The organism is Cupriavidus sp. 2TAF22 (genome assembly GCF_052115045.1).
Taxonomy (GTDB): Bacteria; Pseudomonadota; Gammaproteobacteria; order Burkholderiales; family Burkholderiaceae; genus Cupriavidus.
This window is the reverse complement of record NZ_JBFRFX010000010.1, coordinates 1-114,453: the sequence shown is the minus strand read 5'-3', so window position 1 is coordinate 114,453 and position 114,453 is coordinate 1. Positions and strand designations below refer to the sequence as shown.

General features: G+C 67.8%; 99 protein-coding genes and 2 pseudogenes (1 of these 101 only partly in view). 33 read left to right on the top strand and 68 right to left on the bottom strand.

Annotation, left to right across the window (positions count from 1 at the left end; all coding sequences use genetic code 11):
- Both AB4Z48_RS14300 and AB4Z48_RS14295 read right to left on the bottom strand, forming a co-directional pair.
- Positions 1–89 carry the start of an MFS transporter gene (locus tag AB4Z48_RS14300; protein WP_441615111.1) on the bottom strand. Its footprint begins 1,234 nt before the window's first position, so only the first 89 of its 1,323 coding nucleotides appear in the window; it begins with the start codon at positions 87–89; its stop codon lies off the left edge, out of view.
- A 340-nt stretch (positions 90–429) separates the two neighbouring features.
- The gene (locus tag AB4Z48_RS14295) at positions 430–936 is read right to left on the bottom strand and encodes a winged helix-turn-helix transcriptional regulator (protein WP_441614948.1); all 507 of its coding nucleotides are present in this window, start codon (positions 934–936) and stop codon (positions 430–432) included.
- A gap of 88 nt (positions 937–1,024) precedes the next feature.
- On the opposite strand from AB4Z48_RS14295, the gene AB4Z48_RS14290 reads away from it, so the two are divergent.
- Positions 1,025–1,615 carry a GNAT family N-acetyltransferase gene (locus AB4Z48_RS14290; protein WP_441614947.1) on the top strand — a complete coding sequence of 197 codons (591 nt, stop codon included), beginning with the start codon at positions 1,025–1,027 and terminating at the stop codon, positions 1,613–1,615.
- A gap of 9 nt (positions 1,616–1,624) precedes the next feature.
- Here the strand turns inward: AB4Z48_RS14290 and AB4Z48_RS14285 are convergent, their stop codons facing one another.
- Positions 1,625–2,509 carry an EamA family transporter gene (locus tag AB4Z48_RS14285; RefSeq protein ID WP_441614945.1) on the bottom strand — a complete coding sequence of 295 codons (885 nt, stop codon included), beginning with the start codon at positions 2,507–2,509 and terminating at the stop codon, positions 1,625–1,627.
- Between the two features lie 499 nt (positions 2,510–3,008).
- Between AB4Z48_RS14285 and AB4Z48_RS14280 the strand changes: the two genes are divergently transcribed.
- A complete protein-coding gene (locus AB4Z48_RS14280; protein WP_441614943.1) occupies positions 3,009–3,725 on the top strand; it encodes an SDR family NAD(P)-dependent oxidoreductase in 717 nt (238 codons plus the stop codon).
- A gap of 121 nt (positions 3,726–3,846) precedes the next feature.
- Here AB4Z48_RS14280 and AB4Z48_RS14275 read toward each other — a convergent pair whose 3' ends face one another.
- The 3 genes from AB4Z48_RS14275 to AB4Z48_RS14265 form a co-directional block, all read right to left on the bottom strand.
- Positions 3,847–5,154, bottom strand: coding sequence for a type II toxin-antitoxin system HipA family toxin (locus AB4Z48_RS14275; RefSeq protein WP_441614942.1), 1,308 nt, complete (start codon positions 5,152–5,154; stop codon positions 3,847–3,849).
- Positions 5,151–5,444 (bottom strand): helix-turn-helix domain-containing protein, encoded by a 294-nt coding sequence (locus tag AB4Z48_RS14270; RefSeq protein ID WP_441614940.1) that lies wholly within the window; start codon positions 5,442–5,444, stop codon positions 5,151–5,153. Before AB4Z48_RS14270 ends, AB4Z48_RS14275 begins: the two co-directional genes overlap by 4 nt.
- 155 nt (positions 5,445–5,599) lie before the next feature.
- Entirely contained in the window at positions 5,600–6,250 is a 651-nt protein-coding gene (locus AB4Z48_RS14265; protein ID WP_441614938.1) for a cysteine dioxygenase, read from the bottom strand.
- 213 nt (positions 6,251–6,463) lie between these two features.
- Between AB4Z48_RS14265 and AB4Z48_RS14260 the strand changes: the two genes are divergently transcribed.
- Positions 6,464–8,164, top strand: a complete 1,701-nt coding sequence (locus tag AB4Z48_RS14260) for a rhodanese-like domain-containing protein (RefSeq protein ID WP_441615109.1) — start codon at positions 6,464–6,466, stop codon at positions 8,162–8,164.
- A 166-nt stretch (positions 8,165–8,330) separates the two neighbouring features.
- Here the strand turns inward: AB4Z48_RS14260 and AB4Z48_RS14255 are convergent, their stop codons facing one another.
- On the bottom strand, positions 8,331–9,335 hold the full coding sequence (locus AB4Z48_RS14255; protein WP_441614936.1) for a tripartite tricarboxylate transporter substrate binding protein: 1,005 nt from the start codon (positions 9,333–9,335) through the stop codon (positions 8,331–8,333).
- A gap of 317 nt (positions 9,336–9,652) precedes the next feature.
- On the opposite strand from AB4Z48_RS14255, the gene AB4Z48_RS14250 reads away from it, so the two are divergent.
- Genes AB4Z48_RS14250 through metC form a run of 5 tightly spaced genes read left to right on the top strand, consistent with a single transcriptional unit; the run spans position 9,653 to position 14,130 of the window.
- Positions 9,653–10,510, top strand: a complete 858-nt coding sequence (locus AB4Z48_RS14250) for a transporter substrate-binding domain-containing protein (RefSeq protein WP_441614935.1) — start codon at positions 9,653–9,655, stop codon at positions 10,508–10,510.
- Complete coding sequence (locus tag AB4Z48_RS14245; RefSeq protein WP_441614933.1) at positions 10,510–11,256, top strand: amino acid ABC transporter permease; 747 nt, start codon at positions 10,510–10,512, stop codon at positions 11,254–11,256. The genes AB4Z48_RS14250 and AB4Z48_RS14245 overlap by 1 nt, the downstream gene beginning before the upstream one ends.
- Positions 11,243–12,049 carry an amino acid ABC transporter permease gene (locus AB4Z48_RS14240; RefSeq protein WP_441614931.1) on the top strand — a complete coding sequence of 269 codons (807 nt, stop codon included), beginning with the start codon at positions 11,243–11,245 and terminating at the stop codon, positions 12,047–12,049. The genes AB4Z48_RS14245 and AB4Z48_RS14240 overlap by 14 nt, the downstream gene beginning before the upstream one ends.
- Positions 12,036–12,893 (top strand): amino acid ABC transporter ATP-binding protein, encoded by an 858-nt coding sequence (locus AB4Z48_RS14235; protein WP_441614929.1) that lies wholly within the window; start codon positions 12,036–12,038, stop codon positions 12,891–12,893. Before AB4Z48_RS14240 ends, AB4Z48_RS14235 begins: the two co-directional genes overlap by 14 nt.
- A gap of 31 nt (positions 12,894–12,924) precedes the next feature.
- On the top strand, positions 12,925–14,130 hold the full coding sequence (gene metC / locus AB4Z48_RS14230; protein WP_441614927.1) for a cystathionine beta-lyase: 1,206 nt from the start codon (positions 12,925–12,927) through the stop codon (positions 14,128–14,130).
- Positions 14,131–14,369: 239 nt separating this feature from the next.
- Here the strand turns inward: metC and AB4Z48_RS14225 are convergent, their stop codons facing one another.
- From AB4Z48_RS14225 to AB4Z48_RS14210, 4 genes are all read right to left on the bottom strand, one after another.
- Positions 14,370–15,797, bottom strand: a complete 1,428-nt coding sequence (locus AB4Z48_RS14225) for an NCS2 family permease (protein WP_441614925.1) — start codon at positions 15,795–15,797, stop codon at positions 14,370–14,372.
- A 425-nt stretch (positions 15,798–16,222) separates the two neighbouring features.
- Entirely contained in the window at positions 16,223–17,386 is a 1,164-nt protein-coding gene (locus AB4Z48_RS14220; protein ID WP_441614923.1) for a CaiB/BaiF CoA transferase family protein, read from the bottom strand.
- Between the two features lie 20 nt (positions 17,387–17,406).
- Positions 17,407–18,378: a Bug family tripartite tricarboxylate transporter substrate binding protein gene (locus AB4Z48_RS14215; RefSeq protein WP_441614921.1), complete on the bottom strand. Its 972-nt coding sequence runs from the start codon at positions 18,376–18,378 to the stop codon at positions 17,407–17,409.
- A gap of 61 nt (positions 18,379–18,439) precedes the next feature.
- Positions 18,440–19,204, bottom strand: coding sequence for an enoyl-CoA hydratase/isomerase family protein (locus AB4Z48_RS14210; RefSeq protein ID WP_441614919.1), 765 nt, complete (start codon positions 19,202–19,204; stop codon positions 18,440–18,442).
- 73 nt (positions 19,205–19,277) lie between these two features.
- Between AB4Z48_RS14210 and AB4Z48_RS14205 the strand changes: the two genes are divergently transcribed.
- The 3 genes from AB4Z48_RS14205 to AB4Z48_RS14195 all read left to right on the top strand — a co-directional run bounded on the left by AB4Z48_RS14205 (position 19,278) and on the right by AB4Z48_RS14195 (position 21,330).
- On the top strand, positions 19,278–19,964 hold the full coding sequence (locus AB4Z48_RS14205) for a GntR family transcriptional regulator (protein WP_441614917.1): 687 nt from the start codon (positions 19,278–19,280) through the stop codon (positions 19,962–19,964).
- Between the two features lie 76 nt (positions 19,965–20,040).
- Positions 20,041–20,673 carry a flavin reductase family protein gene (locus AB4Z48_RS14200; RefSeq protein ID WP_441614915.1) on the top strand — a complete coding sequence of 211 codons (633 nt, stop codon included), beginning with the start codon at positions 20,041–20,043 and terminating at the stop codon, positions 20,671–20,673.
- Between the two features lie 177 nt (positions 20,674–20,850).
- Positions 20,851–21,330, top strand: a complete 480-nt coding sequence (locus AB4Z48_RS14195; RefSeq protein ID WP_441614914.1) for a nuclear transport factor 2 family protein — start codon at positions 20,851–20,853, stop codon at positions 21,328–21,330.
- Positions 21,331–21,570: 240 nt separating this feature from the next.
- On the opposite strand, the gene AB4Z48_RS14190 is transcribed toward AB4Z48_RS14195, so the two are convergent.
- Both AB4Z48_RS14190 and AB4Z48_RS14185 read right to left on the bottom strand, forming a co-directional pair.
- Positions 21,571–22,482, bottom strand: coding sequence for a LysR substrate-binding domain-containing protein (locus AB4Z48_RS14190; RefSeq protein ID WP_441614912.1), 912 nt, complete (start codon positions 22,480–22,482; stop codon positions 21,571–21,573).
- Between the two features lie 277 nt (positions 22,483–22,759).
- Positions 22,760–23,149 (bottom strand): hypothetical protein, encoded by a 390-nt coding sequence (locus AB4Z48_RS14185; protein WP_441614910.1) that lies wholly within the window; start codon positions 23,147–23,149, stop codon positions 22,760–22,762.
- Between AB4Z48_RS14185 and AB4Z48_RS14180 the strand changes: the two are divergent.
- Positions 23,142–23,267: pseudogene (locus tag AB4Z48_RS14180) on the top strand (aldehyde dehydrogenase family protein); the annotation flags it as partial. The gene AB4Z48_RS14185 and the pseudogene AB4Z48_RS14180 overlap by 8 nt on opposite strands.
- A gap of 20 nt (positions 23,268–23,287) precedes the next feature.
- Here AB4Z48_RS14180 and AB4Z48_RS14175 read toward each other — a convergent pair.
- The 4 genes from AB4Z48_RS14175 to AB4Z48_RS14160 form a co-directional block, all read right to left on the bottom strand.
- On the bottom strand, positions 23,288–24,406 hold the full coding sequence (locus AB4Z48_RS14175) for an NAD(P)H-dependent flavin oxidoreductase (protein ID WP_441614908.1): 1,119 nt from the start codon (positions 24,404–24,406) through the stop codon (positions 23,288–23,290).
- A 52-nt stretch (positions 24,407–24,458) separates the two neighbouring features.
- The gene (locus AB4Z48_RS14170; RefSeq protein ID WP_441614906.1) at positions 24,459–25,646 is read right to left on the bottom strand and encodes a YbfB/YjiJ family MFS transporter; all 1,188 of its coding nucleotides are present in this window, start codon (positions 25,644–25,646) and stop codon (positions 24,459–24,461) included.
- On the bottom strand, positions 25,639–26,523 hold the full coding sequence (locus tag AB4Z48_RS14165) for a LysR family transcriptional regulator (protein ID WP_441614904.1): 885 nt from the start codon (positions 26,521–26,523) through the stop codon (positions 25,639–25,641). Before AB4Z48_RS14165 ends, AB4Z48_RS14170 begins: the two co-directional genes overlap by 8 nt.
- 181 nt (positions 26,524–26,704) lie before the next feature.
- The gene (locus AB4Z48_RS14160) at positions 26,705–27,628 is read right to left on the bottom strand and encodes a LysR family transcriptional regulator (RefSeq protein ID WP_441614902.1); all 924 of its coding nucleotides are present in this window, start codon (positions 27,626–27,628) and stop codon (positions 26,705–26,707) included.
- Positions 27,629–27,769: 141 nt separating this feature from the next.
- Here AB4Z48_RS14160 and AB4Z48_RS14155 point away from each other — a divergent pair, with 141 nt between their 5' ends.
- Positions 27,770–28,561, top strand: a complete 792-nt coding sequence (locus tag AB4Z48_RS14155; RefSeq protein ID WP_441614900.1) for a carboxymuconolactone decarboxylase family protein — start codon at positions 27,770–27,772, stop codon at positions 28,559–28,561.
- Between the two features lie 21 nt (positions 28,562–28,582).
- Here AB4Z48_RS14155 and AB4Z48_RS14150 read toward each other — a convergent pair whose 3' ends face one another.
- Positions 28,583–28,759 carry a LysR substrate-binding domain-containing protein gene (locus AB4Z48_RS14150; protein WP_441614898.1) on the bottom strand — a complete coding sequence of 59 codons (177 nt, stop codon included), beginning with the start codon at positions 28,757–28,759 and terminating at the stop codon, positions 28,583–28,585.
- A 54-nt stretch (positions 28,760–28,813) separates the two neighbouring features.
- On the opposite strand from AB4Z48_RS14150, the gene AB4Z48_RS14145 reads away from it, so the two are divergent.
- The gene (locus AB4Z48_RS14145; RefSeq protein ID WP_441614896.1) at positions 28,814–29,089 is read left to right on the top strand and encodes a hypothetical protein; all 276 of its coding nucleotides are present in this window, start codon (positions 28,814–28,816) and stop codon (positions 29,087–29,089) included.
- Positions 29,090–29,168: 79 nt separating this feature from the next.
- On the opposite strand, the gene AB4Z48_RS14140 is transcribed toward AB4Z48_RS14145, so the two are convergent.
- The 12 genes from AB4Z48_RS14140 to AB4Z48_RS14085 form a co-directional block, all read right to left on the bottom strand.
- Positions 29,169–29,498: a hypothetical protein gene (locus AB4Z48_RS14140; RefSeq protein WP_441614894.1), complete on the bottom strand. Its 330-nt coding sequence runs from the start codon at positions 29,496–29,498 to the stop codon at positions 29,169–29,171.
- 305 nt (positions 29,499–29,803) lie between these two features.
- Positions 29,804–30,145, bottom strand: coding sequence for a hypothetical protein (locus AB4Z48_RS14135; RefSeq protein ID WP_441614893.1), 342 nt, complete (start codon positions 30,143–30,145; stop codon positions 29,804–29,806).
- Between the two features lie 100 nt (positions 30,146–30,245).
- Positions 30,246–31,559 (bottom strand): epoxide hydrolase family protein, encoded by a 1,314-nt coding sequence (locus AB4Z48_RS14130; protein WP_441614891.1) that lies wholly within the window; start codon positions 31,557–31,559, stop codon positions 30,246–30,248.
- A 73-nt stretch (positions 31,560–31,632) separates the two neighbouring features.
- Entirely contained in the window at positions 31,633–32,016 is a 384-nt protein-coding gene (locus AB4Z48_RS14125) for a cupin domain-containing protein (protein ID WP_441614889.1), read from the bottom strand.
- A 336-nt stretch (positions 32,017–32,352) separates the two neighbouring features.
- Entirely contained in the window at positions 32,353–32,811 is a 459-nt protein-coding gene (locus AB4Z48_RS14120; protein WP_441614887.1) for a nitrate reductase associated protein, read from the bottom strand.
- A 45-nt stretch (positions 32,812–32,856) separates the two neighbouring features.
- Positions 32,857–37,110 carry a molybdopterin-dependent oxidoreductase gene (locus AB4Z48_RS14115; protein WP_441614885.1) on the bottom strand — a complete coding sequence of 1,418 codons (4,254 nt, stop codon included), beginning with the start codon at positions 37,108–37,110 and terminating at the stop codon, positions 32,857–32,859.
- A gap of 407 nt (positions 37,111–37,517) precedes the next feature.
- Positions 37,518–38,498: a 4-hydroxythreonine-4-phosphate dehydrogenase PdxA gene (locus tag AB4Z48_RS14110; RefSeq protein WP_441614883.1), complete on the bottom strand. Its 981-nt coding sequence runs from the start codon at positions 38,496–38,498 to the stop codon at positions 37,518–37,520.
- Positions 38,499–38,500: 2 nt separating this feature from the next.
- Positions 38,501–39,472, bottom strand: a complete 972-nt coding sequence (locus tag AB4Z48_RS14105; protein ID WP_441614881.1) for a Bug family tripartite tricarboxylate transporter substrate binding protein — start codon at positions 39,470–39,472, stop codon at positions 38,501–38,503.
- 100 nt (positions 39,473–39,572) lie between these two features.
- A complete protein-coding gene (locus AB4Z48_RS14100; RefSeq protein ID WP_441614879.1) occupies positions 39,573–40,562 on the bottom strand; it encodes a LysR family transcriptional regulator in 990 nt (329 codons plus the stop codon).
- Positions 40,563–40,624: 62 nt separating this feature from the next.
- Positions 40,625–42,766, bottom strand: coding sequence for a polyphosphate kinase 1 (gene ppk1 / locus AB4Z48_RS14095; protein ID WP_441614877.1), 2,142 nt, complete (start codon positions 42,764–42,766; stop codon positions 40,625–40,627).
- Between the two features lie 216 nt (positions 42,767–42,982).
- Positions 42,983–44,095 (bottom strand): alkene reductase, encoded by a 1,113-nt coding sequence (locus tag AB4Z48_RS14090; RefSeq protein ID WP_441614875.1) that lies wholly within the window; start codon positions 44,093–44,095, stop codon positions 42,983–42,985.
- A 440-nt stretch (positions 44,096–44,535) separates the two neighbouring features.
- Positions 44,536–45,441: a LysR family transcriptional regulator gene (locus AB4Z48_RS14085; protein WP_441614873.1), complete on the bottom strand. Its 906-nt coding sequence runs from the start codon at positions 45,439–45,441 to the stop codon at positions 44,536–44,538.
- Positions 45,442–45,637: 196 nt separating this feature from the next.
- Here AB4Z48_RS14085 and AB4Z48_RS14080 point away from each other — a divergent pair, with 196 nt between their 5' ends.
- Both AB4Z48_RS14080 and AB4Z48_RS14075 read left to right on the top strand, forming a co-directional pair.
- Positions 45,638–46,282, top strand: coding sequence for a glutathione S-transferase family protein (locus tag AB4Z48_RS14080; protein WP_441614871.1), 645 nt, complete (start codon positions 45,638–45,640; stop codon positions 46,280–46,282).
- Positions 46,283–46,316: 34 nt separating this feature from the next.
- Positions 46,317–47,357, top strand: a pseudogene (locus tag AB4Z48_RS14075) (pyridoxamine 5'-phosphate oxidase family protein); the annotation flags it as partial.
- A gap of 109 nt (positions 47,358–47,466) precedes the next feature.
- On the opposite strand, the gene AB4Z48_RS14070 reads toward AB4Z48_RS14075, so the two are convergent.
- The 8 genes from AB4Z48_RS14070 to AB4Z48_RS14035 form a co-directional block, all read right to left on the bottom strand.
- On the bottom strand, positions 47,467–48,390 hold the full coding sequence (locus AB4Z48_RS14070; RefSeq protein ID WP_441614869.1) for a LysR family transcriptional regulator: 924 nt from the start codon (positions 48,388–48,390) through the stop codon (positions 47,467–47,469).
- 43 nt (positions 48,391–48,433) lie between these two features.
- Complete coding sequence (locus tag AB4Z48_RS14065) at positions 48,434–49,108, bottom strand: TetR/AcrR family transcriptional regulator (RefSeq protein WP_441614867.1); 675 nt, start codon at positions 49,106–49,108, stop codon at positions 48,434–48,436.
- 112 nt (positions 49,109–49,220) lie between these two features.
- A complete protein-coding gene (lpdA, locus tag AB4Z48_RS14060; RefSeq protein ID WP_441614865.1) occupies positions 49,221–50,978 on the bottom strand; it encodes a dihydrolipoyl dehydrogenase in 1,758 nt (585 codons plus the stop codon).
- Positions 50,979–51,148: 170 nt separating this feature from the next.
- The gene (actP, locus tag AB4Z48_RS14055) at positions 51,149–52,789 is read right to left on the bottom strand and encodes a cation/acetate symporter ActP (protein ID WP_441614863.1); all 1,641 of its coding nucleotides are present in this window, start codon (positions 52,787–52,789) and stop codon (positions 51,149–51,151) included.
- Complete coding sequence (locus tag AB4Z48_RS14050; protein WP_441614861.1) at positions 52,786–53,148, bottom strand: DUF485 domain-containing protein; 363 nt, start codon at positions 53,146–53,148, stop codon at positions 52,786–52,788. Before AB4Z48_RS14050 ends, actP begins: the two co-directional genes overlap by 4 nt.
- A 113-nt stretch (positions 53,149–53,261) precedes the next feature.
- Positions 53,262–54,485, bottom strand: coding sequence for an FAD binding domain-containing protein (locus tag AB4Z48_RS14045; RefSeq protein WP_441614859.1), 1,224 nt, complete (start codon positions 54,483–54,485; stop codon positions 53,262–53,264).
- Between the two features lie 2 nt (positions 54,486–54,487).
- Positions 54,488–54,976, bottom strand: coding sequence for a VOC family protein (locus tag AB4Z48_RS14040; RefSeq protein ID WP_441614857.1), 489 nt, complete (start codon positions 54,974–54,976; stop codon positions 54,488–54,490).
- A gap of 403 nt (positions 54,977–55,379) precedes the next feature.
- Positions 55,380–56,321: a LysR family transcriptional regulator gene (locus tag AB4Z48_RS14035; protein WP_441614855.1), complete on the bottom strand. Its 942-nt coding sequence runs from the start codon at positions 56,319–56,321 to the stop codon at positions 55,380–55,382.
- A 190-nt stretch (positions 56,322–56,511) separates the two neighbouring features.
- On the opposite strand from AB4Z48_RS14035, the gene AB4Z48_RS14030 reads away from it, so the two are divergent.
- The 4 genes from AB4Z48_RS14030 to AB4Z48_RS14015 all read left to right on the top strand — a co-directional run bounded on the left by AB4Z48_RS14030 (position 56,512) and on the right by AB4Z48_RS14015 (position 61,037).
- Entirely contained in the window at positions 56,512–57,717 is a 1,206-nt protein-coding gene (locus tag AB4Z48_RS14030; RefSeq protein ID WP_441614853.1) for a M20 aminoacylase family protein, read from the top strand.
- Positions 57,718–57,768: 51 nt separating this feature from the next.
- Positions 57,769–58,737, top strand: a complete 969-nt coding sequence (locus AB4Z48_RS14025) for a tripartite tricarboxylate transporter substrate binding protein (protein WP_441614851.1) — start codon at positions 57,769–57,771, stop codon at positions 58,735–58,737.
- Between the two features lie 47 nt (positions 58,738–58,784).
- Positions 58,785–59,075 (top strand): muconolactone Delta-isomerase family protein, encoded by a 291-nt coding sequence (locus AB4Z48_RS14020; RefSeq protein ID WP_441614849.1) that lies wholly within the window; start codon positions 58,785–58,787, stop codon positions 59,073–59,075.
- 225 nt (positions 59,076–59,300) lie between these two features.
- Positions 59,301–61,037 carry a diguanylate cyclase gene (locus AB4Z48_RS14015; protein ID WP_441614847.1) on the top strand — a complete coding sequence of 579 codons (1,737 nt, stop codon included), beginning with the start codon at positions 59,301–59,303 and terminating at the stop codon, positions 61,035–61,037.
- Between the two features lie 50 nt (positions 61,038–61,087).
- On the opposite strand, the gene AB4Z48_RS14010 is transcribed toward AB4Z48_RS14015, so the two are convergent.
- The 7 genes from AB4Z48_RS14010 to AB4Z48_RS13980 form a co-directional block, all read right to left on the bottom strand.
- Positions 61,088–61,912, bottom strand: coding sequence for an SDR family NAD(P)-dependent oxidoreductase (locus AB4Z48_RS14010; protein WP_441614845.1), 825 nt, complete (start codon positions 61,910–61,912; stop codon positions 61,088–61,090).
- A 25-nt stretch (positions 61,913–61,937) separates the two neighbouring features.
- Positions 61,938–62,354, bottom strand: coding sequence for a MaoC family dehydratase (locus tag AB4Z48_RS14005; protein WP_441614843.1), 417 nt, complete (start codon positions 62,352–62,354; stop codon positions 61,938–61,940).
- Between the two features lie 14 nt (positions 62,355–62,368).
- Complete coding sequence (locus tag AB4Z48_RS14000; protein ID WP_441614841.1) at positions 62,369–62,809, bottom strand: MaoC family dehydratase N-terminal domain-containing protein; 441 nt, start codon at positions 62,807–62,809, stop codon at positions 62,369–62,371.
- Positions 62,810–62,890: 81 nt separating this feature from the next.
- Positions 62,891–64,081 carry a lipid-transfer protein gene (locus AB4Z48_RS13995; RefSeq protein WP_441614839.1) on the bottom strand — a complete coding sequence of 397 codons (1,191 nt, stop codon included), beginning with the start codon at positions 64,079–64,081 and terminating at the stop codon, positions 62,891–62,893.
- Between the two features lie 40 nt (positions 64,082–64,121).
- Entirely contained in the window at positions 64,122–65,261 is a 1,140-nt protein-coding gene (locus tag AB4Z48_RS13990; protein ID WP_441614837.1) for an acyl-CoA dehydrogenase family protein, read from the bottom strand.
- A gap of 41 nt (positions 65,262–65,302) precedes the next feature.
- Positions 65,303–67,204, bottom strand: coding sequence for a feruloyl-CoA synthase (locus AB4Z48_RS13985; protein ID WP_441614835.1), 1,902 nt, complete (start codon positions 67,202–67,204; stop codon positions 65,303–65,305).
- 408 nt (positions 67,205–67,612) lie between these two features.
- A complete protein-coding gene (locus AB4Z48_RS13980; protein ID WP_441614833.1) occupies positions 67,613–70,471 on the bottom strand; it encodes a LuxR C-terminal-related transcriptional regulator in 2,859 nt (952 codons plus the stop codon).
- Positions 70,472–70,842: 371 nt separating this feature from the next.
- Between AB4Z48_RS13980 and AB4Z48_RS13975 the strand changes: the two genes are divergently transcribed.
- Positions 70,843–73,572 (top strand): LuxR C-terminal-related transcriptional regulator, encoded by a 2,730-nt coding sequence (locus tag AB4Z48_RS13975; RefSeq protein WP_441614831.1) that lies wholly within the window; start codon positions 70,843–70,845, stop codon positions 73,570–73,572.
- Between the two features lie 167 nt (positions 73,573–73,739).
- Here AB4Z48_RS13975 and AB4Z48_RS13970 read toward each other — a convergent pair whose 3' ends face one another.
- From AB4Z48_RS13970 to AB4Z48_RS13955, 4 genes are all read right to left on the bottom strand, one after another.
- Positions 73,740–74,885, bottom strand: coding sequence for a porin (locus AB4Z48_RS13970; protein WP_441614829.1), 1,146 nt, complete (start codon positions 74,883–74,885; stop codon positions 73,740–73,742).
- A 201-nt stretch (positions 74,886–75,086) separates the two neighbouring features.
- Positions 75,087–76,055: a Bug family tripartite tricarboxylate transporter substrate binding protein gene (locus AB4Z48_RS13965; RefSeq protein WP_441614827.1), complete on the bottom strand. Its 969-nt coding sequence runs from the start codon at positions 76,053–76,055 to the stop codon at positions 75,087–75,089.
- Positions 76,056–76,548: 493 nt separating this feature from the next.
- On the bottom strand, positions 76,549–77,070 hold the full coding sequence (locus AB4Z48_RS13960) for a PaaI family thioesterase (protein WP_441614825.1): 522 nt from the start codon (positions 77,068–77,070) through the stop codon (positions 76,549–76,551).
- Positions 77,071–77,108: 38 nt separating this feature from the next.
- Entirely contained in the window at positions 77,109–78,272 is a 1,164-nt protein-coding gene (locus AB4Z48_RS13955) for a CaiB/BaiF CoA transferase family protein (protein WP_441614824.1), read from the bottom strand.
- A gap of 299 nt (positions 78,273–78,571) precedes the next feature.
- Between AB4Z48_RS13955 and AB4Z48_RS13950 the strand changes: the two genes are divergently transcribed.
- Positions 78,572–79,336, top strand: coding sequence for a hypothetical protein (locus tag AB4Z48_RS13950; protein ID WP_441614823.1), 765 nt, complete (start codon positions 78,572–78,574; stop codon positions 79,334–79,336).
- A gap of 58 nt (positions 79,337–79,394) precedes the next feature.
- Here AB4Z48_RS13950 and AB4Z48_RS13945 read toward each other — a convergent pair whose 3' ends face one another.
- A complete protein-coding gene (locus AB4Z48_RS13945; RefSeq protein WP_441614821.1) occupies positions 79,395–80,816 on the bottom strand; it encodes an aldehyde dehydrogenase family protein in 1,422 nt (473 codons plus the stop codon).
- A gap of 103 nt (positions 80,817–80,919) precedes the next feature.
- Positions 80,920–81,849 carry a TauD/TfdA dioxygenase family protein gene (locus tag AB4Z48_RS13940; RefSeq protein ID WP_441614819.1) on the bottom strand — a complete coding sequence of 310 codons (930 nt, stop codon included), beginning with the start codon at positions 81,847–81,849 and terminating at the stop codon, positions 80,920–80,922.
- A gap of 305 nt (positions 81,850–82,154) precedes the next feature.
- On the opposite strand from AB4Z48_RS13940, the gene AB4Z48_RS13935 reads away from it, so the two are divergent.
- Positions 82,155–82,889, top strand: coding sequence for a GntR family transcriptional regulator (locus tag AB4Z48_RS13935; RefSeq protein WP_441614817.1), 735 nt, complete (start codon positions 82,155–82,157; stop codon positions 82,887–82,889).
- A gap of 30 nt (positions 82,890–82,919) precedes the next feature.
- Here AB4Z48_RS13935 and AB4Z48_RS13930 read toward each other — a convergent pair whose 3' ends face one another.
- The 10 genes from AB4Z48_RS13930 to AB4Z48_RS13885 form a co-directional block, all read right to left on the bottom strand.
- Positions 82,920–83,921 carry a Bug family tripartite tricarboxylate transporter substrate binding protein gene (locus AB4Z48_RS13930; protein ID WP_441614815.1) on the bottom strand — a complete coding sequence of 334 codons (1,002 nt, stop codon included), beginning with the start codon at positions 83,919–83,921 and terminating at the stop codon, positions 82,920–82,922.
- Between the two features lie 65 nt (positions 83,922–83,986).
- The gene (locus tag AB4Z48_RS13925) at positions 83,987–85,726 is read right to left on the bottom strand and encodes a long-chain fatty acid--CoA ligase (RefSeq protein WP_441614814.1); all 1,740 of its coding nucleotides are present in this window, start codon (positions 85,724–85,726) and stop codon (positions 83,987–83,989) included.
- Between the two features lie 92 nt (positions 85,727–85,818).
- Complete coding sequence (locus tag AB4Z48_RS13920; protein WP_441614812.1) at positions 85,819–87,051, bottom strand: acyl-CoA dehydrogenase family protein; 1,233 nt, start codon at positions 87,049–87,051, stop codon at positions 85,819–85,821.
- 177 nt (positions 87,052–87,228) lie between these two features.
- Positions 87,229–89,331 (bottom strand): acetate--CoA ligase family protein, encoded by a 2,103-nt coding sequence (locus AB4Z48_RS13915; RefSeq protein WP_441614811.1) that lies wholly within the window; start codon positions 89,329–89,331, stop codon positions 87,229–87,231.
- A gap of 73 nt (positions 89,332–89,404) precedes the next feature.
- A complete protein-coding gene (locus AB4Z48_RS13910; RefSeq protein ID WP_441614809.1) occupies positions 89,405–89,803 on the bottom strand; it encodes a Zn-ribbon domain-containing OB-fold protein in 399 nt (132 codons plus the stop codon).
- Between the two features lies 1 nt (position 89,804).
- The gene (locus AB4Z48_RS13905) at positions 89,805–90,974 is read right to left on the bottom strand and encodes a thiolase domain-containing protein (RefSeq protein ID WP_441614807.1); all 1,170 of its coding nucleotides are present in this window, start codon (positions 90,972–90,974) and stop codon (positions 89,805–89,807) included.
- Between the two features lie 66 nt (positions 90,975–91,040).
- A complete protein-coding gene (locus AB4Z48_RS13900) occupies positions 91,041–91,955 on the bottom strand; it encodes an SDR family NAD(P)-dependent oxidoreductase (protein ID WP_441614805.1) in 915 nt (304 codons plus the stop codon).
- 77 nt (positions 91,956–92,032) lie between these two features.
- On the bottom strand, positions 92,033–92,998 hold the full coding sequence (locus AB4Z48_RS13895; RefSeq protein WP_441614803.1) for a Bug family tripartite tricarboxylate transporter substrate binding protein: 966 nt from the start codon (positions 92,996–92,998) through the stop codon (positions 92,033–92,035).
- 62 nt (positions 92,999–93,060) lie between these two features.
- Positions 93,061–94,302, bottom strand: coding sequence for a CaiB/BaiF CoA transferase family protein (locus AB4Z48_RS13890; RefSeq protein ID WP_441614801.1), 1,242 nt, complete (start codon positions 94,300–94,302; stop codon positions 93,061–93,063).
- Between the two features lie 108 nt (positions 94,303–94,410).
- Positions 94,411–95,577 (bottom strand): acyl-CoA dehydrogenase family protein, encoded by a 1,167-nt coding sequence (locus AB4Z48_RS13885; protein ID WP_441614799.1) that lies wholly within the window; start codon positions 95,575–95,577, stop codon positions 94,411–94,413.
- A gap of 282 nt (positions 95,578–95,859) precedes the next feature.
- Between AB4Z48_RS13885 and AB4Z48_RS13880 the strand changes: the two genes are divergently transcribed.
- Both AB4Z48_RS13880 and AB4Z48_RS13875 read left to right on the top strand, forming a co-directional pair.
- The gene (locus AB4Z48_RS13880; RefSeq protein ID WP_441614797.1) at positions 95,860–96,927 is read left to right on the top strand and encodes a MaoC family dehydratase; all 1,068 of its coding nucleotides are present in this window, start codon (positions 95,860–95,862) and stop codon (positions 96,925–96,927) included.
- A gap of 24 nt (positions 96,928–96,951) precedes the next feature.
- Positions 96,952–97,959 (top strand): HpcH/HpaI aldolase/citrate lyase family protein, encoded by a 1,008-nt coding sequence (locus AB4Z48_RS13875; protein ID WP_441614796.1) that lies wholly within the window; start codon positions 96,952–96,954, stop codon positions 97,957–97,959.
- 104 nt (positions 97,960–98,063) lie between these two features.
- Here the strand turns inward: AB4Z48_RS13875 and AB4Z48_RS13870 are convergent, their stop codons facing one another.
- On the bottom strand, positions 98,064–98,471 hold the full coding sequence (locus tag AB4Z48_RS13870; protein ID WP_441614794.1) for a nuclear transport factor 2 family protein: 408 nt from the start codon (positions 98,469–98,471) through the stop codon (positions 98,064–98,066).
- Between the two features lie 114 nt (positions 98,472–98,585).
- Positions 98,586–98,849 carry a hypothetical protein gene (locus tag AB4Z48_RS13865; protein ID WP_441614792.1) on the bottom strand — a complete coding sequence of 88 codons (264 nt, stop codon included), beginning with the start codon at positions 98,847–98,849 and terminating at the stop codon, positions 98,586–98,588.
- A 766-nt stretch (positions 98,850–99,615) separates the two neighbouring features.
- Between AB4Z48_RS13865 and AB4Z48_RS13860 the strand changes: the two genes are divergently transcribed.
- The 3 genes from AB4Z48_RS13860 to AB4Z48_RS13850 all read left to right on the top strand — a co-directional run bounded on the left by AB4Z48_RS13860 (position 99,616) and on the right by AB4Z48_RS13850 (position 104,138).
- Entirely contained in the window at positions 99,616–102,441 is a 2,826-nt protein-coding gene (locus AB4Z48_RS13860; RefSeq protein ID WP_441614790.1) for a 2-oxoglutarate dehydrogenase E1 component, read from the top strand.
- A 231-nt stretch (positions 102,442–102,672) separates the two neighbouring features.
- On the top strand, positions 102,673–103,383 hold the full coding sequence (locus AB4Z48_RS13855; protein WP_441614788.1) for an SDR family NAD(P)-dependent oxidoreductase: 711 nt from the start codon (positions 102,673–102,675) through the stop codon (positions 103,381–103,383).
- A gap of 203 nt (positions 103,384–103,586) precedes the next feature.
- Entirely contained in the window at positions 103,587–104,138 is a 552-nt protein-coding gene (locus AB4Z48_RS13850) for a 4-hydroxylaminobenzoate lyase (protein WP_441614786.1), read from the top strand.
- A gap of 54 nt (positions 104,139–104,192) precedes the next feature.
- Here AB4Z48_RS13850 and AB4Z48_RS13845 read toward each other — a convergent pair whose 3' ends face one another.
- Positions 104,193–105,530 carry a GGDEF domain-containing protein gene (locus AB4Z48_RS13845; RefSeq protein ID WP_441614784.1) on the bottom strand — a complete coding sequence of 446 codons (1,338 nt, stop codon included), beginning with the start codon at positions 105,528–105,530 and terminating at the stop codon, positions 104,193–104,195.
- A gap of 73 nt (positions 105,531–105,603) precedes the next feature.
- On the bottom strand, positions 105,604–106,467 hold the full coding sequence (locus AB4Z48_RS13840; RefSeq protein ID WP_441614782.1) for a substrate-binding periplasmic protein: 864 nt from the start codon (positions 106,465–106,467) through the stop codon (positions 105,604–105,606).
- A 210-nt stretch (positions 106,468–106,677) separates the two neighbouring features.
- Here AB4Z48_RS13840 and AB4Z48_RS13835 point away from each other — a divergent pair, with 210 nt between their 5' ends.
- From AB4Z48_RS13835 to AB4Z48_RS13815, 5 genes are all read left to right on the top strand, one after another.
- Positions 106,678–107,616: a LysR substrate-binding domain-containing protein gene (locus AB4Z48_RS13835; protein WP_441614780.1), complete on the top strand. Its 939-nt coding sequence runs from the start codon at positions 106,678–106,680 to the stop codon at positions 107,614–107,616.
- A 102-nt stretch (positions 107,617–107,718) separates the two neighbouring features.
- Complete coding sequence (locus AB4Z48_RS13830; protein WP_441614778.1) at positions 107,719–108,468, top strand: SDR family NAD(P)-dependent oxidoreductase; 750 nt, start codon at positions 107,719–107,721, stop codon at positions 108,466–108,468.
- Positions 108,469–108,553: 85 nt separating this feature from the next.
- On the top strand, positions 108,554–109,882 hold the full coding sequence (locus AB4Z48_RS13825; RefSeq protein WP_441614776.1) for an MFS transporter: 1,329 nt from the start codon (positions 108,554–108,556) through the stop codon (positions 109,880–109,882).
- Positions 109,883–109,935: 53 nt separating this feature from the next.
- On the top strand, positions 109,936–110,781 hold the full coding sequence (locus AB4Z48_RS13820; protein ID WP_441614774.1) for a transketolase: 846 nt from the start codon (positions 109,936–109,938) through the stop codon (positions 110,779–110,781).
- Positions 110,778–111,779, top strand: a complete 1,002-nt coding sequence (locus AB4Z48_RS13815; protein WP_441614772.1) for a transketolase family protein — start codon at positions 110,778–110,780, stop codon at positions 111,777–111,779. Before AB4Z48_RS13820 ends, AB4Z48_RS13815 begins: the two co-directional genes overlap by 4 nt.
- Positions 111,780–111,830: 51 nt before the next feature.
- Here AB4Z48_RS13815 and AB4Z48_RS13810 read toward each other — a convergent pair whose 3' ends face one another.
- The 3 genes from AB4Z48_RS13810 to AB4Z48_RS13800 form a co-directional block, all read right to left on the bottom strand.
- On the bottom strand, positions 111,831–112,739 hold the full coding sequence (locus AB4Z48_RS13810) for a hypothetical protein (RefSeq protein WP_441614770.1): 909 nt from the start codon (positions 112,737–112,739) through the stop codon (positions 111,831–111,833).
- A 251-nt stretch (positions 112,740–112,990) separates the two neighbouring features.
- Positions 112,991–113,902, bottom strand: coding sequence for a LysR family transcriptional regulator (locus AB4Z48_RS13805; RefSeq protein ID WP_441614768.1), 912 nt, complete (start codon positions 113,900–113,902; stop codon positions 112,991–112,993).
- Between the two features lie 137 nt (positions 113,903–114,039).
- Positions 114,040–114,453: TolC family protein (locus AB4Z48_RS13800; RefSeq protein WP_441614766.1), on the bottom strand; the 414-nt coding region annotated here is incomplete at its 5' end.

Below are 114,453 nucleotides of genomic sequence, written 5' to 3'. Positions count from 1 at the left end.
ACGAAAAACGCCATCCAGGTCAGGTGGAAGGCGCGCATCTGCGGGGTGCGCAGGCTTAGCAGTTCGATGCGGGTGGCTTTGCCGGTCATCATGGCTCCAGAAAAACAAAGGGCGTCCCGCGAACCGGTCATGAAGACCGGTCAGGGGACGCCGTTGTCCTGGCGGCAGCGATAAAGACCGCTGCCGCCGCGTATGGGGTGAGCGGGCCGCCGTTGGTCCGCTCGCGTTCTATTGAGCAAGCGCTGTGCCAGCGGCGGATGTGATGGCGAGCGGGGGTTTTGGCGGGAAAGGCGCCTTCAGCGGCGGCGAAGATGCGCCGCGTTGGGGCAATTGCTTCGGCGCAGCACGTTCATGGTGCAGTGCGGTGGGCGAGGGCGGTGCGCGCCGGCGAACCCAAGCTGGTGCATGGGCCGGCGTCGCCGGGGCGCGCTAGGCGCGGGTCGGGCCGGCCGCCAGGGCGGCGTTTTTGCCGTCGGCGGCGGGATTGTCCTCGCGTTGCACGCGGGTGATGGCGATATCGTTGGGTCGCACCAGCTCGTCCGCGTCGTCCACGAGCGCGGCGCGCACCCGGCGGCCTGCGGGCGTGAGCAGTTCCACCGGGCCCTGGCCGCAGGGCGCCAGGTGGCGGTCGCCCCATTGCATCAGGCCCACGATCACGGGAATCAGCTCCACCGCGGCGCGGGTAGGGCGATATTCGAAGCGCTCCCGCTCGCCTGGCTCGCGGTAGCTGACCTTGCGCAGGATGCCGGCCTCGCTCAGCGTCTTGAGCCGCGCGGAGAGCACGGCGGGCGAGCACTGCAGGCGTTCGAGGAAGTCGTCGAAGCGGCGGATGCCGTGAAACACGTCACGCAAGATCAGGATCGTCCACTTCTCGCCGACAAGGCCGAGCGTGGCAGCGATCGAACAGTTCTGGAGTTCTTCGGCATTGAGGCGCATGGGACCAGCATAGCAGCCTGACTTCATTTGCAAAAGTCAGGGTATAGCCTATACTCCTAACTACGAAAACTGTAGTCAGGAGCCGGTGATGCCGTCGTCACAAGATTCGAATGCCCACGCCGGCTGCCCGGAATGCGCGCAAGCCTGGATGCTGGCCGGGGGCGAACGGGTCGTGGTGCGCGCCGTGCGCGCGGCCGACGCGGAGCGCGAGCGCGCCTTCGTCCAGGCCCTGTCGCGTGAAAGCCGTTACTACCGCTTCCTGACCGGCGGGCGCATTTCGGACGAGGTGATCAGCCGTTTTGTCGAGAACGATGCCGGCCTGGCGCTGGTGGTGACGGCGCAAATCGATGGCGCGCCCGTGATCGTGGCCAACGGCAATTACGTGGTGACGCACGGCGGGGTGGCTGAGTTCGCCGTGGCGGTGGCCGACGACTGGCAGGGCAAGGGCCTGGGCCGCCGGCTGATCTCGCGCCTGCGTGATGCCGCCGCTGCCGCGGGCCTGCGCCTGCTGCGTGGCGACGTGCTCAGCGAGAACCGCCGCATGCTGGCGCTGATGCGCGAATTCGGCTTCTCCAGCCGGCGCAACCCTGAAGACAATCTGCTGCACGAGGTGAGCCTGGTGCTGCGCGCCTCTGTCTTCACGGACGCGGTGCCCGCCACCGCCCGCGCGGCGGACTGAATTCCCGGCCTAGGCTTCGGCGGTGCCGCGCTTGCGCGTGCCAGCCGTGGCGGTGCAGCCCACCGATGCGATGATGATGCTGGCGATGGCCAGCCATTGCTGCGTGTTCAGTGTCTCGTGCAGGAACACCAGCCCGGCCAGCGCGCCCATCGCCGGCTCCATGCTCAGCAGGATGCCGAAGGTCCGGCGAGGCAGGCGCTTGAGCGCCACCATTTCCAGCGAATAGGGAATCGCGCTGGATAGCAGCCCCACCGCCAGCCCCGCCAGCAGCAGCGCGGGGCTGAACATGGCCGTGCCCGCATGCGCCAGCCCGAAGGGCAGCACCACCAGCGCCGCCATGGTCAGCCCCAGCGAGGTAGCCTGGCCACCGTGCGCATTGCCGGCCATCTGGCCGAAGATGATGTACAGCGCCCAGCCCACGCCCGCTGCCAGCGCATAGCCGATGCCCACCGGGTCCAGCACGGCCACGTTCTGCCCGAGCGGCAACAGCAGCAGCAAGCCTGCCACCGCAAAGGCAATCCAGAGAAAGTCGATGGCCCGCCGCGACGAGGACACCGCCACCGCCAGCGGCCCGGTGAACTCGACGGCGATCGCCAGCCCGAGCGGCACCGTGCGCAGCGACATATAGAACAGCAGGTTGGTCGCGCCCAGCGCCGCGCCATACAGTGCGATCACGCGCGCATTGGCCAGGCTCAGCGGCATCCGCCACGGACGCCACACGCACAGCAGGATCAAGGCCGAGAAACTCACGCGCAGCGCGGTGGTGCCCTGGGCGCCGAGCGCGGCGAACAGGCTCTTGGCAAACGAGGTACCGATGCAAAGCGATGCCATGGACCCGATCAGCGCCAGCACGGCGATCAGGGTTGCACTCTGTTTCAGGCGGTTCAGCGGCAATTGGGGCTCTCAGGCGGGGGAGGTGCCGGCAGCTTGCGGCGCCGGCGAGCCCAGCATCTTGAACGATCTGGCGGCGAATGGCTAGGCCGCCGGTGCGCGGGCATCCCGCGTGGTGGTCATGCGGCGCAGCTATCCGGCCGCGCGCGGCTTCGATCTGGCGCATCCGCATGTGCTGGTGTCGGGCCGCGGCGATATCCACTGCCCGCTCGACGATGCGCTGGCGGCACGGGGCGTGGCGCGGCGCAGAAAAAGGGCCCGGGCGCCGCATCGTGGATGCCAACGATGATCCTTGGCAGCTTGCCCAAACGCTGATCCGGGAGCCGGCAGGCGTGCAACAGGATGCTTTGGCGCGGCGCGAGGTTTGCAGCGGGCCCAAGCGCTGTCTATGGTGGTGGAGGGCGCCGGCCCGGCTCGCCGGCGCGCCGGCATGCGCCAGGTTCGCATCCGTTCGCATCCGCTCGCATTCGCTCGCAACCGTTCCGTCTCCAGGAGAACCAGCATGGCATCGTCCGCTTCCCCCCGACGCGTCGTGATCACCGGCGCGGCCGGCGCGCTCGGCCGCGCCGTCACCGAGGCGTTCGCCGACGAAGGGGCGCGCCTGGCCCTGATCGACCGCGACGCCGAAGCCTTGCGAGCCCATGCGCCGGTGGCGCAGGCCGCCGACTGGCACTTGCTGCTGGCAGCCGACGTCACCTCGCCGGACAGCATGGCCGAAGCCGCGCGCGGCATTCTCGATGCCTTCGGCGGCATCGATGTCCTGGTCCACGTGGCCGGCGGCTTCGAGATGGGCGAGCCCACGCACGCGCTGAGCCGCGAGTCGTGGCTGCGCATGATGGACCTCAACGCATGGTCGCTGGTCGCGGTGACGCAGCACTTCATTCCCGCCATGCTCGCGCAGCACGCCGGCAAGGTCGTCGCCGTCTCGGCCCGGGGCGCGGTGCACGGCACCGCCGCGATGGGCGCCTACGCTGCCTCCAAGAGCGCGCTGCAGCGCCTGGTGGAAAGCCTGTCGCACGAAGTCCGGCAGGCCGGCATCAACGTCAACAGCATCGCGCCGAGCATGCTCGACACGCCCGCCAACCGGCGCGCCATGCCACATGCCGATACGGCGGCCTGGGTATCGACCGCAGCGGCGGCTCGCGCGGTAGCTTACCTGGCGTCTGACGGCGCGCAGGCCATCCATGGCCAGCATCTGGTGCTGGATGGGTTGAGCTGAAGCGGCGGCATCCCCGTCTGCGCCCTGGCACGGTGGCGCACGCAAAGCCTCATTTGCGCCCGGTCGCCGCGATACCCGCAGCGGGCCTCCCGCCGGCGTCTACCGCCGCGCCTGCGCGCGGCTACGCGCGCCCGCGCCGCGCCAGTGGCAGCGTCGCCAGCCGCGCCAGCACCACGGCGCGCATGCCTTCCGGTGCCGGCAGCGAGTCCAGCAAGGCCGGCCAGCGCTCATGCGCCATGGCGACCGCGTCTTTCACCGCGGCGGTGGCGATGCGCTCGGCGATCCTGGCTTCGCGCGCGAAGTCGCGGTAGGTCTGCAGGGTCTGTTCGCGCTGCAGGCGGTCGATGGCGACGTTCTGGCCGAAGCCGGCAAAGCCGGGCAGGGCGGCCACGCTGACGATATCGTAGGCGGGAGACAACTCGGGGGCGACGCCGTTGCGGTAGAGGAAGGAGAAATTCTTCAGGTGGGCGTCGCTGTTGCCAAGCAGCGTGTTGACGGCCTGGCGGATGAAGAACTGGCGTACGTCCTCGATGCCCCGCACGCTAAGCCGTTCCAGCAGTTGCACCAGCGCGGCGTAGGCATCGTGGCCGGCGTATTTGCGGCTGGGCATGCGCGTCAGCAGCTGGCAGCCGTCCTCGGCGTGCACGCGGCCGCCCGGCTCGCGGTCGAAGCGGTCCACGGCGAGGAAATGCAGGTGCGCGCCGAGCGCCTCTGCCAGGCCGTCGACTTCGATGGCGGCCAGTGGCACGGGCCGGCAGGGCGCCACCGCCACGCCGGCGGCCTGCGCCAGCTGCATCGATACATATTCGTTGAAAATCTGGCTGTCGTCGTTGCGCGCGGGCAGCTTGGCGATCAGGTCGGAGAGGTGGCCGTGGGTGGGCAGCGTGTAGCGCTTGCCGGTGTGCGCGGTGGACAGCGCAAGCTTGTTCTGCACGCCCGAAACCGAGGCCGCGCCTTCGGTGGCGCCTTCGATCACGGCAATCTCGAGATTGTCTGCGCCGCCGGTCACGCCCACGGTGCGCACATGCTCCGGCAGCGCGTCGATGGGCGCCGGGCGCACCACCACCGCGCCGGGCAGGTCGTCGCCGGCGGCGGCCAGGATGCCGAAGTCGTCGCGGTCCTCCGCGTGCTGGCGGGTGGCTTCCAGGCGCTTGCGCAACTCGCTCTCGGGCAGCAGGCCCGCGAAGTAGGGCGGCAGTGCGCCGTTGGTGTTGTAAAGCGCCGGATGAAAAGGATTGGACAGTACCGTGGCGGTCAGCGCTTCGTTGCCCGGGAAGGTCAGCGACAGGCTCAGCGTGGGCCGCAGCGCATCGCCGCGGAACGCCTCGGCCGGCACGAAGCGGCAGGTACGCCCGACCTCGCACAAGTGTCCGCACAGCACACCGTGCAGATGCACTTCCAGATAGCGCGGCCGCAGTCCGGCACTCACGAATCCTGCTCCAGGAACATTTCCACGGAAGTCCTGGCCTCGCGGTCGGGGCCACTGTCCTTGCCCTCGAGCAGGCGCCGCACGGCCAGCAGATGCTCGCGCGGCACCAGCACCCATTCCGCATCGAGCGCCGCGCCCACCGCCGCCAGCGTGGAGGCGCGCACATCGTTCCTGCCACTGAGCGCCGTGGTCAGGTTCGATGGCGCCATGCCGATCAGCCGGGCGACGTCGACCAGCGACGCCTTGCGCGCGGCGCGGCGCGCCTGAAGTTGTTCATAGAATGATGCCATGACATAGTTATAGGCAAAAATATATGAAATAGCATAACAGATCGCTTGGTATAGCTATGATATCTCATAATATTTTTGTAAAAACTATGTCATGGCATATTGATGCAAGTGCCTTATTGTGCGCGACAGAGCACGTTACCTTTCCTGCCTCCCGCTCAGGCTGCGGCCTTGGCTGCCGCGTTTTCCGTCGCCTGTTCCGCCGCCTGTTCCGCCGCCTGTTCGCTGCGGTTCATCTGGGTGGCGTTGTAGTTGACGATGCGGCCGCTTTCCGGCTCCACGCCAATGCGGCCGGTGAGCGTTTCGAGCGGACGGCCGTATAGGTGGAAGTGCAGCGTGGGCGCATCGCCCACGACGTGGATGCTGTGGATGTCCTGCGCCAGGAAGCTGATCGGCGCGCCGGAACGCACGACCTGCTCGCGCTCGAGCACCAGGGTGGCGTGCCCGGGATCGCTGCCATCGTCGGTGCGGCGATAGACGCGGTTGAGTTCGTCGCCCTGCACGGCCACGATCACCGCCCAGGTGTCGTGGTTATGCGGGATGGTTTTCTTGCCGGGCACGATGGAGTTGAGGTAAAGCGCGGGCAACTGGCCTTCGCCGCTGAGGCGATAGCGTGTGGAGGTAGCAACGCCGTCGCCAGGCGGCGGAAAATCGGCGAAGCTGAACAGGTCTTGTCTCCCGGCCAGTTTCTGCAGGGCGTGGGTCACGCGCTCCAGCGTGGCGCGGTCCACATCATGGTGCGCTGTCAGTGCACGGACTTCGGCAAGGGTGGTGGCGATGGCGGCGTCGCGCTGGCTCTGTGTGGTCATGGGGGATCCTTGGTCGTGGCGAGGGCACCACTCTAAAGAGAGTGCGGCCGGCGCAGAAGGAACAATATCGCCGAAGCATATGCATTCTGCCGGGCCGCCTGGCTTGCGCGATTCTCCGCATGACCAATGGCGGAAACCTTCGTTGGCAACGCATCGGCGTGGCCCTTACAGTGGTCCGCTCGCCCGTGCGGCACCGTGCCATTCCTACTTGCCATGACCATCACCGACCTGACCCCGACCCTTGCCGACGACCTCGACGGCGGCAGCGCCGCCGCGCCCGCATCCATCCGCCAGCCGCTCATCAGCCCGGCGGCGCTCAAGGCCGCCATTGCCGGTGGCGGCGAACTGGCCGTGCTGGATGCGCGCGAAGAGGGCGCCTTCGCGCGCGAGCATTTGCTGTTCGCCGTGCCCGCGCCGCTGGGCCGGCTCGCGGTCCTGATCGACCGCCTGGTGCCGCGCCGTAGCACGCGCATCGTCGTCACCGACCTTGCCGAAGACATCGCCCACGCGGCGGCGGCCAGGCTGCTGCGTTTCGGCTACACCGACGTGTCGGTGCTCGCGGGCGGCACGCGTGGCTGGCAGGCCGCGGGCTACGAAGTGTTCAGCGGCACCAACGTGCCGAGCAAGGCGTTCGGCGAAGTTATCGAGCACGAGCTGCACACGCCGTGGATCACCGCCGAAGCGCTGCACCTGCACCAGCAGCGCGGCGACAACGTGGTGGTGGTGGACAGCCGCCCGCTCGCGGAATTCCAGAACATGAGCATTCCCGGCGCGGTGGATTGCCCCGGCGCCGAACTGGTCTACCGCATCGGCGAGATCGCGCCCGATCCCGASACGCTGGTSGTGGTCAACTGCGCCGGCCGCACRCGCAGYATCGTSGGCGCGCAGACGCTGATCRATGCCGGCATWCCCAAYCSMGTGGYSTCGCTCAAGGACGGCACCATGGCATGGCTGCTGGCCGGCTACCAGCTCGATCAGGGCCAGACCCGCTTCGCGCCGCAGCCAGGCGAGGCCGCGCAGGCCGCTGCGCGCGAGCGCGCCGCCCGCGTGGCTGAACGCGCCGGGGTGGGCCACATCGACGCGGCGCAGTTGGCCGCCTTCGAGCAACAGGCAGGGGAGCGCACGCTGTACCGCTTCGATGTGCGTTCGCCGGAGGAATACGCGGCCGGCCACCTGCCAGGCTGGCGCAGCGCGCCCGGCGGGCAGCTGGTGCAGGCTACCGACGCCTACGCCGGCACGCGGCGCGCCCGCATCGTGCTGGCCGACTGGGACGGCGTGCGCGCGCAGACCACGGCGGCATGGCTGGCCCAGTTCAGCGGGCACGAAGTCTTCCTGTTCCGTCCGGCGCCGCTGGCCCCGCGCGAAGCCGGGCCGGAACCGCTGCGGGTGCTGCGCACATCGGCGGCGGATGCACCGTGGATCGAAGCGGTTTCGCTGTCCGCGCTGCAGGCGCATGGCGGCGTGACGGTGGCGGACGTGGACAGCAGCCTGGCCTTCCGCCGCGGCCACGTGCCCGGCGCGTGGTTCACCACGCCGGAAAAGGTGGCACTGGTGCTGGAGCGGGCCGGCAGCGCCGACGTGGTCGTCATCACCTCCTCCGACGGCGTCCTGGCGCAGGCGGTTGCGGCAGAACTGCGGCGCACCAGCACGCGCGATGTGCGCGCACTGCTTGGCGGCAATGCACGCTGGCAGGCACTGGGTTTGCCCGTCGAGCCTGCGCAGGCCGGCTCGGCCGCCGCGGCGCGCGTGCTGAGCGGGGATGAAGATGCCTGGTATAGCGCTTACGCGTACGAGGACGAAGTCCGCCGCAAGGCCGAGATGCATGCCTACCTGAACTGGGAGATCGGGCTGGTGGACCAGCTCGAGCGCGATGGCGACCTGCCGGTGAACCTGGTCGACTATCGCGGGGTGTGAGAGCTCGCGACGTGGGCCGCGTCGAATGCCTGTCCCCTTTTCCCATGTAGAGCCATGTAGAGCCATGTGGCGCCATGCAGCGCCATGCAGCGGGAGAGGGGGCGCTACACGCGGCAAGCCTGYTTCATCGGCAGCCGGGCGCACCGGCCAGGCCGGCTGACCAAGCTCACCGCAACGAAATCCCCGAACTCGCGATCGCCGCCGCATACCTCGGCAGGTCCTTCGACAGCGTCGCATCCAGTTCCTGCGCGGTCGATCCCACCACGACGTAGCCCGCCTCTTCGAGCTGGCTGCGGGTCGCGGGCACATTGAGCACCGCCGCCACGTCGCGGCTGATGCGGTCCACCACCGGCGTGGGCGTGGCGGCCGGCGCGATCAGGCCTTGCCAGCTTTCCACGGCGAAACCGGTGGCCCCTGCCTCGGCCATGGTGGGCACCTGCGGCAAGGCCTTCGAGCGATAGGGCGTGGTCACCGCGAGTGCGGTGAGGCGGCCTGCGCGCACATAGTCAGTGACGGCGGCGAGCGTGATGAGGGTGGCGTCGATATGGCCGCCGAGCAGGTCCACCGTGGCAGGCGCGCCGCCCGCATACGGGATGTAGTTGACCTTGATGCCGGCCTGGCGCGACAGCATCGCGTGCGCGACATGGGCGATGCCGCCGTTGCCGGGCAGGCCGAGTGTCACTTCGCCGGGCTTCTTGCGCGCCAGCGCCAGGTAGTCCTGGAAGGTGCGCACGCCCAGGTCGGGGCGCGTCACCAGGATCTGCGGATTGACCACCGCCTTGCTCACGCCGCGAAAGGCGTGGCCGGTGTCGTAAGGCAGCGTCTTGAACAGCGACGCGTTGAGCGTCACGCCCTCGCCGCCAAGCAGCAGCGTATAGCCATCCGCCTTTGCCCTTGCGACCTGCGCGGCGCCCAGGGTGCCGCTGGCGCCCACCACGTTTTCCACCACCACCGGCTGGCCCCATTTTTCGCTCAGCTTGAGCGCCAGCGTGCGCGCCAGCTTGTCGGCACTACCGCCGGCGGAGACTGGCACCACGATGCGCACGGGGCGCGCCGGGAAGGATTCGGCAGCGTCCGCCGGAGCCGCGTGGGCGTGGAGCAGGAATGGGGTGCCGACGACGGCGGCGGCGCCAAGGCTCGATAGGGTGCGCAGGAGAGTGCGGCGTTGCATGGTGATGTTGCCCGGATGTTGCCCGGCGATTTACCGGGGAAGGTGCTGCGAAGAGAGGAGGGACAGCTTATGAATGCACCCGGGCGCGGCCAACGAATCTTTCCGCGCATGGTTATGCGGCGCTGCGCCGCCCCCGCGCTGCGCGCGCGCCATCGCAGATGCAACGCGCGCTGCATAACGATGGCTTCTTTTATTCGTTCCGTGGCGGCCCGCGCTTGCGTACAGTCTGTCGACCGCGCTGGCCGGCAAGTACCCGCCAGCGCGACGCACGACATCAACCCGAACATCCCGAACATCCCGGAAAACGCGAACACACCATGACACGCACCGCTTCGCCGCGCCCTCCGCGCCCGCTTCGCCGCCTTGCCTTTGCCGCCGCCTTCCTGGCCGGCACCTTCGTTGCCGGCGCGGCGCATGCCGACGCCACGCTCGACAAGATCCGCCAGCGCGGCAAGATCGTGGTCGGCATCATGCTGTCCGGCAGTGCCTTCGGCTCGATCGATCCCGCCACGCAGAAGCCGGTCGGCTTCAACGCGGATCTGGCGCAGGACCTTGCAAAGCAGCTCAACGTGGAGCTGGAAACCGTGCAGGTCCAGCCGTCGAACCGTGTGCAGTTCCTCCAGCAGGGCAAGGTCGACGTGCTGATCGCAGCAATGGAGTACAACGCCGAGCGCGGCGAGCAGCTTGGCCACGTGCCCACGCCGTACTACCGCGTCGGCGGCGCCGTGATCGTGCCCAAGCAAAGCGATATCCGCCGCTGGGAAGACCTCAGGGGCAAGACCGTGTGCATCTCGCAGGGCAGCAGCTATACGCGCCCGGTGCAGGTGGAATACGGCGCCATCCCGAAAGGCTTCAAGGGGTCTTCGGAGTCCCTGCTGGCACTGCGCGGCGACAACTGCGCCGGCGCCGTGCACGACAACACGCTGCTGCAGCCGCTGGTGCGCGGCAATCCCGAATGGCAGAACTACCGCATCGTGCTGCCCGAGCTGAATCCCGCGCCCACGGTGATCTGGACGCGCAAGGGCGAGCAGGACACCATCCAGGCCATCGACCGCGTGGTGCAGACCTGGCACCGTACCGGCTGGCTGATCAATACGGAGAAGAAGGCTGGCATCCAGCCGGCCTCGCCGGCGCTCAGCGAACTGCACGACAAGTTCAAGGGCGGCCGCTCCTGATGGATGCCGTCATCGCCGCGCTGATCGACGGCGGTCGCCATATCGGACTGAACTACGCGTTCCTGGCCGATGCCTATGACCGCAGCGCCTTCGTGCACGGCGCCTGGGTCACGGTGCAGCTGGTGCTGTGCACGCTCGCCGGCAGCCTGCTGGCGGGCGTGGCCATGGCGGCCTTGCTGACCTCGCGCAGGCCGCTGGTGGCCGGCGCCACGCGCGCCTTCGTCGAGGTCACGCGCAATACGCCGACGCTGGTGCAGCTTTACTGCGCCTTCCTGGTGCTCAATATGCTGATCACCCATGCCTTGCAGGATGCGCAGCGCAGCAACCCGCTCACGCCGTTCCTGTGGGTGGTGGTGGTGCTTTCGCTGCACAAGGGTGTGTTCCATGCCGAGGCCCTGCGCGCCGGTATCGAAGCGGTGCCCAAGGTCACGCTGGAGGCGGCGGCATCGCTGGGTTTCGACCGACGCACCTTGCTGTGGCGCGTGCAGCTGCCGCTGGCGGCGCGTTTTGCGCTGCCGGCGCTGGTCAACAACTCGGTGGAGCTGGTCAAGGCCACGGCGGTGGCATCGGCCATCGCGGTGGGCGACATCACCTACGCCTCGATCATGATCTGGACCCAGCGCGACAACGTGCTGGAACTGATGGTGCTGTTGCTGCTGTTCTTTGGCGTGCTGACCTGGGTGGTCAGCCAGGCCGGCAACTGGCTCGAACTCCGACTGAGGATGCCCGGCTATGGCAACCGTTGATTCCGGCCTGCCGCGCGCCGGCATTGCCTGGCCGGGCGCGCGCCGCTTCGCCGGCCTGCTGTGGCTGCTGCCGCTGGCGGCGCTGGCGCTGGCGGCCAGCCGCCATCCCGACCTGGCGCGCGCGCTGGCCAGCGCGTGGCAGTGGTCGCCGGCGCTGGTGCGCGGCTTCCTGGTCAATATCGGCGTCAGCGTACTGGCGATCGCGCTGGGCACGGCCGCAGGGCTGCTGGTGGGCGCGCTGCGGCTGTCGCCGGCGAGGCTGCTGTCGCGGCCCGCACAGCTCTATGTGCAGGTGTTCCGCAACGCGCCGTGGCTGGTGCTGATCTATTTCGCCACCTACGTCTTCCCGTTCGAGCTGAACCTCGGCCGGCATATCGTGCCGTTCCCGGACTGGCTCAAGGTGGTGGTGGGGCTGGCGCTGCCGGCCAGCGCCAATGTGGCCGAGGTGCTGCGCGGCGCGGTGCAGTCGATCCCGCTCACGCAGTGGGAGGCCGCCAGCTCGATGGCGTTCTCGCGCCGCCAGATCCTGCGGCTGGTGATCGTGCCGCAGTGCGTGCGGCGGATGTTGCCGCCCTGGATGAACCTGTATGCCACCCTGACCATGGGTACCGCCCTGGCGTCGCTGGTGGGCGTGCACGACCTGCTCGACACCGCGCAGATCGCCAGCAATACCGTCAACCAGACCGCCTTCACCGTGCTGATCTACTTCGTCGTGATGGCGATGTTCTTTGCCTGGTGCTACCCGATTTCGCGCTTCACCCGTTTCCTGGAACAAAAACATGCTGTTGCCTGAACATGCCGACGGCCCATCGCTGGCCGCGTCGCCCGTGCCGGCCGCGCCGCTGGTTTCCCTGCGCGACGTGCATCTGTCCTTCGGCGGCAATGCGGTGCTCAAGGGCATCGACCTCGACGTGCAGCGCGGGCAGGCGGTGTCCATCATCGGGCCGTCCGGCTCTGGCAAGTCCACCATCCTGCGCTGCATCRCCGGCTTGCTCGAGCCGCAGCAGGGCAGCGTCACCGTGGGTGACGTGGCGGTGCGCGAATTGCGCAGTGAGGCCGGGCGCATCGCGCTGCGCAAGCGCGTGGGCTTCGTCTTCCAGCAATACAACCTGTTCCCGCACCTGACCGTGCTGCAGAACCTCACCATTGCGCCGCTGCGCGTGCTGGGGCGCGGCCGCGCGCAGGCCGAGGCCACCGCCATCGAGCTGCTGCGCAAGGTGCGCCTGGCCGACAAGGCATCGGCCTATCCCGGCGAGCTGTCCGGCGGCCAGCAGCAGCGCGTGGCGATTGCCCGCGCGCTGGCGATGGAGCCGGAGCTGATCCTGTTCGACGAAGTCACCTCGGCGCTCGACCCGGAGACCGTGGGCGAGGTCCTGACTGTCATCGGCGACCTGGTGGACGAGGGCCTGACCTGCCTGCTGGTGACGCACGAGATGCGCTTTGCCGAGGAGATCAGCGACGAGGTGTATTTCACCGAGGGCGGCCTGATCGTCGAGCACGGCCCGGCGCGCCGCATCTTCAGCCAGCCGGCCAGCGACCGCACGCGCGCCTTCCTCAACCGCGCGCTCGGCGCCCAGGCGCGCCCGCCCGCCGATCCTTTTGTCGCCAGCTTCGACAAGCTGCGCTTTGCCATCTGAACACTCTCACCCGCCTCCCTAACTGATCATCATGAGCCACCATCGCGATACCCAGCTGATCCACGCCGGCACGCCGCCGTTCACCGACGGCCACGGGCCGGTCAACGTGCCGGTGGTGCGCGCCAGCACCGTGCGCTTCGAGAACAGCGCCGCCTATGACGAAATCCGCGCGCGCCATGCGCGCGGCGAGCGCGTCAGCTCCTACGGGCGCCAGGGCATGGACACGCACCGCGCGCTGGAGGATGCGCTGGCGGCGCTCGAAGGCGGCAGCCACACCTTCCTGGCGCCGTCCGGGCTGGCGGCGATCTCGCTGGTGTTCGTGGCGCTGCTGTCGCCGGGCGATCACGCGCTGGTGGCGGACAGCGTCTATGCGCCGGTGCGTCGGCTGGATCAATCGCTGCTGCGCCGCCTGGGCATCGAGCTGACCTATTTCTCGCCGTCGCACGACGATGTCGAGGCACTGATCCGCCCCAATACGCGGCTGCTATACGTGGAGTCGCCCAGCTCGCTGCTCTACGAGGTGCTCGACCTGCCGCGCCTGGCGCAGATCGCGCAGCGCCGCGGCGTGCTGGTGGCCACCGACAATACCTGGGCCTCGGGGCATCTGCTGCAGCCGCTGGTGCTGGGCGTGGATATCTCGATCCTGGCGTCGACCAAGTACGTCAGCGGCCATTCGGACCTGATGCAGGGCGCGGTGGTGGTGAAGGACGCGGCGCTGGCACGCCGTATCGCCGAGACCTACGACGGCTTCGGCCTGGCCATCAGCGCCGACGATGCCTACCTGGCGCTGCGCGGCATCCGCACCCTGGCGGTGCGCCTGGCCCAGCACGAGCGCAACGCGCTGGCGGTGGCGCAGTACCTGGAAACCCACGGGGCCGTGGGCCGCGTGTTCTATCCCGCGCTGCCGTCCGACCCGGGCCATGCGCTGTGGCGGCGCGATTTCTCGGGCGCTAACGGGCTGGTGTCGTTCACGCTGCCGGGAGCCGATGCGGCGTCGGCGAACGCGCTGGTGGATGCGCTCGGCCTGTTCGGGCTGGGCGCGTCATGGGGGGGCTACGAAAGCCTGGTGCAGGTGGCGGCGCCGGAGCGCCTGGCCGAGCATTCATACTGGCGCGGCACGGAACCGGTGATCCGGCTGCATGTGGGGCTGGAGGCGGTGGAGGATCTCATCGCGGATCTGGCGCAGGGACTGGCGGCGGCGCAAGGCCTGCCGGCGCGGCCGCTCAAGGTGGCCTGACCGGCCTGAGCGCCCTGGCGATGCATTGCGCAGCGCCGTGGTCGATACGGTCAAAAAGAGAAGCGGGCACGGGTGTCGCCCGCTTCCAAAGAAGCCAGTGTCATCGTGCACTGGCCTCCAGTACGCTTTCGTGTGCTTTCGCGTGCTTTCCTGTGCTTTCCTGTGGCAGGGGAGCGGCGCGGGCGCATCCGGCCCGCGCAGTCGCACCAAGTGGCGCCCGGATGGCGCCCAGGTTGCGCTCAGATGGCCCAGCCCCCTGCGTAGAACACCGCCAGCGCCAGCGCAATGCCCACCGTGCCGACGTTCAGCTTGCGGAACTCGCCGGCCACGATGCGGCCGATCACCAGGGTGCAGAAGCCCAGCATGATGCCGGTGACGATATTGCACGTCAGCACGATGAAGACCGCGCATACCAGGCCGGCCATGGCGTCGACCAAATCGTCCATATGCAGCTTGCTGACGCTGCTGAGCATCAGCAGGCCAACGTACATCAGCGCGGGCGCGGTGGCGTAGGACGGCACCAGCGCCGCCAGCGGCGAGAAGAAGATCACCGCCAGGAACAACAGGCCGACCACCACGGCGGCGAGGCCCGTCTTGGCGCCGGCTGCCACGCCCACGCTCGATTCGATGTAGGCCGCGGCGGGCGCACCGCCGAAGACCGCCGAGAAGATCGAGCTGAGCGAGTCGGTGGTGAGCGCGCGCCCGCCGTTGGGGATCTGGCCTTTCTCGTCGAGCTGGCCGGCCTGTCCGGCCACGGCACGGATGGTGCCCGTGGCATCGAACACGGCCGTCATCACCAGGGCCAGTACGCTGGGCAGCACGGCCAGCGACAAGGCACCCTTGATGTCCATCGCGCCGATCAGCGAGGCATGGCCGGGCGCGCTCAGCGCGGGAAGCGCGAACACGCCTGCGAACTTCACTGCGGGGTCGAAGGCCAGGCCCAGCGCGGAGATGGCGACGATCACCAGCAGGATGCCGCCCGGCACGCGGCGGCGCTCCAGCCCGAAGATGGCGGCCAGCCCGAGGATCGACATCACCACCGGGAACGCCGTGATCTTGCCCAGTGAAACCGGCAGGCCGGCGCCGGCATTCTTGACCACCAGCCCGACTTCGCTCGAGGCGATCAGCAGCAGGAACAGGCCGATGCCGATGCCCGTGCCGTGCGCCACGCCGGCCGGCAGGTTGCGCAGGATCCAGGAGCGCACGCCGGTGACGGAGATGGCGGTGAACACCAAGCCCATCAGGAAGATCGCGCCGAGCGCCACGGCGGGCGAAAGGCCCTGGCCCAGCACCAGCCCGAAGGCGGTGAACGCGGTCAGCGAGATGGCGCAGCCGATGGCGATCGGCAGTCGCGCCCACATACCCATCAGCAGCGAGCCGAAGGCCGCGGTCAGGCATACCGCGACGAACACGGCGCTGGTGTCGAATCCCGCCTTGCCGAGCATGCCCGGCACCACGAAGACGGAATACACCATGGCCATGAAGGTGGTCACGCCAGCCACGGCTTCGCGGCGGCCGGTGCTGCCGCGCGCGCTGATCTGGAAGTATCTGTCGAGAAATCCTTTGACCTCGATGGCTTCGATCGCATCGATCGCGTCGATGGCCTTGGCTTCGAGGGCGTCGGTGCCGGGGGCGGCGGCACGGCCGGGGAACGGCTGCTCAAGCATGGCGGAGTGTCTCCTTTGTGGTGCGCTGGGGCGGTGGCTCTGCCACTCGCACCCAGGCTGTCTCGCTTTATCTTTGTCGTTGCCGGGCAGGCAGGAAGACGTGCACAAGCCGGGGCTGCCTGTGTCGCGTGCTGCACTGCGTTGCCTGCGGTACGCCGATGCCGGCCACTTGTTCGCCACTCCGTGCTGGCCGAAGTGGTCCGGCATGGCGAAGACTAAGGGAGGCGCGGCGCTTTCCCATAATCGGCCGCGCATGGCGGGCATTGCGATTCTTGTATGAGGGAGGTGTGTGCCGTGCGGGGAAGCGGCGGTGTGCGGTGGCGGCGTCGTTGGCGCGTGTTGCCTCCCCCTCTCCGGCTTCACGGGAGAGGGGGGCGGGCCGCTTGCGATATGGGCGCGGCCGGCAATCTGGCGCGCCGGTTTGCTCAGGTACCTGCGAACTCGGCGAGCAGGGCCTCGCGATGCTGGTCTAGCCTGGGCGCGGGGGCGAAGCCGCCCCGTGGCAGGCCGGTGCCGACCTTGACCGGGTTGCCCGCCAGCGTGATCGGGCGCCCCGCGCCGATGCTCGCCTCCAGCAGCATGCCGCGGGCCTGCACGTGCGGGTCGCGCACGATGTCGGCCACGCTTTGCAGCGGCCCGTGCGGCACACCGGCGGCTTCCAGCCGCTCAGACCAGGTTGCGGTGTCGGCATGCGCCAGGCATGCCTCGAGGCCCGCCTTCAGCTCGGCGTGATGCTGGTTGCGTGCCGCCACCGTGGCGAAGCGCGGATCGGCGGCCAGCGCCGCGTCGCCGAGCGCGGCGCAGAGTTTCTGGAACAGGTTGTCGTTGCCGGCGGCGATGACGATGAAGCCATCGCCGCTCTTGAACATGTCGAAGGGGGTGATGGACGGGTGGCGCGTGCCCAGCGGCGCGGGCACGGCGCCCGTGGCCGCGTGGCGCGCGATGGCATTCTCCAGCAGCGCCACCTGGCAGTCGAGCATGCCGATATCCACGCGCTCGCCCAGCCCGGTGCGGCTGCGCTTGAGCAGCGCCGACTGGATGCCGATGGCCGCATACAGTCCCGCGCCGAGGTCGCCGATGGACACGCCCACGCGCACCGGGTTGCCGGCGGTTTCCCCGGTCACGCTCATCAGGCCGCCCATGGCCTGCACCACCATGTCGTAGGCAGGGCGGTCGCGGTAGGGGCCGGTCTGGCCGAAGCCCGAGATCGACGCGTAGACCAGGCGCGGGTTGGCCGCGTGCAGCGCTTCCCAGGTGAAGCCAAGCTTCTCCATCACGCCTGCGCGGAAGTTTTCCACCAGTACATCGGCGCCGGCGATCATGGCGCTCAGCACGGCGCGGTCGCGCGGCGACTTGAGGTCGAGCGCGATCGATTCCTTGTTGCGGTTGACCGAGGCGAAGTAAGCCGACTCGCCGTCGACGAAGGGCCCCACATGCCGGGAGTCGTCGCCGCCCTCGGGGTTCTCGATCTTGATCACGCGCGCGCCGAGGTCGGCCAGCATCATGGTGCAGTAGGGCCCGGCCAGCACGCGGGTCAGGTCCACTACGGTAAAGCCCGCGAGCGGGAGGTCTGCGGCATTGCGATTCATGGCGATCCTTTTGAAGAAACTCAGTCGATGCGGGCGCCGCTGCTCAGCGTCAGTTCGGTCACGGTCTTGCCTTCGCGCAGCGCGAACTGCTTGAATTCCGCCGGCGACGCGGATGGCGAGACCTCTTCGCCGCGGCTTGCGAGCCGCGCGCGCAACTCGGGCCTGGAGAGCGCCTTTGCCGAGGCCGCGAACAGCTTCTCGATCACGGCGGGCGGGGTCTGCGCCGGCGCGAACAGGCCGTACCAGTTGGTCACGTCGTAGCCCTTGATGCCGGCTTCCGCGATGGTGGGATAGTTGGGCAGCACGGGTGAGCGCCTGGCCGACGTCACCGCGATGCCGACGACCTTGCCGGTATCGATGACGGCCTGCACCGATGCCGGCGTGGCGAAGGTGAACTGCGCATCGCCGGCGGCTACCGCCTGTGCCGACGGCGCGCCGCCCTTGTAGGGCACGTGGGTGAGTTGCACGTCGGCCAGCCTGGCGAACTGCACGCCGGCCAGGTGCGTGATCACGCCATTGCCCGACGACGAATAGTTGAGCGAGCCGGGATGCTGCCGGGCCCTTGCCAGCAGGTCTCGCACGCTGCCGATGCCGGACGCCTTGTTGGCCGCGAGCAGCAGCGGCGATACGGTCAGCCGCGTGACCGGCGCGAAGTCCGCGGGCTCGTAGCGGATGTTCTTGTACAGCACCTTGTCGCCGCCCATCACGCTGGCGGTGGCGATATACAGCGTGTAGCCGTCGGGCGGCGCCTTGGCGACCGCCTCCGCGGCGATCGTGGTGCCGGCACCGGGCTTGTTGTCGATGATGACCGGCTGGCCCAGCTCCTTCGACAGGGCATCGCCGTACAGTCGCGCCACATTGTCGGCGCCGCCGCCGGCGGGAAAGCCGATCACGATGCGCACGGGCCTGGACGGGAATGCGTCCGACGCCAGCGCGGGGCCGGCCAGCGAGAAGGCCATCAGGAACAGCAAGGTCGGGTGCCGCTTGGTCATGCTTGTCTCCGGTGTTGTTGTATGTTCCGTGCGCCGCGCGCGTTGACGCATGCGCGGGCGACTACCTGCCCGTGAACACGGGCGGCCGCTTCTCGCGCCACGCGGCTGCGCCTTCGCGCAGGTCCGCCGATGCCTCGGCGTGTGCGATCGCGTGTGCGAGCGCCGCCACGTCGAGCGCGCCGCGCGCGATCTGGTTCAGCGCCTGTTTCATGCCCAGCAGCGCGAGGGGTGCCATGCCGGCGAGCGTGGCGCTGAGTTCGTCCACGCGCGGCGCCAGCGCGTCGGCGGCGACGATTTCGGTCAGGAAGCCGGTTGCGAGCATCTCGTCGGCATCGAGGCGCGCGGCAGTCAGGAACAGGCGCTTGGCGGTATCCACGCCGAGCCGGCTCACATAGCGCTCCAGGCCGCCGCGGTAGAAGTGCAGGCCAAGCCTGGCGGCGGGCATGAACATGTCGCAATGGGGCACGCCGATGCGGAAGTCGCAGGCCAGGCAGAGATCGGTGGCGCCGCCGTACACGCCGCCGTTGACCGCGGCGATGGTGATGGGGCGCGCGGCTTCGATCAGGTCGATCAGCTCGCCGAAGGCCGGCGCGCCGGCGGTGTCGGCCCTGCCGAGCGAACCGATGTCGTAGCCACTGCAGAAGTACTTGCCGGTGCCCGTGAAGCGCAGCACCAGGACATTCTCCATCGCGTTGACGGAGTTGATATGCTCGCGCAATACCTGCAGATCGTGCGGATTCAGTCGATTGGCCACTTCCGGACGGTCAAGAGTGATTGTCGCTACGCTTTTTTCGATGCGGAGCCGCGGTTCGCCGTGGATTTGCATATAAGATCGTTGTTTAGATATATTGAAACTGATTCTAGATATGCCCAAAGAACCGTCAAATCGAGGTTTACCCGTGCAGTCGCTCCAGGACCGCGTCCGCGAGGCCATCGAAGCGCAGATCCACGCCGGCACGCTCAAGCCCGGTTCCCAGCTCGACGAGCGCGCCCTGGCCGAGCAGTTCGACAGTTCGCGCACCCCGGTGAGGGAGGCTTTGCTGATGCTGGCGGCGCAGGGCCTGGTGACGATCGCCCCGCGCGCCGGCATCTTCGTGCACAAGCCCACGGTGGCCGAACTGGTGGCCATGTTCGAGACGCTGGCCGAGATGGAGGGCGTGGTGGCGCGGCTGGCCACGCAGCGCATCACCGAGGCGGGCAGGGCGGCGCTGTCGGCCGCCTTCGAGCAAGGGCGCGGGTATGTCGAGGCGGCCGACACGCCGGGCTATGTGGAGGCCAACCGCGAGTTCCACGACGTGCTCTACCACGCCTGCGCCAACCCTTACCTGGCCGAGCAGATCCGCATGCTGCGCCGGCGCCTGGCGATCTACTGGCGCCAGCGCGGGCTGATCAACGCGGCGCGCGTACCGAGCTCCTTCCAGGAGCACGGCGTGATCGTGGCCGCCGTGCTGGCGGGCGATGCGGACGCGGCCGCGGCCGCCATGCGCGCGCATATCTCCGCAGGCGGCAAGGCGATTGCAGACCTGGTGCTGCTGGCGCAGGACGCATACGACGAGGCTACCGCGCCGCAGCACGCGCTGCGCTGACAACTGGTAGCATCGCAGGGAGCTTGCCGGGCTGCACCCGTGCCGCCCGGTGCCGTCTTCAACGCAGTTTTCCCGGATGTCCCGCTCCGTGTCCGACGACTTCTACTTCTACGAACCCGCGCGCGGGCATGGCCTGCCGCACGATCCCTTCAACGCCATCGTCGGGCCGCGCCCGATCGGCTGGATCTCGTCGCGCGCCGCCGATGGCGTCGTCAACCTCGCGCCGTACAGCTTCTTCAACGCCTTCAACTACACGCCGCCCATCGTGGGTTTCTCCAGCGTCGGCTACAAGGACAGCGTGCGCAATATCGAGCAGACCGGCGAGTTCTGCTGGAACCTCGCCACGCGCGCGCTGGCCGATCCCATGAACGCCAGCTGCGCAGCGGTGCCGCCCGAGGTGGACGAGTTCACGCTGGCCGGGCTGACGCCTGCCGCCTCGCGCGCGGTCGCGGTGCCCCGCGTGGCGGAAAGCCCGGTCTCTTTCGAGTGCAGGCTCACGCAGCTGATCCAGCTCCAAGGCGTCGATGGCCAGAAGGTGCCGACCTGGCTGGTATTGGGCGAAGTGGTGGGCGTGCACGTCGACAGGACGCTCCTGAAGGACGGCATCTACGACACGGCCGCGGCCCGGCCGATCCTGCGCGGCGGCGGGCCGGCAGACTACTTCGAGATCGGGCCCGAGGCGCTGTTCCGCATGCGCCGCCCGCGCTGAGGGCGGTCGGCAACCGCGGGCAGGCCTTGCTGCGATGCATCCCAATCTCTCCTTGACATACAGATCTGTCTACTCGAATAATGTAGACAGGTCTGTATCGATCCAGTGCCGACCCAGTGCCAACCGCCGCCAGATCCCGCTGCATCCCGCTGCATTGTTCCTTTGAGGAGAGAACCCATGTCGACCCCAGCCGAGTCCCGTCCGCCGTTTCCCCCGTTCACCCTTGAGTCCGCCATCCAGAAGGTGCGTGGCGCCGAAGACGGCTGGAACAGCCGCGACCCCCAGCGCGTGGCGCTGGCCTACACCGTCGACAGCGCCTGGCGCAACCGCGCCGAGTTCGTCAACGGGCGCGAGGCCATCGTCGGCTTCCTGGCACGCAAGTGGCAGAAGGAACTGGACTACCGGCTGATCAAGGAATTGTGGGCCTTCGAGGGCAACCGCATCGCCGTGCGCTTCGCCTACGAATGGCATGACGACTCGAACAACTGGTATCGCTCCTATGGCAACGAGAACTGGGAGTTCAACGAGGCCGGCCTGATGCAGCGCCGCTTCGCCTGCATAAACGATGCCCCGATCAAGGAAGCGGACCGCAAGTTCTTCTGGCCGCTGGGCCGCCGCCCGGACGATCACCCCAGCCTGAGCGATCTCGGCTTCTGACCGGCCATGCGGCGTGCGGCACGCGGCTTGATGCCCGCCGTGCCGCTGCCGCTGCCGTGATCCGACGGTGGCGGCGCCTTCCTCCTGCCCACTGTCTTGCCCCGCCTCGCTCGCGCAATGCCGGCCATGCGCGCGCGGCGTACCCGCGACGCAATTGCCGGCCAATGCAGCGGTGGTGCTGTGGTGATCGCGCAGATTGCGCCTGCGTAAGCGGAACTCGCGCAAAGCCTGCCGCGGGCGCTACGCGGCGAACTTGTCGACCAGGAAGTCCACGAACGCCCGCACGCGCGACGACATATGCCGCGCGTGCGGGTAGAGCAGCATGAAGGGCCGGGTGGCGCTGCCGAACTGCGGCAGTACCTCCATCAGCCTGCCGTCGCGCAGGTCCTGCTCCACCACGAAGCGGTAGGTCTGGAACAGCCCCGCGCCGCTGCGCGCCAGCGTGACGCCGCCCAGCACATCGTCCGAGCAGCTGTAGCCGCCGGTGGTGGCTACATCGACCATCTCGCCGCCTTCGCGRAACACCCACGGAATGTGCCGGCCGCTGCTGGGCAGCTCGAACTGGATGCAGTCGTGCGCCTGCAGCGCATCCAGCGAATCCGGCACGCCGGCCCGCGCCAGGTAGGCCGGCGCCGCCACCAGCACCAGTTCGGCGTCTTCGAGCTTGCGCGCGATCAGGTTGGAATCGTCGGGCGCGCGGCCGCGCACCGACAGGTCGAAGCCGTCGTCGGCGAAATCCACATTGCTGTTGCTGATGTGGGTCTCGATCTCCACTTGCGGGTAGCGCGCCCGGAACTCGGGCAGCACGGGCAGTACGCGATAGTGCGCGTAGGGGGTCGGCAGGCTGATGCGCAGCAGGCCGGCCGGGCTGGTGTGCCGGCCGGAGACCTGCCGCTCGGCATCCACCAGTTGCGCCAGCGCTCGGCGCGCCTGCTCGAAATAAGCGCGGCCTTCGTCGGTGAGCCGGATCTGCCGCGTGGTCCGCACGAACAGCCGCACGCCAAGCCTTCCTTCCAGCCGCGACACCGAGCGGCTGACCGCCGCTGGCGTGACGCTGGCCGCCACCGCCGCCGCCGTGAAGCTGCTCAGTTCCGCCGCCAGGCAGAACAGTTCTATGCTGCCCAGTTGCAGATCGTCGAATTGCCGTTTCATCTTGCGTGCAGTGTGCGGGCCATGACGTCGTCAGCCAGGCCGCCGATTGCCGTAGCCGGGCCCGGGCGCGCCGCAATGGTCGTGGTGGAAGGGAGTGCGCTCATGGGCTGGTCTTGTCGAATGCGGTCGTGCGAATGCTAGTGCGGATGCGGCGTGCTTCCAGCTTACTGCACGAGCCGGGCAGCAGTGTAGCGCGAGGCCATGCGCCGCGCATGTTGCGCCACGCGGACGGCAGCGGGAAACCTGGGCACTTCGTCACGGCTGGCCCGGGGGGCGCTCAGGACTCGGCCGGGGTGTTGGCCGCGGCGGTCCAGGCGCAGATAAAGGCATCCGCGATGGTGGTGGCCAGCTTTTCGCCGGCGGACCACTTCATGGTTTCGAGATGCAGGGGCACGGCCACGGCGCCGTGGATCGCCACCACGATGCTGTCCGTGGCCAGTTTCAGCGACATGGGATGGCGCGGCAGCGTGTCGAACACATCGCGTACCGCGCTTTGATAGAGCTGGTACGCGCGCATCGCCACATCCGAGCGGCCAAACGGCGTGCCGTCGCTGGTGCGCGGCACGGGCCGGCGCCGCGAGCCGGAGAACAGGATTTCGTACTGCTCGAAATGCGCGCGCCAGTGCTTGAGCATGGCCACCAGCAGCCGGCGCAGGCGTGTGGCCACCGCGGTCGCGCCGTTCGGCAGCGTCAAGCAGTCCGGGCTGGGCAGGGAGGGCTCCAGGTATGGCATCGAAGAGTACCTGGTGGTGAAGTATGTCTGCCTGGGCGGCCTGGCCGCGTAGCGGCCAGGCCGTACGCTGTTTCAGCCAGCGCCCGCGCCGAAGCGGCTCAGGCCTGCCACCGCCTCGGCCAGCTCCGCGCGCAGCACCGCGACCAGCTCCGCCGCTGGCAGGCCGCGCGACAGCTGCGCGGCCTGGCCGGCCCACTGCGCGGCGAAGGCGGCATTGCCGCGCGCCTTGGCCGCGGCATGGAGCGCCTTGCCGGCGTCGTAGACGATCGGGTAGGCCGGCAGCGGCGGGCAATCCTTCGCTTCGCCCAGTTCGGTCAGGCGGTTGACGAAGCCGCGCGCGGCGCGGCCGGAAATGGAGCGGGTCAGCGTGGTGCGGGTCGGCTCGCCTGCCAGCAGGGCGGCGCGGTAGGGCGCGTCCGCCGCGCTCTCCGGGCAGGACGCGAAGGCGGTGCCGAGCTGCGCCGCCTGCGCGCCCAGCGCCAGCGCGGCAGCAATGCCGGCGCCGTCCATGATGCCGCCGGCGGCCACCACCGGCAGCGAGGTGTTGCGCACCAGCAGTCGCACCAGCGCCAGCGTGCCGAGCTGCTCGTCACGGGCTTCGGGCTGGAACGCGCCGCGATGGCCGCCGGCTTCCCAGCCCTGCGCCACGATGGCGTGCACGCCGGCATCGGCCACCTGGCGGGCTTCCTCTACGCTGGTGGCGGTCGCCATCAGGTAGATGCCCGCATCGCGCAGCGCGGCGATCCAGGGCTGCGGCGGCAGGCCGAAATGGAAGCTCACCACGGCCGGCCGCTCTTCGAGCAGCATGGCGAACATGGCCTCGTCGGCCACGAAACTCTTGTAGATCTCGCGCAGGGTTGCCGGTGGCGTGGCGCCGAATTCGGCGAAGCTCGGCGCGAGATACGCCAGCCACTGCGCCTCGCGCGCGGCGTCTGCCACCGCGGGCGCGTGGCAGAACACATTGATATTGAACGGCCCGGTGGTCAGCGCACGGGTTTCCTGGATCAGCTTGCGGGCACCGCTGGCATCCGTGGCGCCAACGCCGAGCGAGCCCAGGCCGCCCGCGTTGGTGACGGCGGCGGCCAGCGCTGGCGTGTTGGTACCGGCCATGGGCGCCTGGATGATCGGCGCGACGATGCCGAGCCGGGATAGCAGGGAGTGTGGTTGCGCAGCGGCGGTGGGATGGTTCATGGAAGGACTCCTTCGGAAGCGGTGGTCATGCCCGCGTGCGGCATCTGGGCATCTACAGGAAAAGGACGACGGTGGCGGCCAGCAAGGCGGCCGCCGCGGCGGCAAGCGGGCCGGCGAAGCTGTGGCTGTGCGCCATCAGCGCGTCGGCCACCAGCGGCCCGGCTACCTGCCCCACGCCATAGGTGGCAGTCATGGCGGCCAGCAGGTTGAATTTCACGGCGTGGGCCACGCGCTTGGCCGCCGGCATGGCAATGGTGACGGTGCCGACAAAGGTGCCGCCGACCAGGAGCGCGCTGGCCAGGTAGGCCGGCGCGGAATGCCGCAGCGCCGGCAGGATCACGCCAACCGCCTGCACCAGCATGTTGAGGGCGAGCGCGCGCCGCGTGCCGAGGCGTTCATGCAAGGCGTGCCACAGGAAGCACGAGGGTGCCGCGCCGAGGCCGAAGACGGCCCAGACATGGATCGGATCGACATGGCCAAGCGCGTCGCGCACGAACAGCGGCAGATAGGTCGCGGTGACGATATAGCCGAAGCCGGCCAGGCCATAGCTGGCGAGCAGCGGCCACGGGCCCGGACCCGCGCCATTGCCGGCGGTGGCTTCGGCCGCGTCGGCCGCTTGCGCCGGTTGTGGCGTCACGGCTTTGCCGAGCTGGCGCCATGCCGGCAGCGACAGCACCGCCGAGCCGGCCGCGAGCACGGCCCACAGCAACGGGCTGTGCCAGCCGGCCAGGTTGCCGGCGGCGATGGCCTCGGCCGACAGCAGGATGCCGGCGCCCACGCCGGCGAACAGCAGCGGCGCGCCACGCGGGTCGCCCACCACCTGGAACAGCCACACCGAGGCGGCGACCAGGGAGATGGCGCTGAGGAATCCGGCAATGAAGCGCACGCCGATGATGAACCACGGCGCGGCGGGGAATGCCAGCGCGAGCAGGCACAAGGCGGTGCCGGCCAGGGCGATGCGGCACAGCATCGGCGTGGCGCGCGGCGAGATGCGGGTCACCGCAAGCGCGCCTGCCAGGTAGCCCGCATAGTTGGCGGAAGCGGCCAGTGAGCCGGCGCTGACGGTGAGCAGGCCGTCGCGCACCATGATCGGGTACATGCCCGTGAAGGCGAAGCGGCCAAAGCCCATGCCGACTGACAGCACCAGCGAGGCGGCCAGCGCCGGCAGCCAGTGCGCGATGGCCATGTGCGAGGCAGCGCCGCCGGGCTGCGCGAGGCGCTCCGGTTGTGCCTTAGCCATGCTGGAGCTCGCGCAGGAAGGCGGCATATGCCGAGGTCATGAAGCCCGAGCGGCGTACCAGGAAGGTATGCGCCGTGCGCACCGGCACGGCCTGCAGCGCGGCGGTGTCCGGATGCAGCGCGAGCAGGGAGCGGGGCACGATGGCGACGGCCGAGCCCGCCGTCACGCACGCCAGGATGGCATGGTAGGAGGACAGTTCCAGCATGTTGAGCACCGGGCGCGGGCCGTCCGAGCTGGCCAGCCAGTCCTCGATGCACATGCGGTAGGTACAGCCGCGCGAGAAAGTGGCCAGGCTGCGCAGCGTGAGGTCCTGCGGCGAGCGTACCGGCGGATGGCTCGGCGGCAGCACCAGCACAAGCTCTTCGGAGAAGAGAAAGCTCCCCTCCAGGCCCGGACCCAGCGCGTCCATGTCCAGCGCTTCGGGGGCGCCGTCGCCGGGATGCGCCACCACGGCGCAGTCGATACGATGCGCAAGCAGGGCGTCGATCAGCGCCTGCGTGGTGCCGGTCTGGATCTCGATGCGCACGTCCGGCCACTTGCCGTGGTAGCGCGCCAGCGGACGCGGCAACCGGGCGGCCGCCGAGCTTTCCATGGCACCCACCCGCAGCGTCCCGGACGGCAGGTCGGCGCGCATCGACTGGCGGGCTTCCTCTGCCAGCGCCAGCAGGCGCTCGGTGTAGCCGAGAAAGCGCTGGCCCTCGGGGGTCAGCGTCATGCGTTTGCTGTCGCGCAGGAACAGGGCCACGCCGAGTTCCTCCTCGAGTTGCTTCACGCGCGTGGTGACGTTGGACTGCACGCGGTCCAGGGCCTTGGCGGCACGGGTGACGCTTTCTTCGAGCGCCACCGCCCTGAAGATTTCCAGTTCGGCGAGGTCCACGGGCAAATCCTTCGATGCAGAACGGACCGGAGTTCGTTCTTAAAAAGAGAATGTATCGTTGTTAACTATCATCTATGGGGATAAATAAGTCAAGAAAACCCTGCCATGCGCGGGGAATGCGCACGGGAATGCGCACGGGTGGCCGCCTGCAAGGCCGTGCAGGACGCGCGGGACCGGGCGCTCAGCGCCGCCGGGATTTCGGGCCCGGGCCGGGGCGATAGCGTGCGCGCAGGGTTTGCAGCAGCAGCGGCAGGGCCGGCGCCGGGTTTCCGGGGGCCAGGGCCAGCGCCACGCCGATGCGCAGCACGGCGGCTTCCTTGAGCGGTTTGTAGATCACGCCCACCCGCGCCATGGCCTGCAGCGAGGCTGGCACCAGCGCCACGCCCTGGCCGTCGGCGATCAGCCCGAGCAGCACATGATGGTCGGACGGCTCGGGCAGGCGGGGTGGCGCGTAGCCGAGCGTGCGGAACAAGGCTTCGTAGTGGTCGAAGTAGGCCGGGTTGAAGCGCCGCTGGAACCAGAACAGCGGATCGGACTGCAGTTCCAGGATGGAAATGCGCTTGCGTCGGGCCAGGCGGTGCGTGGCCGGCAGCGCGGCCACCAGCGGGTCGTCGAACAGATGCTCGACCTCCAGTTCGCCGGTGGCCGAGGGCAGGCCGATCAGCGCGGCGTCGAGCGCGCCGCGCCGCAGGTCGGCGATGGATTGCTGCGAGATCTGCCGCTTCTGCACCAGCCGCACGTCGGGTGCCCGCGCCTGCAGTGCCGGCGCCAGCCACGTGAACAGGGCGGCGTCCACCACGGTGGTGATGCCAAGGCGCAGGCCGCCGACGCGCCTGGCGCGCTTGCGGGCACGGGCGAGCAGGGCGTCGGCGCTGGCCAGCAGCTCGCGCGCCTCGGGCAACAGCTGGCTGCCGGCCGGGGTGAGCGACACGCCATTGCGGTCGCGCTCGAACAGGCGCGCGCCGATGGTTTCCTCGAGCGCCTGGATCTGCCGGGTCAGCGGCGGCTGCGTGATCGACAGGCGCTCGGCCGCGCGGCGAAAGCTCAGTTCGTCGGCCACGGCCACGAAGTAGTTGAGTTGCCAGAGTTCCAGGCGGGGCTGCATGGGCTTCGCGATCCTTGCTTGCTGATACGCGCAAGGTATCACGCCGAAGGCATTGGCGGCATGCGAGGGCGCTCGCTAAGCTTGCCTCACCGACTCACCGACTCACCGACTCACCGACTTACCGGACCAAGGAAACAGCCAATGACCCCGCAGACCATGGCACTCGGCCGCGCGCAGCTTGCCGCCATCGAAAACACCACCGACGCTTCAATCCTCGCTGCGCTCGGCGACATCGCCCCCGATCTCGCCAGCCTTGCCATCGGCTTTGTCTACGGCGAGATCTATCCGCGCGACGGGTTGACGCTGCCGCAGCGGCAACTGGTCACCGTGGCCGCGCTGGCCGCCATGGGCGGGCTCGAACCGCAACTGAAGTTCCACCTGGCGGGCGCACTGAACGCGGGCTGCACGCCGGCCGAGCTGGTCGAGTCCATGATCCACCTGGTGGTCTACGCAGGCTTCCCGGTGGCGCTCAACGGCATGGCCGTGCTGAGGACGGTCTTTGCCGCCGCGGGTATCGGCGTGGCGGCATCTGCATCGCCGCAGCCGGTGAGCGCCTCGCGCTACCAGGCCGGGCTTGAACGCCTGCGCGAGATCGACGGCGAGGCCGGCGAGCGCGTGATCGCCTCGCTGCAGGAAATCGCCCCCGACCTGGGCCGCTTCATCATCGAGTTCGGCTTCGGCGACATCTACGCACGCTCCGGGCTGGACTTGGTTTGCCGCGAGATGATCACGGTGGCCGCGCTGGCGGCGATGGGCTCGGCCACGCCGCAGCTCAAGGTCCATATGCACGGCCTGCTGAACGTGGGCGGCACGCAGGCGCAGATGGTGGAGGCCATCATCCAGGTCGCGGCCTATGCAGGGTTTCCGCGCGCCATCAACGCGGCGCTGGCGGCGAAGGACGTCCTGGCCGAACGCGCGCTGGCACGGCACTGACCGCGCGCGCGGGCTGGCTGCTCAGGCCTGCGGCAGGCGGGGTTCGGCGTCGAACAGCCGCGCCACCCAGTCGATAAAGACGCGCACCTTGGCCGTCAGGTGCCGGTTGCGCGGGTACATGACGAACAGCGGCAGCGTGCCGGCGTTCCACTCGGGCAGCACCGGCACCAGTCGCCCGCTGGCCAGGTGTTCGCGCACAGGCCGGTCCGTGGCACTGACGGATCCATCGAAACCAATACGCCGAGGTACAAGATGAAAACCCCACGCAAGAAAATGCTCGCCATGGCATCCGCCGTGCTGCTTGCCGCGCTCACGCTGCCGGCGCTCGCCGCGCAACAGCCGGCGTTCGATAGCTTCAGCCAGGGCGCCCGCAAGCCTGACGCCTTCTCCGACGGCGCGCGCCAGCGCGACGCGTACCAGGACGGTGCGCACCAGGGTACCGACGCCGGCGCAATCGCCATGATGAACCGCGACGTGTTCACCGATGGCACACGCGATGTGCGTGCCACGGACCGCATGGCGAGTTGATGCTCTTGTGCGGAGGGCGCAGGGCGGTGGGCGCTGCTGCCCACCGTTGCTGGCGTTGCGGGCGTTGATGCCAGGCAGCCTAGAGCCGACGGCCCTCGTGCTGTGGATTTCCCGGATTCCCCGGAACTTGCGCATGGCGCTGTGCCGGCGCCGGCCGCGCGAGAAGCTGGCGGATCGAGGCAAGGTAGCGGTCCCCGACCTCACGGGTGGCGCGGCCAGCCTGGTTGCGCAGTGCGCGTCGGCTCGGTGGCGTGACCTTCAGGCTGCGGCAGATTGTCGAAAGATAGGGCTTGCGGTCACCGGCCAGGCGTTGGGCGGCTGCCTGCAGGGCCGCGTCGCCAATCCGTTCCCGCAGCCATGCCAGGACCTGGCGATCATATTCATTCTGTACCCGGACCAGATGTTCCATGCTGGGCTCCCCGCGAATACTGTTCATCCATACAGTAACTGTAAATATATACAGTATTCGGGGATTTTCAAGGAACGGTTCGATGGAAAGCCGGCTGGCTGGTCCGGTTGTGATTGACCAGCCGCTACCGGCGAACTGCTGTCGCCCCCCTGCAAGCCGTGGAATTCGAGGTGAACGTGCCGTGCGGCACGTTCGAAACAGGACCGCCAGATGTCACTTCCGGGGGGGCAGGCGTCGTGGCAGGCGAGGCTGGCCAGCCGAATCGCAAGCAGCCTGCGCGGCCGATGCAGCCCAGGCGTAGCTGCTCACCCGCGGCGTACCGCGGTCACCTTTCCCCCCTTGACGTCCAGCGTGCGGCGCTGCGGGTTGTAGTCCATGGTTGCGGGCATATGCTGGCCTTCCCGGTCACCAAACCGCCAGGCGCAGCCCTGGAGCAGGGTGACGGCGTCTGCCTCGGCCTTGCCGATCAGGGCATCATCGCCAACCTTGTCTGCCTGGCAGCCTTCCGGCGTGCCGCGGCCGCCTTGCGGGCCCGGGTTCGGCACCGGGGTCGCTGTCTGGGCGGCACATCCCGCCACGAGTGCCGCGCATACGAGCGCGCCCGAAAACGCGGCATTCCGGATCCTTGGTCCTTGCTTTTCTGGCATGCGATATTCCGTCCATGTGCGATGGATTCAATCTATACCAGATGTTCCATGACGGGCTCTCGCGCATACCGCGCATTCCTACACTAGCCGCACGCCGCGCTCAGCGCAGCGGCCGGAACGCGGCACGCACCTCGGTGCTGAACAGGACCGGCTCTTCCCAGGCCGCGAAGTGGCCGCCCTTGTCCACCTGGTTGTAGTAGATGAGGTTGCGGTAGGCGCGTGCGGCCCAGTTCTTCGGCGGCCTGTAGACCTCCCCGGGGAAGATCGTCACCGCCGCCGGGATCGAGATGCTGGCTACATTGGGGCTACTGGCGTTGGTTTCCCAGTAGATCCGCGCGCTTGCGGGGCCTGTGTTGGTCAGCCAGTAGAGTGTGATGTCGTCGAGCATCTCGTCGCGGGTGAGCGAGCGCTCCGGTTCGCCGCGGGTGAACACCCAATCAGCGATCTTGTCGTAGATCCACGCCGCCAGTCCCACCGGCGAATCGGCCAGGGCGTATGCCATGGTTTGGGGGCGCGTCCCCATGATCGCGGCGTATCCAAAGCCCTTGCCAAGGAACTCCCTGGCTTGGTCAAACACCGCCTTTTCTTCGGCGGTGAGGATCGCCGGTGCCGGATCGCCATTCTTCAGCGCCTTCGCGACGTCCGGCGGGAGAGTCGTCGCGCGCTCGACCCTGTTGACGTGGATGCCGAGCAGACCCTCGGGAGCTTGACGGCCCATGGCATCGCAAATGATGGCACCCCAGTCGCCGCCTTGCGCGACGTAGCGCGTATATCCAAGGCGCTTCATGAGGACGTCCCACGCGCGGGCGACGCGGTCCGGGTTCCAGCCGGTGCCCGTGGGCTTGCCTGAAAAGCCGAAGCCTGGAATGGACGGAATCACAAGATGGAAGGCATCCTCGGCGGCCCCGCCGTGCGCCGTGGGATCGGTCAGCGGGCCGATGACTTTCAGCAGCTCGAAGACCGAACCGGGCCAGCCGTGGGTCATGATGAGTGGCAATGCTTGCGGATGACGGGAGCGCACGTGGATGAAATGAATGTCCAGGCCGTCGATATTCGTCAGGAACTGCGGCAAGGCGTTGAGTTTCGCCTCTGCCTTTCGCCAGTCGTAGCTCGTCCCCCAGTACTGCACGAGTGCCTGGAGCTTTACGAGCTGCACTCCCTGGGAGCGGTCACTCACCGTTTCAGGGTCAGGCCAACGCGTCGCGGCGAGCCTGCGGTGAAGGTCGGTGAGCGCTGCTTGCGGAACATGAACGCGAAAGGGGCGGATGGCATCTGCCGCATAGCGCTGCCCCGCGTCGGGCTGGACGGCAGCCATGACGGGGCGGAACATCGCAAGGGCTGCCGTTGCCGCTCCGCTCAGGAGCAGGGCTCGGCGCGACAGGACGGGAGCCCTGGTTGATTCCTGTGTGCTCATCTTGCACCTCATGTGCCGTGGTTTCCTGGATCAAGGTCGTATCAAGGAGCGACAAAGCGCGACAAGGAGCGACTCACTTGACCGGCACGACCAGCGGAGCCCCTTTTTTAACGATATACGTTGCCAGCTCCGACGCCTTGCCGCCGCCGACATTTTTCGCCGAGTGCGCCGTTCCGGCCGGAATGAACAAGGCCTCGCCGGCCTTGAGCGTGACCGGCGCCTTGTCGCCGAGCTGATACTCCAGCGTGCCTTCGAGGACATAGGCAATCTCTTCGCCCGGATGCGCGTGCTTGGGTGCGAACGCGTCACGGTCGAAGTCGACCCGCACCTGGACGGCCTCGCGCCCGGGCACGCTCAGATCCTGCTGCAGGAGATCGGTGCGGTGGATTCCCGCTTGCTGCGCCTGCGCCGCCTGCATCGTCAATCCGCTGCCGAGAACAAGTAACGCTGCCGCCATGATTCGAGTCGATTTCATTTGGTGTCCCTTCGTCGTTGAGGCCAGAGGAGACGCCATTTCAGCAGCGGCACGTATCGGCGATGTATCGGCCGGAGGGGATTGTTGTAACCCAGTGTCCGCGCGGCGGTGGTGGATACACGAGGGTACAGGGCGGACCCGCGCCGAACCACCGCGCCGAACCACCGCGCCGAGCCGCCGGTGGTCTATCCGGCACGAAATGCTGGCCCGGGAAGCCACGGCGCGCATCGGCCTGCCTGGCTGCACCGAGCGGGCCCTGGACGGAGTCCGACTGGCCCGCGCGCGGCCTCGGCTCCCCGGTTGCAACGGCCCGGATGGTCAGGCAAGCAGGCCGAACTCGCGCAGCGCGGGCACGAAGTTCGCATTCTCATGGCCGCCCCGCGTGAGCTTGAGCAGGGCGAATCGCTGCAGCGAGGTCAGGCCCTGCCAGCAGACGCGCCCGCCCAGCATGATTGCCAGCGCATCGGCCCTGGCACGGATCGGCGCGGGGATGTCGCTGGTTACCTTCCACAGCGGATAGTCGTCGACCGCCACCGGCGAGGGCTGCTCACCGATGGCGAGCAGCGCGTCGCAGACGTAGTCCCGATAGGTCGCGATCTCCGCCTGGGTCCTTGCCGGCATGGCGGCAAGGTCCGCGCGCGTGGCGTGATCGAAGCGGTTCCAGGCGCGCAGCGACAGCTTGATCCCGCACAGGTCGAGGTTGAAGCGAACGATCATCGGGACGCATCGCAGCGTGGCGACGAAGTCGGCTTCGAATGCGAAGAATGGGCCGCTCATGTCTTTGGTCTCCTCTTGTCCGTGGGCGCGTTTGCTGCCGGCGCGTCAGTAGACGTCCCTGACATAGCGCTTGCCGGCGGACATTGCCGTCACGTAGTCGCCGGCGGCTTCCTGGCTCAGGCCGCCATGCACCTGCACGACGTCCCTCAGGGCCGCGTCCACGTCCTTGGCCATGCGGCTGGCGTCGCCGCATACGTAGAAATGCGCACCCGCCTCGAGCCATGCCCATAGCTGCGCGCCCTGTTCGCGCATGCGGTCCTGCACGTAGATCTTGTCGGCCTGGTCGCGCGAGAAGGCGAGATCGAGGCGCGTCAGCAGGCCCTTGTCGCGCATGGTCTCCAGCTCGTCGCGGTAGTAGAAGTCGCTGGCGGCGTGCTGCTCGCCGAAGAACAGCCAGTTGCGGCCGCGGTCGCCACGCGCGAGCCGTTCGTGCAGGAAGCCGCGGAATGGCGCGACGCCGGTGCCCGGCCCGACCATGATCATGGGCGTGTCGCCGCTGCGCGGCGGGCGGAAGTGCGCGGATTTCTGCACGAACACCGGCACGCTGACACCGTCAGCGCGGTCGGCCAGGAAGGTGGACGACACGCCTTTGCGCTGGCGCCGTCCGTTGTGGTAGCGCACGGCGGCCACGGTCAGGTGCACTTCGCCGGCATGGGCCCTGGGGCTGGAGGCGATGGAGTACAGGCGCGGCTGCAAGCGCTTGAGCGTGCCCAGCAGCTCGGCCGCGCTGAGTTGCGCCGGGTATTCGTGCAGCACGTCGGCCAGCTGCTGGCCCCATAGCCACTGTTTGAGGTCGTCCTTGCGCGATGCGGCCAGCAGCGACTTCAGGCCCGGGTTGGTGCTGCGCGCGGCGATCATGGCGAGTGCGTCGGGGCCCGGACGGGCGATCTCGAAATGCTTGCCGAGCGCATCGGCCAGGCGCATCTCGCCCAGTCCCGGCACCGTCACCGCGGTGTCGGCGCGCAACTGGCTCACGGCGAGCAGTTCGTCCACCAGCCCGGGGCAGTTGCTCGGCCATACGCCAAGTGCGTCGCCGGCTTCGTACTCCAGCCCCGAATCGCCCACGTCGAGCGCGAAGTAGCGCGTGTCCTTGTTGCCGCCCTGCCGGTTCAGGCGCAGGTTCTGCAGCAGCCGCGAGGGCGCCGGGCTGGCCTTGGTGGGGACGGTGCCGGGAATCACGGCGGGAATCATGCCTTCGGGCGGGGTGGCGTGCAGCGCGGCGTGCTCCGCCTTGATGCGCGCCGTCACGTTATCCAGCCATGCGTCGGCGGTGGCCTGGAAGTCGCTGTCGCAGTCGACCCGTTCCAGCAGCGCACGCGCTCCCAGTTGCGCGAAGCGCGCATCGAGCTTGCGGCCGTGGCCACAGAACTGGTCGTAGCTGCTGTCGCCGAAGGCCAGCACGGCGTAGCGCAGGTGCTCCAGGCGCGGCGCGAGGTCCGCCGCCAGCGCTTGCCAGAAACCCTGGCCGTTGTCGGGCGCATCGCCGTCGCCGAAGGTGCTGCTCATCAGTAGCAGGTACTGCGTCTTGGCCAGGGAGGCGAGCTTGTAGTCGGCCATGCAGGCGCTACGGATCTCGAAGCCGGATTCCATCAGCGCGGTGGCGTAGCGCTCGGTCAGCGACTCGACATTGCCGGTCTGCGAGGCCCACAGCAGCGTGACCACGGGGCGCGCGCCGACGATCTTGATGGCGGGCTCGGCCACCCCGGTCGGGGAGGTCCCGGTGGCCGGCGCGGCCGGTGCGCCAGGCACGGCCGCGGGCACGGCGTTGCCGGCATCGGCGCGGCAGAACATGCCGGCCAGCAGGCCGTTGAGCCAAAGCCGTTTTTCAGGGGCCACCGGTGCGCTGGCGGGCAGCATCGGCGCGGCCTGGCCCGACGCGCCGCCGGCCAGGCGCAGGCCGCCAACGAAGCCGGCCAGGTAGAGGCGCTCCGCGTCGCCGAGCACGGGTGCGCTGGCGGCGGGGAGGTCGAGCAGGGCGGCGAATGCGTCGATGCGGGTCATTTCGGATTCCGTGGTCATGCTGTCAGGCTGGGCTGGCGCGTGCCGGGCTGCTTGGACTGCTTGGGCTGCTTGAGCTGATTGGGGCGTGGCGTGCTCTTGCGGCGCATCCTGCCCGGCTTGCGCGGGCACGTCGGCGACGCGGCTGAGTGCCACCGCGCAGAACTTGAGCTCGGGCTGCCGGGAGATCGGGTCGACCGCATCGCTGGTCACGGCGTTGATGCACAGCTCGTCGCCATAGGCGTCGTTCCAGTGCATCGGTGCAAAGCAGTTGCCGGCGCGCACGCGTTCGGTCACCACCGCCGGGAGCACGGCGCGGCCGCGGCGCGAGCGGATCTCGACGCGGTCTTTGTCGCGCACGCCGAGCGCCTGCGCGTCTTCCGGATGGATTTCGACGAACGGCCCGGGATTGAGCTTGTTGAGCATCGCCACCTTGCCGGTCTTGGTCATGGTGTGCCACTGATGCTGCAGGCGGCCGGTATTGAGCACGATCGGGTATTCGCGGTCGGGCATCTCGGCGGGATCGGCATGCGGACGCGCGAAGAACACGCCTTTGCCTTGAGGCGTGGCGAACCACAGGCGCGGAGGTTCGCCGCCGGCGGGCGTCATCGGCGCCTGATGCGTGCCGTCGTTGAGGTAGCGCAGCGGATTGCGATCCGGTCCGTGCGCGCTGGAGCAGGGCCACTGCAAAGGCGTCTCGCGCAGGCGCAGATGGCTGGCGCCGCGCAGGTCGTAGCCGGTCTTGGGATTGTCGAAGCCAGTGATCTCGTCGAAGACCTCCGCCGCGCTGCGATAGCCGAAGGCGTCGGCATAGCCCATCTCGCAGGCCACCCGCGCGATGATCTGCCAGTCGGGCAGCGCCTCGCCGGGCGGGGCGATGGCCTGCTGCATCAGCGTCATATTGCGTTCGGAGTTGATCATCACGCCTTCGGCCTCGGCCCACAGCGCGCCCGGCAGCAGCACGTCGGCGTAGCGGTTGGTCTCCGTGTCGAGGAAGGCGTCCTGGGCAATCACCAGCTCGGCTGCCTGCAGCCCCGCGATCACGTTGGCGCGGTTGGCCACGGTGGCGACCGGATTGGTGCAGATGATCCAGCAGGCCTTGATGTCGCCGGCGGCCATGCGCGCGAACATGTCGACGGTGCCGCCGCCCAGTCGCGTGTGCAGGGTGCCCCCGGGCACGCCCCAGCGCTGTTCCGTGAATGCGCGGTCCTCCTCCACCAGCACCGAGCGCTGGCCCGGCAGGCCAGGACCCATGTAGCCCATCTCCCGGCCACCCATGGCGTTGGGCTGGCCGGTCAGCGAGAACGGCCCGCTGCCGGGGCGGCAGATCTTGCCGGTGGCCAGGTGCAGGTTGCAGATGGCGTTGGTGTTCCAGGTGCCGTGGGTGCTCTGGTTCAGGCCCATGGTCCAGCAGCTCATCCACTCGGGCGCATCGCCGATCCACTCGGCGGCCTGGCGCACCTGGGCGGCGGGGATGCCGGTGATCTCCTCCACGCGCTCGGGCGTGTAGTCGTCCAGGAAGGCCGGCATGGCCTCCCAGCCTTCGGTGAATTCGGCGATGAAGGCGGGATCGGTCTTGCCGTTCCTGTGCAGCAGGTGGAGCAGGCCGTTGAGCAGGGCCAGGTCGGTGCCCGGCTTGATCTGGAGATACAGGCCGGCCTTGTCGGCGGTGGCATTGCGGCGCGGGTCCACCACGATCAGCCGCGCACCGGCCTTGACGCGGTCCATCATGCGCAGGAACAGGATCGGGTGGCAGTCGGCCATGTTGGCGCCGCTCACGAAGAACAGGTCGGCGCGGTCGAAATCCTGGTAGGAACCGGGCGGACCGTCGGCGCCCAGTGACAGCTTGTAGCCGCTGCCGGCGCTGGCCATGCACAGGCGCGAATTCGACTCGATGTTGTTGGTGCCGACGAAGCCTTTGGCAAGCTTGTTGATGAGGTACTGCGCCTCGATCGACATCTGCCCGGACACATAGAACGACAGCGCATCCGGGCCGTGCGTATCGAGGATGGCCCGCAGCCTGCGGGCGGTGTCGGAAATGGCCTGCGCCATCGGCAGCGGCACCGGGTCCTGCTTGCGCTGGCGGCGCACGAAGGCATGCTCCAGCCGGCCGGACTTGCGCAGCGCCACGTGGGCGGACGAGCCCTTGGTGCACAGGCGGCCGAAGTTGGTGGGATGCTCCTTGTCGCCGGAGATCTTCACCACCTGCTCGTTTTCCACGTGCAGGGTCATGCCACAGCCGACGCCGCAATACGGGCAGACAGTGTTGACGGTGCGGGCGTTGCCGCTGGCGGTGCTCATTGCGCAGGTTTCCAAAAAAAAGCGCCCTGCCGGTGCAGTCGAAAGACTGAACAGGCAGGGCGCCGTTGCCCAAGCTCGTGCTGATGCTACGAATGCAGTGAATTCATCGAGGGACCGGCATTGATCCCGTGCTGAAGAGGTCTACGCAAGTAGCGCGCCAGGTGTTGGGCGGTGCTTTTGGCGCGGCGCGGTGCGCGAATGCACAAAACCGGTGCTTACTGGGGCCGGTTTTGTGCATTGCGGGAGCGGCGGGCGTTGCGATCGGCCCGGCGTGAGGCGCCGGACCCCGGCGCGGGTGGCGCCGGCTCATCGTGGCAGTGGCCGCAGGGTCATCCCGGGTCCTCCCGGGCAGGGAGCGCGGCAGGCGGTGGCCGGGCAAGCGGCCGGATCCTGCGCGGCGCGAAGCGCTAGGCGGCCCGCCCGGCGCGGTGGCTGAGACCCATGCGGCAGGCCAGGTCGAAGGCATTGGTCATGGCGTCGGCCGTGGCCGCGCCCCGGCCGACGATATCGTAGGCGGTGCCGTGGGCCGGCGTGGTGACCGGGATCGGCAGGCCGCCCTCCACCGTGACGCCCACCTCGAAACCCAGCAGCTTGGTCGCGATCTGGCCCTGGTCGTGATACATGGTGACGATGCCGTCCAGATGGCCGTTGCGCGCGCGCACGAAGATGGTGTCGGCGGGATAGGGGCCTTCGGCGTGATAGCCGGCGGCGCGGGCCTGTTCGATGCCGGGCGCAATGATGTCGCCTTCCTCGCTGCCGTAGTTGCCGTTGTCGCCGTTGTGCGGGTTGAGGCCGCACACGCCGATGCGCGGCGCGGCGTTGCCGGAAGCCTTGAGGGCGTCGGTGAGCATGCGGATGGCGCCGTCGATGCCGCCGGGCGTGAGCAGCGACGAGACCGCCTTGAGCGGTACATGTGAGGTCACCCGCGCGGTCCAGAGCTTGTCGAGCACATTGAATTCACCGCAGCGGCCCTGGTAGTCCAGCAGCCTGGCGAACCAGCGCATCTCGTCTTCCTCTTGCATGCCGCCCAGGCGCAGCGCGCCCTTGTTGAGCGGGCCGAAGCACAGCGCGTCCGCCTGGCCGGCGGTGACCATGCGCGCGCCCAGCGTCAGCGCCTCCAGCATGAAGGCGCCATTGTCGCGGGCGGCCACGCCGGCGGCGAAAGTGGCGTTCATGCCGGGCCAGTCGACGATCTCCAGCCAGGGAGCCGCCTGCGGCACGGGCACGCCGGCCGCGCGGGCGCCGGCTTCCAGCGCGGCGCGGCTGGCGATCAGCGCCACCTGCGCGCGCCCGGGCAGCGCGGGATCGGCGAGCAGCCGCGCGGTGATCTCGGGGCCGATGCCGGCGGGGTCGCCGATAAAGAGTGCAATGCGGGGCAGGGCTGCCATGTTCAATCCATCCTGATGTTCTGTTCGCGGATCAGCTTGCCGAAGCGGTCGTAGTCCGCCTTCTGCAGCTGGATGAACTGCTCGCGCGTGAGCGTGCCGGGATCGCCGCCGAGGCCGCGCAGCTTGCTTTGCACCTCGGGCAGCTTCAGCGCGGTATTGAACTCGCGCGTGAGGCGATCGAGCGCGGGCGCCGGCGTCTGGCGCGGCGCGTAGAAGGCATACCAGGTGCTCATGTCCGCGCCCTTGATGCCGATCTCCTGCAAGGTGGGCACGTCGGGCAGCGCGGCCGAGCGCCTGGGCGTGGTCACCGCCAGCGCGCGCAGCTTGCCGGAGCGGATATGCGGCATGGCCGACGACGACGTATCCAGCATGATCTGCACCTGCCCGGCCATCAGGTCCACGTGGGCCTGCGAGCTGCCCTTGTACGGCACATGGACCATCTGCGTGCCGGTGGCCTTCATGAACAGTTCGGCCGCCATGTGCTGCACGCTGCCGATGCCAGAACTGGCGTAGCTGAACTTGCCGGGCTGCGCTTTGATCTGGGCGACCAGCGACGCCACGCTGTCGGCCTGCACCTGCGGCGCCACCAGCAGCACATGCGGGACCACCAGCGCCAGGCCGATCGGGGTCAGGTCCTTGAGCGGGTCGAAGGACAGGCGCATGAGCTGCGGCGCGATCACCTGTGGCGAGTTGGTCGCTGCCAGCAGGGTGTAGCCGTCGGCGGGCGCCTTCGCGGTCAGGTCCGCGGCGATGGTGTTGGCCGCGCCGGGGCGGTTGTCCACCAGCATGGGCTGCCCGAGCGGGCCGCCCATTTTCTCGGCAAACAGCCGGGCCACGATATCGGTGCCGCCGCCCGGCGGGGCGCCGACGTTGATGCGGATGGGCTTGTCGGGAAAGGCAGCGTGCGCGTGCGCGCAGAGCCCGAGCAACGTGCCGGCGGCCGCGGCGCGCCAGCGTGCGCGAAGTGCTTGCATGGGGTGTCTCCTGGTCGCGCACCGGCGTGGGCACGCGTATTTTTTGACTGCGATGGTGTGTGCTGTCCCGCACTATGCCGCGCCGGGGCGGCAGCGGCCATCAGTCTTTCGCCGTTGCTGCGTTCACATTTGGTGAATCCGCGGACGAAGCTGCCGCCGACCCCGCCGTCAGGACCGGGATCAGCGCGCGTGCCGCCGAAGACAGCTCGGCGTGCGGCTGGTGGCACAGCACGAAGCGGCGGCAGGCCCAGGCYTCGTCGATGGCGATATGCCGGAAGGTCTTGCCGCGCGCGAACATGGTTGCCACGTGGGCGGGCATGATGCCGATGCCGATCTCGCCCGCGATCATGGCGATCATGCTGTCGAAGCTGCCCACGCGGATGCGCATGCGCAGCGGCCGGCTGGCGGCCACGGCCAGGCGGCCGAGCGTGATGGAGATCGAGGCGCCCTCGGTGAGGCCGATCACTTCATGCGCCAGCAGGTCGTCGATGGCAACCTTGCGCGATCCGGCCAGCGGGTGCGCGTGATGCGCCACCAGCACCAGGCGGTCTTCGCGGTAAGGCAGCGATGGCAGGGCGACCGGCCCGACCGTGCTTTCATAGACCCCCACGTCCGCCAGGCCGCGCTTGACCGCCTGGATCACGCCCACGCTGTTGAGCTCCTGCAGGTCGACCTTGATGTCGGGCCACGCCGCGTGGCAGCGGCCGAGATCGGCGGGCAGGAACTGCGCCACGGCCGAGGTGCAGGCGGCGATACGGATCACGCCGCGGTCGCCGTGCAGGAAGGCGGCGGCATCGTCCTGCATGCGGTCGACGGCGTGGATCAGGCTGCGCGCGTGCGCCAGCATGGCGCGGCCCGCATCGGTCAGCGCCATGCCGTGCGGGCGGCGCTCGAACAGGGGCAGGCCGAGTTGCGCCTCCAGTTCGCGGATACGGCGCGATGCCGCGGCCGGGACCAGGCACAACTGCTCGGCGGCGCGCGTGATGCCGCCGCTTTCCGCAGTGGCAATGAACAGCCGCATGGTGGTCAGGTCGAAGCGCAGGCTGGCCGCGGTGCGGGCGGCCTGCCGGGCGGCGGCAGAGGCGGGCATTGAAGTTGTGGCGGGCGTGGCGGGTGCGGCAGGCGATGCGGGTAAGGCGGGCACGGCCGATGCTATGCCAGCTCGGCAAGCAGCGCGCACTGGGCCGAGACTTGCCGGCGGCCGCGGCGGCGCCGGTAGTTGCCATCCGCTTCCAGTTCCCAGGTGTCGCGGTTGTCCTTGAGGTAGCGCTTGAGCCCTTCTTCGATCACGCGCTTTTTCAGGGCCTTGTCCAGGATCGGGAAGCAGATCTCGATGCGGCGGAAGAAATCGCGCTCCATCCAGTCGGCGCTGGACAGGCGCACGTCTTCGGCCTTGTCGTTGTAGAAGTAGAAGATCCGCTCGTGCTCGAGGAAGCGCCCGAGCACCGAGCGCACGCGGATATTCTCCGACATCCCCGGCACGCCGGGCCGCAGCGCGCAGGCGCCGCGCACGATCAGCTCGATGCGCACGCCGTCGCAGGACGCCTGGTACAGCGCCTGGATGATCTTCGGCTCCAGCAGTGCGTTCATCTTGGCGATGATGAAGCCCTTGCGGCCCGCCTTGGCGTGCTTGGCTTCGCGGCGGATCGCCTCGAGCAGCGACGTGTGCATGGTGAACGGCGCCTGCCAGAGATGGGCCAGCGTGCCGGGATGGCCCAGTCCGGTCAGTTGCGAGAACACGTTGGCCACGTCGCAGGCGATGCTTTCCTTGCAGGTAAACAGGCCGATGTCAGTGAAGTTGCGCGCAGTCTGCGAGTGATAGTTGCCGGTGGACAGATGCACATAGCGGCGCAGCTTTTCGCCTTCGCGCCGCACCACCATCGCCATCTTGGCATGGGCCTTGTAGCCCACCACCCCATACACTACGTGCGCGCCGGCTTCCTCGAGCTGGGCGGCCCAGTTCATGTTGGCCTCTTCGTCGAAGCGCGCCAGCAGCTCCACCACCACGCTGACTTCCTTGCCGCGGCGTGCGGCGCCGATCAGCGCGTCGAGCAGCGCCGAGTCGTTGCCGGCCCGGTACACCGTCTGCTTGATCGCCATGACATCCGGGTCTTCCGCCGCCTGGCGGATGAAATCCACCACGGGCATGAACGACTGGAAGGGGTGGTGCAGCAGGATATCGCCATCGCGGATGGCGCGGAATATGTCGGTCTGGTCTTGCAGGGCCTTCGGCAGTCCGGCCCGGCACTGCGGGTACTTCAGGTCATCGCGGGCGACGCTGTCCGGCACCGGCATCAGCCGCACCAGGTTGACCGGGCCGTTGACGGAGAAGACTTCGGTGTCCTCGAGCCCGAATTGCTTCTGCAGGAACCGCGTCATCTCGTCGGAGCAGTTGTCCGCCACTTCGAGTCGCACGGCATCGCCATAGTGCCGCTGCGGCAACTCGCCCTGCAGCGCATCGCGCAGGTTCTTGATTTCGTCCTCGTCGACGAACAGGTCGCTGTTGCGGGTGACGCGGAACTGGTAGCAGCCGCGCACGCGCATGCCCGGAAACAGCTCGCACACATGGGCATGCAGGATCGACGACAGGAACACGAAGCCATGCTCGCAGCCGGAGATCTCGCTCGGCAGCAGGATGACGCGGGGCAGCGCCCGCGGCGCCTGCACGATCGCCGATCCGGCCTCGCGGCCGAAGGCATCCTTGCCATCCAGTTCCACGGCGAAATTCAGGCTCTTGTTGAGCACGCGCGGGAACGGGTGCGCCGGATCGAGGCCGATCGGCGTCAGCATCGGCATCAGCTCGCGGAAGAAGAAGTCCCGGATGTACTCGGCTTGCGGCCCGGTCCACTCCGGGCGCCGCAGGAAGCGGATGCCCTCGGTGGCCAGTTCCGGGATCAGGACCTCGTTGAACAGCCGGTATTGTTCGGCCACCAGCTTGTGGGCGCGCGCGCTGAGCAGCGCATAGACCTGGCGCGGGTCCAGCCCGTCGGGGCCGGGCAGCGCAGCCTGCAGCTTGATCTGCTCCTTGAGGCCGGCGACGCGGATCTCGTAGAACTCGTCGAGGTTGCTGYTGAACACGCACAGGAAACGCAGCCGTTCCAGCAGCGGGATCTCGCGGTCCTCTGCCTGGAACAGCACGCGCCGGTTGAATTCCAGCTGGCTGGCGACACGATTGAGGAAGGATTGCCGGGCGTCGGCGCTGGCAAGGAAATCCGCCGGAGTGCCATTAGAATCACTCTGCGGCAAGGGGAGGGACGGGGCGTTCTGGAGTGGGACACCCGAGCCTTCTGCCATATTCGACTTCAATCCTGTTCTGGTGAGGATCGCCGCCGGGGGGCGACCAGATGGATCATAGTACCCCGTCGCGCGGCGCTTGAGGAGGCTTTGCGGCGGCAGCGCAACTAAAGTGTCATGTCTTTGTGTTAAAAGGCGCCCGCTCCCGGGCCCGCGCCGCCCGTCGGGCCGCGCGCGGCAGACCCGGTGCGGGCGCGTTTCGGCCTCCAGCCCCGCTCAGCCGAGCGCCGGATAGTCAAGGTAACCCGCCGACGTCCCGCCGAAGAACGATGCCGCATCAGGCGCATTGAGGGGATGGTTTCCCTTCAGGCGCGCCGGGAGATCCGGGTTGGCGAGAAAGGGCCGCCCGAAAGCGATGAGGTCGGCACGCCCGTCGGCAATGGCCTGCTCCGCGCTGGCGCCGTCGTAGCCGCCGGCGAGCATCAGTACGCCGTCGTAATCGTTGCGCAGGGCCTGGATGATGGCATCCCAGCGCGGGTCGAAGTTCTCATCCTTCACCACCCCGACCATGGCCGGCTCCACCAGATGCAGGTACGCCAGGCTGCGCTCGCTGAGCCGGCGCACGATATGGCCGTAGGTTGCTTCCGGCGTTTCGTCGCCCATGCCCATGAAGCGGCCCATGGGCGTCAGGCGCACGGCAACCCGGCCGGCGCCGACTTCTTCGCTGATGGCGTCCACGACTTCCAGCAACAGGCGCGCGCGGTTCTCGATGCTGCCGCCATAGCCGTCGTTGCGCTGGTTGCTGTTCGAGTTGATGAACTGGTCGAGCAGGTAGCCATTCCCTGCGTGGATCTCCACGCCGTCCATGCCGGCGGCGATGGCGTTGCGGGCTGCCTGGCGATAGTCAGCCACGATCTGCCTGATCCCTTCGGTGGTCAGTTCCTGCGGCACGGGCACGTCGCCCCAGACGCCATTGCCGTGCTCGTCGACGATGAATGTCTTGCCGGGGACCGGCAGCGCGCTCGGGGCGACCGGCAACGCGCCACCGGGCTGGAACACCGGGTGCGAGACCCGTCCGACGTGCCAGAGCTGGAGGAACATCTTGCCGCCTTCGGCATGCACGGCCTCGCTCACCTTGCGCCAGCCTTCGACCTGTTCCTGGCTGTAGATGCCGGGTGTCCAGGCATAGCCTTGCCCTTGCTGCGAGATCTGGGCCGCCTCGGAAATGATGAGGGCGGCCGAGGCGCGCTGCCGGTAGTACTCGGCATTCATCGCAGTGGGCACATTGCCGGGTTGCCCGGCGCGCGAGCGGGTAAGCGGCGCCATCGCGACGCGGTGTGCCAGCGAGATATTGCCCACGGAAATCGGCGTAAAGAGATGCTTGTTCAAGATAAGGCTCCTTCGATCAAGGATTTGGAGAGAATCGCATTGCGTTTTGTTTTTTGTTTTTTGGGTATTGCGCATTGCGCACTGCGCACTGCGCACTGCGTATTGCGTATTGCGGTGTCACTAAGGTAGGCCCTTGGGCGGCTGCGCGGAATGGGAGCGCCGCGCAACTCAGCGTTGCGCCGGGAGCAAGGCCGCGACTGGCGCTCGAAGCGATGCGGGTGCCGCAGACCGGCGCTGCCGCGGCGCGGCAAACGAAAAGCGGCCTCCTTGCGCGGGAGGCCGGCACGCGCTGGCCACGGCGGCAAGTCAGCGCCGTCGTGCCGTTGCCTTATGCACCGGGGCCCTTCGGCAAGGCCTCGATATCCGTCTTGGACGGTGCGGGGGGTGAAGGCGTGTCCCGGTGGCAAGCGTGGCGCTTGCCGTCGAATTCGGGACCTGCCTCAGCGGTGTTCGAGGTATCCGCGCAGCGCGTCGATAAACGCCATGACCTTCGGGGGCGGGTGGCTGGTCGGCGGGAAGATGGCCTGGATACCCGCGGCCTCGGTCTCCCAGTCCGGCAGAAGACGCACAAGGCGCCCGGCCTGCACATCCTCCCGCACCGAGAAGTCCGTGAGCAGGCCGAAGCCGCCGCCGGCGAGCACGGCCGCGCGGCACGCGTGGGCCGTGTTGGCCATCAGCAGGTTGGTGCAGCGCAGGGTCTGCTGTTGCTGCTGGCCATTGCGCAGGGTCAGCGAATGGGGTCTTGGCAAGATCGACAACGCCACGCAGGGCAGGCCGGCCAGGTCGAGCGGGGAGCGTGGCTGTCCCCACGCCTTCACGAAGCCGGGACTGGCCACCAGCCATTTGACGAAGCTGCCGAGCCTGACGGCCCGGTGGTTCGAATCCTGCAGGCGGCCAAGCCGGATGGCAACGTCGACACGTTCCGCGATCAGGTCCACATAGCGGTCGTTGCAGGCCAGTTCGATCTCCAGCGCGGGCTGGGCCGCGCGCAGGGCAACCAGCGCCGGCGCGACGACCAGCGAGCCGTAGTCGATCGGCGCGCTCACGCGCAGGGCGCCGCGCAGGGGGCCGGTGCGTCCCGCCGCGTCCGCGATGGCGCTCTCGGCGGTGGCGATGATCTGCCGGCACGCCTGGTAGAAGGCCTTGCCGGAGTCCGTCACGCTCAGGCGCCGCGTGGTCCGGTGCAGCAGGCTCGCCCCGATCTCGGCCTCCAGGCGCTGCATATGGCTGCTGACCACTGTCTTGGCCAGCCCGAGGCGCTCGGCCGCCGAAGTCATCGAGCCGGTCTCGACCACGGCGACGAAGATGGCGAGGCGATTCAGGTTGACGTGCTGGAGATCGGTCATGTTCCACTCTGCCGGCACCGCGGCGGGATCCGGGGTGCGCTGTCCGCTGGGGTTGAATTGTCCTGTCCAGAAGGACTATGTTTCCGCGATTATCTATCTTCCGGCGGCCAATCCCAAGGGGTAGGCTCTGCTTTCGCGCTAACCCGTCCCGTCCGCGCCCGCCGTCCAGGGCGCTCCAACCCAAGCAAAGACACAGATGCCAACCAAGACCAAGCCTGTTGCGCCGATCCGGCTGTACACCACCCGCCTCTCGGGCCATGGACACCGGGTTCGCCTTTTCCTGACCTTGCTCGACCTGCCGTTCGAGGTCACCGAGATCGACATGAAAGCAAAGGACAACCGCCGCCCGGAATTCCTCGCCATCAGCCCTTTCGGCCAGGTACCGGCGATCCAGGATGGCGATACGGTCCTGTATGACTCGAATGCGATCCTGGTGTACCTGGCAAGGCGCTATGGCGATGCGGCGTGGCTGCCCGAAGACGAGCTTGGCGCCGCCGCGGTGCAGCGCTGGTTTTCGCTTGCCGCGGGGCAGATCGCCTATGGCCCCTGCGCCGCCCGCCTGGTGACCGTGTTCGGGGCGCCGCTGGACCATGAAGCGGCCAGGAAGATCGCGGTCAACCTGTTCGAAGTGATCGAAGCCGGGTTCGCCACCAGCCCGTTCGCCATTGGCTCGGTGCCCACCGTCGCGGACATCGCCGCCTACACCTATATCGCCCATGCCCCGGAAGGCGGCGTGTCGCTCGAGCCTTATCCGAACCTGCGCGCATGGCTGCGCCGCATCGAGGCATTGCCCCGCTTCGCCGGCATGCCCGTGACCAAGGCCGGCTTGCTGGCCGGATAAGGCTGCCGCGCTGGCTGCCTGAGGGAGAACGACCATGTCGCAGAATGCCGCACCGCCGCCGGGATGGCCCGGCCCGCAATCCCCGTTCCACGCCACCGAGCTGCTGGCCCAGCAGCATGCGGGCGTGCGCGAGATGGCCGACCGGAGCGGGCGGCGCGGCATTCGCACCTACATGCCGGAGCAGCACCGGGAGTTCTATGCGACGCTGCCGTTCCTGGTGCTGGGCGGGCTGGATGCGCAGGGCCAGCCCTGGGCAACGATCAGGGCCGGCGAGCCCGGATTCGTGTCGTCGCCGGATCCGTGCACGCTTCGCATTGGCGGCGCGGCGCTGCCCGGCGATCCCCTGGCGGGCACCTGGTTGCCAGGCGCGATGGTGGGCGGGCTGGGCATCCAGCCGCAGACCCGGCGCAGGAACCGCGTCAACGGCGTGGTCAGCGCAGCGGATGGCGATGCGTTCACGCTCAGGGTCAGCCAGAGCTTCGGCAACTGCGCGCAGTACATCCAGCGCCGTACGCCCGTGCCCGTGGCCCGGACGCCATCCGCCTCGCGGGCCCGTGTGTTGCGTGCCGGCGCGCTATCCGATGCGGACCGGAGCCTGCTGGCGCGCGCCGACACGTTCTTTGTCGCCAGCGCCAATGCGGATGCATCCGCCGGCATGTCCGGCGGCGCCGATGTATCCCATCGGGGCGGCCTGCCCGGTTTCGTCCAGGTCGGGGACGACGGCGCCATCACCGTGCCGGACTACAGCGGCAACCGGTTCTTCAATACGATCGGCAACCTGCTGCACGATCCGCGCGCCGGGCTTCTGTTCGTCGACCTCGCGTCGGGCGATATCCTCTACCTCGTGGTGACCGCCGAGGTGATATGGGAAGGGCCCGAACTGTCGGCATTCCAGGGGGCGCAGCGCCTGTTGCGGTTCCGCGTCCGGGAAGCGCGCCGCACGCCTGGCGCCATGCCGTTTGCCTGGTCGGATGTGGAGTACGCGCCCGAATTCGGCCGCACGGCCCAGACCGCCGGCGCCGCCGGTAGGCAGCAGCAGCTTATGCCTGGATCTGTGATGGCTACGGTGCTGCCGCTGCCACCCGGGTCCTGTTGTTGACAGGGCGAGCCAGAACAGATGGGATCGCGCCATGGCCAGCCGCGCGGAGACGGCGCGCGCGGATGCGGGACGCCAGGCGGCAAGCCTATGCGGTCGTGGCGTCCCGGTTCGTCGGCCCCGGAATCCGCGCGAGAAAATCGAGGAAGGCACCGATGCGCCTGGAGCCACGCTGGTTCGGCAGGTAGAGGGCGGAAATGGCCGAGCTGGCCCGGTTGGGATTGACGGTCCAGTCCTCGAACAGCGACGTCAGCCGGCCACCCTGGATGTCCTCGCCGACGAGCCAGTCAGGCACGAGGGCGATGCCGCCGTCGGCCAGGGCCAGTTCGCGCAGCACTTCCGCATTGTTGCTCCTGAAGTTGCCCGGGATGGGCACCTGGACTTCCTCCGCGTCGCGCAGGAACGTCCAGACCTGCTGGCCGGCGCCATAGCTGAAACGCAGGCATTCGTGCCCGAGCAGGTCAGACGGCGCGGCCGGCAGGCCACGCCGCTGCAGATAACCGGGACTGCCCACCACCTTGCGGCGGAATACGCCGATCTGCCGTGCAACCACGTCGTCGAACGCGGCCGCGCTGCCGAGCCGGATGGACAGGTCGATGCGCTCGCCGAGCAGGTCGACGATGTCGTCGGTGAGCGTGACCTCAAGTTCGAGCTTGGGGTGGCGTGCAAGCAGTCCGCCCAGGAACGGCGCGATGCAGCGCCGCCCGAACGCAACCGGCAGGGAAACGCGGAGCTGGCCGACCGGCGTATCGCCGCGGTCGGCGATAAGCGCATCCGCCTCCGCCACCGCGTCCAGGATCTTTCGCGCGCGCTGGTAGTAGGCGGCGCCGGCTTCGGAGACGGTGACCTGGCGGGTCGAGCGGTTCAGCAGGACGGCGCCGAGTTCCTCCTCCAGGTTGTCCATCAGCCGGGTCACGGACGACGTGGCGAGGTTCAGCCTGCGGGCGGCGGAGGAAAACCCCTTGGCGTCGACGGTCTCGACGAACATCTTCAATGCCAGCAGCTTGTCCATGATCATGGCTCCAGCGTCGGGGGAGGGTCCGGCTGGCCGGTCGTCAGGCGCGCGGCTTGCGCAAGGTGCGCATCACGGCGGGTGCGCCGTGGAGGAACATATCGACCTTCAGGCGCACATCGGTGGCGACGTCGGCGGGAACCTTCAGGCCATAGACCCACTTGCGCACGCCGAGATAGAAAATGGAGGCGTGCAGGCTCCAGATCATCTCGACCTCGGCGTCGAGTTCGGCGGTGTTGCGCGGCTCGGGGATGTCGAACTCCGCCCGCACTTCGGCCAGCACGGGCAGGAACACCTTGCTGCGCAGCTTGTTGAGATACTTGTTGTTGATGCCCTCGCGCGTCAGGCCGGCAAAGATGAACACGCGGATCCATTCTTCCCGCAGGATGACGGACGCGTAGTCGAGATAGAACGCATACAAGCGTTCGGTCAGCGGCGTCGAGCGGTCGGCGATCTGTCGCTCCCAGTCGGGGCGCCACTGGAATACCTCGTTGTACACCCGGTCGATCAGTGCCTCCTTGCTCTCGAAGTAGCGGTACAGCAGAGGCTGCGTGACGCCGATCTGCTTCGCGAGTTCCCGGGTGCTGCCGGAGAAGCCGTTGCGGGTGAAGTGTTCGATGGCCTTCTGGACGATCTGCTGCTCCCGTTCCTCCGGAAGCAATCGTTTGCCGGTCTTTGCCGGGGCATCGTTCTTGGGTGAAGCCGCGTCTCGATTCATTCATCCACCTGTGCAGGGCATTCCCGTGCGGAGTGCTGGCTGCATTGTACCAATCAGATGATAAATTGCGAGACGCGGCGGTACTGGTCCAGGCATGGCAAGGCCAGGGCCCCTAGATATTCAAGGCGCGCTTGCGCACGGCGAGCGCGGCCTCGCGCATCACCTCGGACAACGAGGGGTGCGGATGGCTGAGCATGCCGATATCCTCCGAAGATGCCTTGAACTCGAGGGCCACGACCGCCTCCGCGATCAGGTCGGAGGCATTGGCCGAGATCACGTGGATGCCGAGCAGCTCATCGGTCTTGGCATCCGCGATCATCTTCACGAAGCCCTCCGTCTTGCCGATGCCCAGCGCGCGCCCGTTCGCCATCATGGGGAACTGTCCCGACCTGACCTCGCGGCCCTCCGCCTTCAATTGCTGCTCCGATTTGCCGACCCAGGCGATCTCCGGTTCGGTGTAGATGACCCAGGGAATGCAGTTGTAGTCCAGGTGCGGCTTCTGGCCATCGATGCGCTCGGCCACCATCACGCCTTCGTCTTCTGCCTTGTGCGCCAGCATCGGCCCGCGCACGACATCGCCGATCGCGTGGATGCCGGGGATGGCGGTGGCGCAGTGATCGTCCACCGGGATAAAGCCGCGCTCATCCGTCGACAACCCTACCGTGTCGAGGCCGAGATCGTCCGTGTTGGGGACGCGGCCGACGGAGACGATGAGGCGATCGGCCTCCAGCGTCTGGCCGGCGCCGTCCTTGTCCTTGTACTGGATCGTGAGGCCCTTCTTGGTGATCTTCACGTCCCCGATGCTGACCCCGAGATGGATGGTCAGGCCCTGCTTCTTGAACAGCTTTTCCGCTTCCTTCGCCACCGCTTCGTCGAGCGCGCCGAGGAAGGTCGGCAGCGCTTCGAGCAGGGTGACCTCCGCGCCAAGCCGGCGCCAGACGGAGCCCAGCTCCAGGCCGATCACCCCGGCCCCGATCACGGCGAGCTTCTTGGGTACGGAGTCGAAGGCGAGGGCGCCTTCGTTGTCGGAGACGATCTTGTTGTCGACCGGAATGCCGGGAAGATGCCGCGCCTTCGAGCCGGTCGCGATGATCACATGCCTGGCCGTGTAGGGCCTGGCGCTGCCGGCTTCGCCGGCCTCGACGCTGATGGCGCCGTCGGCGCGCCCCAGGAACTTGCCGTGGCCCTTGATCCAGGTGATCTTGTTCTTGCGGAACAGGAACTCGACGCCGCCGGTGATCTTCTCGACGATGGCGGCCTTCCTGCCGATCATCGTGTCGAGGTCAAGCGTCACCCCTTTCGCCTTCACCCCGTGATCGGCAAGATGCTGGAGGGCGTTCTCGTATTGCTCCGACGACGCCAGCAAGGCCTTGGACGGGATGCACCCGACGTTCAGGCAGGTGCCGCCGAGTTTCGGCTTGCCCGCGGGGTTCTTCCATTCCTCGATGCAGGCCACCGACATGCCGAGCTGCGCCGCGCGGATCGCCGCGATGTAGCCGCCGGGGCCGGAGCCGATCACGATCACGTCGAAATCCGTGGCCACGGTGGCCGTGGCTGCTGCAGCCGCGGGTGCCGGGGCAGCCGCGGGAGCCGGCGCGGCCGCGGCCGGTGCAGGCGCGGCGGCCTTGCCGCTAGGGTCGATGGTCGCGATCACCTCCTCGGCCTTGACCGTCGCGCCGTCGCCGCGAACGATCTGGGCCAGCACGCCGTTGGCGGGGGAGGGCACTTCGAGCACAACCTTGTCGGTCTCGACCTCGACAAGTATCTCGTCGAGCACAACGGCATCGCCTGCTTTTTTCTTCCATTGCAGCAAGGTGCCTTCGGAGACCGATTCGGATAGTTGAGGCACCTTGACTTCGATCGCGGCCATGTTTCGATTCCCCTTTTTCTGGTTGACTGTTCCGGGAGGACGGTGGGATCCATCGCCGGGATGCCGGCCCGCCGGCATCCCGCCCTCCATGCGATCTATCAGTCTAGGTGAGCGGACAATTGGCCAATTGTCCGGCCTTATTGGTATTTACCCGTAGACGGATGCACTGTTCAGCCCTGCTTGATCAGGCCGAGCTCGCAGTCCACCAGCTGGTTGTCGAAGGCGCCGCGTTCGCGCGCGCCGCGCGCGGACCTGTCGGTCACGGAGAACACGTAGATGCCGCCGAAGGCGACCAGCATGGAGAACAGCGCGGGATACTCGTAAGGGTAGAGCGCGGTCGCATGGCCAAGGACCTGCACCCAGACGGTGGGGCTGAGCACCGTCAGCACCACCGCGGTCAGCAGGCCCAGCGATCCGCCGATCACGGCGCCGCGGGTCGTCAGTCCCCGCCAGTAGATCGACAGCAGCAGCACCGGGAAGTTGGAGCTGGCGGCGATGGAGAAGGTCAGGCTGACGATGAAGGCGATGGTCTGCTTCTCGAACAGGATGCCAAGCAGGATGGAGAGCACGCCAAGCACGAGCGTCGTCATCCGGGAAACCCGCATTTCCTCCTTGTCCGTCGCGGCACCCTGGCGCAGGACCTTGGCATAGAGGTCATGCGAAATGGCCGAGGAGCCTGCCAGCGCAAGGCCGGCCACGACGGCCAGGATGGTCGAGAACGCCACCGCGCAGATAAAGCCGAGGAAGACGTTGCCGCCCACCGCGTGCGCCAGGTGCACCGCGACCATGTTGACGCCGCCGATCACCGCGCCCGACGCGTTGTGATAGAGCGGATCGGTGGCGACGAGCGCGATCGTGCCGAAGCCGATGATGATGATCAGCGCATAGCCGGTGCCGACGATGCCGGTCGCGTACAGGATGCTCTTGCGCGCGGCCTTGACGTCGCCGACGGTGAAGAAGCGCATCAGGATGTGCGGCAGGCCCGCGGTGCCGAAGATCAGCGCCAGGCCCAGGGACACCGCCGAGACCGGATCGGACACCAGGCCGCCCGGGCTCATGATCGCCGCATGCTTGCCGTGGGCCACGATCGCTTGCGAGAACAGCGCGTTCAGGCTGAAGCCGAAGCGGCTCAGGACCATGAAGGCCATGAAGGCAGCGCCGGCGAGCAGCAGCACGGCCTTGATGATCTGGATCCACGTGGTGGCCAGCATGCCGCCGAAGAAGACATAGACGACCATCAGCACGCCGACCAGCACCACCGCGGCCGTGTAGTTGAAGCCGAACAGCAGCTCGACCAGCTTGCCGGCACCGACCATCTGCGAGACCAGGTACAGCAGCACGATGACGATGGAGCTCGATGCCGAGAACGCGCGGATCGGCCGCTGCTGCAGCCGGTACGAGACCACGTCCGCCAGCGTGAAGCGGCCGAGGTTGCGCAGCGGCTCGGCGATCAGGAACAGGATGATCGGCCAGCTCGCGAGGAAGCCGATCGAGTAGATCAGGCCGTCGTAGCCGCTCGTGAACACCAGCGCCGAGATGCCGAGCAGGGAAGCCGCGGACATGTAGTCGCCGGCGATGGCCCAGCCGTTCTGCATGGCGGTGATCTTGCCGCCCGCGGCATAGTGGTCGGCCACGCTGTTGTTCTTCTTCGCGGCCCAGCGCGTCACCACCAGCGTCGACGCGACGAACACCAGGAACATGGCGATGGCGATGAGGTTCAGGCCCTGGCCCACCGCGGATGTCGCGGCATGGGCCGGCAACGCCGGCAGCGCGGCCAGCAGCAAGGCCGGAGAGAGGAAGATGCGCTTCATTTTGCTGCCCCTTGCTTGATGTCGCTGATCAGCTTGTCGTAGACCGTATTGGTGCGATGCACGTACACCGCCACCAGGAGGAAGGTCACCGCGAACATGCCGAAGCCGACCGGGATGCCCACGCTGGTCGGCAGGCCGGGCGTGAGGGGCCGGCCCAGCAGCGCCGGGTTGAAGGCCAGCGTAAGGATGTAGCCGAAGTACACGGCCAGCATGAGGGCGGTGAGCGTCCATGCGAAGGTACGCCGCGTGCGCACCAGGGACTGGAACCGGGGATCGTTGAGCAGCGGGTTCCGCGCGGGCGGGGGCGGCGGTTCCGCCTTGCGGGCGGCGGGCGGGTAGCTTGTGGCGGTATGTTCCACGGTTGTCTCCATTGGGGGCGTATGTGATGCCGGGCGGCGTTTCGGCAGGCTGCGGGGAGCGCTGCAAGGCGCTGCCACCCGGGATGTCGATGCATGTCGAGGCGGCATGGCGGTCAGAACCGCGTCGACACCGCCGTCTCGCGCATGACGGCTTCCGGCGTGCGATAGCGCTCCGCCATCTGGCGATCGGTCTCGTCCTTGAGTTGTGCCTGCATATATGCGCCCAGGTGGCGGGCGTGCTGGACGATCGCCATGCCTACCTGCACGCGCTCGGCGCTATAGGTCTCCAGCGCCGACGGCACCGAATCGTGGCTCTTCAGGGCTTTTATCAGCGCCATGGCGTCGCCCGCGGCCTTGGTCACGCCCATGCCGCAGTGTGGCCGCGCCACGAAGGCGGCGTCGCCGAGCAGCGCCACGCGGTCGAACGCCATGCGCGGCACCTCGAGATCGAAGATGGGCTGGAACAACGGCTGTGCGGTCTTGGTCACGACCTCGCCGAACTGCGGGGCGAGAAGCGTCAGTGCGGCTTGCTCCATGTCGGCCAGCACGTCGGGGCGGATCAGCGCGGGCGGAATGCCGCCCGGCCAGCGCTTGCCGCTGGCGTCGGTGAGCAAGTCAGGCAGGTCGATATCCTCGCTGGTGGCGCGGTACCAGACAAAGTTGTAGCGGCGCTCGCCGGGCTGCGTGCTGTTGCCCTGGCCGGCAACCGGGTAGCCGAGGATCTGCTCGTGCGCAGGCAGGCAGAAGGCGAACTTCTCGAACAGCATGTCGCGCGTGGGCTGGCTGAGCAGCGTTTCATCCACCAGCCCGCGCCACGCGATATAACCCGCGTACTGGAGCTTGACCTCGGGCAGGAAGCGTTCCCGCAGCGCGGAGCGGAAGCCGTCGGCGGCGATGACCAGGTCGGCGAAATGCATGGAACCGTCGCTGAGCGTAACCGTGGCGCGGTCCGGCTGGCTGTCGACCGCGACCACGGTTGCGCCCGGGCGATAGCTGCCGCCCGAGAAGGCGGAGCGCAGCACGTGGTACATCTTGCCCCACGCCGTCAGCGTCTGGGGCATCTCGCGTTGCGACTGCACGCTGCCGTCCCGGGCCAGCGTGAGCCGCGACTTGACCTGCACGCCGATCGAGTCGTCCACCTCGACGCCGGCCGCGCCAAGCGCCTCGAACAATTCCGGGTGCGTGACAATGCCGGCGCCGCGCCCTGCGAGCGCTTCCGTAACCCGCTCGAAGACCTCGACTTCCCACCCGTCGCGGGCAAGCAGGTTGGCGGCGAACAGCCCGCCCAGCGAACCGCCGACGACGATGGCCTTCGGCCGCTTCGACATGGTTGTCATGATCACTCTCCTGCAGTTTCGAGGCTGCGCGCGCTGTCCGCGGCGCCCGGCATTTCAAGGCCCGCAACCTCGGCTGCGGGATAGTTCAGTTCGATGGTGACGCCGGACGGGTCTTCGATGAAGAGCTGGTGCAGGCCGAGGCTGGGCACGGTGCGGTCCCGCCACGCAATGCCCTCGGCCTTTAGCGTGGCCCACATGTCGGCGACGCCGGTGGCCAGGAAGGCGATGTGGTCGAGCGTGCCGGTGCCGGCTTCCGGCAATGCGCGTTCGCCAAGATAGGCAGCCAGGCCTGCAGGGTTGTCGGGGTCGATGCCGATAATGTGCACGGTGCCGAAGTCGCCTTCGTCGCCGCCCATGTAGAGCCACGCGCCGGGGAAATCGAAAGGCGGGCGGTAGCCCCGCCTGAAGCCGAGGATGCGCTGATAGAAGGCGCAGGACTTCTCGAGATCGGTGCTGCGGATAGAGAAGTGCGCGAGTTTGGTGATTGCCATGGGTACCCTTGCTATTGATCGATCGATTAGTGATCGTGTGATAAATTGTAGGGCAGGCATCGGAAGTGGCCAAGGGCTGGCGAGGGGGTATTTACCCTGATGGGTGGGCCGGCCGGCTATCCCTGCGTGCATCAAGGGCCGCGTCGCGGGGCCCGGTGACGCCGAACGCAGATTGCCGCGTCAGTGTCGTGCGCTAGCCATGATGCGATCACCCGCGCCGATCCCTTGTTCGCTCATCTGCGCGGCCTGCGCGAGCTGGTCCTGCTATCAATGCGGGTTTGCGCGGCGATGATTCCGTCCGCGCAGGGCGCGGATCAATGGCGGGCTGTACAGGTTGCCGCGGTATTTCGGCAAGCCCGGGTCGTTCCGCAAGTCGCTCGCCGCAAGCCGGCCTGGCGCCGGGCTAGCCCTTGCGGCGGCCGGCAGCCGGCCCAACGGGGCGATTCATCGCGGCTTCGATGAGCGCCAGCATCCGCTTGCCGGCCGCCGTCAGCGGCCGGTCGGCCCGCACCATGACCTTGGTGCGGGCGGATTCCAGCGCCTGGTTCGCCGTCCGCACCGCGACCACTTCACCGCGCGCGGCCTCGCTCGCCACCGCGCTGCCGGACAGGAAGGTCACGCCGAGCCGGGCGACCACAAAGCGCTTGAGCATCGCGATGGAGCTGGTCGTGAAAGCCGGGATGAGCTGCACACCTTCGGTGAACTCGGCCAGGCGCACGAGCTGGTGCAGGCCGAATCCCGGGCCCATGGTGGCGACGGGATAGGCGCTGATATCCTGCAGCGTGGGGGGCCGCCGCGCCTGCGCCAGCGGATGGCCGGCCCAGGCCACCGCGCAGATCGGCTGCGTACGCTCGCTGACGACGCGGATGCCCGCATCGGCCGGCGGGCTCAGGACCACGCCGATATGCGCTTCGTCAGCCGTCACCATGCGCACGGCCTCGGCGGCGCTGGCGAACTCCACCGACACCTGCACGCCCGGGTATTGCCGGCAGAATACGTCGAGGATGCCGTCCATAAGGAGATCGCCATACCCTTCGCCGGCCACGATGCGCAGCGAGCCGCGGCGCAATCCGCCCAGGTCGTCCAGCCGCTCGCGCAGCGCCTCTTCGCTGGCCAGCCGATTGCGGCAGTGATCCATCACCAGCGCTGCCGCTTCGGTGGGCACCACGCCGCGGCCCTTGCGCTCGAACAGCGCCACGCCGAGTTCGTTCTCCAGCTGCTGGATCTGCCTGCTGACCACGGATGGCTCGACGTTCATGCGGTCTGCCGCGCCGCGCAGCGATCCGCAACTGGCGGCTTCATAGAAGTAGGCCAGGCGCTTCTCGTTCAAGGTCGTATTCGCCATAAATCTGCAGTGTCCGGGGTTGTCTCTGCGTCAGTCTTCTGCGTCGTCAGTTGACTTGTCTGCTGCCTTGTCTGCTGCCCTGTCTGTTGACTTGAAAGCAACGGTAATCACCGAAATCATACATTGATCGTACCAATTGGGCGGGCCAATAATCCGCCATCGATTCCACCAAAGAGCAACGCCCAACGCCATGTCGTCCGCCCCCCACTTCTGCAATGTGAGTGACCTCGAGGCCAGCGCCCAAGGTCTTCGCGCGATCCGCCGCCGCATACACCAGCACCCCGAGCTGGCCTACAACGAGCTGGAAACGGCCGCGCTGGTCAGCCGCATGCTCCGTGAGTGGGGCTACGACGTGGTCGAGGGTGTCGGCGGCACCGGCGTGGTGGCGAGCCTGCAGGCCGGCAACGGCGGCCGCAGCATCGGCATCCGCGCCGACATGGACGCCTTGCCCATCCAGGAAGCGACGGGTTTGCCGCACGCCAGCCGGATGCCCGGCATCATGCATGCCTGCGGCCACGACGGCCACACCACGATGCTGCTGGGCGCCGCGCAGTATCTGGCGGCGCAGCGGAGGTTCGATGGCACCCTGAGGCTCTACTTCCAGCCCGCGGAGGAAGCGGGCGTCGACAGCGGCGCGCAGCGCATGATCGCAGAAGGCCTGTTCAAGCGTTTCCCCTGCGACGCCGTCTTCGGCATGCACAATCATCCGGGCGAGCCGGCGGGCAGGTTCCTGTTCCGCAGCGGCGCCTTCATGGCTGCCGGCGACAAGGTCACCATCACCGTGCACGGCAAGGGCAGCCACGCCGCGCGCCCGCACCTGAGCATCGATCCCGTGGTGGTCGCGTCGAGCATCGTGATGGCGTTGCAGACCATCGTGGCCCGCAACGTGAATCCCGCCTCCACGGCAGTGGTCACCGTCGGTGTGTTGCGCGCCGGCTCGGCGAACAACGTGATACCTGCCTCGGCGACGCTGGAACTCAGCGTGCGCTCCTTCGACCCTGCCGTGCGCGAGCTGCTGCGCACGCGCATCGAGGCGCTGGTCCAGGCGCAGGCGCTGAGCTACGGCGCCAGCGCCGAGGTGGACTATATCTATGGCTACCCGGTCGTCGTCAACAGCGAGCCCGAGACCGCCTTCGCCATCGAGGTGGCGCGAGAGCTGGTCGGCGCGCAAGGCGTCGACGCCAGCTTCGAGCAGGTGATGGCCAGCGAGGACTTCGCGTTCATGCTGCAGGAGCGGCCGGGCTGCTTCCTGCGCCTGGGCAACGGCGTCGGCCTCGGCGCGGGAGAGGGCGGGTGCATGGTCCATAACCCTGGCTACGACTTCAACGACGACAACCTGCCGGTCGGCGCGGCCTTCTGGGCGCGGCTGGTAGAGCGCTACCTGCCCGTCGCGTGAGCCCCCGCCGCCCGACTTTCCTTGATTTCGCCATTCTTCCGGTCTACACCCATGAAACGCATTTCCCGAGTCCTGTTCGCCATGCTTGGCCTGATGACACCGCTGCTGGCAGCCTCGCAGCCGGCCTATCCTTCCAAACCGGTCAGGATCGTGGTGGGTTATGCCCCTGGCGGCTCCGCTGACTCGGTGGCGCGGCTGCTGGCAAGCCGCCTCTCCGTGCAGATGGGCCAGCCCTTCGTCGTGGAGAATCGTCCCGGCGCGGCCAGCAGCATCGCGGCCAACTCGGTGGCCCGCTCCACCAGCGACGGCTACACCCTGTTCCTTGGCTCCAATGCCAACGCCATCAACGCCACGCTGTACAGGAAGCTGTCCTTCGATATCCAGAAGGACTTCATCCCCGTGGCCCTGGTGACCAGCTTTCCCAATGTGATGGTGGTCAATCCGGCACTGCCCGTGAAATCGGTCGCCGATTTCATCGCCTATGCCAAGGCCCACCCCGACGCGGTCAACTTCGGCTCGTCCGGGGTCGGCTCGTCGACGCATCTGTCCGGCGAGATGTTCAAGTCGATGGCCGGCATCCGCATGGAGCACGTGCAATACAAGGGCAGCGCGCCGGCCCTGACCGACCTCATGGCCGGGCAGGTCCAGGTGATGTTCGACAACGCACCGTCCGTGCTGCCCTTCATCAAGAGCGGCAAGCTGCGCGCGCTGGCAGTCACCAGCAGCCAGCCGCAGGCGTTCGCGCCCGGCGTGCCGACCGTGGCTGCATCGGGCCTGCCGGGCTTCGAGGTGAAGTCCTGGTATGGGCTCTTTGCCCCCGCGAGCACCGCGCCGGCGATCGTCGATGCGCTGAACAGGCAGGTGAATGCCGCGCTGCGCGACCCGTCGGTGCGGGCAAGCCTCGCCACGCTTGGCGCCGTGCCGGAAGGCGGCTCGTCCGAGGCCATGCGCACGCACCTGTCGCGCGAAATCCCGAAATGGGCGGCCGTGATCCGCAGCTCCGGCGCAGCCGCCGAATGAGCGGGCGGCGGTTCCCCTGATCGATTTGCCAACCAGTGAGACCCGACATGCAATTCCTGGCTCTTTCCCGCATGCGCACGGACCTGTACGCCGACGCCGATTTCGCACCGTATCTCGAAGACGAGGCGCAGCGCGCCCGCACGCTGTATGCCGAAGGCCACCTGCGCCAGATCTGGTATCGCGGCGACGAACGCGGCGCCGTCTCCATCCTCGAAGCTGGCAGCCTTGGCGAGGCACAGGCGATGGTGGATTCACTGCCGCTGGTGAAGGCCGGCATGCTGCAGATCCTGCATGTCATTCCATTGCTGCCTTACCGCGGCTTCGGCCCGCGCGCCTGAGCGTAGTCCCGCAACGGGCTTCGAAGGCACCGCACTCGCGAGTGCCTTCATCCGCTTTCATCGCCTTCATCGCCTTCATCCGCCCTCGAGCCTGAGCCCGCGGTCGGGCGTGAAGGCATGCCGCAGCCTTCTGCGGCGATTGCGGCGTTACACTGTCTTCGCAGCTATGCGGTCCGGTCGCAGGATCGGGCACCGCGTCGGGCACTACGGCATCGGAGAACAGGCATGCACCTTGGCGCGCCACCGCGTACGACTCCACGCACAGTCTGGCGCCGCGCAAGGTCGCGTCCTCGCCAGGCGGTCGTCCTGTGCTTCGCGGCGGTGTTCATCGTTACGCTGGTTCTTGCCGGGCGCCAGTATTTCCTTGTCCGTGCACGAGAACTGGATCTGCGCGCGCATCGGCTGGAACTGCAGGGCCTGGCGCTGGACGCCGATATTCGCGGCGCCAAGCGACAGATGCGCTTTCTGCGCAACAGCGCCCAGCATTATCTCGCCGAGCAATCGGCGCAGGTCGATCCGGCAGCGGACGAGCCGCTGCGCAAGGCGCTCGCCGCGCAGGACAATCCGCTGTGGAGCCTCCAGGTGCCGGATGCCGATGCGCCGGTCCGCGGCATCGGCTCGCAGCAACTGAGGCGGATTCCCGGGCTGGGCCGCCGGGACTCGACCCTGCTCGAGGATCTGAAGCTGTCCCGCGTGATGAGCCAGTTGCTGGCCGTCCAGTATCGGATGAGCGCGGATCTGGCGCATGCCTTCTTCGTTTCGGCAACTGGCGTTGTCGTTGCCTGCCCGCCGGTGGCGGACGAGCAGGTCGCCGCCTTTGTCGAGCTGTTCGCTTCATCGGGGCTGTTCAGCCCCGCGCGAGAACGCCTGCCGGACCACGACGTGATCTTCGACCCGGTCCTTGGGCGAAGAAGCCTTGCGGGACCGCTTTTGCTGTTTGCCACCCCGGTGATCCTCGACGGCGCGATTCGCGGTGCCATCGTATTCGAGATCCCGCAGAGACGCATCCAGGACTACCTGCATGCCGCGACCAGCCACGACGATACCCGCGCGCTCGTGGACCGGCGCGGAACGCTCATCGCATCGAGCGAGAGCACGTTTACCGTCACGGACGAAAGCTGGCTGAAGACGCTGCCGGCATACTGGAGCGGCCTGGCGGTCCCGACGCTGTTCCGGGCTGGCGGCGGTATGTTGAGTGTCCGCCAGGACTTTCTCCTGTACAGAAAGCTGGAAAACGCCGACCTCGTGCTGCTCGACCATGTGCCGGCGGGAACGTTGTTCCTGGCCGTGGTCGGCCAGTTCAGCGTGCCGTTCGCCGGTATCTGGCTACTGCTGGGCCTCCTGCTGTGGGCGACGCTTGCCGTGGTCGACCAGTTGCTGAAGCGGCAGATGATACTGGGCGACCAGTTGCGGGAGCTCACGCGCGTGGACGCGCTGACCAGACTGGCAAACCGGCGGCGGCTGGAAGCGGACTTCGATGTCCTCACGCGGGGGCGCCGCATCGAGCGGCCCATCTCGCTGTTGATGATCGATATCGACCACTTCAAGCATGTCAACGATAGCTGGGGCCATGCGGCCGGCGACGAGGCCCTCAAGACACTGGCAACCGTGACGCGGGCAGTGGCGCGGCCGCAGGATCTGGTGGCTCGCTACGGCGGGGAGGAATTCTGCGTCCTGCTGCCGGATACCTCGCTGGATGAAGCTGCGCGGATTGCGGAGCGGATGCGGCTTGCCATTGCCCAGGCTGTGTGTACGCTCCCGGAGGCGACCTTGCCGGAGACCGCACCCGGCCGGGAGATTCGATTCACGGTGTCGATTGGCGTGGCGGAGCTGATTGCCGACGCATGCCGCGATCTTGGCGAACTGGTCGCGGTCGCAGACCGGAGGCTATATGCGGCCAAGGACGACGGCAGAAACAGGGTGGTGGCGCAAGAATCGACGCGCGGGACGGATGTCCCCTGAACGCGCCGGTGGTCGCGCCTCTGGGGCGCGGCCACCGGCGGCAGGGCGGCTTACTGCAGGTTGCCGGCCACGGCGATGGTCTGGCCCGTGATGTAGTTCGAGTCCGGCGAGCAGAACAGGTACACGCCACCGGCGGCTTCTTCCGGGGTGCCCCCGCGGCCGAGCGGGTTGCGCTGGGCGTGGGTCTTGAGCATTTCCGGATTCAGGCCGACGCGGATGTCGCGGCCGTCGATGTTCACCGTGGCGCCGGCCTTGGCATCGGCCGAGGTCATGCGCGTGTGGATCAGGCCGAACGCCACGGCGTTGACGTTGACGTTGAAGCGGCCCCATTCGCGGGCGATGGCGCGCGTCATGCCGATCACGCCGGCCTTGGCGCCGGAGTAGTTGATCTGGCCGGCGTTGCCGTTGAGGGCCGAGGTCGACGAGATATTCACGATCTTGCGGTAGACCTCGCGCCCGGCTTCCTGGTCGGCGGCGTGCAAGGCCTTGATGTGCGGATAGGCGGCGCGCAGGATGCGAAAGGGCGCGGTCATGTGGCAGTCGAGGATGGCGTACCACTGCTCGTCGCTCATCTTCTGCACCACGTCGTCCCAGGTGAAGCCGGCGTTGTTGACGAGGATGTCGATGCTCTTGAAGTTCGTCATCGCGGTGTTGACGAAGCGCTCGGCGAAATCCGGCGCGCTCACGTTGCCCACGCAGGCCACGGCCTCGACGCCCATGGCCTTGAGTTCTTCCACGGTCTGGTGCGCCGGCTCGGCGTCCAGGTCGTTGATCACCAGGCGTGCGCCTTCGCTGGCCAGGCGCCTGGCGATGGCGTTGCCGATGCCGCGGCCCGAACCGGTGACCAGTGCCACCTTGCCGTCAAGTGTTCCCATGTCTTGTCTCCTGAGTATCAAGTAGTTACAGCGCGACGACAGCGTCGCCGAGGATCTTGGTTTCGCCATACTGGTTGGCGGTCTGGATTTCCAGCTTGATGCGGCGCTCGCCGTTCTTTTCCATTTTTTCCACCACACGGCCGCTGCAGGTGATGCGGTGGCCGAGGTGCGTGATGCCGACGAAGCGCACGCCGAACTCGCGCAACTGGCGCTGGTCCACCCACAGGGTCAGCAGGCGGCCCAGGTAGGCCATCGACAGCATGCCGTGCGCGAACACGTCTGGCATGCCGGCCTTGCGCGCGAAGTCGGTGTCGATATGGATCGCGTTGTGGTCGTTCGAGGCGCCGGCAAACAGCGCCAGCGTGGTGCGGTTGACCGCTCCCAGCGTCAGCGGGGGCAGGGTATCGCCGACCTGGATCTGGTCGAAGCTCAGATTGTTCATTCGGATTCTCCGTTTCAGCCGTTGCGTTGGACCAGCACGCTGCGCAGGTCGGCCACGTGCTCGCCGGCCTGGTTGGTCACGCGCGTCTCGCGCACCACGAAGTCCAGCGCGCCGCCTTTCTTCTCGTAGATGTCGGAGATGCGGGTCTGCAGGTGCAGCGTATCGCCGGCATAGGCCATGCGGTGGTAGATGAAGGACTGCTCGCCGTGCAGGATGCGTTCGACCTTGATGCCAAGCTCGTCGCGCCAGCCGCTCGGCGGCTGCGCCAGCTCCAGCGAGAACAGGAAGGTAGGAGGCAGCGGCAGGGCCGGGTGGCCGGCGTCGCGCGCGGCGGACTCGTCCGTATAGACCGGGTTGGTCTCGCCGGTGGCCTTGGCGAAGAAGCGCAGCTGGCTGGGGGCGGCGGTGGTGCGGAAATCCGCAATCACCTTGCCGATGAATTTCTTGTCGATCATGTCAGGGATTCCGTCGGGGCAGGGGAAGGGTCGGGGTCCGGGGTCCGGCGTCCGGGAGTTGCGGCCGGACGCCGGGCATCGTCATCCGTGCTTCTTGTAGACCGTGACGACGCACGCGCCGCCCAGGCCCAGGTTGTGCGACAGCGCCACCTTGGCGCCTTCCACCTGGCGCTGGTCGGCGGTGCCGCGGATCTGGTGGGTCATCTCGTAGCACTGGGCGAGGCCGGTGGCGCCGAGCGGGTGGCCCTTGGACAGCAGGCCGCCCGACGGGTTGACGACCCAGCGTCCGCCATAGGTGTTGTCGCCGTCGTTGACCAGCTTCTCGCCTTCGCCTTCCTTGCACAGGCCAAGGCCTTCGTAGGTCAGCAGCTCGTTCTGCGCGAAGCAGTCGTGCAGCTCGATCACATCGATATCGTCGGGGCCGATGCCGGCCTGTTCATAGACGCTCCTGGCGGCCGAGCGCGTCATCTCCGCGCCCACCACGCGGATCATGTCCCTGGTGTCGAAGGTGGCGGGCACATCGGTGGTGAGCGCCTGGGCGGCGATCAGCACGTCGGTGCGCAGGCCATGCTTGCGGGCGAATTCTTCCGAGACCACGATCGCGGCGGCGCCGCCGCAGGTCGGCGGGCAGGCCATCAGGCGCGTCAGCACGCCGTCCCACAGCATCGGCGCGGCCATCACGTCTTCGGTGCTCACGATGTTGCGGAATACCGCCAGCGGATTGCGCGCGGCGTGCTGGCTGGCCTTGGCGCGGATCCTGGCGAAGGTTTCCAGCCTGGTGCCGTACTTCTTCATGTGCGCCATGCCGGCGCCGGCGAACTGGCGGATGGCGTTGCTCAGGCCGTCGGGGCGCCCGACCAGTTCGTCGACCAGGTTGTTGGCGCGCTCCAGCGCGCTGGCGCGGTCGGTCCAGGCGGATTTCAGCGCGCCCGGCACCATGAACTCGAAGCCCACCGCCAGTGCGCAGTCGACCACGCCGCTTTGCACGGCCTGCCGCGCCAGGAACAGCGCGGACGAGCCGGTGGCGCAATTGTTGTTGACGTTGATGACCGGGATGCCGGTCATGCCGACCTGGTAGAGCGCCTTCTGGCCGCAGGTGGAATCGCCATAGACGTAGCCGGCATAGGCCTGCTGCACGTCGGCGTAGTCGATGCCGGCATCCTCCAGTGCCTGGCGGATGGCAATCGCGCCCATCGTGTCATAGGTTTCGCTGGTGCCGGGCTTCTTGAACGGGACCATGCCGACGCCGGCGACGAATACTTTACGAGTCATGTCATTCTTCCTTCGCTTGCTTGGGATTGCGCTGGCATGTTCAGAGCTTGCGCGAGATCAGGTCGCGCATGACCTCGCTGGTGCCGCCATAGATCCGCGTCACGCGCGCATCGACGAAGGCGCGGGCCACCGGGTACTCGAGCATGTAGCCGTAGCCGCCGTGCAGCTGCACCATCTCGTCGAGCGCGCGGCCCAGGGCTTCGGTGGCATACAGCTTGGCGATCGCGGCTTCTTCCAGCGTCAGGCGGCGGCGCACGTGCTCGGCCAGGTAGTGGTCCACCAGCAGGCGTACCGCCACGGCCTGCGCCTTGATGTCGGCCAGCTTGAACTTGGTGTTCTGGAAGTCCCACACGGTCTGGTTGAAGGCCTTGCGGTCCTTCACGTAGTTGATGGTGTGCTCGAGGCACACTTCCAGCTTGGCGGCGGCGCCCACGGCGATGCTCAGGCGCTCCTGCGGCAGCTCGCCCATCAGGTAGGCAAAGCCCTTGCCTTCTTCGCCGAGGCGGTTGGCCACCGGCACGCGTACGTTGTCGAAGAACAGCTCGGCGGTGTCCTGCGCGTACTGGCCCACCTTGTCGAGCTTGCGGCCGCGGCGGAAGCCGTCGCGCTCCGCTTCCACCACGATCAGGCTGACGCCGCGCGAGCCGGCGCCGGGATCGGTCTTGCACACCATGATGATCAGGTCGGCGTTCAGGCCGTTGCTGATAAAGGTCTTGCTGCCGTTGATCACGTACTCGTCGCCTTCGCGCACGGCGGTGGTGCGCACGGCCTTGAGGTCGCTGCCGGTACCCGGCTCGGTCATGCCGATGGCCAGGATGGCTTCGCCCGAGCACACCTTGGGCAGCCAGCGCTGCTTTTGCTCGTCGCTGCCCAGGCGGTTGATGTACGGGGCAATGATGTCGGAATGCACGCCGAAGCCCAGGCCGCTGACGCCGGCGCGCGCCAGTTCTTCGTTGTAGATCGCGCAATGGCCGAAGTCGCCGCCGCCGCCGCCGTACTCGGTCGGCAGCGTGATGCACAGCAGGCCTTCGCGGCCGGCCTTGAGCCAGGTTTCGCGGTCGACCACGCCGGCCTTGTCCCATTTGGCCTGGTGGGGAACGCACTCGCGTTCGAGGAAGCGGCGCACCGTGGTGCGGAACATTTCGTGGTCGTCGCGGAAGACGGTACGGGTGACTTGCATGGAAAGCTCCGGGAAGATGGGGTAAGGGGCTCGATACGGTGTCAGCGCACGCAGGCGATGTGCGCCGCGGGTTCGGGGTGGAACAGTTGTTCGACGAGATGGGCGCGGCGCGCGCGGGTGGCGGCCTGGTTGACATAGCCTTTGTCGGCGATCTCGTTGGCATCCATCGAAGGCGGCTCGGCCATCAGCATCAGGCGCTGCACGCTCAGGCTGCTGGCGCCGCCGCCCTGGGCGCGCAGCCGCTCGCTGAGCGTGTTCACCACCAGCGGGTGGCGCACCAGCGCTTCGGCGTCCAGGTCGGCCAGTGCCGGGTCAAGCTCGCGGCAGGCCGCGAGGTTGGGCCAGGCCAGCGCGGCCAGGTAGTCGTGATCGTGGCCGCAGACGACGGCATCGCTCAGCAGCGGCGCGCATTTGTCGACCAGTGCCAGGCGCACCGCGCCGGTCCGCACCCAGGTGCCGTTGGTCAGCTTGAAATCCTCGACCACGCGGCCGGCGAACGTCAGGCCGCGGGCCGGATCGGCGGGATCGGCCAGGCGCACGGCGTCGCCCAGGCAGAAGTAGCCTTCCTCGTCGAAGGCCGCGGCAGTGAGGTCGGGACGATTGACATAGCCGGCAAAGACGAAGGGGCCGCGCATGCGGATCTCGTAACGTCCGTCGCCGCCGTCGAGCGGCACCAGCTTGACTTCGGCGCCCGGCATCGGCACGCCGACATTGCCGACGCCGTCGGTGGCCCAGCTGCAATACACGCCCATGCCGGTGGTCTCGGTGGAGCCCAGGCCGGAGCAAAAGACAATGCGCTCGCCCACGGTCTGTTCGGCCGCGCGCTGGATGCGTTGCCACACGTCGCGCGGCAGGCTGGCGCCGCCATAGCTGAACATCACCGCGTTGGCGAACAGGCTGCGCGCGAGCGCCGGGTCGCGTTCGATCTCGGCGACCAGCACGGCCCAGGCGGACGGCACGCTGGTGAACACGGTGGGCGAGACCTCGCGCAGGTTGCGCACGGTGCGCTGGAACAAGCCGGGCACGGGGCGCCCGTCGTCGATATGGTGGGTGGCGCCCAAGGCAACGGCGCGCGTGAAATTGAGCACGCCGCCCAGGCCATGGTGCCAGGGCAGCCAGTCGAGGAACACCGGCTGCCGCTCGACGAGGGCGGCGAGGTTGTTCGCGTAGTAGGCGGTCACGGCCGCGAGATTGCTGTAGGCGATGGCAACCCCCTTGGGTACGCCGGTGGAGCCCGAGGTGAACAGCACGCGCACGGTGTCGGCGGGGCGAATGGCGGCGCGGGCGCTGGCCAGCGCGGCCAGCCGCGCGGGCGTCAGCTCGGTGGCGGTCAACGTGCTCCAGGCAAGCTGGCCGGCCGCCGCGCCCTCCACCGCGATGACCTGCGCCTCGGGGCGTTCGAGGGCTGCGATGGCGCGCTCGAAGGGCGCGGCTGCCTGGACGAAGAACGCCGCCGGCGGCACCAGCCCGGCAATGCCTTTGAGGCGCGCGAAATCGCGGCTGATGGTGGCATAGGCGGGCGACACCGCGGCGGCGGGCACGCCCACGTATTCGGCGGCCAGCAGCAGGACCGCCTGCTCGATGGAGTTGCCTGACAGCAGCATCAGCGGCCGGTCTTGCCCGAGGCCGAGCTCGAGCAGGGCGGCTGCCACGGCCTGGACCTGGTGCCACAGTTCGGTCCAGCTGATCGAGCGCCAGGCCCCCTGCGCATCGCGCTCGCGGAAGGCGGCATTGGCGCCGCGCTGGTCCGCCCATTGGGGCAGGAAGTCGGCCAGGCCTTGCTGCGGGATGACGGCGGGCGGGGTCGCGCAGCGCAGCAGCAGCGTGCCGTCGTCGCGGCGCTCGACCAGCGTGGGGCGCTCGGGAAGCCCGGCGGGCCGGTAGACGGGAACGACGGGACGGTCGGCGGCAGCCGGCGCGTGCGCGGCCATTGGAGTGTTCATTGCACCTGTCTCCTGGGCTGGATGCGCGGGTGCGCGCCAGCCGTTTGTTCTTGCTCTGTGTGTTCCCGGGGCCAGCTATCGATGCGGATTCGCGATGCGGATTCGCGCGATTGCAGCGGGTATTGGCATGTCGCTAAGTTACCGCCAAGGGGGGGCGCGCCATAACCACCCGCGTCAGGTGGTTCCGCCTGCGGCCCGGGTGGCCCTGGGCACGGCAACGGGACGATCGCCGACGGGCCGGGCCGCCGCGCGGGGCGTCAGGGCATGCCAGCGCGGGCCATGCGCGGGCACGCGCCGCCGGCTGGCCGACGGCGGCGCCCGGCGGCCAGGAGGAGAAGGAAAGAGAAGGAAAGGAGCGGGGAAAGGGGAAGGGAACGGCGCGGGGCCGGGGCGCCGCGCGCGGCAGGCTCAGCCGCCCTGGCCAGGCAGGTCGGCGTCCGGGTCCGCATCCAGTGCCATGTCGCGCACGCGCGCCACGGCCTCGTCGCGGCTGCTGACACCGAGCTTGCGGAAAATGTTCCGCAGGTGCCATTTCACGGTTTCCGGCGACAGGCCCAGCGTGCGCGCGATCTTCTTGTTGGGCAGCGCTTGCCCGAGCAGCCGCACCACATCGGCCTCGCGCTCGCTAAGCGCTTCCGCGCCGGTAGCGGCCAGCCCGCCGGCGCCGGCTACCGCAGGTGCGGCGGGTGCGGCAGGCGCGGCGGGCATGCCGGCCGCCTGTGCTGCCTGCGCGGAGGACAGGCGCTCGACGTAGAAGGCCAGCAAGGGATCGAGCGCCTGGTCCTGCATGATCGCGCCGAGCAGGTCGAGTGCCGCCGGCTCCGCATCGAGCAGGCTGCGTACCAGGCCGAGACGATGGCCCCGGCGCAAGGCCGCCAGCAGCTTGTCGCGCGCGGGCTCGGGCATGCCCAGGCGGAAGTCCACCACCGCGCCCTGCCATTGCAGCTGGGCCACGTGGCGCTGCCAGCCACGCGCGTCGCACAAGGCGATCAGCGGCGCCAGGCGCTGCGCCGCGCCCGCCAGGTCGTCGTGCGCCAGGCATAGCTGGATGCGCGCGCGCTCGGCCACCACGCGGATCTCATCGAGTGCGCTTGGCTGCGTGTGGGGGTGGCGTGCGTCGATGACATCGAGCCGCGCCAGCGCGGCATGCGCGGCATCCGGGTCGCCATTCGACAGGTGTCGCCGGACTTGTTCGCCGAGGCTATGGGCCAGCAGGCGGTCCAGGCCCAGTTGTGCGGCGTACTCCTCCAGCCGCTCCAGGTAGGCCGATGCATCGAGCCGGTGGCCGGCGGCCCAGTGGCATGCCGACAACACCATCAGCACGCGCAGCACCGAGTCCGGAATCGAAACCCGCTCGAGCACATCCACGCGGTCTTCCAGCAGCCGGCGCGCGCCAGCGATGTCGTTTTGTTCGTAGAGCACTTCGCCGAGCAGCGCGGCGGCGAAGCAGCCGGGCTCGGCCGCCGCGCTGCCGGCCCTGTCCGCTTCGTACAGGACGTCACGGCAGATGCGCTCGACCTGGATCATCTTGCCTTCCAGGGCGAAGCTGAAGCCCACCACGCAGCGCCCGTTCAGGCTGCCGGAGGCGGTGCCCAGCAGCGGCGTGCCTTCGACCAGCAGCGGCGGCGCTTCGGCCTGGATGCGGCGCGCGCGCTCGTACTCGCCCAGGTGCATGTACAGCCACGACAGCAGGTTGTTGCGCCCGCCCACGGTGGCCGGCTCGACACCGGCGGGCGTCTGCAGCATCTCCGGCAGCAGGGACATCGCGCTGTCGGTGTCGTCGCGCTGCACCGCCAGCCCGAAGCGCAGCATGGTGAGGCGGTAGCGGGCGAGCAGGTCGTCTGGCGCAATGTCGGCAAGCAGGCGTTCGATGCTGGCCGCGGCTGCGTCCAGCTCGCGTGCGAAGGTCTGCATCTGCAGGGTCAGCAGGCGCAGCTTGATGCGGGCCTGGATTTCCTCGGGCGGCAACAGGCGCATCAGCCTGATCAGCTTGCGCTGTTCGCCCCTCGCGCCGAGCGTGCCGGCATGTTCCTGCACCAGGTCGGCGGCCGCGGCGGTCTCGCCCGCCAGCACGGCGTGGCGCACCGCCTCCTCCAGCAGGCGATGGGCGCGGAACCAGTGCCAGGCAGCCGCGTGCACGGCACGCTGCTGGCCTTCGCTGCGCGCGCGGAAGCGCTCCAGCAAGGTCTCGCGCAGCAGCGGGTGCAGGCGGTACCAGGTCTCGCGATCCGGCCCGTCGACCGGGGCGATAAAGAGGTTGTCGCTGTCGAGCCGCGCCAGTAGCGCGACCGCATCGGCCGAGGTTTGCGACTGGTCGCCCAGCGCCACGCACAGCGAGGCGCTGAAGCGCTGGCACGCGGCCGCGCGCACCAGCAGCTCGGCTTCGGCCGGCGCCAGGCGGGCCAGCACTTCGCGCTCGAAATAGTCGGCGAAGGCACCGGCGTCCTGCACATTGGCGCGCACGAAGGCGTCGGCCGACGATACGCCATCGATGAGCTGCTTGCGCCGCTTCCAGCGCGTGGCAAACAACTGCAGCCCGGCCACCCAGCCATCGGTCAGCTCGTGCATCAGGCGCGCGTCGCGCGTGGTGATGTCGCTCAGCTGCGCCTTCAGGAAGCGCTCGGACTCCGCCAGCGTGAAGCGCAGGTCGCGCTGGTCCAGCTCCAGCACCAGGCCCTGGTCACGCAGGCGGCCGAGCGAGAGCGGCACGGTGCCGCGCGATGCCAGCGCGATATGCAGGTTGGCGGGCGCGTAGTCGAACAGCCACTGCAGTGCCTCATGGACCCGCGCGTCGGCAAGATGCTGCAGTTCGTCGAGTACCAGGACCAGTTCGCGCGGATGCGCGGCGATGCCCTGCACGAGCGCTAGCACGGTGCGCTCGACCGCTTCGGGGTCCACGCCGCGCCCGCCCAGCAGCGCCGCTTCGCGCACGATCGCGGGATCGACCCGGGCCAGGCTGCCCAGCAGGGCATCGAGCAAGCGCGCCAGGTCGTTGTCGTCGGCGGACAGGGTCAGCCATGCCACGTCGAAGCCAAGCGTCAGCAAGGCCTGGCGCCACGCCAGCAGCGTCGCGGTCTTGCCGCAGCCGGCCGGGCCTTGCAGCACGATCGCGCGCCGGCGCCGCGCCTCGGTCAGCTGGGCCAGCAGGCGTTCGCGCGCCAGCACCCTGACCGTGTCGCGCGGCGGCTGCAGCTTGGCCTGGCCGGTGGCGTCCGGTGCCGCGCCGGGAAGTGGGCTTGCGCCGGGGGTGGAGGGACTTTGCGGCATAGGTAACCGGTGCCTTCTTGCTGGCCTGGCGCAGGCCATGCCGGCAAGCGCCAGGCGCAGATGAAATGGTGCATTGTACAGCGCACCTGCCGCGGCCCGGGCCTTGCCGGGGCCGGCGCGCACCGCTTTTTTGCGCGGGATTCGCCGCGCTTGCGCGTGGCCTGCGCGCGCGGCCACGGGGGCCACCCGGATCAGGTGGGGGAGCCGGGACAGGGGCTCGCGCAATGCCACCCTAGTATATATTTCGCGCAATCGGCGAAGGTGCGCGTTCTCCCCGGTTACGCGCACCTTCGGGACGCCCGACCTTCACCGGGGCAAGCCGGCCGTACCTTCGCGTGCCGCCCGACGGTCTTGCCGAGAGCCGAAATCCGATGCAACGGTATCATCCTGTTCCCCCTGCCGAAGTGGCGCCGCCACGCCTTGGCAAGCGCCTGATCGTGCGCGAAGCCTTGCTCGCCAGCCTGCACGACGCGCGCCAGCGCAAGCTCGTGCTGATCACCGCCGGTGCCGGCTTCGGCAAGACAACCCTGATGGCGCAGTGGCGCCAGAAGCTGATCCGCGAAGGCGCCAGCGTGGCGTGGCTGTCGCCATGCGCCGGCGAGGATGCGCCGCAGGCATTGTGGGCAGGCCTGCGCGCCGCCTTGCTTCATGCGGCAGGCCCCGGCGCCCAGGCGGCATGTCCGGACGATGCGCAGGCCGCGCCGCAACGCCTGGCTGCTGGCCTGGTCCGGGCGCTGGCCACCGCGCGCGAAGAACTGTACGTAATGATCGACGAGTTCGACCGCGTCGGCGACCCCGCCAGCCGGGCCTTGCTGCAGGCCATCCTCGAAGCGCGGCTGCCCAACCTGCACCTCGTCATCGCATCGCGCAAGGCGCCGGCGCTGTTGCTGGGCCGGCTGCGCGCGCTGGGCGAACTGGGCGAGTTGGGCGGCGCCGACCTGGCATTCTCGTATCCGGAAACACTCGCCTTCCTGAAATTGCATCGCGACGCACGCGTGGACCTGGATGCCGCCACGCGCCTGCACTCGCTCAGCGACGGCTGGCCTGCCGGGCTGCAACTGCTGTCGGCCTCGCTCAAGCAGGGGCAGCGCCATCCCGCTCGCCTGCGCGCACTGGCGCCCCATGCCGATCGCCTGCATGCCTACTTGCTGGAGGATGTGCTTGCCGGCCTGCCGGGCGAGTTGCTCGCCTTCATGCAGTCGGTCTCGGTGCTGCCGCGCTTCAATGCGGCGCTGGCCGCCTTTGTCACGGGCGCCGGCCACGCCGCGGCGCTGATCGAGGCGATCGACGCGCACGGCTCGTTCCTGCTGCCCGCGCACGCGCACACGTGCTCGCCCACGGATGAGGCGGGCGACTGGTACCGCTTCCATCCGATGTTTACCGCATTCCTGGCGCAGCGCCTGGCAGCCGGCCAGGAGGACGTGGCCGCGCTGCATCGCCGTGCCGCCGCATGGTTCGTGCGGCAAGGGGACTTCGCCGAGGCGGTGCCGCACGCGCTGCTGGGCAAGGATTTCGATGCTGTCGCCGGCCTGGTGGAGCGCGCGCTGCCGGCCCTGCCCAGCCTGAGCCAGCTGCGGGCCTTCCGCCAATGGATCGAAGCCGTGCCGTGCGAACGGCTGGCGCCGCATCCGCGCCTGCTGCTGCTTGCCGGCTGGGCCAGCGCCGTGACGGCGCGGCCCGCCGAGGCCGAGGCATGGATGACGTTACTCGAGGCGGCCCGCCCCGGCGCTGGCGTCTCGCGGCATGGCCGGCTGCTGCGTGGCGTGATCGCCCTGCAGCGCGATGACATGGCGCAACTGGAAGCGATCCTGGCCACGCTGGATCACGTCCCGCTGGGCCTGGCGGCGCTGGAGCACATCCGGCTCGGCCTGACCCTGCGCTGCCTGGCCGCGCGCGGGCGCCACGCGGACGTGCGCGATCTGCTTGCCTCGGCCGCGGCAAGCGCGGCGCGCAACGGCACCGGCGAACTGGCGCTGATGGCCCGGGCGACCACGGCCGGCGCGCTGCTGCTCGAAGGCTATGCCGTGCAGGCCGAACGCCTGAGTACGGAGGCCCTGGCCGATGCGGAGCGCCGTCATGGCCGCCGTTCGGTCGGGGCCTGCTTCTGCGCGGCGACGGCGGCGGTGGTCCTGTATGAGCGGGACGACACCGAGGCGGCGCGGCTGGCCCTGGCCGACCGGCTCGACATGCTCAAGCTGTCGTCGCCCGATGTCGTGCTGCGGGCCGCGCGGTGCCATGCCCGCCTGGAAGCGCTGGCCGGGCTGCCGCACGACGCCGTGGCCTACCTGATCGACATGGAAGCGCATTTCCGCGGGCGCGGCATTGCGCGCGGGGTCGCGCACATGGTGTCCGAGCGGCAGCGCATCGTGCTCGCGGGAGGCGACTGGCGGCACGCGCAGTCGCTGCAGGCCGCGCTCGACCTGCTGGCCCAGGGCCATGCGGGCGAGACCATGATCATGGCCGCGCTGGCGCGCGCGCGGCTCGCGCTGGCCATGGGCGAGGCGCAGGGCGCGCTGCTGGCGCTCGAACCGGCGCGCGCTGCGATCACGGGGCTGGGCAGGGAGGCGATGATGGTCACCTCCGATGTCCTGCAGGCCCTGGCGCTGGATGCGCTGGGGTGCCACGTCGAGGCTACCGCTTGCCTGGAGTCGGCGGTGGCCACGGCGTATCGCCTGGGCCTGGTGCGCACGCTGCTCGATGAAGGCGAGCGTGTGGGCGGCTTGCTGGGGCGCCTGGGTCGGCGGGGCGATGCCACGCAGCAAGCCTATCTCGCCAGATTGCAGGGCTTGCCGCCCGCCATGTCCGCTACGTCCGCCACATCAGGGACATCCGCGACCTCCGCAACAGGCGGCGAGCGCGTCGGCACCGCGACGCACGCGCCGGGCAAGACAGGGCTGCCGGGCCTGACCCGCCGCGAGCAGGAGATCCTCGGGCTGCTGGAGCAGTCGATGTCGAACAAGCGCATCGCGCTGGCGCTCAATATCAGCGAGCTGACGGTGAAGTGGAATCTCAGGCAGATCTTCGCCAAGCTCGGCGTGTCGCGGCGCTACGATGCCATCGTTGCCGCGCGCCGGCAGGGCCAGCATACGGGGGCCGGCTGACGGCACCGGCGTGTGCCCGGCGTGTCGGGTATGTCGGGCCGCAGAGGCCCGCGCCGGCTGTCTTGTGGCCAGCCGGCGCGGACGCGGCGCTTGAGTACCGGTCCAGGTCAGGCGCTCACGATAAGCGCTCACGGCGAGCGCTCCGGTCAGGCGTTCAGGTCAGGCGCTCAGAAGATATGGCGCACGCCCATCGTGACGCCGACCATGCCTTTCTGCCCCGTCATCTGCGGATAGTTGAACGCGTAGGCCGTGGTCGCGCTGTCGAAGCTCAGGCCGCCATTGCGCGCATAGCCCGCCGACAGGTAGACGTCCGTGCGCTTGCTGAAGTTGTAGTCGGCGATAAAGCTGTACTGCTGCATATTGGGCGGATTGGTCGACGCCGAGGTCGCCGTGGCGCGCTGCGACTTGACGTCCGCATAGAAGTAGGCGAGCGACAAGCCAAGCGCCGGCGTGGCCTGGTAGTTGACGCCGGCCCAGTAGTAGTCGTCACGCAGGAGCGTGCCGCCACTGGCGAAGTCGGCCTTGTTCCAGCGGTAGCCGCCCGTGAACTTGAGCGGGCCGGTGGTGTAGCTGAGGGCGCCGGCGGCCTTGCGGACCGTGCCTGGCTGCCCGACGTTGACCGCGGGCCGCCATTCGTCGTAGGCAAGCGACGCGCCGAAGCCATTGCTCAGGTACATCAGCGAGCCGCCGAAGGCCGTGTTGTCGCTGAAGTGTCCCGGCGTCTCGCCGGCGCCGCCGTTGGCCAGGGCCGTGCTGGCATTGAGCACCGAGAYGCCGGTGCCGAACGAGTAATGCGCCACGGCCTGGAGCCCGCCGAACTGGCCCGTGTACTTGACCATATTGCTTTCGCGGTAGTTCAGGCCCAGCCACCAGATACCGGGCTCATAGGTGGCCGCGAAGCGCAGCGGCGAGAAGTTGGCGAGGCCGTCGAAGAAGCTGGTGTACTGGCGGCCCAGCGTGATCTTGCCGTAGGTGTTGTTCTGCAGCCCGACGAAGGACTGGCGCGAGAACAGCGTGTTCGATTGCAGCGCGCCGGTATCGGGCTGGAAGCCGCTTTCGAGCACGAACAGCGCCTGGTTGCCGCCGCCGAGGTCTTCCACGCCGCGCAGGCCCCAGCGCGATGCGGACAGGCCGCCCACGCTCGGCTGCGCGAAGCGGCTGCCGCCGACCGTCGGGGTCGCGGGCGAGGCGGCCACCCGGTTGACGTACTCCACGGATGCGTCGATCACGCCGTAGAGGGTGACGCCCGACTGTGCAGATGCCGCGCCGCTCACTGCGCTCAATGCCGCCATGGCGACGAGTGTTCTTTTCATGCTGAGTCCTCTCCTTATCGTTGTATGCAGGGCACCGGGCACCTTCCTCCACTGCCGTGCCCGTGATGGCATTAGAGCGTGGGGCTCTTTTTCCGAACCCACCCAAAAAGGAGTGAATCGCGGTGATCGTGGTTTTATTCCCGCTGGAAATCGGCCAGGCGGTCAGTCCCTATTGACGCGCGGCCGCAGACGGGCGGCGGATCAGTCGGCCTTGACGCCGGTCGACCTGATGAGGCGCCCCATCACCGGTTCGAAGGTCTCGAAGTCGCGCTTGAATTCCTGCGCGGTGCTGCCCACCGGCTCCAGCGCGAGCGACTCGAAGCGTTCCTTCATCGGCGCGGAATTGACCGAGGCGCGTGCCTCGGCTTCCAGGCGGGCGAGCACCGGCGCGGGGGTGCCGGCGCGCGCCACCAGGCCGACCCAGCCCGGCGTGGTCAGCTCCTGGTCCTTCAGGCCGGCCTCGAGCAGGGTCGGCACGTTCGGCAGTTCCTTGACCCGGTGCTTGCCGACGATCGCCAGCGGGCGCAGCCGCCCGCTCTGGATCTGCGGGCCCAGCGTGCTGACCGAGCCGATGGCCCAGGCGACGTTGCCGCCGAGCATGTCCTGCACCATCGGCGCTTCGCCCTTGTAGGCGATGTGCGTCATGTCGAGTCCGCGCGACTGGTTCAGGTAGGTGCCCAGCAGATGCGGCATGCTCCCGACCCCGTACGAGCCGTAGCTGACCTTGCCCTTGTTCTGCGCGGCCCAGTCAAGGAACTCCTGCATGTTCTTCACCGGGACCTTGTTGTTGACCACCAGCACGATCTGGCCGATGCAGATCTCGGAGACGAAGGCGAGATCGCGGCGCACGTCGTAGGGCACGTGCGAGTAGAGGTACGGCGTGTTCATGAGCGGCGTGGAGTGCGTGACCAGCAGCGTGTAGCCGTCCGGCGCCGCGCGCGTCAGCGTCTGCACGGCCAGCATGCCGGCGGCGCCAGGCTTGTTGTCGACGATGATGGTCTGTCCCAGCCGCTTGCCCATGTCTTCGGCCAGCGTGCGGGCAATGACGTCGGTCGCGCCGCCGGGCGGCCCGGGCACGACGAAGGTGATGGTGCGCGTGGGGTAGGCTTGCGCGCCGCAGACGGCGCTCCAGGCAAGAAGGGCAGCGGCAAGCAGGGTTTTCTTACGCATCTGGCATGACCTCGCAATTGAGTTGGGCTGAGTGGATTCCGCCCGGATTCCGCCCGGGTTCCGGCCAGTGCGGGCGCGCTGGCCGGGCCCGGTCAGGAGGGCTTCCCGAGTGCGACGTTAGGGGATGCGGCGAGGGCTGTAACCCACCCGTGTCGGCGGGGCGGGATTCCACTATCCGGGTCAACCCGGCGGGCCGTGCGCGATGGCGCGCGACGGTGCGCGATGGTGCGCGACGGTGCGCGGTGCCGTGGAAACGCCGGCGCTTGGGAAAGGAAAAGGATCTCCGCCCGTCAGGCCGGAGATCGAAAACCTCGCCGGCATCGAGGCACCGGCAAAGTGGAGACAAGCTGAGAGGCCGCTGGGCGATGCGCCGCGGCGCGCTTCACGATCCCGGTGGGCGCAACACAAGCCTACGGAAGATCAGGCACGCACGCCCCCGCCAGAAGGGAGGGGGTGCCGGATCGCAACGGCGATTCCGCTGTGCCGCACCGGGTCAGGACGGAGCGCGGACCGGCGGCGGGATGCCTGCCGCCGGCTCGGGGCGGCTGTCGCTTCTGCCTAGGTAGAACACGCCCGCCGCGTGCAGAGCGGTGCGCTCCCCGACCATGACCCGGCAGTTCACATTGGCGACGCGCGCGCCTTGCTTGAGCAGGTCGACGTGCGCTTCGACCCAGTCGCCGGCATGGACCGGGCCGAGATAGTCCACGCTCAGGTGCAGCGTGCGCGCCGGCGGCGTGCCGAGCCGGCGCACCATGACGATGCCGAAGGCACTGTCGGCCAGCATGGCCAGGAAGCCGCCGTGCGCGATGTCCATGTTGTTGAGGTGCTCTGCGGCGATGCGCACGCCCACCACGGGCCGCTGTGCGTGCAGGTAGAAGCCGCCGCAAAGCCGCGCGAAGCCCCTGGCGCCGCCGACCGGCTCGAAGCCGGCTGGCACGTCGTGGTCCTGCGCGGGTGGCTGCGCCAACGTTGAGGGGCACTGCGCGATGGCGGCGGAAGATTGCGTCTGAGGCATGGTTTTGATTCTCCGGTCAGGACGGCTTGCGCCTGCGTTCAGGCATCCGGCAGGAAGCCGAGCCCCAGTTCCTGCAAGCGCGCCACGGCCGGTGCATCGAAGCCCCAGTCGCGCAGCGCGGCGGCGCCGTGCTCGCCACGCGCGGGGGCGGGGCGGTTGATTTCCGATGGCGTGCCGAGGAATCGCGGCGCGGGCCCCGGCTGCACCACGCCAGCCACTTCCACGAAGCTGCCGCGTGCGCGGTGTTGCGGATGGTCGGGGGCTTCGGAGAAGGCCAGCACCGGCGCCACGCAGGCGTCGCTGCCTTCGAACACCGCGCACCACGCGTCGCGCGTGCGGGTCAGGAAGACCGCCTCGAAATGCTGCCGCAGGAGCGGCCAGCCGCCGCGGTCGTGTTGCCCGGGCAGGCCCTTGTCGGCCAGCCCGAGCTTGTCCAGCAACTCGGCGTAGAAGCGCGACTCGACCGCGCCCACCGCCATGTAGTGGCCGTCGCTGGTGCGGTAGCTGTCGTACCAGGGGGTGCCGCCGTCGAGCAGGTTGCTGGCGCGTTGCTCGCGCCAGTTGCCCGAGGCCAGCAGGCCCCACACCACCGCGCCGAGCTGCGCCGCGCCTTCGATCATGGCGGCATCGACCACCTGGCCCGCGCCGCCGCGCTGCACATTGAGCAGGGCCGCCACCACGCCCAGCGCGAGCAGCATGCCGCCGCCGCCGTAGTCGCCCACCAGGTTCAGCGGCGGCACCGGTGCCTCGCCCGCGCGGCCGATGCCCGACAGCACACCCGACAGGGCGATGTAGTTCAGGTCGTGCCCGGCGCGGTCGGCGAGCGGCCCGGTCTGGCCCCAGCCGGTCATGCGGCCATAGACCAGGCGCGGGTTGCGCGCCAGCGCCACCTCCGGCCCGAGGCCCAGGCGCTCCATGGTGCCGGGGCGGAAGCCCTCGATCACCACGTCGGCGCGCTCGATCAGCGCCAGCGCGGCATTGCGCGCCTCGGGCTGCTTGAGGTCGAGCGTGACCGAGCGCCGGCCGCGCCCGGTCACGTCCACGCGCTTGCCGGTGGCCGACCTGGGACCGAGATCGGACGGCGCGACCGGGCGGTCGATGCGCAGCACGTCGGAGCCCATGTCGGCCAGCAGCATGGCCCCGAACGGGCCGGGCCCGATTGCCTCGAATTCCACTACGCGAATGCCGCTGAGTACACCCATTGCTGATCCTTGCGAACGGTGCGCAGGGCGCTACATGGCGTCCTGCCGGTATTGGTCGGGGCCGGACGAGGAAAGCGCCCGGCGTCTGCAGCAAAGTAGAACAAATCACGGGCGCGGGCGGACCTACCCGGGTCGGGTAGGCGGCCTGGCGGGCGCCATCCGGCTCCAGGCCATGCGCCGGGCCATCGCGGCCCCCACTCCATCGGGGTGGCTCCATTTTTGCCGCACTGCAACCAGAATGCTGTCGCAAGGGCAGCGATCCCGCCTGCTGCCGCCATCCGACCCACGAGGAGCATCCGGTGAATGCCAAGAGCAGCGTCCAGCGCGAAGACCATGACATGCGGCGCAGCCCCGCGCGGCTGCTGCCGGTGCTCGACGAACTCCGGCGGCAGGTGCGCGAGCGCAGCCGGCTCGCGCGCAAGCTGACGCTCAAGCGCGCAGGGGACGGTACGGAAGACCATGGCCGGCGCCTTGCCGACTTGTTCGATGGCTGGATCGAGCGTGGCGATCCCCGCACGAAGGTGATCTGCTTTGCCTCCGCGACGGAGTTCGGCATGGCCATGCAGCATCACGCTGAACGGTGCCGGGCCGCGGCGCAGGATGAAGGCTCCGAGGCGCTGCGCGCGCTGTTCTGGGCGGCCCTGCGGCGGATCCAGGCGCGGCGCGGCTATGTTCCTGAAATGGGTGCGCGCGCGCCGGTGCCGGCGCCTGCCAGTTCCGCCGCCGGTCCTGTCGCGGACAGGGCGGCGGACAGGGCGGCGGACACGACCGGAGACACCGCGGCGGCGCCGTCCTTGCAGGACCTCTGCCAGCGCTGCGAAAGCCTGCGGCACGATGTGATGTGCGCGGATGGCCATGCTTCGCTGCGCCCGCTCGGCGAGGTCCGCTGGCGCAGTTTCGGCGCGGGTGTGGTCTGCCAGACCCGGGAGCACCAGTGCCGTGCATGCCTCGCGCGCTGGACCCGGCGCTGGAGCGTCTCGGATCCGTTCACGGGCTGGACCATGACCGGGGGCGTCGCCCCGGCGACGCACGACCGAAGCCTCGGGGGCAAGGCGGGCGGCTAGCCGCCAGAGGCGCCGGGCGCGTCCGGCAGGCTGGCGCGGCGATCCGGCGCGGGCCGGTTCAGCCCGTCACCGACTTGCACTCGAGGAACTCGGCCAGGCCTTCGGCACCATACTCGCGGCCGTTGCCGGAGGTCTTGTAGCCGCCGAAGGGCACCGTGATGTCCAGCATGGCGCCGTTGATCCGCACCGAGCCGACCCGCAGGCGCGCGGCCACGCGGCGCGCGCGCTCGGGATTGCCGCTGGCGATATAGCCAGCCAGGCCGAACACGCTGTCGTTGGCGATCGCGATGGCGTCTTCCTCGCCGTCGTACGGGATCATGGCCAGCACGGGCCCGAAGATCTCCTCGCGCGCGATCGCCATATCGTTGCGCACGTCGGCGAAGATGGTCGGCCTGGCAAAGAAGCCGCGCTCCAGTCCTGGCGGGCGGCCTGGGCCGCCGGCCACCAGGCGTGCGCCTTCCTCGATGCCGATGCCGATCATGCGCTGGACCTTCTCGTACTGGCCGCGGTTGGAGATCGGGCCCATCTTCGTGGCCGGATCCGCCGGGTCGCCCACGGTCACCTCGCTGGCGGCGGCAGCGGCGATGGCGACGGCCTCTTCATAGCGCTCGCGCGGCACCAGCATGCGCGTGGGCGCCACGCAGGTCTGGCCGGAGTTGGCCATGCACTGCGCCACGCCGCTGCGCACGGCCGCTTGCAGATCGGCGTCGTCCAGGATCARCAGGGCGGACTTGCCGCCCAGTTCCTGGGCCACGCGCTTGACCGTGGGCGCGGCGCTGACCGCCACTTCCACGCCGGCGCGCGTCGATCCGGTGATCGATACCATGTCCACGCCCGCATGGGAGGCGAGCGTGGCGCCCACGGTGCGGCCTTCGCCGAAGATCATGTTGAAGACGCCGGGCGGCGTGCCGGCCTCGTGCATGATCTCGGCGAAGATCATCGCATCGAGCGGCGCGATCTCGGACGGCTTGAGCACGACCGTGCAGCCCGCGGCAAGCGCGGGCGCCACCTTGGCGGCGATCTGGTTCAGCGGCCAGTTCCAGGGCGTGATCAGCGCCGCGACGCCGATGGCCTCGCGCCGCACATAGCTCTTGGCATGGCTGGTCTCGAACTCGAAATGGCGCAGCGTCTCCACCGCGGCCTGGAGCTGCGCCAGCCCGATCGGGGCCTGCAGGTTCTTGCACAGCGTGACGGGGGCGCCGATTTCGGCGCGCACGGCCTCGGCGATGTCGTCGAGGCGGGCGCGGTAGCGCTCGATCACGCGTTCGAGCAGGGTGATGCGGTCTTCGCGGCTGGATTCCGACCAGGCCGGGAACGCGGCCCGCGCCGCCGCGACAGCGGCGTCGGCATCCGCCGCGGTGCCCATCGCGAGCTTGCCGAGCGGCGCCTCGGTGGCGGGGTCGATGATGTCCGCCAGCGTGCTGCCGGCCGACGGCGCGACCCACTGGCCATTGATATAGAAAGTGTTCAGCATCTTCACAGGTGTTCTCCTGGTGTTCCGGGTGTTCCGGGTGTTCCGGGTGTGCGGGTGTGCGGGTGGGGCGCGGGGACCGGGGACCGGGGACCGGGGACCGGGGACCGGTTCAGAACGGGCGGTCGCCGACGACGGTGGCCCGCATCATCCGGCGCACCGCCGGGAAATAGTCCTGGACGGCGTAGTGGTGGGTGGCGCGGTTATCCCAGAAGGCGATGGTGTTCGGCTCCCACTTCAGGCGCACCTGGTACTCCGGCGCCGCGGCCTGGCGGTAGAGGTACTGCAGCAGGTCCAGCTCGCCGAGCCGGAAGTCCGAGCCGATGCGAAAGCCGATCAGCTGGCTGTAGTTGGCCAGGTGCGTCACGAACGCTTCGTTGACGTAGAGGATCTTCTCGCCGCTCTCCGGGTGCGTGCGCACCACCGGATGGGTGACCGGGGGGAACTGCTTGCGGATTTCGTCGCGCTTCTCGGGCGCGATGGCGGTGCTGAAGGTGGGCAGGATGTCATGCACGGCCTGCAGCTCTGCGATGCGCGCCTTCACGTCCTCGGGCAGGTTGGCGTAAGCCTGCGCCATATTGACCCAGATGGTGTCGCCGCCGACCTCGGGACACTCCACGCAGCGCAGGACAGAGCCCATCGCCGGGATCTCGCGCCAGGACACGTCGCTGTGATAGATGTTCTCGCGCCCGCGGTTCTCGCCGGACTTGTCGAACAGCACCAGTTCGGGGTGGTCGGGGTGCTGGCGGAACACCGGATGGATCTCCAGCTCGCCGAAGCGCCGGGCGAAGGCGACATGCTGGGCCGGCGTGACGTCCTGGTCGCGGAAGAACAGGACCTTGAACTGCACCAGCGCGCGGCGCAGGGCGAGGTAGGTGTCGTCGTCCAGCGGCTGGCGCAGGTCGATCCCGCCGATCTCCGCGCCGATGCTCGGCGTGGAGCGCTTGACGGTGAAGGGCCAGTTCCCTGCACCGGCCGCCCTGATGGCGTCGGCCTGGATGGCGGGTGCTTCGGGTGCGGTATCGGCAATAGCAGCGTGCATCTCGTGTCTCCTCTTTCTTGGGGCTGCCAGCAGCCACCACAGGCACAGGCTTTCCGGCAGTTGCAAACTGGCTGACGCGATCTTGCGTCAGCCGGATTCCTTGGCGAGTCGCTTCCGGGCGGAAGGCGGGTCAGTCGCGCCGGGCGCTCGGCCGAACACTTGCTGGCAGCGATACTGACATGACCTGTTATAACAGGTCAAGAGGGAAAATGGTGCCCTGTCATGATAGGTATAATGCGGAGAAGGCCGGAGACGGCGGCAACGCCGGCCGCGCCGAAGCGAACGAAACAGGAGGATTCCGCACCTTGACCTCGACTCCACCCCCGAGCCCGAGCCAGCCCAGATTCAGGCAAATCGAAGACGTGCTGCGCCAGCGCATCGTCGACAACGAGCTGGGGCCGGGCGCCAAGCTACCGTCCGAGGCGGAGCTGATGGCGGAGTTCGCCGTCAGCCGTATCACGGTCAGGCAGTCGCTGGCCGGCCTGCATGCCAGCGGCCTGATCGAGAAAGTCAACGGCAAGGGCAGTTTCGTCACCCGTCCGGCGCAGACCTCGGACCTGGGGCCGCTGACCGGCTTCTACGAATCCGCGCGGGCGCGCGGGCGGCTTGCCTACGGAAAGCTGGTGTCGGTGCGCAAGATCAAGGCGCCGGCGTTTGCGGCGCAGGCCCTGGGCCTGGACAGCGCGGACACGCTGCTCTGCGCCACCACGCTGCGGATGTGGGATGACGAGGCCATCGCCCTGTTCATGATCATGGGCGACGAAACGCTGATCCGTGCGTTGGTGAAGGAGGATCTCGAAACCAACGACGTGATGTCGATCTTCGAGAGCCGGCTGGGTTACCGTCTCACCGAGGTGGCTACCGAGAGCGCCGCGATCCCGGCGGCGGGCGATGTGGCGCGCCGGCTCGGGGTCCCCGAAGGGGCGCCGCTGCTGCGGCTGCGATGCACGCCGTACGACATCCGCGGCAATGCGCTTTGCTGCGCGGAATTGCTGTTCCGCGGCGACCGCTATGCCTACAAGGCCAGGGTCAGGCGCTAGCGATTGCCGCGGCGGCGGGTGCCGCATGGCTCATTCGAGCTTGATCTGGCACTCCTTGACGACCTGCGCCCACTGCGGCGCGTCGCGCGACATCATGGCCGCAAGCTCGACCGACGTGCTGCCCACGCCCAGCATGCCGATATCCGCCAGGCGCTTGCCCAGGTCCGCTCCCTGGACCTGCGCGGCGATTTCCCGCGACAGCTTCTGCACGACCGGGGCCGGCGTGCTCGCCGGCACGAACATCGCCATGAAGCCGTTCGGCTCGAAACCCGTGTAGCCGAGTTCGGCGAAGGTGGGCAGCTTGGGCAGGGGCTTGAACCGCTGGGTGCCGGTCAGCGCCAGGAAGCGCAGCTTTGGGCTGGCCAGTTGCGCGTTGGCGGTCGACTGGTCGACGAATGCAACGTCGATCTGGCCGGCCAGGAGGTCGGAGAGCATCGGCGCCGCGCCCTTGTACGGCACGTGGATCAGGTCGATGCCGGCACGCTTGTTGAGCAGCTCCGCGTGCAGGTGCGCGGACGTGCCGTTGCCATAGGAGCCGATCGTCAGCTTGCCCGGGCTCGCCTTGGCCAGCCTGACGAGATCGCCGACGGAGCTGACCGGCAGCTTCGACGAGACCGCCAGCAGGTCGGAGCCGATGGCCAGCAGCGAGACCGGGGCGAAGTCCCTGGCGAAGTTGACCTGTATCGCCGGCATCAGCGCCGGCAGCTGGATCATCGAGGTAAAGCCGAGATACATGGTGTAGCCATCGTGCGGGGCGGACAGCACCGACTGGGCGGCGATGATCCCTGATGCCCCCGGCCGGTTGTCGACCACGACAGGCTGCCCGAGCTTCCTGCCCAGGCCCGCGCCAAGCGCGCGCGCGAGCATGTCGGTGCCGCCACCGGCCGGACCGGGCACCACGATGCGAAGCGGCTTGTCCGGGAAGCCGGCCTGTGCCTGCGCAAGGGCCGGGGCGGCGCCCGCCGCCGGCAGGCAGGCGGCGGCAATGAGGAGGGCAGCGCGCAGCCAGGCCGCGCGGCGAATCGAATCCATGGAAGTCTCCGGTTTTCTTGTGTCCCTGCGTTCGTGTCCTGGCGCTTGCGCCGTGCGCTGGCCGGCTAGGCCCGCAGGTTGGGCAGCGGCGCGCCCTGCATCTCCTGGTCCTGCAGCTCGCGCCAGGCGATCTTGCCGGTGGCGGAGCGCGGCAGGCGGTCGACGAACTGGACGATGCGCGGGGCCTTGTAGGTCGCCATGTTTGTCCGGCACCAGGCGAGGATGTCCTCCATGCCGACGTCCCGCACCCCGGCCTTCAGCACGATGACCGCCTTCACGGTTTCGCCGCGATGCGCGTCGCGCGCCGCGATCACGCAGGCCTCCTGGATCGCCGGGTGGGTGTGCAGCATGGCTTCCACCTCGGCCGGCCAGACCTTGTAGCCGGAGGCGTTGACCATGCGCTTGAGCCGGTCGCGCATGACAAAATAGCCGGCTTCGTCGACGCTGCCGAGGTCGCCGGTGCGGAAGAATCGCTTGCCGTCGATGGCGATGAAGCTCTGGGCGTCGGCCTCGGGCTTGTGCCAGTAGCCCAGCATCACCTGCGCGCCATGCACCACGATCTCGCCGGTTTCCCCCATGGGCAGCTCGGCCAGCGTCGCGGGGTCGACGATACGGGCATCCACGCCATAGGTGCGCACGCCAAGGTGCCCGGAGCGCGGCGCGTGCAGCGGGTTGGCGAGCAGGAACGAGGCGGTCTCCGTCAGGCCGTAGCCCTCGACGAACTGCAGGCCATAGCGCTCCTTCATCAGCCGCGCCGTGCCCTCCGGCACCGCGGCGCCACCGCCCACCACCACCGCCAGGCTGCGCAGGTCATACGCGCCGAGATCGGGCTGGGCGAAGAACTCGACCAGCATCGGCGGCGGGGCCGCCCAGAAGGACACGCGATGGCGCTCGATCAGCCGGGCCGCCGTCTTGCTGTCCCAGCGCGCCAGCAGCACGATGGTGCCGCCGACGTAGACCGGCCCGTTGATGCCGTTCTGCAGCCCGAGCAGGTGGAACATCGGTGCCACCGCCAGGAAGCTTGATTCCGCGTGGGTGCGGCGCCATAGCTGCGAACCGGCCACGGAGGTCATCACCGTGCGGTTGGTGTGCATGCAGGCCTTGGGCGCGCCGGTGGTGCCGGACGTGTAGGGCAGCATGCACAGGTCGTCCGGGCCGCTCAGGTGTGGCGTGGGCAGGTGGCCGGGGGCAAGCGCGTCCGCCCAGCGCACGGCGCCGCCGAAGGGCGGGGCCTCGGGGCTGCGTGCGCGTAGCCAGTCGGGGATGGCCAGGCCCGCGTCGTCGCCGCACAGCGCATCGCCGTAGGCGTGGACAATCACATGCCTGAGCGAGGTGGTGCCGGCCAGCGGCGCCAGTTGCCCCGCCAGTTCGTGCGCGGCGAACGCCGCCACCGCGCCGCTGTCGGTGACGATGTGCCGCAGTTCGTCCTCCAGCAGCATGGCGTTGACCGGGACCACCACCGCGTCGGCGCGCAGGATGGCGAAATAGGCGGCGATGAGCTGCGGGCAGTTCTGGCTGAACAGCAGCACGCGGTCGCCGCGCTGGATGCGGCAGTTGTGCTGCAGGTAGCCCGCCATGTGCTCGGCCTCGCGCAGCAGGGCGGCGTAGCTCACGCTGGCGCCGTAGAACTGGATGGCCGCCTTGTGCGGAAATCGCTTTGCCGCGATTTCCAGGTTCTGGAACAGGCTGGTGTGCGGTACGTGCAGGCAATCGGGCACGCCATCGCGCGCCAATGCCTTGTCGATGCAGAGCGGGTCGGACGGGCGTTCGGTCACGTCGCGGCTTGCGGGGCGGTCGGTTGCCATCGCTTTGTCTCCTGGAGGGGGTTTCCCTCGTTGTTCCTTGTGTGTTCCTTGTGTGTCCTTGTGTTCCGGGCGTTTGCCCGTGGCGGCGGGCCTCAGAAGGCCATGTCGCCTTCGAGCAGGCGGCGCGCGATGGTGCGGCGCTGGATCTCGGAAGTGCCGTCCGGGATGCGCATGGTGCGCGCGAAGCGGTAGCCTTCTTCGAGGCGCAGTTCGTTGGTCAGGCCCATGCCGCCATGGACCTGGATCGCGCGGTCCATCACGCGGCCCACCATCTCGGTGGACGAGGCCTTGATGATCGAGACTTCCTTGGTGGCGGGCAGGCCCTCGTCCACCAGCCAGGCGCAGTGGCGGATCATTGACTTTGAAGCGTAGATGTCCATGGCGCATTCGGCCAGCATGAACTGGACTGCCTGGTAGTCGGCGATCGGCTGGCCGAAGGTCTTGCGCACCTGTGAATAGGCCACCGCCTGCTCCAGTGCCCACTGGGCGAGGCCCAGGCAGGACGCCGCCATGCTCAGGCGGCCGGCATTCACGCCGTCGAGCGCCACGGACAGGCCGCGGTCGACCGGGCCGAGCCGGTGGCTGTCCGGGACGCGCACGTTGTCCAGCGCGACGATGCCGATGTCCGCGCCGAGGTGCCCCATGGTCGGGATCACGCTGGGCACCGAGAAGCCGGGCGTATCGGTGGGCAGGAAGAAGCCGGTGATGCCGCCGCGGTGGGCGCGCGCCTTTTCCTCGTCGGTGACGGCGAAGACCATGGCGTAGTCGGCATAGGGCGCGTTGGTGATCCACTGCTTGGTGCCGTTGAGGATCCAGCCGTCGCCGTCGCGCACGGCGCGGGTGCGCATGCCGAACACATCGGAGCCGGCGTCCGGCTCGCTCAGGCCGAAGCACATGGTCTTGTCGCCGCTGGCGAGCGCTTCGCGGTACTGGTCCAGGACGGCGGGGTCGAGATGCCTGAGCACCGGCGACAGGCCGTTGGTGAACGGCGAGGGCAGCACCACGGTCTGCACCAGGTGGCGCCCCGGCCCGCAGTGCGCGTTGAGGCGCTCCTGGATATACGCCGCCGCCTGCGCTCCCAGGCCGCCGCCGCCGAGCGATTCGGCGCTCAGCGCGGTATAGAAGCCCAGTTCCGCCGAACGCATCCGCACCTGGCGGCGCAGGGCGAGGATCTCCTGGCAATAGCGGCCGTCTTGCTGGTAGATGGTGCGCTCGCTGGCAAGCAGCGCGCGATGTTCATGTTCGAGCGCCGCTACCTCGCGGTCGATGAACTTGATCAGGGCGTCGCCGAACTCGACCCATTCTCCGGGTATGTGGAAATTCATCTGGTTGTCTCCGTGCGTCGTTGTCTTGGTTGCCGCGCAATGCCTGCGCGGCCTGGTGCAATGCGGTGTCCGCCCGGCACAATCACTGACCGATGCAGAGATGCTAATTAATTCGCCGTCAACCGACACCCGCCTGAGACGGGTGGGCGGGCGGCGCCTGGCGCCTTGGCGCGCACATCAGGCGGAGGTTTCAATATCGATCACGGCGTCGGCGGCGAACGCGCCTTGTCCTTGCGGCATGGCGAACACCGGGTTGAGGTCGACCGCCTGCAGCCGCGGGCCGGCGGCCACCGCGAACGCGGACAGCCTGGACAGCGTGCGTGCCAGCGCGGCAATGTCGGCGGGCGGTGTGCCGCGCGCACCCGTCAGCAGCGGCGCCCCGCGAATCGAGCGGATCAGCGCCTGCGCCACGTCTTCGCCGAACGGGCAGCGGTGGAATACCACGTCTTTCAGGACTTCGACGAACACGCCGCCCAGGCCGAACATGGCGATCGGGCCAAAGACGGGGTCGCGCTTGATCCCCATGATGCACTCCACGCCGCCACTGACCTGGCTGGCGACCAGCACGCCCTCGATGCGCGCGTGCGGCGCCGCCTGGCGGGCACGGGCCAGCAAGGTGGCATGGCCGGCGCGCACCGCGTCTTCGTCGCGCACGTTGAGCAGGACGCCACCGATCTCCGACTTGTGCAGGATGTCCGGCGACAGGATCTTCATCACCACGGGAAAGCCGATCTCGCGCGCAGCCAGGACGGCGCCTTCGGCAAGCTCGCAGGCGCGCTCCGGCACGCTGGCGATGCCGGCCGTGGCAAGCAAGGCCTTGGCCTGCGCTTCGGTGGGCGTAGCCGCCGGCAGTGCCACCGGGGCGATGACGGGCGCGGGTGCCGGTGCAGGCGCCGCGAACGCACGGCCGAACCTGCCCATCGCGGCGATCGCCACCACCGCGCGGGTCGGGTCCTCGAAGACGGTGAAGCCGGCTTCCTCGTAGCCGCGCAGGACCTCGTGCGGCCCCAGCAGCACCAGCACATAGAGCCGGTCCGGATGGCGCGCGCGCACCTGCGCGAGCTGCTCCATCAGCCGCGGCGCCACTGCCGGCGTGCTGCCGGCATAGGTAAAGAAGCCCAGTACCGACCGGTAGCCGCCGTCGCCCACCATCGACTCCGTGAACGGCTCGATCAGCGACAGGTCGTTGACGAACTGGGCGGTGGTGTCGACCGGGTTGCGCGGCGAGCAGATCGGCAGCAGGCTGAGCAGCCTGGCCTGCGCCTCGGGCGGCATCTCCGGCATGGGCAGCCCGTGGTCTTCGGCGGCATCGGAGATGATCACGCCGGCGCCGCCGCTTACCGTGATCACGCCCAGTGTGTTGTGTTCCGGGTAGATGCCGCGCGTGGCCAGCCGCACGATGTCGAGCATTTCCTCGGTGGTGCGCGCGCSCACCACGCCCAGCTCCGCCAGCACGGCGTCGACGATGGCATCGTCGCCGGCGATGGAGGCGGTATGCGAGCGCGCCGCCGCGCTGCCAACCTCGCTGCGGCCGACCTTCATCATCACCACCGGCTTGCGGGCAGCGCGCGCGGCCTGCAGCGCCGCGACCAGGCCGTCGCCGTCCCGGATGCCCTCGGAGTAGAGCGCGATCACCCTGGTGTGCGGGTCGTCGACCAGCAGCCGGACCGCGTCGCCCAGCGTCAGGTCGGCTTCGTTGCCGGTCATGACGATGGTGGACAGGCCGATGTCCGCGGCCTGCGCCGCGCACACCAGGTGGCCGCCGTAGGCGCCCGACTGGCTGGCGATGCCCACGCCGCCGCGCCGCATGGTGCCCAGCGTGAGGCTGGAGGCGAAGCTGCCGACAAAGCCGCTGTGGACATTGATCAGTCCCAGCGCGTTGGGCCCGAGCAGACGCATGCCGGTGCGGCGCGCGGCGGCCACCAGCTCCGCTTCCATGACGATGCCCTGGCCGCCGGTTTCGGCAAAGCCTGCGCTGAAGAGGATGGCCGCGCCGACGCCGCGCTCGCCCAGCGCCCTGACCGTGTCCAGCACCTGGCTGGCGGGCACCGCCACGATGGCGACATCCGGCACTTCCGGCAGCTCGGCGATCGAGGCATAGGCCGGCAGGCCCTGTACTTCGCGCCGGTTCGGGTTGACGGGCAGGATGCGCCCGGCGAATTCCAGCTTGCGCATGGCCGCGATCGGCCTGCCGCCGATGCGCGCGGGATCGTCAGATGCGCCGATGATGGCGACGGAGCGCGGATTGAGCAGGCGGAGCAGGGAAGCAGTCGAGTTCATGGATCGGTGTGGTGTCTGGTCGTCGTTGTCGGGGAAGGCAGCATGGGGTCCGGCCGACGGGCCGGTCCGCTGCTCAGGCTGGCGCGAAGGCCGGCACCGGCGCGCCGTCTTCGCTCGGTGCGAATCTGACCTGGACTGCCTGGCCGATGTGCACCGTGTCGAGGTCGCAATCGATGATGTTGGTCATCATCGAGACGCCTTCCTCCAGCGTCACGTAGGCGATGCAGAAGGGCGTGGGGCCGGCGCGGCGGGTGACGCTGAACGCATAGATGGTGCCGCGGCCCGAAGCCTGCTTCCATTGCGTGTCGCCCATGCAGAACGGGCACAGCGTGCGCGGATACCAGTGCGGCTTGCCGCAGGACTTGCAGTGCCGCACCAGCAGGCGGTGCGCGCGCGCGGCCTGCCAAAACTCTGCGTTGTCCGGCAGTTCGGCCGGCGCCTTGAACAGGGCGTGGGTGTAGGGGGTCGTCATCTTATTGCTCTCGTTCCAGGATCAGGGTGGCGCTGCCGTGGCGCGAGCCGAGGTAGCCGCCGGTGCCCTGGGCCAGCGCCAGGCTGCAGTTCTTCACCTGCACGGCGGGATGCGCTTCGCCGCGCAGCTGCCTGACCGCTTCGATTACCTTGGTGATGCCGCCGCGGTTGGCCGGGTGGTTATTGCACAGGCCGCCGCCGTCGGTATTGAAGGGCAGCTTGCCCACGCCGGAGATCAGGTTGCCGTCGGCCACGAACCTGCCGCCTGCGCCCTTCTCGCAGAAGCCCAGGTCTTCGAGTTGCATCAGCACGGTGATGGTGAAGCTGTCGTAGATCGAGGCGTACTGGATGTCCGCCGGGGTTACGCCAGCTTCGGCAAAGGCGATCGGTCCCGAGACGGCTGCGGCCGACCAGCTCAGGTCCACCTCGCCGCCGAGCTGCCCCTTGAGCGCCTCGCCGGCGCCACGGATCTTCACGGCCGGGCGCTTGAGGGTGGCGGCGATCTCGGGGCGCGCCACGATCAGCGCGCCGCCGCCGTCACTCACCACGCAGCAGTCCAGTTTGCGCAGCGGGTCCGAGATCAGCGGCGAGGCCAGCACGTCCTCGACGCTCACCAGTTCGCGCAGCATGGCGTTCGGGTTGTGCTGCGCGTGGTGTGACGCGGCTACCTTGATCCATGCCAGTTGCTCGCTGGTGGTGCCGTACTGGTGCATATGCCGCATGGCCACCATCGCGTACAGGTTCACCGTCAGCGGGTTGAAGTGTGCCTCGAAGGGCAGGTCGGGCGCATCCTTGCCCCAGTTGCGCGCCTGCGTGCCGCTCGAGCCTTCCGAGCGCGGGCGCCCGGCCAGGGTGATCAGCGCGACATTGCACTTGCCGGCCGCGATGGCCTGGGCCGCGTGGGAGACGTGAGCCAGGTAGGCCGAGCCACCGGTATCGGTGGAGTCCACGTGCCGTACCTTGAGGCCAAGGTAGTCGGCCATGTTGACCATGCCTAGGCCGGGCGCGTCGCCGGCGCAGAAGTAGCCGTCGACGTCGCGCAGCGACAGCCCCGCGTCGGCGAGCGCGCCGCGCGCGCATTCGGCGTGGAGTTGCGCCACGGTCTTGTCCGGGGCCTTGCGGGTCGGGTGCTCGTACGCGCCGACGATGTATGCCTTGCCGTTGATGCTCATGCTATTGGTCTCGATGCGTCAGGCCTGGGTGGCCGGTGCCGTTGCATTGGTGGGTCAGATCCGGCCTCAGATCGGATCCCAGTTGATGACATCGGGCGAGCGCTCCAGCTTGAAGAAACTGTTGCGCATGGCCGGCATGGCGATCTCGCCGATGGCTTCGGGTGTCCAGCCTTCGCCCATGTGCACCGAGCGCGTGGGACGGGACTGGCTCATCAGCATCAGTTCGTTGGCGCGCACGGCAAAGACTTGGCCGCTGACCTCGCGCCCGGCATCGCTGGCGAGGAATACCGCCATCGGCGCGATCTTGCCGGGCTCCATGCGCTGCAGCCTGGCCACGCGGGCCTTCTCATCGGGCGTTTCCGCCGGAATGGAGTTGGTCATGCGGCTCCAGGCGAACGGCGCGATGCAGTTGGAGCGCACATTGAAGCGCGCCATGTCCAGCGCGATCGACTTGGACAGCGCGACGATGCCGAGCTTGGCCGCAGCGTAGTTGGCCTGGCCGAGGTTGCCGATCAGCCCCGAGGTGGAGGTCATGTGCACGTAGGCGCCGCTCTCCTGGTCCTTGAAGTGGTTGGCGGCGGCACGGCTGATAAAGAACGTGCCGTGCAGGTGCACGTCGATGACCGAGCGCCATTCTTCCTCGTTCATCTTGAAGAACATGCGGTCGCGCAGGTTGCCGGCGTTGTTGACGACGGCATCGATGCGGCCGAAATGGTCCAGCGCGCACTGGACCACGGCATGGGCGCCTTGCCAGGTGGATACGCTGTCGGTGTTGGCCACGGCCTCGCCGCCGGCGGCGCGGATCTCTTCGGCAACGCGCTGCGCGGGGCCGGCATCGCCGCCGTCGCCGGACATCGTCACGCCCAGGTCGTTCACCACCACCCGGGCCCCCGCCGCGGCCATCGCCAGCGCGACGCCGCGCCCGATCCCGCCGCCCGCGCCGGTCACCAGCGCCACCTTGCCTTGCATCAATCCGCTCATTGTTTCGCTCCTCTGATTTGATCGTCCGAATACCCGCGCCGGTCGCGGCGGGGCAGCTTGTCCTGCGTCCTGCGGCCCTACTGGGGCTGGATGCCGGCTGTCTTCACCACGCCGCGCCACAGCGCCAGGTCCTTGACGATGCGCTCGCTCAGCGCGGCAGGTCCCGCGATCAGCGGCTCGTAGCCGGCTTGCCGCAGGCTGGTCTGGAAGGCCGCGTCCCGGGCCAGCGCCAGGTGCGCCTTGACCAGCGCGTCGACGACATCCGCGGGCAGCTTCGGTGGCCCGATCACGGCAAACCAGCCGCTCATCCGGTAGTCCTTGATGCCCGCCTCAGCCATCGTCGGGACGTCGGGGAGGGCCGGGCTGCGCTGTGCCGAGGTCACGGCCAGCGGGCGCACGTTGCCGCCGCGGATCTGGCTGATGGCGGTGCCGGTGGCGTCGAACATGTAGTCGATCTTGCCGCCGATCAGGTCGGTCATCGCCTGTGCGTTGCCCTTGTAGGGAACGTGGAGCATCGGCGTGCCGCTCATCTGCGCCAGCAGTTCGGCGCACAGGTGGTTCGAGGCGCCGATGCCGGCGGAGCCATAGGTGACGCCGCCCGCGTGCGTGGCGGCGTAGCGGGTCAGGTCCGTCAGGTTCCTGACGGGAGATGCCTTGCTGACCAGCAATACGTTGGCGTAGTCGCTGACCAGCCCGACCGGCGTGAATCCCTTGACGGGGTCGTAGCCGGCCGACTTCTGCACCACCGGCACCATCGTCATCATCGGGCTGGTGACGAAGTCGAGCGTATAGCCGTCGGGCTCGGCACGCGCCGTCATGTTCGCCGCGATGGCGCCGGCGGCGCCGGCGCGGTTGTCCACCACCACGGGCTGCCCCAGCAGCTGGCCGAGCCGGCTGGCGTAGGCGCGGGCGGCGACGTCGGTGGGGCCGCCGGCGGCAAAGCCGACCAGCAGACGGATCGGGCGCGACGGGTAGCGCTCGGCCCAGCACGCGGCGGAGGTGGCGGCCAGCAGCGCGCCGGCGATCAGGTATCGGAACTTCATCTTGTCTCCATCTCTGTTTCGTTTTCGATTTCGTGTTTGCGTGGGTTTGCTGCAGGGCTGCGCTAGCCGATCGCGCCGGCATCGCGCAGCCGCTCGATCTCCGGCAGCGCATAGCCGGCCCCGAGCAGGATGTCTTGCGTGTGTTCCCCCAGCAGCGGGGCGCGGCGCCGCACCGCGCCCGGCGTGGCGCTCAGCTTGATCGGCACGCCGGCGATGCTGACCGGGCTGGCGGAGCCTGGCTGCTCGACCTCGACCAGCATTTCGCGGACCCGGTAGTGCGGGTCTTCGAACACCTCGGCCGAGGTGTAGACCGGCCCGAACGGCACGCGCCCGCCCAGGCACTGCGCCAGTTCTTCCTTGCTGCGCAGCGAGGTGAAGGCCTCGATGGCCTCGATGACCAGCCCGGCGTGCTTCACGCGCGCCGCGTTGGTGGCGAAGGCTTCGTCGGTGACCAGTTCAGGCCGGCCGATCGCCAGCGCGAGCTTTTCCCAGAAGGCGTCGTGCGCGCAGGCGATCGATACCCAGCCGTCGCGGGCGCGGAACAGGCCGAACGGGCAAAGCAGCGGGTGGCGGTTGCCTTCGGGGGCGGGCACGGCGCCGGTGTAGGAGGTCTGGTAGACGATGCGCTCGCACAGGGCCAGCACGCAGTCGGTCATGGCCACATCCACGAACTGGCCCTGGCCGCTCTCGCGCGCCCGGTGCACGGCGGCGAGGATGCCGATGCAGAGCATCAGCGCCGGCACGGTGTCGCCCACGCCGGGGCCGATCTTGGTTGGCGTGTCGCGGTCCGGCCCGGTGATGCCCATCATGCCGCCCATGGCCTGCGAGACCACGTCGTAGGCGGGCCAGTGGGCGTAGGGGCTGGCCCCGCTGCGGGGGTCGCCGAAGCCGCGCACGGTGCCGTAGACCAGGCGGGGGTTGGTCTCGCGCAGGATCTCGTAGGACAGGCCGAGCCGCTCCATCACGCCGGAGCGGAAGTTCTCCACCACGATGTCCGCGCTGTCGATCAGCCGGTGGACGACCGCCCGGCCCCCGGCTGTCTTCAGGTCGACCGCGATCGAGCTCTTGTTGCGGTTGACGCTCTGGAAGTAGCCGCCGAAATCGCGCAGCGTGTCGTCGTCCCGGAACGGGCCGGTGATGCGCGTGCCGTCGCCTCCCATGGCTTCGACCTTGATCACCTCCGCGCCATGGTCGGCGAGGATCTGCGTGCAGAACGGTCCTGCCAGCATCTGGGTCAGGTCGATCACGCGAAGGCCCGAAAGGGCGCCCGGGCCGTGGCCGGGCCGCTGTGCGGGGTTTTCCATGCTGTGTTCCGGTGATTTCCAACTTGTTTGGCCGCGCGCCGGGCTGCCGGCGTCGCAGGCATGGCCAGGCGCTCGCGCCGGCCACCAGTGCGGGGATGCCTGCGCGGGCTATGCCGCCATCTTTCCAAGCAGCGCATCGGAGATGATGCGCATCTGGATCTCGGACGTGCCCTCGAAGATCTTGGTCAGGCGGGCATCGCGCCAGTAGCGTTCCGCGGCGAAATGCGTGGTGTATCCGGCGCCTCCGTGGATCTGCAGGCCTTCGCTGGTGACGCGCTCCGACATCTCGCTGGCGAAGAGCTTCACCATGGCGGCCTCGGTGTCGCAGCGCATGCCCTCATCGATCTTTTCGCAGACCGAGTAGAGCAGGGCGCGCGAGGCTTCGATCTGCGTGGCCATATCGGCCAGCTTGAAGCGGATCGCCTGGAAATGCCCGATGGGCGAGCCGAACTGCGCGCGGTCGCGGGCGTATTGCAGCGCATCGTCCAGGCTGCCCTGGGCCAGGCCGATCGAGCGCGCGGCGGTGTGGGCGCGGGCGGTTTCCAGCCCGGCGGTGGTGAGGTAGAAGGCCTTGCCTTGCTCGCCCACCATCTTCGAGGCGGGCACGCGGCAGCCGTCGAAGGCCAGTTCCCACGTGGTCCAGCCGTGGTAGCCGATCTTGGGGATCACGCTGCCCTTGACGCCCTCCGGCAGTTGCCCGCGCGGCTTCTCCACCATGAAGGCGCTCAGTCCGCGGTGGCGGGCCCTGGCGTCGATCACGGGGTCGGTGCGGCAGACCACGAGGATGAAATCGGCCTCGTCGGCGAAGGTGCACCAGTACTTGCTGCCGGTGATGAGCCAATCGTCGCCATCACGCACGGCGCGGCAGGAAATGTTGGCCACGTCGGAGCCGGCATTGGGCTCGGACAGCGAGAAGGCGCCCAGGAACTCGCCGCGCGCCATGCGCGGCAGATACTCCGCCTTCTTCTCGGGCGGCAGGCCCTTCAGGGCACCGATCAGGCCGTTGCCGCGGGCGATCAGGCTGCCCACGCTCATCCATCCCCGCGAGAGCTGCTCAGCCACCAGGCAGTACTCGTAGGCGCCGAGGCCCAGGCCGCCGTATTCCTCCGGGATCAGGATGCCGAAGTAGCCCAGTTCGGCCATCTCGTCGATCAGTTCGCGCGGGATCTGCCCTTTGTCGGGGTCCAGCTTGTTGGCGACAGGCAGCACGCGCTCCATCGTGAATTGATGTGCGGCTTCCTTGATCATGCGCCGCTCTTCAGTCAGTCGTTGCACCTTGCGCTCCTTCGGTAAGTTCGTTTCGCCGTGGTCGATGGCGTTTATGTGCGTACATAGTAGCTGAGAAACCATGGCGGCTGGCAAGCCGAAAGAACACCACCCACCCATCCCGGGTGGGTCGGCGGCTTAATTTCGAGGAAGTATGGCGATAATTTCGCCTCGCCCCCGCGGCCGGACATGCCTCGCCCGAGGTTGACAACACGTTTGTTATGGGCGACTATGTACGTACAAAGATTTTTGTGTGCAACGGAAGCGACGGATTGCGACGTGGAGAGAACAATGGGAAAAGGCAGGGCGGGAAATTACTTCGAGGACTTCCGGCTGGGCATGACGATGCGGCACGCCACGCCGCGCACACTGACGGACGGCGAGCGCAGCCTCTATGTCGGGCTGACCGGGAGCCGCGCCGCGCTATACACCGCGCAGACCAATGCCAGGCTGGCGGGACTGGAGCGCCTTCCGCTGGAAGACCTGCTGGTCTTCAATACGGCATTCGGCAAGACCGTGCCGGATATCTCCCTGAATGCGGTGGCGAACCTCGGCTACGCGGATGTCCGCTTTCTCTCTCATGTCTATGCGGGCGACACGCTGTTCGTGGAAAGCGAGGTCATCGGCCTGAAAGAGAACTCGAACCGCAAGAGCGGGGTGGTCTATGTGCGTTCCTCGGCGAGGAACCAGGCCGGCAAGGAAGTCCTGAGCTGGATCCGCTGGGTCATGGTGCACAAGCGTGACCCGGCCGCGCCGTGCGGCGAACCGGTGATCCCGCAACTGGATGCCGTGGTGGCGCCGTCGCGCCTGGCGCGGCCCGGCTACTGCGCGGGCGCCCGCGATATCTGCATGGCCACCGGCGTACAGGACCTGTGGGAAGACTATGAAGCCGGCGAACGGATCGACCACGGCGGTGCCATGACGATCAACGACAGCGACCACAGCATTGCCACGCGCCTCTACCAGAATACGGCCAAGGCCCATTTCGATGGCTTCTCCATGGCGGCCAGGCCGGGCGGGCAGCGCCTGGTCTATGGCGGGCACATCATCTCTATCTGCAAGGCGTTGTCTTACGATGGTCTTGAGAACGCCTTGTCCATCCTGGCCGTCAACGGCGGCAGCCACGTCAATCCCAGCCATGCCGGCGACACCATCGCCTGCGCCACCGTGGTGCTGGACAAGCTGGACCTGTGCAGCCCCCATGTAGGCGGGCTGCGGCTGCGCACGATCGGCGCAAAGAACATCCGCAGTGCCGCCGACATCAGCTTCCCCGCCCCGGACGGGGGCAAGACCGAATACCCCTCGAACGTGGTGCTCGACCTCGACTACACCATCGCCATCCCGCGCAAGGCGCGCTAAAGAACACAGCTACAGGAGACTCTCATGACGACTGCAACCCATCCCAGGCTCGCGCTGTTTGCCGGCGAGAAAGTATTCCCCGCCTTGTCTGCCTGCGAACACTTCGCCGGCAGCGAGAAGCTGATCGGCAAGGCAATGGACCTGCAGGTCGAGTACGGCCCGGTATTCGACATCACCTGCGACTGCGAGGACGGCGCCGCGGCCGGCCAGGAAACGGAGCACGCGGCCATGGTCGTGCGCATGATCAATTCCGAGCGCAACCGCTACGACAAGGCGGGCGTGCGCATCCATGACCCTGCGCATCCGGCCTGGCGGCAGGACGTGGACATCGTGATCGGGCAGGCCGCGAGCCGGGTGGCGTACATCACCATTCCGAAGGCAACCAGCCACGAACAGGTGCGCGAGGTCATCGACTACATCGGCCGCAAGACGCGCGAGGCCGGCGTGAACCGGGTGGTACCGGTCCACGTCCTGATCGAGACGCACGGCGCGCTGCGGGACATCTTCCATATCGCGGCGCTGCCGCACATCGAAGTGCTGGATTTCGGCCTGATGGACTTCGTCAGCGGCCATCACGGCGCCATCCCGGCCGCGGCCATGCGCAGCCCGGGGCAGTTCGAGCACGCCTTGCTGGTCCGCGCCAAGGCGGATATGGTGGCCGCCGCGCTCGCCAACGGCGTGGTGCCGGCGCACAACGTGTGCCTGAACCTGAAAGATGCCGAAGTGATCGCCGCCGACGCCGCTCGGGCGCGCACGCAATTCGGCTTCCTGCGCATGTGGAGCATCTACCCCGCCCAGATCCAGCCCATCGTCAATGCCATGCGGCCGGATTTCACCGAGGTGGCCGACGCGAGCGCGATCCTGCTCGCGGCGCAGGATGCGGACTGGGGACCGATCCAGTACAAGGGCGAACTGCATGATCGCGCTACCTACCGCTATTTCTGGAGCGTGCTGGAGAAGGCCCGGATCACCGGCATGTCGCTGCCGCCGGAGGCCGAGTCGCGCTTCTTCGGGCAAGACGCGCGCGCGTGAGGCCCGCAGCCTGGAGGCATCGCCGGTGCTTGCCGTGATCTGACCCGGGCACGTCGGCCGGGCCGCCTTCTTGCCGTGCCACCCGGATCGCCGAGTGCGGCTGCCTAGGCACGGGCGGCGCGGGAAACCGCAAAGCTGTCCTCGATCATCCGGAAGTCGACGATCTCTCTCTCGGAGACGGTCAGGATAAGCGTGAAGGCGGTTTCGATGTCCTTGCCGGTATGCCTCACGCGTGAAGCGAGTTCGCCGATGAGGACCGCGCGGCTATCGTTTGTCAGGATGTCGTGGATATCGAACCGCAGCGGCTCCAGCAGCCTTCGTGAATCGCGGAAGAATTCAGTCGCAGCGTGGCGGCCAACGCGCCTTCCGATCCAGGGCAGGACACCGACGTCACCCGCGATCTCGAAGCGCAAGTCCTTGCTGAAGAGTGCTGCGATCACCTCGGGGTCCGCGCCGGCGCTCAGCCTGGCGAGAAATTCGCTCGCAATGCGGTTGGTTTCCAGAATACCCATGCTGTTTATCCTTGGTTTGCGGAGCCTGTCCCCGATCCCGCTGCGCAGGCGCTCGCGTTGATTGCCTGGCGCTGACGGAACGCAATGCTGGCGCCGAATGCCCAGACGTGCGTCTTAGTTCGGTTGCGTGGCCGCAGCCGGCTGGGCGTTCTTTGCGTCGGCAGCCACAACAACGGTCTTCTGGGTGGCTTGTGCGGCGTGGACGTCCGCTCTGGCGGCCGCGCGTGCCTTTTCGATGACGTACCAGTCTGGCCCCGCATGCGCCGAAATCGATGTGAGAAACGCCACGGCGGTGACGGAAGCCAGCATCGCGATCTTGAGCAGGGCCAGCCGTGGCAGTGACTGGGTTTGTTGGCGGAGTCGAGCGTTGGTCATCATGATTCCTTTGGCGGGATGGCGTACCAGCAAGCAAGTGCGTGCCTGGTCTCGGTACCGGAAACATGCGGATGGCCAGATGCTTGAGGACCGATGGATGAAGGATGGTCCAGGAATGCGATCACGTCCAAGACCCATATCCCATCGACGCGATAGGCAAATTGAATAGTGGCGTGGAGCGGTTGGCGCGCCTGGCGAGATAGAGCCCTGGAGGTTCTTGCCCGCAAAGGAGGCGGCGGAAAGTGCATGCCGCGGCTGGATGGATGTTCGCCGGCGGCATGTGCGTTCTCCCCGAAGTGCTCAAATGGCCGCGTACCGCAGCCGATGCCTGGCGCCCGGGGGCCGAACTTCCGTGCCGTTTCGGATCGGTTGCCATCCCGGCGTTCACCCGATGGCGATGTGGTCGCGGGGCAAGCCTCAAGGGGGCCCGATCGCGATGGTGCCCGGCGACGGTGATGGCCAGAAATGAGCAGGATATGTCCCCAAACCGTCACAGTTAGAGCCTCAGTGAAAACCCGTAGAACGTAGACTGGTCTCACCAGCGGTCAGAAGATTGCTGATCCTGGCGGGCACAGGGACCTGGTGGCAGAAGTCACGGGGTTTTGCACAAGTTGACGCGGACTGGATGGCACTGAGTGTTGCCTCTTTTCGCAGATGAATCTTTGTCTTCGTGTACCTGTGGAAGCATAGGCTTGGCCGGGGCGGCGGCAGGTGCTGCCTTGGTTTGTGACAGATACCGGGCGCGAGCCCGACTGAGGACAGAGTCATCATGATGATGCGGAATCGGAATACCTCCTTCCTATTTGGAGGCAATGCTCCCTACGTCGAGGAACAATACGAAGCGTACCTTGCCGACCCGAACACGGTGTCGGAGGAGTGGCGCGGGTATTTTGACGCGTTGCAGGGGGTGCCGGCGGTTGATGGCTCGGACGCAGGCGACGTCGCACACGCGCCGGTGGTGTCTCGCTTCGTCGCGTTGGTCAAGCAGCCGCGGACCGGAGGGCGCTCGGAGAACGACGTACTGAGTTTCGCCCGCAAGCAGGTCGCCGTACAGGCCTTGATTTCGGCCTATCGCATGGTCGGTACCCGCAATGCCCATCTGGATCCGCTGAGCTGGACGGCGCCGGTGCCGGTGCCTGAATTGAACCCGAGCTACTACGATCTGTCGCAAGCGGACATGAACACGAAGTTCAGCATGTCGGGCGCCCATTTCTCGGACGAGGATGCAACGCTTGGCGATCTGGTGCAGGCGCTGACAGAGACGTATTGCGGGACGCTGGGCGCCGAGTTCATGCATCTGGCCGATCCGGATCAGCGTAACTGGTGGTCGATGCGTCTCGAGTCTTCGCGCTCGAAAGCTACCCTGGACAGGGGTGACAAGCTGCATATCCTCGAACGGCTGACGGCCGCCGAGGGTCTCGAAAAATACCTGCATGCCCGCTATGTCGGCCAGAAGCGCTTTTCGCTTGAAGGTGGCGAAGCGCTCATCGTCCTGCTGGATGAGTTGGTCGCATACGGTGCCACCAAGGGAATCAAGAGCTCAATTCTCGGCATGGCACACCGGGGGCGTCTGAACGTCCTCGTCAATATCGTCGGGAAGCCGCCGGCTGCGTTGTTCGACGAGTTCGAGGGGAAAACCGCGAGTCTTCTTCCGGCGGGCGACGTCAAATATCACAAGGGCTTTACCGGCTTGCTCCCGACGGCAACCGGGCCGGCGGAAGTCACGCTCGCGTTTAACCCGTCGCACCTTGAAATCGTCAACCCGGTTGTTCAAGGTATCGCTCGCGCGCGCGCCGAAGTACTGGGGCAAGGTGCGGGCGCTGTCCTGCCGGTGGAGATCCACGGGGACGCCGCGATCTCGGGGCAGGGCATTGTCATGGAGACGATGAACCTGGCGAATACCAGGGGCTACGGCACGGGCGGCACGATCCATGTGGTTGTGAATAACCAGGTTGGCTTCACCACTTCCGACCCGAGAGATGTCCGCTCGTCGTTCTATTGCACCGACATCGCCAAGATGATCGAGGCACCGGTCCTGCATGTGAACGGCGACGACCCCGAGGCGGTCATTGCCGCAACGCGCCTGGCAATCGATTTTCGTGCGACGTTCAAGAAGAGCGTCGTGATCGAACTGGTCTGCTTCCGCCGCCATGGCCACCAGGAACAGGACACGCCGAGCATCACGCAGCCGTTGATGTATCGCTCCATCGCGGGCCACCCGGGTGCCCGCACCCTCTATGCAACGAAGCTTGTGGACGAGCGGATTCTGACGGAGGAAGACGTGGAGAGGTACGTCCATGACTACCGCGAGCGTCTTGACGCTGCGCAAACCGCGGAAGAGAGGAAGCCGGCCGGCCAGAAGGACGAAGAGGTGAGCTGGCCGCAGCTGCTCGATGGCAACGTCGACCGCATCTATTACGCGCCGCCCTTGCCGGACCTCGTTCAAAAGCTCGCACTCAAGATCACCAGCGTTCCCGAGCAGTACGCGCTGCATCCGCTGGTTGGCAGGGTGATATCCGCTCGTCGCGAGATGGCGCAAGGCAAGCGTCCGCTGGACTGGGGCATGGCCGAGCACATGGCCTTTGCCTCGCTTCTCGCCGCTGGCATCGACGTGCGCCTGAGCGGTCAGGACAGTGAGCGCGGTACGTTCAGCCATCGTCATGCGGTACTCCACGATCAGAAACGGTCGATTCGGGGAGTGGGCACATATGTCCCGCTGCACCATGTGTCGGATGACCAAGGGCGGTTCTCGGTCACCAACTCGGTTCTGTCGGAGGCGGCGGTTCTAGGCTTCGAGTACGGATACTCGATTGTCCGGCAAAACGCGCTCGTATTGTGGGAGGCGCAGTTCGGCGACTTCGCGAACGGGGCGCAGGTTGTCATCGACAATTTTCTGTCTGCGGGCGCTGCGAAGTGGGGGCAGCATAGCGGTGTCACGATGCTGCTTCCGCACGGTCAGGAAGGGGAAGGCCCGGAACACGCGTCCGCGCGCCTCGAGCGCTACCTGCAACTGTGTGCGCAGGAGAACATGCGGGTCTGTCAGCCCACGACGCCGGCTCAGATTTTCCATCTGCTGCGCATGCAGGCCGTGCAGCGCGATCGCGTGCCGCTTATCGTGATGACGCCAAAATCGCTTCTGCGGCACCCGGAGGCTGTCAGCAGCCTCGATGATCTCGCCGCGGGCCGGTTCAACGAGATTCTTGCCGAATCGCCTACGGAGGAAGCGGCGTCCAAGGTCGATCGGGTCATCCTGTGTTCGGGCAAGGTCTACTTCGAACTTCTGGAGCGTCGGCGCAAGGCCGAAAAGGACAATATCGCGCTGATTCGCGTTGAACAGTTGTATCCGTTCCCCGCGAAGCAGATCAGTGCAGAACTGGAACGCTATCCGAATCTGAAGAGTGTGGTCTGGTGTCAGGAAGAGTCAAAGAACCAGGGTTCGTGGAATTTCGTCATGGAACAGTTGCTGGACATCGTGAAGGCACCTGCAGCGCTGCGCTATATCGGCCCCGAGGCAGCCGCATCGACCGCACCGGGTTACCGGTCGATGCACGTTGCGCGTCAGGAAAAGTACCTGCACGCAGCGATTGACGAGTAAAGGCAGCAGGGGCGAGTCGGAGACGATGTCACTGATTCGCCTTCCTCGTCTCGATCCGCTGCGCTGGACCGTGCCAGCGCCGGCGCCTGAATCAGACCCGCGCTACCACGATCTGTCCCAAGCGTGTCCAGTGCGGGTATTCGAAACCTGAGTCACCGCGTACATCGGCGTCGACCGGAGCCACCGGCCCGATCGGCGTTGAAGCCAAACCACTCGTTTTCGGGGTAAAGCATGAGCACATCACAAAAGGTTGTCGTCGTTACCGGCGCATCGCAAGGTATCGGCGCCGAAGTCGTCAAGGCATTTCGAAAGCTCGACTACCGCATTGTTGCGACCGCACGTTCGATCAAGCCGTCGGACGACCCGGACATCCTGACGGTAGCCGGTGATATCGGTGATCCGGCGACCGCCCGACGTGTCATCTCGGAAGGTGTCGCGCGATTTGGCCGGATTGACACGCTGGTGAACAACGCCGGCATCTACATCGGGAAGCCTTTCACCCAATACACCGCCGAAGACTACGCTGCCGTGATGAATGTGAATGTCGCGGGCTTCTACTACGTCACGCAACTCGCAATCGCCGAAATGGAGAAGCATTCGAGCGGCCATGTGGTCAGCGTGACCACCAGCATCGTTGACCATGCGATCAGCGGCTTGTATTCGGTACTGGCAGCCCTGACGAAAGGTGGTCTGAACGCCGCCACGAAGTCGCTGGCGATCGAGTACGCCAAGAAAGGTATTCGCGTGAATGCCGTCGCGCCGGGGGTCATCAGGTCGCCGATGCACGCGCCGGAAACCCACAAGGCGCTGGATGCGCTCCATCCGATGGGACGCATGGGCGAGATGAGCGATATCGTCGACGCTATCCTGTTCCTCGATTCGGCACCGTTCGTCACGGGAGAAATCCTGCACGTCGACGGCGGCCAGAGTGCTGGTCACTAAGAGGCGCCGCCAAGGTCCCCTTTGCAGTTGCCGCCGGCAGACAAGACCGCGGGCAATTTTCATGAGCCCCTCGTGGAGGATAACGAGGGATTCAAAGCCAACACGCAGTAACGCATCCGGCCTCATCGAGCCATCGCCCGGCACCTGGGCGCCACGCTCCCGATGACGGATGCGCATCACGCCTAATCCAAGGACGAACGGGAATGCCCCAGACCCAATTCACAAGTGCCAAAGACGAACTTGTCGCCCGCTTTATCCCCTTTTTGCAAGAGGTCAAGGACATGACCACGAGCACTGAGGTCGAGCAATGGCTGAATACGAAGCATGGCGTTGAAAGCGAGTTGTACAAGGACTTGTCGCGACTGATTACCCTCGGTGTGCGGGAGGGGTGGGCGGCCGATGTCGAAATCGCGGGACCGCGCTACCGCCGCTCGCGACTCGGCCTGCCCTGCGCGGAGACGCTCTTCTTCAGCATCACGGCGGTGCTGATGGACAGCACCGATAATGCCCAGGACAACCCCGAAGGCAGCTTCCGTGGCGACTATCACTCGCACCCGTATGGCGAGTTCAATCTCGTGGTGCCGCTCAATGAAGGCGCCGCGCTCGCGGGTCCGAACGGCTGGTGTTATGGCGGCTGGACGGCACCGGCGCCGGGAAGCCACCACTACCCGGAAGCCAAGGGCGGCGCTGTCATCTCGCTTACGTTCCTGCCCGCGGGACGGATTGCGTTCGACGTCGAGCCGCCGCAGCATTGAAGCGCTCAGGGATGTGCGATGGGCTGACCTGGCAGACGCCCGGGCCCGGTCAGATCAATATGCGCGCGGTTCGCGAGCGGGCGTGGTTGCAACGCCGTCGGCTGCGTACTCGACGCGATTCCTGCCAAGCTCCTTGCTTCGGTACAGGGCCTCGTCAGCACGCGAGATCATGCCGTGAATGGTATCCCCATCCTGCACGCAGGCCACGCCGAGGCTTGCGGTCATCCGTCCCGTCACAGAGAAGTCGCGCGCCGAGACCGCATTGCGCAGCCTTTGGGCAAACAGAACGGCGTCCCGCAGGCCGGTATCGGAGCAGATCAGCAGGAACTCTTCGCCGCCCCAGCGGCCGATGGTATCCGTCGCCCGCTTGACTTCGAGGATGCAGCGCGCCATTTCGACAAGCACCCGGTCGCCAACCTGGTGACCGTGGGTGTCGTTGACGGATTTGAAGCGGTCTACGTCGATCAGGATGATCGAGAACAGGCTGCCATCGCGTCGGGTGCGTTCCAGCGCGCTGGTCAGCACTTCATTCAAGTGCCGCCGGTTGAATACGCCAGTGAGCTGGTCGGTCTTGGAAAGCGCTTCGAGCTGCCGGTTCTTCTCGAGCAGTTCCGCCTGGGTAGCCTGGATTTGCGCGAAGGCTTCGGCGCTGATCTGAATGGCCTCGCGCGCGGCCATTTCCGCTTCCGTGCGCTGCGCAATGATCAACTTCAACCTGCGCAGTACCTGGTTGAAGCCGTTGATGACGCTGTCGAACTCGGTGCGGCCCAGCCCGGCAAGCTCGTCAAGATGGTCGCCGTGGCTGGAGGCAAGCTCGAACAGGGCTGCCCGCAGATGCTCGAGTGGCCGGAAGACCATGCGCAGCCCGAAGGTCAGCAAGAGCACCAGCGCGACGTCGATGGCGGCCACCTCGGTTACCCCCTGGACCATCGCCGCGCGCAAGGCCTTGTGCATATTGTCGCGGGTGAAATGGATGACGGCCTTGCCGATCGCCTGGTTCCTGCGCGCCGGATCGATGTCGTCCGGCGGGTAGAGCGTCACCTCGCCCAGGGCGTCGCGCCCACTGGCCTCGGCGCAGGATAGCGCGCCTGGCGCGGGAACCTGGCCCGCGGCCATCGCGCGGCGGACTTCCGCATAGACCTCCTGGCGGTCGGGGGAGAAAATGCAGGCTTCGGTGACCTCCGGATGGATCAGGGTTGACTCGAGCCTGGTACGCAGGATCCCTACGTTCAGCGCCCAGGTCGGCTCCGCCAGGCTCTGCCCGAGTCCTTCCAGGACTTCCGCGCGTGTCCGCTCGAAACGCTGCTCGAGGTCCTGCCGCAGCAGCCATTGCCGATGCACGGCAAAGGCGCCCAGCGTTGTCGTCGTGGCAACGATAAGCAGCACGATCATCCTGTTCCGGATCGAATGAACCGGTGGCGGCAGTGGCATGAAATGCGCGATCTCGGGTAATCAGGGAAACATTCTATTCGTCTGCCGCCTTGTCGAACAATTGCCGGAACCTGGCGAGTTCCGGATGCGATTCCTCGTACTTCTTGCTGAATCCGATGTGGACGGTTTCGCTCTTGATGGTCATGGCGCGCCTGGACTTGTAGCGCATGCGCTCCGGGAGGCCCTGGGCTTCCAGTGTGACCAAGGCCTCGTTGATGACGACACTGGGGTTGACCACGCAGTCGATCTCCCGCACCAGCATCTTCTTGACCAGATCCTGGAATTCATGTCCCTCGACGATGCCGATCTTGCCTTCGCTGGCAAGCTGGAAAAAACGCTTGCCGGGCGCCAGGTAGCCACGCTGGTTGCCGAATTTCAGGCCGGCGAAATCGTCCGGAAAGGTATTGAACGTGCGGCCTTCAATCGAATCGCGGTTGCAATGGACCGCGACATCTTCGGTGTAGAAAGGCTTGGAATGATTCAGGAACGGCCGCTCCTGGGGGCGGTAATACACGCCCAGCACGCCCGCGCTGTTGCCGTTCTTTGCTTCCTCGACGGTGCGCGCCCACGACGCAAACCGGATCTGCACCTTGTATTCCGGGATCCGTTTGAGGACGCGCTGCAGGTTTTCGACATAGGACCCTTTGGGCATGCCGTTCTCTTCGTAGGATTGCGGCCGTTGGCCGGCCTCGGAGTACAGCAGAATGGTTGTCTGCGCCAGGGCGAGAGGGGCAGTCCAGAACACGCAAGCTGCGCAGATGATCCGGCAAGGACGGGAGAGATGCATGGCGTCAGGTGATGCAATGGAAGGTACAATGCCCGGCCCCTGCGCGGCCGTGCGTTGTCCCGCGAGCCGGCGCAGCGTGGGCCCCTGCGACCATAACGGCAATTTCTCCAAATGGTTTAGCTCTTTAAAGGGGGGGCGTGGGGCCCGCCGCTGGCTGCGCTTCCGCCGTTTGAGCGATGAGTGCCGAAGCCTGGGTCAGGAAGCATTGTGTTGGAGTCATTCTCGTCGCCCACGAGGCCGCCCTCCGGTGGGGACTACAATCCAGATCACCATGGGTATCGCACCGCGCGATCACGCCGTGGCATCACCACAACGACCACCATGCGCATCCCACCATTGAAGGCGATCATCGCCTTCGAAAGCGTCGCGAGAACCAAGAGCGTGAGCCGCGCCTCGGAGGAACTGGGGCTCACCGCCTCCGCGGTGAGCCACCAGATCAGCAACCTCGAAGCAGTCATTGGCCAGCCGCTGTTCTTCCGCCAGGGCCGGGGCCTGGTCATGACGCCGCTTGGCGAGCAGTACCTGCGCGAGGTGACGGGCGCGCTGGCGGACCTCAACCGTGCCACCGAGCGCGCATCGAGCCAGGCGAACGTGGAAATCCTCCGTGTCCACACCAGCCCGAGCTTCGGGCTGATGTGGCTGTTGCCGCGGCTGACATCGTTTCATGCCGACAATGGCGATATCCGGCTGAACCTGTCGTGTTCGTACGAGGACGTGTCGTTCACCAGCGGATACTACGACGTGGACATCCGCTACGGCTACGCTCACTGGCGGGACCTCCAGGTCAAGACGCTGCGCAACGAGTCCATCACTCCGCTGGCGTCCGAAGCCTATCTTCGCGCGCATCCGGTCCATGCGCCGGCCGACCTCCTGGGAGAGCGCCTGATCTGCTCCGAGACGCCGCTGGTCCAGTGGCAGCAATGGTTTGCCCGATTTGGCGTGGCCCACGTCCACAAGACATTCGACTTCTCGTTCGACCGCTCATACATGTCGCTGGAGGCCGCCGCGCTCGGGCACGGCATCGCGCTGGAAAGCACGCTGCTTGCATCGGTGCTGATCCGCAACGGGCGCCTCGTGCCGGTCTTCGACGCGTCGCACGGCGTGGAGGTCGGCGGCCATCATGTCGTCTATCCGACGCAGAATGCGGATCTCCCGCGCGTGGCGCGGTTCCTGGCATGGATGGACCGGGAGATGCAGGCAGGGGCCAGCCGCTTGCCGCAAGTGCTGATTGATCCGCCTTTCTCGCCGCCCGTCCGTTGATTCATCTGAAAATTTCTCAGCCATAGCTGAGGCGTATCGCGTTGATCGGTGCCGGGCCAGGCACCACACTGAAGCCATCATTTCAACAGTCAGGAGACAGAAATGCTGGTTGATAAAAAAGTCGTCATCGTCACAGGCGCCGCCTCCGCGCGCGGCATCGGCAAGGCCACCGCGAAGGCGCTGGCCGCGCAGGGTGCGCTGGTCGTGATCCTCGATCTTCGCCTTGAAGACGCCCAGGCCGCGGCCGGGGACCTGGGCGACCAACACCTGGGGCTGGCCTGCGACGTGACCGACAAGGGCGCCTGCGAGCGCGCGGCACAGGCGGTCATCGCGCGCTATGGCCGGATCGATGCGCTGATCAATAATGCCGGCATCACGCAGCCGCTGCGCACGCTCGATATCCAGGGCGGCAATTTCGATGCGGTGGTGGACGTCAACCTGCGCGGCACGCTCTATATGTCGCAGGCCGTGCTGCCCCAGATGAAGACGCAGAAGGGCGGCAGCATCGTGTGCATGTCTTCCGTTTCCGCGCAACGCGGCGGCGGCATCTTCGGCGGCCCGCACTACAGCGCAGCGAAGGCCGGGGTGCTGGGCCTGGCGCGCGCGATGGCGCGCGAGTTCGGCCCCGACAGCATCCGCGTCAACTCCATCACGCCCGGACTGATCCAGACCGACATCACCGGCGACAAGCTCACCCCCGACCTGCGCGCCGACATCATCAAGGGCATCCCCCTGGGACGCCTGGGCGATGCCGCCGACGTCGCAAACGCGTGCCTGTTCCTGGTGAGCGACCTGTCCACCTACCTGACCGGCATCACGCTCGACGTCAACGGCGGCATGCTGATCCACTAGTTTTCCCCTCATAGCCGCCCGCAGAGGCGGTCATACCGCAAGCCCGTGCACCCGGACCTACCGGGGCACATGGCAGGAGACACACATGAAAACCAAGTATGCGGCTTCGCCCCTGGCGGGCGATGCGCCCCCGCGCACCGATGCGGCCACCTTCGAATCCCGGACCTACGCCAAGGTGGTCCGCCGGCTGATCCCCTTCCTGATGCTGTGCTACCTCGGTGCCTACCTGGACCGGGTCAATGTGGGTTTTGCCAAGCTGCAGATGCTCAGCGACCTGCATTTCAGCGAAACCATCTACGGACTGGGCGCCGGCATCTTCTTCCTTGGCTATTTCCTCTTCGAAGTGCCCAGCAACGTCATCCTCCACAGGGTCGGTGCCAAGCGCTGGCTTGCCCGGATCATGCTCACCTGGGCGGTGATCTCCGCGAGCTTCGCGTTCGTCAGCACGCCCACCTCCTTCTACGTGCTGCGCTTCTTGCTCGGCGTGGCCGAAGCGGGCTTCGCACCGGGCGTGATCCTGTACATGACGTACTGGTTCCCGTCGGCGCGGCGCGCCAAGGCCCTGTCGATGTTCTTCATGGCGATTCCGCTGGCGGGGATCGTGGGGGGGCCGCTGTCCGGCTACATCATGCATGCGTTCCACGGTACCGCGGGGCTGGCCGGCTGGAAGTGGTTGTTCATGATGGAAGCGCTGCCGTCCCTGGTCCTCGGCGTTGCCATCCTGCTCTATCTCGACAACGGCATCCAGGCCGCGAAGTGGCTCACCGATGCCGAGAAGGCGCTGCTGGCACGCAACGTCGAAGCCGACAACGCCCACAAGGTGGACCATATCTCGATCCGTTCCTTCCTGGCCGACCGCAGGCTGTGGCTGATGGCGGCCATCTACTTCTGCGTGGTGCTCGGCCAGTACGGGCTGACGTTCTGGCTGCCGACGATCATCCGCAAGTCCGGCGTGGCCGACCCGCTGTGGGTGGGCATCTTCACCGCGCTGCCGTACCTGTGCGCCATCGTGGCATTGCCGCTCGTCGGCATGAGCGCCGACCGCCACCGCGAGCGCCGCTTCCACCTGATCGTCCCGATGATCGTGGCCGCAGCCGGCTTCGCCACGCTGCCGATGCTCAACGGCGTGGCCGCATCGCTGATCTGCCTGTGCATCGCCGCGGCCGGCATCCTGGCCTCGTCCTCGCAGTTCTGGTCGCTGCCCACGGCGCTGCTGGGCGGCATGTCGGCAGCGGCCGGCATCGCGGCGGTCAACTGCGTGGCCAACCTGGCCGGCTTCTTCTCGCCCGCCATCGTCGGCTGGCTCAACGACCTGACAGGCAAATCCACTGCCGGGCTGGTGTTTATCTCGGTGACGGTCGTCGCGGGCGCGATGCTGGTACTCCTCGTGCCGGCCAGGATCGTCAACCGCTGAGCGCGCCGCACCGCCATCCTTATTTCATCCTCTGATTCACTGCAGGAGACAACATGAACCACGCAACATCCGACACCGTAGTGCCACTTGCCGAACGCGCCTACCGGATCCGCCGCAACGCCCTCCTGATGGGCGAAGTGCAGGGCCAGGGCTACATCGGGCAGGCCCTGGACATCGCCGATGTGCTCGCCGTCGCCTACTTCGGTGCCATGCGGTACCGCGCGGACGACCCCGAGTGGGAAGGCCGCGACCGCTTCCTCCTCTCGAACGGGCACTACGCGATCGCACTGTACGCGGCGCTGCTCGAGGCCGCTATCCTGCCCCCCGAAGAACTGGAAACCTACGGCAGCGACGACAGCCGCCTGCCAATGTCCGGGATGGCCAGTTACACCCCGGGGATGGAGATGTCCGGCGGGTCCCTGGGGCAGGGCCTGACCATCGCGGTCGGCCGTTGCCTGGGCCTCAAGCGCAAGGCCTCCGACGCGTTCGTCTACACGCTGTTCTCCGACGGCGAGCTGGACGAAGGCGCCATCTGGGAAGGCATCCAGTCGGCGAGCCACTGGAAGCTTGATAACCTGATCGCCATGGTCGACGTCAACAACCAGCAAGCCGACGGCCCGTCGACGCAGATCATGGCCTTCGAGCCGCTGGTCGAGAAGATGGAGGCCTTTGGCTGGTTCACACAGCGCGTGGACGGCAACGACATCGACGCCGTGGCAGCCGCCTTCGACGCCGCGCGGGCCCATCAGGATGCCCGCCCGCGCATGATCATCTGCGATACGCGCATGGGGTGCGGCGTGCCGTTCCTCGAACAGCGCGAGAAGAACCATTTCATCCGCGTGGATGCCCACGAGTGGCAACTCGCACTGCAAGCACTGGAAGCCGGGAGACAAGCATGAGCACCACTACCACCGACAAGCCGAAGCTGAAGACATCGGCCATGATCGCCTCCATCGCCGGCGCAGGACAGGCCGCCYGCTCCGCCCCGTTCGGGCATGCACTGGTGGAACTGGCGCGCAGGAAAGCCAACGTGATCGGCATGACCGCCGACCTGGGCAAGTACACGGACCTGCATATCCTTGCGCAAGCCCTGCCCGAGCGCTACTACCAGATGGGCATGGCCGAGCAGTTGCTGATGGGCGCGGCGGCCGGCTTCGCGCACGAAGGCGCCCAGCCGTTCGTCACCACGTACGCGGTATTCGCCACGCGCCGCGCCTACGACTTCATCCACCAGGCCATCGCCGAAGACAATCTCGATGTGAAGATCGTCTGCGCTCTGCCCGGCCTCACCACGGGATACGGGCCCAGCCACCAGGCGGCCGAGGACCTTGCGCTGATGCGGGCAATGCCGAACATGACCGTCATCGACCCGTGCGATGCGCTCGACATCGAGCAGATGGTGCCGGCCATCGCCGCGCACAAGGGCCCGGTCTACGCGCGCCTGCTGCGCGGCAACGTGCCGGCGGTGCTTGACGAGTACGACTACAAGTTCGAACTCGGCAAGGCCAAGCTGCTGCGCGACGGCGCCGACGTGCTGGTCATCTCCTCGGGCATCATGACCATGCGCGCGCTCGAAGTGGCCAAGGCGCTGGAGGCCGACCGCGTCGGCGTGGCGGTGCTGCACGTGCCCACCATCAAGCCGCTGGACACGGCGACGATCCTGCGCGAAGCCCGGCGCTCCGGACGGCTGGTGGTGGTGGCCGAGAATCACACCGTGATCGGCGGCCTGGGCGAGGGCGTGGCCGCGGCAATGATGCGGGCGGGCGTGCATGCGCCATTCCGCCAGATCGGCCTGCCCGATGCGTTCCTCGCTGCCGGCGCGCTGCCGACACTGCATGACCGCTACGGGATCTCCGCCGGCGTGATGGCGACCACCATCAAGGGCTGGCTGGGGTGAGGGCGATGGCCGCCGGACGCCGCGGCGTTTGCCGGCTGAGCGGGGCGGCGGTCATTGTCCCGCTGCCGGCGTTCTTGATGAAAGGCCGCCGGCAGAAGCACCGGGTAATGCATAGCCAATCATGAACAGCGCGGCTTCCAGCGCCTGTAATTGGTTGCGCCGGGCTCCGAGCCGCATGAACTGGCTGACCTTCGCACCGGAATGGTCGAGGACGGCGGCGAGCAAGCGACTTGCGCGCAGATTCCATTCGGCATGCAGCGGACCGGATTTCAGCCGGGGAAAGGCAAGCGATCCTTCACTGGGATTTCGACGCTTCGGGTTGCTTTCCTTGACGGCCTCCTTGGCTGGCGCCCAGGGGAAACCAAGTCCGGCGGGCACCGCGCTTTTTCCTTCGGCCTGGCAGAATTTCGTCACCGCCCACCCTAGTGCCGCAGCGACCCGGCTGTCGTAGATGACAAGCTCGTCGCAGACGAGTGAATAGACTTTCGTCATGCCCGCATTGAAGCGCAGTTCGCGTGCCGTGAGAAGCGGATGACGCATGTCGCCTCTGTTCAACGCATTACGCACATCGATAATCAATTGTGCCAGGCCTGCTTCGTTCATATTCAACCACTGGACGTTGCCGCCAGTCACGCCACCCCACTTCATGACATCGGCCGCGGCGAGGCAAACGCCGGCGTCATCGGCGGGCGTGCCGAGGGACTCAGTCAAATCTTGTCGAAGTGCTTCCCGCGCGGCGAGGTTCGATTGAAACGTTCGACCAGCATCCACGCCGAGGCGCGCAATGGCCGGGTGGCTCCATTTGTACTTGGCAAACGCATCGTACAAGCTGTCGCATTGCCAATGCCGTCCGGATTGTCGGTCGGTGTACTCGTGCCGGAACATATCGGTGTCGAGATGCCGCCCCATCCACGCGACAAAGCTCTGCACGTCGTCCCTGCCTGGCTCCGCCAGCTTCATTTATCGTTTCCTCTTGAAAATCCCGGGCCGACGGCGTGCCACACGGCAGTATCGGCAATCCGCTTCGCGCCTTGAATCCGGGGTGAACTGCGGTACGGGATCGGAGCAAGCACTGCGCCGTGAGCTTTTGACGGCCCCGGATATCTTGTCGCCGAGAATGGAGTCACTAAGCGAGGCGATCATATTGCTGCATCCGGCCCCGGGAGGCCTGCATGGACGTCAGCCAACCTCGACCCGCGTTTCGCCACCGTTCATATGTCTATCTGCGGGGCCTCGAACGCGTTCAACAATGCACGTACCTTGGGCGGTACGAGCCTGCGCGACGGCGTTAGCGCGTATACCTTCAACGGGGACGAAAGAAACGTGGGGAACAAGCGAACAAGCTCCTCTCGCTTGACATGGTCTTCGACGTACGTTGACAGCAATCTCACAACGCCGAGGCCTTCAGTTGCGGCGCGCACCCGAATCCCGACGTTTGGCGTCCTTACGCTCGGGCGTACCGGGATTCGTCCGATCTCGCGCCCATCGTCAAAGATATCCCAGAACGTGTCCTCGCCGTCCACGATCATCGGCCAGGATTCGATATCCTGCAATTGTCGTGGGAGGCCACGCTTGGCAATCAATGCTGGTGCGGCATAAAAGGCGCGGTCCATCGCCATCAGGCGTTTGCTCACCAGCGAACTGTCCGGCAATCCGGCGTCGGTTTTGACGAATGCAATGTCGTATCGTTGTTCGAGGAGATCGGGAATCTCCCGGGTATCGTCGATCTCAACCTTCAAGTCCGGATAAGCCTTGAGCAGTTTCATCAGCGCGGGCGCCAGGTGAAGCCATCCAGTCTCGTATGGCGCCGCCAGCCGCAAGGTGCCCGATACCTGTTGCTGGGTTGACTTCGCGTCGTTGTCCGCTTCACGCAGTTCATTGAGCAGCGGCGCGATCCGGGCATAGAGCATTTCGCCCAGATCCGTCACCCGGACCTTGCGTGTGGTCCGGTCAAGCAATCGATTGCCCAGCCGCGCTTCCAGGCGGGTAAGCGAAATACTGATCGATTGCTTTGGAATGCCGGCACGATCGCCGGCGGCCGTAAAGCTACCGGCCTCCACGACCCTGCAGAAATTTTCCCAATCTCTCCAGTCCGCGGTCTCATCATGTCTCTTGTGCAACATAGTCCTACGCGGCACCTAAGGCCGCTCGAAAGTCAGATCATTGGCGAACCGGACCGCGCCTTTCCAGCCGAAGCCGACGTTGGCGCCCGAACAAGACGAAGCATCAGGCGCGCGTCTTCCAGCTCCGCGCCGTCGTGTCAACGATCGACGTATTGTCTGGCGTAGGTCGACTCCCAGCCGCCACCGAGTACCTTGCATAGCGTAATGAGGTTGGCGGCGGCGGTTGCCCTGCTCAGCTCAAGATTGCGCTGCCCTTCGAGCAACTGTTTCTGCACGTTCAGGACGTTGAGGTAATCGATGGCGCCAGCCTTGTACCGTTGCTGCGCGATCGAGAGCGCGCGCTGGTTCAGGCTCACGACCTCGGTCAGCCGGTCGCGCCGCCGCTGCTCGGCATCGTAGGCGAGCAGCGCGTCGTCAACCTCGCGCCAGGCTTCGAGCAGGGTGCGTTTGTAGACGATCGCGGCTTCCTGTTGCTGCGCCTCGCGCAGATGCAGCATCCCCTTGAGCTTGCCGCCCTCGAAGATGGGAAGCGAGATCGACGGTCCGACGAC

Coding starts and splice junctions, on each gene's coding strand:
- AB4Z48_RS14295 (WP_441614948.1), bottom strand. CDS start 936: ATGCGCCTCAATGCCGAAGAACTCCAGAACTGTTCGATCGCTGCCACG.
- AB4Z48_RS14290 (WP_441614947.1), top strand. CDS start 1,025: ATGCCGTCGTCACAAGATTCGAATGCCCACGCCGGCTGCCCGGAATGC.
- AB4Z48_RS14280 (WP_441614943.1), top strand. CDS start 3,009: ATGGCATCGTCCGCTTCCCCCCGACGCGTCGTGATCACCGGCGCGGCC.
- AB4Z48_RS14270 (WP_441614940.1), bottom strand. CDS start 5,444: ATGGCATCATTCTATGAACAACTTCAGGCGCGCCGCGCCGCGCGCAAG.
- AB4Z48_RS14265 (WP_441614938.1), bottom strand. CDS start 6,250: ATGACCACACAGAGCCAGCGCGACGCCGCCATCGCCACCACCCTTGCC.
- AB4Z48_RS14255 (WP_441614936.1), bottom strand. CDS start 9,335: ATGCAACGCCGCACTCTCCTGCGCACCCTATCGAGCCTTGGCGCCGCC.
- AB4Z48_RS14250 (WP_441614935.1), top strand. CDS start 9,653: ATGACACGCACCGCTTCGCCGCGCCCTCCGCGCCCGCTTCGCCGCCTT.
- AB4Z48_RS14245 (WP_441614933.1), top strand. CDS start 10,510: ATGGATGCCGTCATCGCCGCGCTGATCGACGGCGGTCGCCATATCGGA.
- AB4Z48_RS14240 (WP_441614931.1), top strand. CDS start 11,243: ATGGCAACCGTTGATTCCGGCCTGCCGCGCGCCGGCATTGCCTGGCCG.
- metC (WP_441614927.1), top strand. CDS start 12,925: ATGAGCCACCATCGCGATACCCAGCTGATCCACGCCGGCACGCCGCCG.
- AB4Z48_RS14225 (WP_441614925.1), bottom strand. CDS start 15,797: ATGCTTGAGCAGCCGTTCCCCGGCCGTGCCGCCGCCCCCGGCACCGAC.
- AB4Z48_RS14220 (WP_441614923.1), bottom strand. CDS start 17,386: ATGAATCGCAATGCCGCAGACCTCCCGCTCGCGGGCTTTACCGTAGTG.
- AB4Z48_RS14215 (WP_441614921.1), bottom strand. CDS start 18,378: ATGACCAAGCGGCACCCGACCTTGCTGTTCCTGATGGCCTTCTCGCTG.
- AB4Z48_RS14210 (WP_441614919.1), bottom strand. CDS start 19,204: ATGCAAATCCACGGCGAACCGCGGCTCCGCATCGAAAAAAGCGTAGCG.
- AB4Z48_RS14200 (WP_441614915.1), top strand. CDS start 20,041: ATGTCCCGCTCCGTGTCCGACGACTTCTACTTCTACGAACCCGCGCGC.
- AB4Z48_RS14195 (WP_441614914.1), top strand. CDS start 20,851: ATGTCGACCCCAGCCGAGTCCCGTCCGCCGTTTCCCCCGTTCACCCTT.
- AB4Z48_RS14175 (WP_441614908.1), bottom strand. CDS start 24,406: ATGAACCATCCCACCGCCGCTGCGCAACCACACTCCCTGCTATCCCGG.
- AB4Z48_RS14170 (WP_441614906.1), bottom strand. CDS start 25,646: ATGGCTAAGGCACAACCGGAGCGCCTCGCGCAGCCCGGCGGCGCTGCC.
- AB4Z48_RS14160 (WP_441614902.1), bottom strand. CDS start 27,628: ATGCAGCCCCGCCTGGAACTCTGGCAACTCAACTACTTCGTGGCCGTG.
- AB4Z48_RS14155 (WP_441614900.1), top strand. CDS start 27,770: ATGACCCCGCAGACCATGGCACTCGGCCGCGCGCAGCTTGCCGCCATC.
- AB4Z48_RS14145 (WP_441614896.1), top strand. CDS start 28,814: ATGAAAACCCCACGCAAGAAAATGCTCGCCATGGCATCCGCCGTGCTG.
- AB4Z48_RS14140 (WP_441614894.1), bottom strand. CDS start 29,498: ATGGAACATCTGGTCCGGGTACAGAATGAATATGATCGCCAGGTCCTG.
- AB4Z48_RS14135 (WP_441614893.1), bottom strand. CDS start 30,145: ATGCCAGAAAAGCAAGGACCAAGGATCCGGAATGCCGCGTTTTCGGGC.
- AB4Z48_RS14130 (WP_441614891.1), bottom strand. CDS start 31,559: ATGAGCACACAGGAATCAACCAGGGCTCCCGTCCTGTCGCGCCGAGCC.
- AB4Z48_RS14125 (WP_441614889.1), bottom strand. CDS start 32,016: ATGGCGGCAGCGTTACTTGTTCTCGGCAGCGGATTGACGATGCAGGCG.
- AB4Z48_RS14120 (WP_441614887.1), bottom strand. CDS start 32,811: ATGAGCGGCCCATTCTTCGCATTCGAAGCCGACTTCGTCGCCACGCTG.
- AB4Z48_RS14115 (WP_441614885.1), bottom strand. CDS start 37,110: ATGAGCACCGCCAGCGGCAACGCCCGCACCGTCAACACTGTCTGCCCG.
- AB4Z48_RS14110 (WP_441614883.1), bottom strand. CDS start 38,498: ATGGCAGCCCTGCCCCGCATTGCACTCTTTATCGGCGACCCCGCCGGC.
- AB4Z48_RS14105 (WP_441614881.1), bottom strand. CDS start 39,472: ATGCAAGCACTTCGCGCACGCTGGCGCGCCGCGGCCGCCGGCACGTTG.
- AB4Z48_RS14085 (WP_441614873.1), bottom strand. CDS start 45,441: ATGACCGATCTCCAGCACGTCAACCTGAATCGCCTCGCCATCTTCGTC.
- AB4Z48_RS14080 (WP_441614871.1), top strand. CDS start 45,638: ATGCCAACCAAGACCAAGCCTGTTGCGCCGATCCGGCTGTACACCACC.
- AB4Z48_RS14070 (WP_441614869.1), bottom strand. CDS start 48,390: ATGGACAAGCTGCTGGCATTGAAGATGTTCGTCGAGACCGTCGACGCC.
- AB4Z48_RS14065 (WP_441614867.1), bottom strand. CDS start 49,108: ATGAATCGAGACGCGGCTTCACCCAAGAACGATGCCCCGGCAAAGACC.
- lpdA (WP_441614865.1), bottom strand. CDS start 50,978: ATGGCCGCGATCGAAGTCAAGGTGCCTCAACTATCCGAATCGGTCTCC.
- actP (WP_441614863.1), bottom strand. CDS start 52,789: ATGAAGCGCATCTTCCTCTCTCCGGCCTTGCTGCTGGCCGCGCTGCCG.
- AB4Z48_RS14045 (WP_441614859.1), bottom strand. CDS start 54,485: ATGACAACCATGTCGAAGCGGCCGAAGGCCATCGTCGTCGGCGGTTCG.
- AB4Z48_RS14040 (WP_441614857.1), bottom strand. CDS start 54,976: ATGGCAATCACCAAACTCGCGCACTTCTCTATCCGCAGCACCGATCTC.
- AB4Z48_RS14035 (WP_441614855.1), bottom strand. CDS start 56,321: ATGGCGAATACGACCTTGAACGAGAAGCGCCTGGCCTACTTCTATGAA.
- AB4Z48_RS14030 (WP_441614853.1), top strand. CDS start 56,512: ATGTCGTCCGCCCCCCACTTCTGCAATGTGAGTGACCTCGAGGCCAGC.
- AB4Z48_RS14025 (WP_441614851.1), top strand. CDS start 57,769: ATGAAACGCATTTCCCGAGTCCTGTTCGCCATGCTTGGCCTGATGACA.
- AB4Z48_RS14020 (WP_441614849.1), top strand. CDS start 58,785: ATGCAATTCCTGGCTCTTTCCCGCATGCGCACGGACCTGTACGCCGAC.
- AB4Z48_RS14015 (WP_441614847.1), top strand. CDS start 59,301: ATGCACCTTGGCGCGCCACCGCGTACGACTCCACGCACAGTCTGGCGC.
- AB4Z48_RS14010 (WP_441614845.1), bottom strand. CDS start 61,912: ATGGGAACACTTGACGGCAAGGTGGCACTGGTCACCGGTTCGGGCCGC.
- AB4Z48_RS14005 (WP_441614843.1), bottom strand. CDS start 62,354: ATGAACAATCTGAGCTTCGACCAGATCCAGGTCGGCGATACCCTGCCC.
- AB4Z48_RS14000 (WP_441614841.1), bottom strand. CDS start 62,809: ATGATCGACAAGAAATTCATCGGCAAGGTGATTGCGGATTTCCGCACC.
- AB4Z48_RS13995 (WP_441614839.1), bottom strand. CDS start 64,081: ATGACTCGTAAAGTATTCGTCGCCGGCGTCGGCATGGTCCCGTTCAAG.
- AB4Z48_RS13990 (WP_441614837.1), bottom strand. CDS start 65,261: ATGCAAGTCACCCGTACCGTCTTCCGCGACGACCACGAAATGTTCCGC.
- AB4Z48_RS13985 (WP_441614835.1), bottom strand. CDS start 67,204: ATGAACACTCCAATGGCCGCGCACGCGCCGGCTGCCGCCGACCGTCCC.
- AB4Z48_RS13980 (WP_441614833.1), bottom strand. CDS start 70,471: ATGCCGCAAAGTCCCTCCACCCCCGGCGCAAGCCCACTTCCCGGCGCG.
- AB4Z48_RS13975 (WP_441614831.1), top strand. CDS start 70,843: ATGCAACGGTATCATCCTGTTCCCCCTGCCGAAGTGGCGCCGCCACGC.
- AB4Z48_RS13965 (WP_441614827.1), bottom strand. CDS start 76,055: ATGCGTAAGAAAACCCTGCTTGCCGCTGCCCTTCTTGCCTGGAGCGCC.
- AB4Z48_RS13960 (WP_441614825.1), bottom strand. CDS start 77,070: ATGCCTCAGACGCAATCTTCCGCCGCCATCGCGCAGTGCCCCTCAACG.
- AB4Z48_RS13955 (WP_441614824.1), bottom strand. CDS start 78,272: ATGGGTGTACTCAGCGGCATTCGCGTAGTGGAATTCGAGGCAATCGGG.
- AB4Z48_RS13940 (WP_441614819.1), bottom strand. CDS start 81,849: ATGCACGCTGCTATTGCCGATACCGCACCCGAAGCACCCGCCATCCAG.
- AB4Z48_RS13930 (WP_441614815.1), bottom strand. CDS start 83,921: ATGGATTCGATTCGCCGCGCGGCCTGGCTGCGCGCTGCCCTCCTCATT.
- AB4Z48_RS13925 (WP_441614814.1), bottom strand. CDS start 85,726: ATGGCAACCGACCGCCCCGCAAGCCGCGACGTGACCGAACGCCCGTCC.
- AB4Z48_RS13920 (WP_441614812.1), bottom strand. CDS start 87,051: ATGAATTTCCACATACCCGGAGAATGGGTCGAGTTCGGCGACGCCCTG.
- AB4Z48_RS13910 (WP_441614809.1), bottom strand. CDS start 89,803: ATGACGACCCCCTACACCCACGCCCTGTTCAAGGCGCCGGCCGAACTG.
- AB4Z48_RS13905 (WP_441614807.1), bottom strand. CDS start 90,974: ATGAGCATCAACGGCAAGGCATACATCGTCGGCGCGTACGAGCACCCG.
- AB4Z48_RS13900 (WP_441614805.1), bottom strand. CDS start 91,955: ATGAGCGGATTGATGCAAGGCAAGGTGGCGCTGGTGACCGGCGCGGGC.
- AB4Z48_RS13895 (WP_441614803.1), bottom strand. CDS start 92,998: ATGAAGTTCCGATACCTGATCGCCGGCGCGCTGCTGGCCGCCACCTCC.
- AB4Z48_RS13890 (WP_441614801.1), bottom strand. CDS start 94,302: ATGGAAAACCCCGCACAGCGGCCCGGCCACGGCCCGGGCGCCCTTTCG.
- AB4Z48_RS13880 (WP_441614797.1), top strand. CDS start 95,860: ATGGGAAAAGGCAGGGCGGGAAATTACTTCGAGGACTTCCGGCTGGGC.
- AB4Z48_RS13875 (WP_441614796.1), top strand. CDS start 96,952: ATGACGACTGCAACCCATCCCAGGCTCGCGCTGTTTGCCGGCGAGAAA.
- AB4Z48_RS13870 (WP_441614794.1), bottom strand. CDS start 98,471: ATGGGTATTCTGGAAACCAACCGCATTGCGAGCGAATTTCTCGCCAGG.
- AB4Z48_RS13865 (WP_441614792.1), bottom strand. CDS start 98,849: ATGATGACCAACGCTCGACTCCGCCAACAAACCCAGTCACTGCCACGG.
- AB4Z48_RS13860 (WP_441614790.1), top strand. CDS start 99,616: ATGATGATGCGGAATCGGAATACCTCCTTCCTATTTGGAGGCAATGCT.
- AB4Z48_RS13855 (WP_441614788.1), top strand. CDS start 102,673: ATGAGCACATCACAAAAGGTTGTCGTCGTTACCGGCGCATCGCAAGGT.
- AB4Z48_RS13850 (WP_441614786.1), top strand. CDS start 103,587: ATGCCCCAGACCCAATTCACAAGTGCCAAAGACGAACTTGTCGCCCGC.
- AB4Z48_RS13845 (WP_441614784.1), bottom strand. CDS start 105,530: ATGATCGTGCTGCTTATCGTTGCCACGACGACAACGCTGGGCGCCTTT.
- AB4Z48_RS13835 (WP_441614780.1), top strand. CDS start 106,678: ATGCGCATCCCACCATTGAAGGCGATCATCGCCTTCGAAAGCGTCGCG.
- AB4Z48_RS13830 (WP_441614778.1), top strand. CDS start 107,719: ATGCTGGTTGATAAAAAAGTCGTCATCGTCACAGGCGCCGCCTCCGCG.
- AB4Z48_RS13825 (WP_441614776.1), top strand. CDS start 108,554: ATGAAAACCAAGTATGCGGCTTCGCCCCTGGCGGGCGATGCGCCCCCG.
- AB4Z48_RS13820 (WP_441614774.1), top strand. CDS start 109,936: ATGAACCACGCAACATCCGACACCGTAGTGCCACTTGCCGAACGCGCC.
- AB4Z48_RS13810 (WP_441614770.1), bottom strand. CDS start 112,739: ATGAAGCTGGCGGAGCCAGGCAGGGACGACGTGCAGAGCTTTGTCGCG.
- AB4Z48_RS13805 (WP_441614768.1), bottom strand. CDS start 113,902: ATGTTGCACAAGAGACATGATGAGACCGCGGACTGGAGAGATTGGGAA.